The 112,149-nt window shown below is 66.9% G+C and carries 108 protein-coding genes, 2 tRNA genes and 1 pseudogene (2 of these 111 running past the window's edge); 36 read left to right on the top strand and 75 right to left on the bottom strand.

All coding sequences use genetic code 11. The annotated features are described in order from the left end of the window. Positions 1-1,042: the 3' portion of a GGDEF and EAL domain-containing protein gene (locus tag ETR14_RS19205; RefSeq protein ID WP_243455585.1), read on the top strand. Its footprint begins 737 nt before the window's first position; the window shows 1,042 of its 1,779 coding nt (coding positions 738-1,779); the start codon falls outside the window, past its left edge; the stop codon is at positions 1,040-1,042. Between the two features lie 392 nt (positions 1,043-1,434). Here ETR14_RS19205 and ETR14_RS19200 read toward each other — a convergent pair whose 3' ends face one another. Both ETR14_RS19200 and ETR14_RS19195 read right to left on the bottom strand, forming a co-directional pair. After that, positions 1,435-2,562 carry an NAD(P) transhydrogenase subunit alpha gene (locus tag ETR14_RS19200; protein ID WP_129387648.1) on the bottom strand — a complete coding sequence of 376 codons (1,128 nt, stop codon included), beginning with the start codon at positions 2,560-2,562 and terminating at the stop codon, positions 1,435-1,437. 3 nt (positions 2,563-2,565) lie between these two features. Beyond that, positions 2,566-2,703, bottom strand: a complete 138-nt coding sequence (locus tag ETR14_RS19195; RefSeq protein ID WP_129387645.1) for an aa3-type cytochrome c oxidase subunit IV — start codon at positions 2,701-2,703, stop codon at positions 2,566-2,568. A gap of 134 nt (positions 2,704-2,837) precedes the next feature. Here ETR14_RS19195 and ETR14_RS19190 point away from each other — a divergent pair, with 134 nt between their 5' ends. The 3 genes from ETR14_RS19190 to ETR14_RS19180 are packed head-to-tail and all read left to right on the top strand — an operon-like array spanning position 2,838 to position 5,880. Then, on the top strand, positions 2,838-4,298 hold the full coding sequence (locus ETR14_RS19190) for a sigma-54 dependent transcriptional regulator (RefSeq protein WP_129387641.1): 1,461 nt from the start codon (positions 2,838-2,840) through the stop codon (positions 4,296-4,298). A 39-nt stretch (positions 4,299-4,337) separates the two neighbouring features. Beyond that, on the top strand, positions 4,338-5,093 hold the full coding sequence (locus ETR14_RS19185) for an SDR family NAD(P)-dependent oxidoreductase (protein WP_129387638.1): 756 nt from the start codon (positions 4,338-4,340) through the stop codon (positions 5,091-5,093). Next, complete coding sequence (locus ETR14_RS19180) at positions 5,074-5,880, top strand: phosphodiester glycosidase family protein (RefSeq protein WP_129387635.1); 807 nt, start codon at positions 5,074-5,076, stop codon at positions 5,878-5,880. The genes ETR14_RS19185 and ETR14_RS19180 overlap by 20 nt, the downstream gene beginning before the upstream one ends. On the opposite strand, the gene ETR14_RS19175 is transcribed toward ETR14_RS19180, so the two are convergent. Beyond that, the gene (locus ETR14_RS19175; RefSeq protein ID WP_129387632.1) at positions 5,877-6,152 is read right to left on the bottom strand and encodes a GNAT family N-acetyltransferase; all 276 of its coding nucleotides are present in this window, start codon (positions 6,150-6,152) and stop codon (positions 5,877-5,879) included. The genes ETR14_RS19180 and ETR14_RS19175 overlap by 4 nt on opposite strands. A gap of 257 nt (positions 6,153-6,409) precedes the next feature. On the opposite strand from ETR14_RS19175, the gene ETR14_RS19170 reads away from it, so the two are divergent. The 3 genes from ETR14_RS19170 to ETR14_RS19160 all read left to right on the top strand — a co-directional run bounded on the left by ETR14_RS19170 (position 6,410) and on the right by ETR14_RS19160 (position 9,216). Beyond that, the gene (locus ETR14_RS19170; protein WP_129387629.1) at positions 6,410-7,300 is read left to right on the top strand and encodes a manganese catalase family protein; all 891 of its coding nucleotides are present in this window, start codon (positions 6,410-6,412) and stop codon (positions 7,298-7,300) included. A gap of 146 nt (positions 7,301-7,446) precedes the next feature. Further along, positions 7,447-8,355 (top strand): manganese catalase family protein, encoded by a 909-nt coding sequence (locus tag ETR14_RS19165; protein WP_129387626.1) that lies wholly within the window; start codon positions 7,447-7,449, stop codon positions 8,353-8,355. A 75-nt stretch (positions 8,356-8,430) separates the two neighbouring features. Next, complete coding sequence (locus ETR14_RS19160) at positions 8,431-9,216, top strand: ZIP family metal transporter (protein ID WP_129387623.1); 786 nt, start codon at positions 8,431-8,433, stop codon at positions 9,214-9,216. 231 nt (positions 9,217-9,447) lie between these two features. Here the strand turns inward: ETR14_RS19160 and folP are convergent, their stop codons facing one another. From folP to ETR14_RS19135, 5 genes are all read right to left on the bottom strand, one after another. Further along, positions 9,448-10,533 carry a dihydropteroate synthase gene (gene folP / locus ETR14_RS19155; protein ID WP_129387620.1) on the bottom strand — a complete coding sequence of 362 codons (1,086 nt, stop codon included), beginning with the start codon at positions 10,531-10,533 and terminating at the stop codon, positions 9,448-9,450. A 578-nt stretch (positions 10,534-11,111) separates the two neighbouring features. Next, the gene (locus ETR14_RS19150; RefSeq protein ID WP_129387617.1) at positions 11,112-12,245 is read right to left on the bottom strand and encodes a site-specific DNA-methyltransferase; all 1,134 of its coding nucleotides are present in this window, start codon (positions 12,243-12,245) and stop codon (positions 11,112-11,114) included. Positions 12,246-12,592: 347 nt separating this feature from the next. Next, the gene (locus tag ETR14_RS19145) at positions 12,593-13,231 is read right to left on the bottom strand and encodes a ribonuclease HII (protein ID WP_129387614.1); all 639 of its coding nucleotides are present in this window, start codon (positions 13,229-13,231) and stop codon (positions 12,593-12,595) included. A gap of 253 nt (positions 13,232-13,484) precedes the next feature. Further along, a complete protein-coding gene (gene xth, locus ETR14_RS19140) occupies positions 13,485-14,279 on the bottom strand; it encodes an exodeoxyribonuclease III (protein WP_129387611.1) in 795 nt (264 codons plus the stop codon). A gap of 54 nt (positions 14,280-14,333) precedes the next feature. After that, positions 14,334-14,669 (bottom strand): iron-sulfur cluster assembly accessory protein, encoded by a 336-nt coding sequence (locus ETR14_RS19135; protein ID WP_129387608.1) that lies wholly within the window; start codon positions 14,667-14,669, stop codon positions 14,334-14,336. A gap of 115 nt (positions 14,670-14,784) precedes the next feature. On the opposite strand from ETR14_RS19135, the gene purS reads away from it, so the two are divergent. After that, positions 14,785-15,048, top strand: coding sequence for a phosphoribosylformylglycinamidine synthase subunit PurS (purS, locus tag ETR14_RS19130; RefSeq protein ID WP_129387605.1), 264 nt, complete (start codon positions 14,785-14,787; stop codon positions 15,046-15,048). Next, positions 15,045-15,710: a phosphoribosylformylglycinamidine synthase subunit PurQ gene (gene purQ / locus ETR14_RS19125; RefSeq protein ID WP_129387602.1), complete on the top strand. Its 666-nt coding sequence runs from the start codon at positions 15,045-15,047 to the stop codon at positions 15,708-15,710. The genes purS and purQ overlap by 4 nt, the downstream gene beginning before the upstream one ends. 34 nt (positions 15,711-15,744) lie before the next feature. On the opposite strand, the gene ETR14_RS19120 is transcribed toward purQ, so the two are convergent. From ETR14_RS19120 to ETR14_RS19105, 4 genes are all read right to left on the bottom strand, one after another. Then, positions 15,745-16,038, bottom strand: coding sequence for a hypothetical protein (locus ETR14_RS19120; protein ID WP_129387600.1), 294 nt, complete (start codon positions 16,036-16,038; stop codon positions 15,745-15,747). A gap of 177 nt (positions 16,039-16,215) precedes the next feature. Next, the gene (locus ETR14_RS19115) at positions 16,216-16,530 is read right to left on the bottom strand and encodes a hypothetical protein (protein WP_129387598.1); all 315 of its coding nucleotides are present in this window, start codon (positions 16,528-16,530) and stop codon (positions 16,216-16,218) included. A gap of 1 nt (position 16,531) precedes the next feature. Next, the gene (locus tag ETR14_RS19110; protein WP_129387595.1) at positions 16,532-17,272 is read right to left on the bottom strand and encodes a queuosine precursor transporter; all 741 of its coding nucleotides are present in this window, start codon (positions 17,270-17,272) and stop codon (positions 16,532-16,534) included. A 105-nt stretch (positions 17,273-17,377) separates the two neighbouring features. Then, entirely contained in the window at positions 17,378-17,893 is a 516-nt protein-coding gene (locus tag ETR14_RS19105; protein WP_129387592.1) for a hypothetical protein, read from the bottom strand. 161 nt (positions 17,894-18,054) lie between these two features. Between ETR14_RS19105 and ETR14_RS19100 the strand changes: the two genes are divergently transcribed. Further along, positions 18,055-18,131 (top strand) — tRNA-Arg (locus ETR14_RS19100). Between the two features lie 79 nt (positions 18,132-18,210). Here the strand turns inward: ETR14_RS19100 and ETR14_RS19095 are convergent. After that, the gene (locus ETR14_RS19095) at positions 18,211-18,633 is read right to left on the bottom strand and encodes a hypothetical protein (protein WP_129387589.1); all 423 of its coding nucleotides are present in this window, start codon (positions 18,631-18,633) and stop codon (positions 18,211-18,213) included. 144 nt (positions 18,634-18,777) lie between these two features. Here ETR14_RS19095 and ETR14_RS19090 point away from each other — a divergent pair, with 144 nt between their 5' ends. The 3 genes from ETR14_RS19090 to ETR14_RS19080 all read left to right on the top strand — a co-directional run bounded on the left by ETR14_RS19090 (position 18,778) and on the right by ETR14_RS19080 (position 20,910). Continuing rightward, positions 18,778-19,053 carry a hypothetical protein gene (locus ETR14_RS19090; RefSeq protein WP_129387586.1) on the top strand — a complete coding sequence of 92 codons (276 nt, stop codon included), beginning with the start codon at positions 18,778-18,780 and terminating at the stop codon, positions 19,051-19,053. Positions 19,054-19,140: 87 nt separating this feature from the next. Next, positions 19,141-19,503 carry a hypothetical protein gene (locus tag ETR14_RS19085; protein WP_129387583.1) on the top strand — a complete coding sequence of 121 codons (363 nt, stop codon included), beginning with the start codon at positions 19,141-19,143 and terminating at the stop codon, positions 19,501-19,503. Positions 19,504-19,611: 108 nt separating this feature from the next. Then, a complete protein-coding gene (locus ETR14_RS19080) occupies positions 19,612-20,910 on the top strand; it encodes a serine hydrolase (protein ID WP_206185871.1) in 1,299 nt (432 codons plus the stop codon). A gap of 61 nt (positions 20,911-20,971) precedes the next feature. Here the strand turns inward: ETR14_RS19080 and ETR14_RS19075 are convergent, their stop codons facing one another. Beyond that, complete coding sequence (locus tag ETR14_RS19075; protein ID WP_129387580.1) at positions 20,972-21,295, bottom strand: ribonuclease E inhibitor RraB; 324 nt, start codon at positions 21,293-21,295, stop codon at positions 20,972-20,974. Between the two features lie 103 nt (positions 21,296-21,398). On the opposite strand from ETR14_RS19075, the gene ETR14_RS19070 reads away from it, so the two are divergent. Further along, entirely contained in the window at positions 21,399-23,024 is a 1,626-nt protein-coding gene (locus ETR14_RS19070) for an NAD(P)/FAD-dependent oxidoreductase (protein WP_129387577.1), read from the top strand. On the opposite strand, the gene ETR14_RS19065 is transcribed toward ETR14_RS19070, so the two are convergent. The 16 genes from ETR14_RS19065 to ETR14_RS18990 form a co-directional block, all read right to left on the bottom strand. Then, positions 23,025-23,999: an AraC family transcriptional regulator gene (locus tag ETR14_RS19065; RefSeq protein WP_129387574.1), complete on the bottom strand. Its 975-nt coding sequence runs from the start codon at positions 23,997-23,999 to the stop codon at positions 23,025-23,027. A gap of 8 nt (positions 24,000-24,007) precedes the next feature. After that, positions 24,008-25,243 carry an MFS transporter gene (locus tag ETR14_RS19060; RefSeq protein WP_129387571.1) on the bottom strand — a complete coding sequence of 412 codons (1,236 nt, stop codon included), beginning with the start codon at positions 25,241-25,243 and terminating at the stop codon, positions 24,008-24,010. Between the two features lie 605 nt (positions 25,244-25,848). Beyond that, on the bottom strand, positions 25,849-27,201 hold the full coding sequence (locus ETR14_RS19055; RefSeq protein ID WP_129387568.1) for a hypothetical protein: 1,353 nt from the start codon (positions 27,199-27,201) through the stop codon (positions 25,849-25,851). Then, on the bottom strand, positions 27,198-27,830 hold the full coding sequence (locus ETR14_RS19050) for an ATP-binding cassette domain-containing protein (RefSeq protein WP_129387565.1): 633 nt from the start codon (positions 27,828-27,830) through the stop codon (positions 27,198-27,200). The genes ETR14_RS19055 and ETR14_RS19050 overlap by 4 nt, the downstream gene beginning before the upstream one ends. Positions 27,831-27,951: 121 nt before the next feature. After that, the gene (locus ETR14_RS19045) at positions 27,952-30,099 is read right to left on the bottom strand and encodes a hypothetical protein (protein ID WP_129387563.1); all 2,148 of its coding nucleotides are present in this window, start codon (positions 30,097-30,099) and stop codon (positions 27,952-27,954) included. A gap of 82 nt (positions 30,100-30,181) precedes the next feature. Further along, the gene (locus ETR14_RS19040) at positions 30,182-31,945 is read right to left on the bottom strand and encodes an ABC transporter ATP-binding protein (RefSeq protein WP_129387560.1); all 1,764 of its coding nucleotides are present in this window, start codon (positions 31,943-31,945) and stop codon (positions 30,182-30,184) included. Next, complete coding sequence (locus ETR14_RS19035; RefSeq protein ID WP_129387558.1) at positions 31,942-32,757, bottom strand: hypothetical protein; 816 nt, start codon at positions 32,755-32,757, stop codon at positions 31,942-31,944. Before ETR14_RS19035 ends, ETR14_RS19040 begins: the two co-directional genes overlap by 4 nt. A 35-nt stretch (positions 32,758-32,792) precedes the next feature. Continuing rightward, the gene (locus ETR14_RS19030) at positions 32,793-33,536 is read right to left on the bottom strand and encodes a hypothetical protein (protein ID WP_129387556.1); all 744 of its coding nucleotides are present in this window, start codon (positions 33,534-33,536) and stop codon (positions 32,793-32,795) included. 86 nt (positions 33,537-33,622) lie between these two features. Then, positions 33,623-34,522, bottom strand: a complete 900-nt coding sequence (locus ETR14_RS19025; RefSeq protein ID WP_371416824.1) for a hypothetical protein — start codon at positions 34,520-34,522, stop codon at positions 33,623-33,625. A gap of 1,468 nt (positions 34,523-35,990) precedes the next feature. Next, positions 35,991-36,680: a response regulator gene (locus ETR14_RS19020; protein WP_129387550.1), complete on the bottom strand. Its 690-nt coding sequence runs from the start codon at positions 36,678-36,680 to the stop codon at positions 35,991-35,993. Beyond that, a complete protein-coding gene (locus ETR14_RS19015) occupies positions 36,677-39,337 on the bottom strand; it encodes a sensor histidine kinase KdpD (protein WP_129387547.1) in 2,661 nt (886 codons plus the stop codon). The genes ETR14_RS19020 and ETR14_RS19015 overlap by 4 nt, the downstream gene beginning before the upstream one ends. Further along, entirely contained in the window at positions 39,334-39,900 is a 567-nt protein-coding gene (gene kdpC, locus ETR14_RS19010; RefSeq protein ID WP_129387544.1) for a potassium-transporting ATPase subunit KdpC, read from the bottom strand. The genes ETR14_RS19015 and kdpC overlap by 4 nt, the downstream gene beginning before the upstream one ends. An 11-nt stretch (positions 39,901-39,911) precedes the next feature. Next, positions 39,912-41,942, bottom strand: a complete 2,031-nt coding sequence (gene kdpB, locus ETR14_RS19005; protein WP_129387542.1) for a potassium-transporting ATPase subunit KdpB — start codon at positions 41,940-41,942, stop codon at positions 39,912-39,914. A gap of 11 nt (positions 41,943-41,953) precedes the next feature. Then, entirely contained in the window at positions 41,954-43,657 is a 1,704-nt protein-coding gene (kdpA, locus tag ETR14_RS19000) for a potassium-transporting ATPase subunit KdpA (RefSeq protein ID WP_129387540.1), read from the bottom strand. Positions 43,658-43,672: 15 nt separating this feature from the next. Further along, entirely contained in the window at positions 43,673-43,762 is a 90-nt protein-coding gene (gene kdpF / locus ETR14_RS18995) for a K(+)-transporting ATPase subunit F (protein WP_129387537.1), read from the bottom strand. Between the two features lie 103 nt (positions 43,763-43,865). Beyond that, positions 43,866-44,711: a TorF family putative porin gene (locus ETR14_RS18990; protein WP_129387534.1), complete on the bottom strand. Its 846-nt coding sequence runs from the start codon at positions 44,709-44,711 to the stop codon at positions 43,866-43,868. A gap of 199 nt (positions 44,712-44,910) precedes the next feature. Between ETR14_RS18990 and ETR14_RS18985 the strand changes: the two genes are divergently transcribed. From ETR14_RS18985 to ETR14_RS28945, 6 genes are read left to right on the top strand one after another with little or no spacing between them, the layout of a single operon-like run. After that, positions 44,911-46,293 carry an SWIM zinc finger family protein gene (locus tag ETR14_RS18985; RefSeq protein ID WP_129387531.1) on the top strand — a complete coding sequence of 461 codons (1,383 nt, stop codon included), beginning with the start codon at positions 44,911-44,913 and terminating at the stop codon, positions 46,291-46,293. Next, the gene (locus tag ETR14_RS18980; RefSeq protein ID WP_129387528.1) at positions 46,286-47,707 is read left to right on the top strand and encodes a DUF5691 domain-containing protein; all 1,422 of its coding nucleotides are present in this window, start codon (positions 46,286-46,288) and stop codon (positions 47,705-47,707) included. Before ETR14_RS18985 ends, ETR14_RS18980 begins: the two co-directional genes overlap by 8 nt. After that, positions 47,704-48,783, top strand: a complete 1,080-nt coding sequence (locus ETR14_RS18975) for an AAA family ATPase (RefSeq protein WP_129387526.1) — start codon at positions 47,704-47,706, stop codon at positions 48,781-48,783. Before ETR14_RS18980 ends, ETR14_RS18975 begins: the two co-directional genes overlap by 4 nt. A 5-nt stretch (positions 48,784-48,788) precedes the next feature. Continuing rightward, positions 48,789-51,041 (top strand): DUF5682 family protein, encoded by a 2,253-nt coding sequence (locus tag ETR14_RS18970; RefSeq protein WP_129387522.1) that lies wholly within the window; start codon positions 48,789-48,791, stop codon positions 51,039-51,041. Next, on the top strand, positions 51,038-51,559 hold the full coding sequence (locus ETR14_RS28950; RefSeq protein ID WP_206185870.1) for a hypothetical protein: 522 nt from the start codon (positions 51,038-51,040) through the stop codon (positions 51,557-51,559). The genes ETR14_RS18970 and ETR14_RS28950 overlap by 4 nt, the downstream gene beginning before the upstream one ends. Before the next feature lie 54 nt (positions 51,560-51,613). Next, a complete protein-coding gene (locus tag ETR14_RS28945; protein WP_243455584.1) occupies positions 51,614-52,219 on the top strand; it encodes a VWA domain-containing protein in 606 nt (201 codons plus the stop codon). A gap of 35 nt (positions 52,220-52,254) precedes the next feature. Here the strand turns inward: ETR14_RS28945 and ETR14_RS18960 are convergent, their stop codons facing one another. After that, positions 52,255-53,085 carry a hypothetical protein gene (locus ETR14_RS18960; protein ID WP_129387519.1) on the bottom strand — a complete coding sequence of 277 codons (831 nt, stop codon included), beginning with the start codon at positions 53,083-53,085 and terminating at the stop codon, positions 52,255-52,257. Between the two features lie 192 nt (positions 53,086-53,277). Between ETR14_RS18960 and ETR14_RS18955 the strand changes: the two genes are divergently transcribed. Together ETR14_RS18955 and ETR14_RS18950 are read left to right on the top strand one after the other, a co-directional pair. Beyond that, positions 53,278-54,108: a winged helix-turn-helix domain-containing protein gene (locus ETR14_RS18955; RefSeq protein ID WP_165356524.1), complete on the top strand. Its 831-nt coding sequence runs from the start codon at positions 53,278-53,280 to the stop codon at positions 54,106-54,108. Between the two features lie 77 nt (positions 54,109-54,185). Next, a complete protein-coding gene (locus tag ETR14_RS18950; RefSeq protein WP_129387513.1) occupies positions 54,186-54,755 on the top strand; it encodes a hypothetical protein in 570 nt (189 codons plus the stop codon). A 63-nt stretch (positions 54,756-54,818) separates the two neighbouring features. Here ETR14_RS18950 and ETR14_RS18945 read toward each other — a convergent pair whose 3' ends face one another. The 5 genes from ETR14_RS18945 to ETR14_RS18925 all read right to left on the bottom strand — a co-directional run bounded on the left by ETR14_RS18945 (position 54,819) and on the right by ETR14_RS18925 (position 58,787). Further along, positions 54,819-55,691 carry an NAD(P)-dependent oxidoreductase gene (locus ETR14_RS18945; RefSeq protein ID WP_129387510.1) on the bottom strand — a complete coding sequence of 291 codons (873 nt, stop codon included), beginning with the start codon at positions 55,689-55,691 and terminating at the stop codon, positions 54,819-54,821. Further along, positions 55,688-56,533, bottom strand: a complete 846-nt coding sequence (locus tag ETR14_RS18940; protein ID WP_129387507.1) for an SDR family NAD(P)-dependent oxidoreductase — start codon at positions 56,531-56,533, stop codon at positions 55,688-55,690. Before ETR14_RS18940 ends, ETR14_RS18945 begins: the two co-directional genes overlap by 4 nt. Beyond that, on the bottom strand, positions 56,530-57,519 hold the full coding sequence (locus tag ETR14_RS18935; protein WP_129387504.1) for an aldo/keto reductase: 990 nt from the start codon (positions 57,517-57,519) through the stop codon (positions 56,530-56,532). Before ETR14_RS18935 ends, ETR14_RS18940 begins: the two co-directional genes overlap by 4 nt. A 122-nt stretch (positions 57,520-57,641) precedes the next feature. Then, positions 57,642-58,298 carry an alpha/beta hydrolase gene (locus ETR14_RS18930; RefSeq protein ID WP_129387501.1) on the bottom strand — a complete coding sequence of 219 codons (657 nt, stop codon included), beginning with the start codon at positions 58,296-58,298 and terminating at the stop codon, positions 57,642-57,644. Positions 58,299-58,379: 81 nt separating this feature from the next. Further along, entirely contained in the window at positions 58,380-58,787 is a 408-nt protein-coding gene (locus ETR14_RS18925) for a BLUF domain-containing protein (RefSeq protein WP_129387498.1), read from the bottom strand. 97 nt (positions 58,788-58,884) lie between these two features. Here ETR14_RS18925 and ETR14_RS18920 point away from each other — a divergent pair, with 97 nt between their 5' ends. Further along, positions 58,885-59,991, top strand: a complete 1,107-nt coding sequence (locus tag ETR14_RS18920; RefSeq protein WP_129387495.1) for an aldose epimerase family protein — start codon at positions 58,885-58,887, stop codon at positions 59,989-59,991. On the opposite strand, the gene rtcA is transcribed toward ETR14_RS18920, so the two are convergent. The 5 genes from rtcA to ETR14_RS18895 form a co-directional block, all read right to left on the bottom strand. Beyond that, entirely contained in the window at positions 59,988-61,010 is a 1,023-nt protein-coding gene (gene rtcA / locus ETR14_RS18915) for an RNA 3'-terminal phosphate cyclase (protein ID WP_129387492.1), read from the bottom strand. The genes ETR14_RS18920 and rtcA overlap by 4 nt on opposite strands. 1 nt (position 61,011) lies before the next feature. After that, positions 61,012-61,344 carry a hypothetical protein gene (locus ETR14_RS18910; protein WP_129387489.1) on the bottom strand — a complete coding sequence of 111 codons (333 nt, stop codon included), beginning with the start codon at positions 61,342-61,344 and terminating at the stop codon, positions 61,012-61,014. A 178-nt stretch (positions 61,345-61,522) separates the two neighbouring features. Then, positions 61,523-62,749: an RtcB family protein gene (locus ETR14_RS18905; RefSeq protein ID WP_129387486.1), complete on the bottom strand. Its 1,227-nt coding sequence runs from the start codon at positions 62,747-62,749 to the stop codon at positions 61,523-61,525. 493 nt (positions 62,750-63,242) lie between these two features. Continuing rightward, positions 63,243-64,793: a TROVE domain-containing protein gene (locus ETR14_RS18900; protein ID WP_129387483.1), complete on the bottom strand. Its 1,551-nt coding sequence runs from the start codon at positions 64,791-64,793 to the stop codon at positions 63,243-63,245. 17 nt (positions 64,794-64,810) lie between these two features. Next, positions 64,811-64,886, bottom strand: a tRNA-Pro gene (locus ETR14_RS18895). 158 nt (positions 64,887-65,044) lie between these two features. On the opposite strand from ETR14_RS18895, the gene rtcR reads away from it, so the two are divergent. Continuing rightward, positions 65,045-66,706: an RNA repair transcriptional activator RtcR gene (gene rtcR, locus ETR14_RS18890; protein WP_305851954.1), complete on the top strand. Its 1,662-nt coding sequence runs from the start codon at positions 65,045-65,047 to the stop codon at positions 66,704-66,706. A gap of 156 nt (positions 66,707-66,862) precedes the next feature. Further along, entirely contained in the window at positions 66,863-68,476 is a 1,614-nt protein-coding gene (locus ETR14_RS18885) for a hypothetical protein (protein WP_129387480.1), read from the top strand. Here the strand turns inward: ETR14_RS18885 and ETR14_RS18880 are convergent. From ETR14_RS18880 to ETR14_RS18860, 5 genes are read right to left on the bottom strand one after another with little or no spacing between them, the layout of a single operon-like run. After that, the gene (locus tag ETR14_RS18880) at positions 68,473-69,462 is read right to left on the bottom strand and encodes a hypothetical protein (RefSeq protein ID WP_129387477.1); all 990 of its coding nucleotides are present in this window, start codon (positions 69,460-69,462) and stop codon (positions 68,473-68,475) included. The two genes, ETR14_RS18885 and ETR14_RS18880, sit on opposite strands and share 4 nt — an antisense overlap. Continuing rightward, complete coding sequence (locus ETR14_RS18875) at positions 69,459-70,559, bottom strand: GNAT family N-acetyltransferase (RefSeq protein WP_129387475.1); 1,101 nt, start codon at positions 70,557-70,559, stop codon at positions 69,459-69,461. Before ETR14_RS18875 ends, ETR14_RS18880 begins: the two co-directional genes overlap by 4 nt. Continuing rightward, positions 70,556-71,734, bottom strand: coding sequence for a hypothetical protein (locus ETR14_RS18870; protein WP_129387472.1), 1,179 nt, complete (start codon positions 71,732-71,734; stop codon positions 70,556-70,558). Before ETR14_RS18870 ends, ETR14_RS18875 begins: the two co-directional genes overlap by 4 nt. Beyond that, positions 71,731-72,612 (bottom strand): ThiF family adenylyltransferase, encoded by an 882-nt coding sequence (locus ETR14_RS18865; protein ID WP_243455583.1) that lies wholly within the window; start codon positions 72,610-72,612, stop codon positions 71,731-71,733. The genes ETR14_RS18870 and ETR14_RS18865 overlap by 4 nt, the downstream gene beginning before the upstream one ends. Beyond that, positions 72,609-73,442, bottom strand: coding sequence for a hypothetical protein (locus ETR14_RS18860; RefSeq protein WP_206185868.1), 834 nt, complete (start codon positions 73,440-73,442; stop codon positions 72,609-72,611). Before ETR14_RS18860 ends, ETR14_RS18865 begins: the two co-directional genes overlap by 4 nt. Positions 73,443-73,781: 339 nt before the next feature. Here ETR14_RS18860 and ETR14_RS18855 point away from each other — a divergent pair, with 339 nt between their 5' ends. Continuing rightward, complete coding sequence (locus ETR14_RS18855; protein WP_129387466.1) at positions 73,782-77,036, top strand: amidohydrolase family protein; 3,255 nt, start codon at positions 73,782-73,784, stop codon at positions 77,034-77,036. A gap of 96 nt (positions 77,037-77,132) precedes the next feature. Further along, positions 77,133-77,591: a hypothetical protein gene (locus ETR14_RS18850; RefSeq protein ID WP_129387464.1), complete on the top strand. Its 459-nt coding sequence runs from the start codon at positions 77,133-77,135 to the stop codon at positions 77,589-77,591. 151 nt (positions 77,592-77,742) lie between these two features. On the opposite strand, the gene ETR14_RS18845 is transcribed toward ETR14_RS18850, so the two are convergent. Continuing rightward, positions 77,743-79,197 carry a phospholipase D-like domain-containing protein gene (locus tag ETR14_RS18845; RefSeq protein ID WP_243455582.1) on the bottom strand — a complete coding sequence of 485 codons (1,455 nt, stop codon included), beginning with the start codon at positions 79,195-79,197 and terminating at the stop codon, positions 77,743-77,745. Between the two features lie 149 nt (positions 79,198-79,346). Here ETR14_RS18845 and ETR14_RS18840 point away from each other — a divergent pair, with 149 nt between their 5' ends. Beyond that, positions 79,347-80,081, top strand: a complete 735-nt coding sequence (locus ETR14_RS18840; RefSeq protein WP_129387461.1) for a phosphatidylcholine/phosphatidylserine synthase — start codon at positions 79,347-79,349, stop codon at positions 80,079-80,081. Here the strand turns inward: ETR14_RS18840 and ETR14_RS18835 are convergent, their stop codons facing one another. From ETR14_RS18835 to ETR14_RS18790, 10 genes are all read right to left on the bottom strand, one after another. Then, positions 80,082-80,375: a hypothetical protein gene (locus ETR14_RS18835; RefSeq protein ID WP_129387458.1), complete on the bottom strand. Its 294-nt coding sequence runs from the start codon at positions 80,373-80,375 to the stop codon at positions 80,082-80,084. A 122-nt stretch (positions 80,376-80,497) separates the two neighbouring features. Continuing rightward, positions 80,498-81,475, bottom strand: coding sequence for an AraC family transcriptional regulator (locus ETR14_RS18830; protein ID WP_129387455.1), 978 nt, complete (start codon positions 81,473-81,475; stop codon positions 80,498-80,500). A gap of 124 nt (positions 81,476-81,599) precedes the next feature. Beyond that, positions 81,600-82,133: a GNAT family N-acetyltransferase gene (locus tag ETR14_RS18825; protein ID WP_129387453.1), complete on the bottom strand. Its 534-nt coding sequence runs from the start codon at positions 82,131-82,133 to the stop codon at positions 81,600-81,602. A 46-nt stretch (positions 82,134-82,179) separates the two neighbouring features. Then, positions 82,180-83,250, bottom strand: coding sequence for a serine hydrolase (locus ETR14_RS18820; RefSeq protein ID WP_129387450.1), 1,071 nt, complete (start codon positions 83,248-83,250; stop codon positions 82,180-82,182). Between the two features lie 72 nt (positions 83,251-83,322). Then, on the bottom strand, positions 83,323-83,814 hold the full coding sequence (locus tag ETR14_RS18815) for a hypothetical protein (RefSeq protein WP_129387447.1): 492 nt from the start codon (positions 83,812-83,814) through the stop codon (positions 83,323-83,325). After that, complete coding sequence (locus tag ETR14_RS18810) at positions 83,811-84,803, bottom strand: DUF2891 domain-containing protein (protein WP_129387444.1); 993 nt, start codon at positions 84,801-84,803, stop codon at positions 83,811-83,813. The genes ETR14_RS18815 and ETR14_RS18810 overlap by 4 nt, the downstream gene beginning before the upstream one ends. Next, on the bottom strand, positions 84,800-85,753 hold the full coding sequence (locus ETR14_RS18805) for a DUF979 domain-containing protein (RefSeq protein WP_129387441.1): 954 nt from the start codon (positions 85,751-85,753) through the stop codon (positions 84,800-84,802). Before ETR14_RS18805 ends, ETR14_RS18810 begins: the two co-directional genes overlap by 4 nt. Continuing rightward, positions 85,750-86,463, bottom strand: a complete 714-nt coding sequence (locus tag ETR14_RS18800) for a DUF969 domain-containing protein (protein ID WP_129387438.1) — start codon at positions 86,461-86,463, stop codon at positions 85,750-85,752. Before ETR14_RS18800 ends, ETR14_RS18805 begins: the two co-directional genes overlap by 4 nt. Further along, positions 86,460-90,077: a hydantoinase B/oxoprolinase family protein gene (locus ETR14_RS18795; RefSeq protein ID WP_129387435.1), complete on the bottom strand. Its 3,618-nt coding sequence runs from the start codon at positions 90,075-90,077 to the stop codon at positions 86,460-86,462. The genes ETR14_RS18800 and ETR14_RS18795 overlap by 4 nt, the downstream gene beginning before the upstream one ends. Before the next feature lie 60 nt (positions 90,078-90,137). Continuing rightward, positions 90,138-90,818, bottom strand: a complete 681-nt coding sequence (locus ETR14_RS18790; RefSeq protein ID WP_129387433.1) for a TIGR02117 family protein — start codon at positions 90,816-90,818, stop codon at positions 90,138-90,140. Positions 90,819-90,985: 167 nt separating this feature from the next. Here ETR14_RS18790 and ETR14_RS18785 point away from each other — a divergent pair, with 167 nt between their 5' ends. Continuing rightward, positions 90,986-91,414, top strand: a complete 429-nt coding sequence (locus ETR14_RS18785; RefSeq protein ID WP_129387430.1) for an OsmC family protein — start codon at positions 90,986-90,988, stop codon at positions 91,412-91,414. 110 nt (positions 91,415-91,524) lie between these two features. On the opposite strand, the gene ETR14_RS18780 is transcribed toward ETR14_RS18785, so the two are convergent. After that, positions 91,525-93,393 (bottom strand): ABC-F family ATP-binding cassette domain-containing protein, encoded by a 1,869-nt coding sequence (locus ETR14_RS18780; RefSeq protein WP_129387427.1) that lies wholly within the window; start codon positions 93,391-93,393, stop codon positions 91,525-91,527. 243 nt (positions 93,394-93,636) lie between these two features. Here ETR14_RS18780 and ETR14_RS18775 point away from each other — a divergent pair, with 243 nt between their 5' ends. After that, positions 93,637-94,188, top strand: a complete 552-nt coding sequence (locus ETR14_RS18775; protein WP_129387424.1) for an NADPH-dependent FMN reductase — start codon at positions 93,637-93,639, stop codon at positions 94,186-94,188. Here the strand turns inward: ETR14_RS18775 and ETR14_RS18770 are convergent. Continuing rightward, positions 94,185-94,739, bottom strand: a complete 555-nt coding sequence (locus tag ETR14_RS18770; RefSeq protein ID WP_129387421.1) for a transcriptional regulator — start codon at positions 94,737-94,739, stop codon at positions 94,185-94,187. The two genes, ETR14_RS18775 and ETR14_RS18770, sit on opposite strands and share 4 nt — an antisense overlap. A 98-nt stretch (positions 94,740-94,837) precedes the next feature. Between ETR14_RS18770 and ETR14_RS18765 the strand changes: the two genes are divergently transcribed. After that, on the top strand, positions 94,838-95,143 hold the full coding sequence (locus tag ETR14_RS18765) for a hypothetical protein (protein WP_129387418.1): 306 nt from the start codon (positions 94,838-94,840) through the stop codon (positions 95,141-95,143). Positions 95,144-95,167: 24 nt separating this feature from the next. On the opposite strand, the gene ETR14_RS18760 is transcribed toward ETR14_RS18765, so the two are convergent. From ETR14_RS18760 to ETR14_RS18745, 4 genes are all read right to left on the bottom strand, one after another. Continuing rightward, the gene (locus tag ETR14_RS18760) at positions 95,168-95,647 is read right to left on the bottom strand and encodes an SRPBCC family protein (RefSeq protein ID WP_129387415.1); all 480 of its coding nucleotides are present in this window, start codon (positions 95,645-95,647) and stop codon (positions 95,168-95,170) included. Between the two features lie 5 nt (positions 95,648-95,652). Further along, on the bottom strand, positions 95,653-95,985 hold the full coding sequence (locus ETR14_RS18755) for a helix-turn-helix transcriptional regulator (RefSeq protein ID WP_129387412.1): 333 nt from the start codon (positions 95,983-95,985) through the stop codon (positions 95,653-95,655). Positions 95,986-96,092: 107 nt separating this feature from the next. Next, positions 96,093-97,022, bottom strand: a complete 930-nt coding sequence (locus tag ETR14_RS28500) for an AAA family ATPase (protein WP_165356523.1) — start codon at positions 97,020-97,022, stop codon at positions 96,093-96,095. Further along, positions 97,010-97,708 (bottom strand): RNA ligase family protein, encoded by a 699-nt coding sequence (locus ETR14_RS18745; RefSeq protein ID WP_129387409.1) that lies wholly within the window; start codon positions 97,706-97,708, stop codon positions 97,010-97,012. The genes ETR14_RS28500 and ETR14_RS18745 overlap by 13 nt, the downstream gene beginning before the upstream one ends. Before the next feature lie 163 nt (positions 97,709-97,871). Between ETR14_RS18745 and ETR14_RS18740 the strand changes: the two genes are divergently transcribed. Both ETR14_RS18740 and ETR14_RS18735 read left to right on the top strand, forming a co-directional pair. Continuing rightward, a complete protein-coding gene (locus ETR14_RS18740; RefSeq protein ID WP_129387407.1) occupies positions 97,872-98,543 on the top strand; it encodes a spermidine synthase in 672 nt (223 codons plus the stop codon). A gap of 88 nt (positions 98,544-98,631) precedes the next feature. Beyond that, complete coding sequence (locus tag ETR14_RS18735; RefSeq protein WP_129387404.1) at positions 98,632-99,534, top strand: hydrogen peroxide-inducible genes activator; 903 nt, start codon at positions 98,632-98,634, stop codon at positions 99,532-99,534. A gap of 145 nt (positions 99,535-99,679) precedes the next feature. Here ETR14_RS18735 and ETR14_RS18730 read toward each other — a convergent pair whose 3' ends face one another. From ETR14_RS18730 to ETR14_RS18720, 3 genes are all read right to left on the bottom strand, one after another. Continuing rightward, positions 99,680-100,312 (bottom strand): hypothetical protein, encoded by a 633-nt coding sequence (locus ETR14_RS18730; RefSeq protein WP_129387401.1) that lies wholly within the window; start codon positions 100,310-100,312, stop codon positions 99,680-99,682. Positions 100,313-100,357: 45 nt separating this feature from the next. Continuing rightward, positions 100,358-101,407 carry a helix-turn-helix transcriptional regulator gene (locus ETR14_RS18725; RefSeq protein ID WP_165356522.1) on the bottom strand — a complete coding sequence of 350 codons (1,050 nt, stop codon included), beginning with the start codon at positions 101,405-101,407 and terminating at the stop codon, positions 100,358-100,360. A gap of 153 nt (positions 101,408-101,560) precedes the next feature. Then, positions 101,561-102,298, bottom strand: a complete 738-nt coding sequence (locus tag ETR14_RS18720; RefSeq protein WP_129387395.1) for a PilZ domain-containing protein — start codon at positions 102,296-102,298, stop codon at positions 101,561-101,563. Positions 102,299-102,373: 75 nt separating this feature from the next. On the opposite strand from ETR14_RS18720, the gene ETR14_RS18715 reads away from it, so the two are divergent. Further along, positions 102,374-102,967 carry an alpha-ketoglutarate-dependent dioxygenase AlkB gene (locus tag ETR14_RS18715; RefSeq protein WP_243455581.1) on the top strand — a complete coding sequence of 198 codons (594 nt, stop codon included), beginning with the start codon at positions 102,374-102,376 and terminating at the stop codon, positions 102,965-102,967. A gap of 6 nt (positions 102,968-102,973) precedes the next feature. On the opposite strand, the gene ETR14_RS18710 is transcribed toward ETR14_RS18715, so the two are convergent. Beyond that, positions 102,974-103,762, bottom strand: a complete 789-nt coding sequence (locus tag ETR14_RS18710) for a cell wall hydrolase (RefSeq protein WP_129387392.1) — start codon at positions 103,760-103,762, stop codon at positions 102,974-102,976. A gap of 242 nt (positions 103,763-104,004) precedes the next feature. Next, entirely contained in the window at positions 104,005-104,523 is a 519-nt protein-coding gene (locus ETR14_RS18705) for a hypothetical protein (RefSeq protein WP_129387389.1), read from the bottom strand. A 62-nt stretch (positions 104,524-104,585) separates the two neighbouring features. On the opposite strand from ETR14_RS18705, the gene ETR14_RS18700 reads away from it, so the two are divergent. After that, positions 104,586-104,990: an EVE domain-containing protein gene (locus ETR14_RS18700; RefSeq protein ID WP_129387386.1), complete on the top strand. Its 405-nt coding sequence runs from the start codon at positions 104,586-104,588 to the stop codon at positions 104,988-104,990. 19 nt (positions 104,991-105,009) lie between these two features. Here the strand turns inward: ETR14_RS18700 and ETR14_RS18695 are convergent, their stop codons facing one another. The 5 genes and pseudogenes from ETR14_RS18695 to ETR14_RS18675 all read right to left on the bottom strand — a co-directional run bounded on the left by ETR14_RS18695 (position 105,010) and on the right by ETR14_RS18675 (position 108,944). Then, positions 105,010-105,411 (bottom strand): DUF805 domain-containing protein, encoded by a 402-nt coding sequence (locus ETR14_RS18695; RefSeq protein ID WP_165356521.1) that lies wholly within the window; start codon positions 105,409-105,411, stop codon positions 105,010-105,012. A 142-nt stretch (positions 105,412-105,553) separates the two neighbouring features. Beyond that, positions 105,554-105,865, bottom strand: a pseudogene (locus tag ETR14_RS18690) (translational GTPase TypA); the annotation flags it as partial. Positions 105,866-105,967: 102 nt separating this feature from the next. After that, positions 105,968-106,387 (bottom strand): DUF805 domain-containing protein, encoded by a 420-nt coding sequence (locus tag ETR14_RS18685; protein WP_129387383.1) that lies wholly within the window; start codon positions 106,385-106,387, stop codon positions 105,968-105,970. 64 nt (positions 106,388-106,451) lie between these two features. Beyond that, positions 106,452-108,284 (bottom strand): translational GTPase TypA, encoded by a 1,833-nt coding sequence (gene typA, locus ETR14_RS18680; protein WP_129387380.1) that lies wholly within the window; start codon positions 108,282-108,284, stop codon positions 106,452-106,454. 240 nt (positions 108,285-108,524) lie between these two features. Continuing rightward, positions 108,525-108,944: a DUF423 domain-containing protein gene (locus ETR14_RS18675; RefSeq protein WP_371416690.1), complete on the bottom strand. Its 420-nt coding sequence runs from the start codon at positions 108,942-108,944 to the stop codon at positions 108,525-108,527. A gap of 63 nt (positions 108,945-109,007) precedes the next feature. Here ETR14_RS18675 and ETR14_RS18670 point away from each other — a divergent pair, with 63 nt between their 5' ends. After that, positions 109,008-111,455 (top strand): DUF3772 domain-containing protein, encoded by a 2,448-nt coding sequence (locus ETR14_RS18670; protein ID WP_129387378.1) that lies wholly within the window; start codon positions 109,008-109,010, stop codon positions 111,453-111,455. A gap of 17 nt (positions 111,456-111,472) precedes the next feature. Here ETR14_RS18670 and ETR14_RS18665 read toward each other — a convergent pair whose 3' ends face one another. Next, positions 111,473-111,775, bottom strand: coding sequence for a UrcA family protein (locus tag ETR14_RS18665; protein ID WP_129387376.1), 303 nt, complete (start codon positions 111,773-111,775; stop codon positions 111,473-111,475). 166 nt (positions 111,776-111,941) lie between these two features. After that, a protein-coding gene (locus tag ETR14_RS18660; RefSeq protein ID WP_129387374.1) for a hypothetical protein crosses the window boundary here: on the bottom strand, positions 111,942-112,149 show its 3' portion. 434 nt of this gene lie beyond the right edge of the window; 208 of the gene's 642 nt are visible here — the last part of the coding sequence; its start codon lies off the right edge, out of view; its stop codon occupies positions 111,942-111,944.

The following is a 112,149-nucleotide window of genomic DNA, read 5'->3' as shown; positions in this document are numbered from 1 at the left end:
CGTCGCCCCGACCGGAACCGACGCCGAGCCGTTCCTCGCGGCGATCCATGCCCGTCTGACCGCCGGCGACACACGCTCCGACCGCCATCTCGCCGCATCGATCTCGATCGGCGCGTCGCCGTTCGTGGTCGGCGCGGAGAGCGCCGCGGACGTGCTGCGCGGCGCCTATGGCGCGGCGCTCGATGCCCGGACGCGCAAGCTGCCCTTCGCGGTCTATTCGGCCGACGAGGACAGCGCCCATCGCCGGCGCTACCGCCTGCTCCAGGATTTCGAGGGTGCGCTCGGCCGCAGCGGCGAGCTTCGCCTTGCGGTCCAGCCGCGGATCGACGTCGCCAGCGGCCGCTGCGTCGGCGGCGAGGCGCTGCTGCGCTGGCGCCACCCGGTGCTCGGCGAAGTTTCGCCGGCCGAATTCATCCCGATCGTCGAGCATAGCGCCTTGTCGGCGCCGCTGACCCGCTGGGTGGTCGAGACCGCGGCCGAGCAGCTCGCCGCCTGGCAGCGCGCGGGGCTCGATCTCAAGCTGTCGATCAACATCTTCGCCGCCAATCTCGACGAGGCCGATTTCGCCACCCTCGTCCAGGCGAGCCTCGCCGCCCGCGGCGTCTCGCCGGACCGGCTCGAGCTCGAAGTTACCGAAAGCGCCGCGATCGCCGACACCGAGCGCAGCATGGCCCAGCTCTCCGCGCTCGCCGCCGCCGGCTTCGGCATCGCCATCGACGACTTCGGCACCGGCTATTCCAGCCTCGCCTATCTCCAGACCCTGCCGGCCGACACGGTCAAGATCGACCAGAGCTTCGTCCGCGGCATCGAGGACGATCAGCGCGCCGCCGCCCTCGTCGCCTCGATGGTCGCCCTCTCCCGCGGCCTCGGCTACCGCGTCGTCGCCGAGGGCGTCGAAACCGCGCAGGCGATGACCCTGTTGAAGGCGATCGGCTGCGACGAAGCCCAAGGCTATCTGCTCGCCCGGCCGATGGACGTCGAGGCGTTCGAAGCCTGGGTGGCGGCGGACACGCCGGCCGCAGCGAACCGCGCGGCGGCGTAACTCCTTCCCTGCTCTCTTAAGGTCCTCCCGGCTTGCCGGGATGAGCAAGCCATCGTGCCCCCGGGCACGACTGCAGGCTGCGGGGCAGCCTGCGCTTGCTCACGACCCCCCAAAGGATGTTGAAGGGGGTTCCTCGCGTTCATCCATGGAGCACGCTGACGAGATGCTCTTTTCCAGCAGCATCCAGTGAGGTCCCTGACCTTGGCACCCAGTCCTCCCTGTCGCCGCAGGCGATGGGGAGGGGGACCGCACGAAGTGCGGTGGAGGGGCCGACGACACTGGAAAGCCCCTCCACCAGCTTTCAGCTGGTCCCCCTCCCCATCCGCTGCGCGGACAGGGAGGATAATGACAGCATGAACAAGCCTCCTCCCCTTTCAGGGGAGGATCTTGGGTCACCCCAGCAGCCGCGGGTTCACCACCTTGCCGCCTTGGGTCAGCCGCACGCCCTGGACGATTTCGTCGTCGTCGGGCAGTACCACCCGTTCCGCGTCCTTGTCCCAGAAGCCCGACAGGAAATTGTACAGGTTGCGGGCGTAGAGCGCCGAGGCGTCGGCGGCGAGGCGGCTCGGCACGTTGCGGTGTCCGACGATGCGCACGCCGTGGCGCTCGACCACCTGGCCGGCGACCGCACCCTCGACATTGCCGCCCTGCTCGACCGCGAGATCGACGACGACGCTGCCCGGGCGCATCGTCGCCAGCTGCGCGTCGCTGATCAGCCGCGGCGCCGGCCGGCCGGGAATCAGCGCCGTGGTGATGACCACGTCCTGCTTGGCGATGTGGGCAGAGACGAGCTCGGCCTGGGCGGCCTTATAGTCGTCGGACATCTCGGTGGCGTAGCCACCGCTGCCCTCCCCCTCGATTCCGGCGACCTTTTCGACGAAAACCGCCTTGGCGCCGAGGCTCTCGATCTGCTCGCGGGTGGCGGCGCGGACATCGGTCGCCGAGACGATCGCGCCCAGGCGGCGGGCGGTGGCGATCGCCTGCAGACCGGCGACGCCGACGCCCATGATGAAGATGCGCGCCGCCGGGATCGTGCCCGCCGCCGTCATCATCATCGGAAAGGCACGGCCATATTCGGACGCTGCGTCGAGCACCGCCTTGTAGCCGGACAGATTGGATTGCGAGGACAGCACGTCCATCGATTGCGCGCGGGTGATTCGCGGCATGAATTCCATCGCCAGCGCGTCGAGGCCGGCGGCAGCATAAGCGTCGACCCGGTCGCGGCGGCGGAAGGGATCGAGGATCGCCGCGACCAGCGCACCGGCGGCGGCACCGGGCAGCGCGGCCGGATCGGGGCCCTGCACGCCGAGCAGGATGTCGGCGCCGCCGACCACGGTCTCGCGCATGCCGACGGTCGCGCCGGCCGCCTCGTAATCGGCATCGGCGATCGCGGCGGCGAGGCCGGCCCCGGCCTCGACCGCGACGCTGGCGCCGAGCGCGATGAATTTCCTTGCGGTCTCCGGTGTGGCGGCGACCCTTCGTTCGCCGTCTTCACTCTCCTTGAGGACGGCGATCTTCATCGATCAGTTCGCGATGATCAGCACGACGACCGCCGCGATGATCGCGGAAGCGATTGTGCCCCATTTGAAAAGGCTTACAAAGCCGGCATAGCCCTTTTGGTGGATTTGGGTTTCCTTTTCGAGGTCCAGCTCGGCCGCCATGTTCGATCCTTCTGTCCTGTGACGATGGGTTGGCGCTTCTCTAACAAGAGAGTGCGGGCTTCCCAAGCCCCGAATTAAGGCGACCTTTACCAGCTTGCCTTAGAGCCGGGCCGACTTCGAGAAGGGGAGTTTGGATGCGGCCCGAGCCTACGCGCTGCCTGTTGCTTATCGACGACGAGCCCGCCCAGCGCCGCCTCGTTACCGCCATCGGCGCCCGCGCCGGCTGGTCGGTGCGCGGCGCCGCCGACGTCGACGGGGCCGCGGCGATCCTCGCCGAGACCGAGGGTCCGCCCGTCGATGCGATCCTGCTCGATCATTGGCTTCCCGGTGACGAAGGCACCCAGCTGATCGAGCAGATCCGCGCGCTGAAGCCGGAACTGCCCTTGCTGGTGATGACGGCGCAGACATCGGTTGCAACCGCCGTCGAGGCGATGCGGGCCGGCGCCAGCGACTTCCTGGTCAAGCCGATCGCACCCGATCGGCTGCTTACCGCCCTGAACGCCGCCACCGATCGCCGTCAGCGCAATGGCGAGCTTCGCCCGCTGTCCGAAAAGATCTCGCAGCCGCTGGCGTTCGACGAGATCGTCGGCTCGGCGCCGCAATTCCGCGCGGCGATGGCGATCGCCGCCAAGGCCGCACGCGCCCGCGTGTCGGTGTTGATCGAAGGCGAGAGCGGATCGGGCAAGGAAGTGATCGCCCAGGCGATCCACACCGCCTCCCCGCGCGGCCGCAAGCCGATGATCACCGTCAATTGCGGCGCGATCCCCGCCAACCTCGTCGAATCGGTGCTGTTCGGGCACGAAAAGGGCGCCTTCACCGGCGCGTTCGATCGCCACATCGGCCGCTTCGAGGATGCCGACGGCTCGACCCTGTTCCTGGACGAGGTCGGCGAACTGCCGCTCGACACCCAGGTCAAATTGCTGCGCGCGCTCGAGACCGGCGAGATCCAGCGGATCGGCGGCCGATCGATCCAGATGGTTGACGTCCGCATCGTCGCCGCCACCAACCGCCGGCTGGTCGACGAGATCGCCCGCGGCCGCTTCCGCGAGGACCTCTATTACCGCCTGAACGTCGTCCATGTCGGCATTCCGCCGCTGCGCGAACGCTCCAGCGACATTCCGGCGCTCGCCCGCCACCTGCTCGGCCGCATCGCCGAGCAGCCGGGCATGCGCCGCCTGTCGATCACCGACGACGCACTTTCGGTGCTGATGCGCTACGGCTGGCCGGGCAACGTCCGCCAGCTCCAGAACGCCCTGTTCCGCGCCGCGGTGCTGTGCGAGGGCAATGCGCTGAGCGCGGTGGATTTCCCGCAGATCCGCCAGGAATCGACCCTGAGCCGCCGCGCCGACGATTATCACGGCCGCGCCCTCAACGGGGCCTCGCAGAGCGCCGCGCTCAACAACGGGGCCGGTATCACCCTCTACGGCGACGACGGCAACATGCGCTCGCTCGAGGAGATCGAGGCCGACGTGATCCGGCTGGCGATCGGCCATTATCGCGGGCGGATGACCGAAGTCGCGCGGCGGCTCGGCATCGGCCGCTCGACCCTCTACCGCAAGCTCGGCGAGCTCGGCATCAGCGACGCCGCGGCCTGACCGCTTGGAGGCGCGGGCGCGGTCGGTTACACCGGCGCAATGAACGATTTCGAAAATGCGGTGGCGCTGATTACCGGCGCCGCCTCCGGCATCGGCGCGGCGACGGCAACGGTCCTCGCCGCCCGCGGCGCCCGCAAGCTGATCCTCGTCGACCAGCAGGAGGATCGGCTCCGCGACTTCGCCTTCACCCTGCCGTGCGAACGCCAGGTGATCGTCGGCGACGTCACCGACGAGGCGATGTGGGCCAATGCCGATTTGACCGGCGTCACCCACGCGCTGGTCAATGCCGGGATCGGGGCCGGCGAACCGATCGACACGCTGCGCTTCGAGGAATGGCGGCGGGTGCTCTCCGTCAATCTCGACGGTGCCTTCCTGACCCTGCAGGCGGCAATGCGCGCGATGAAGGGCAATGGCGGCGCGATCGTGCTGACCGCCTCCGTCGCCGGCCTCAAGGCCGAGCCCGGAATTGCCGCTTATGCCGCGTCCAAGGCGGCGGTGATCCAGCTCGCGAAGGTCGCCGCCAAGGAAGGCGCGCCGGCCAGGATCCGGGTCAATGCGATCGCGCCAGGCGGGGTCGAGACGGCGATCTGGTCCGGAGTGCCCTTCTTCCAGACGCTGGTCGAGAAGACCGGATCCGAAGAGGCCGCGTTCCAGGCGATGGGCAATGCGGCGACGCCGATGGGCCGCTTCGCCCGCGCCGAGGAGATTGCCGAGCAGATCGCCTTCCTGCTCTCGGACAAGGCAGCGTTCGTCACCGGTTCCTGCCTGGTCAGCGATGGCGGCTATTCGCTGTAGCGCGATCCTCGCCGCGCTGCTTGCCGCGGGCTGCAACGCAGATCCACCAGAGGCTGGCGGAGAGGCGGCAAATGCGTTCGATCCGGCAAGCCTGATCGCGCCGGCGGCCTGCGAAAGCCGCCGCTTCGAAGGGACGCACTTCACCATCTGTCCGTTCGACACCGGCAAGGACCGGATCGAAATCGCTGTGCACGGCACCGACGGACAGCCGCTGCGCAGCTTCTCCGCGCTCGGCGACGCGCTCGGCGCCGATGCGCGCGCCAATTTGCGGTTCGCGATCAACGGCGGCATGTATGACGAGGATGGCGAGCCGATCGGGTTGTTCGTCGATCGCGGCAGGATCGTGAAGCCGCTCAACCTGCGTCGCGGCTACGGCAATTTCCACCTGCTGCCCAACGGCGTGTTCGCGGTCGATGCCGCCGGGCGGGTCTCCGTCACCCCTTCCTCGCGCTTTGCACGCGCCGTGCCCAAGCCGTTCTGGGCGACCCAGTCCGGACCGATGCTGGTGATCGACGGCAAGCTCCACCCCGGCTTCGACAGCGACGGCGAATCACGGCTGGTCCGAAACGGCGTCGGCGTCGCGAGCGACCGCCGCGGCTATTTCGCGATCAGCGAGGAAGGCGTCTCGTTCGGCCGCTTCGCCCGCTTGTTCCGCGACGCGCTCGGCTGCCGCAACGCCCTGTTCCTCGACGGCAGCGTCTCCAGCCTGTGGGACCCCGCCGCCGGCCGCAAGGATCCTTATGCGGCGCTCGGCCCGCTCATCCTGGTCAGCCGCCGCAAGGATTAGGCGACGAGGTCCTGCACGTCTGCGTGCGTCTCCACATAGTGGCGGACGAAGGCGCAGAGCGGCACGATCTTCATGCCCCGTGCCCTCACCTGAGCAAGCGCGCCTTCGATAAGGGCGCTGGCGATGCCCTGCCCTTCGAGTTCGGGCGGCACCTCGGTGTGGGTGAAGGCGTAGCGATCGCCTTCCAGACGGTAGACGGCGATCGCCTTGTCCCCGCCGACGGCAAGTTCGAAACGGCTTTCTGCTTCGTTGTGGACCACGTCGTGCGACATTTCGCATCTCCTTCGGCGAACGCTCTGCAAGGTTGGGCGTACTTTTCCAAGTCACCAGATCGATCAAGGTGATCGAAGCAATTGGTTTCGCCAACACAATATCCGCTCCGCGTCTCTCCCGATCGCTCGTTCCTGCAAATCAGGAACCAAGTCCAGGAAGAACTATTGCAGCGAACATCCCCGCAAGCGTGATGGATCGAGCAAGCAGGAAAGACAATCCTGGCCGCAGGCCGCCACACCGTCTAGGAGCTCTTAACATGTATTATACCGACAAGCTTCTTCAGTTTCCCGTGCGCGTAGAGAAGCCAAGCCCGATCTTTGCCAAGGCTCTGCAGCAGGCGATCGGCGGCGTCGAAGGCGAAATCCGGGTCTGCCTTCAATATTTCTTCCAGGCCTGGGGTGCACGCGGCGATTCCAAATATCGCGATCTTCTGCTCAACACGGCGACCGAAGAGATCGCCCATATCGAGATGCTGGCGACGGCGGTTGCGCTCAATCTCGAGAACGCACCGCTCAGTCTTAAGGAAGATGTCGCCGCCGACGTTGCTGGCGGATCGGTGCTGAACGGCATGGACATGCGTCACGTGCTGTCGACCAGTCTCGCCGCCTTGCCGACCGACGCCAATGGTGTGCCGTTCGACTGCAGCCACGTATATGCGAGCGGCAACTTGGCTGCCGACATGTTCTCGAACATCACCGCTGAGGCCACCGGCCGTAAGCTCGCTTACTCGCTGTGGAACATGACCGACGACCCCGGCATGAAGGAGATGCTGTCCTATCTGATCGCTCGCGATACCTTTCACCAGAACCAGTTCATGGCGGTGATCGACGAGCTCGGCGGTCTGCAGGCCAATCTGCCGGTGCCGAACAGCGTCGCGCCGGAAGCGGAGCTGGACGAGTTCAGCTACCAGCAGCTCGGCTTCCTGCGCGACGGTTCGCTGCCGCCGCAGGGGCGCTGGTCGGCTGGCCCGAGCCCGGACGGCAAGGGCGAATTCACCTCTCGTCCGATGGAGCCGCTCGGCGGCGAACCGAACCTTGCGCCGCCGCGCCCGGGTGGTGGAGCCCAGGTCCAGCAGATGACCGGAGGTGGCGACGGCGGCGGGCTGCTCCACAAGGCTGCGGAAGCGGTGAAGGACAGCTTCTCCTGAGCCGTAATCGATCGTGGTGCGGGACGCTCGGTGCTCCGCATTAACCACCCAAATGAATGAACCAGCGTCATTTTTTGAGATCAGGCGGAACGGGTGAGGCCGGCCGCCTGTTTCCCTGTCTCCACGTGGTAAAGGGAGCCCTGCCCATGTTCATTCACAACAAGAAGCTGCAATATACGGTGCGCGTGTCCGAACCGAACCCGGTTCTCGGCACCTTCATGCTCGAACAATTCGGCGGCCCCGACGGCGAACTCGCGGCGGCGATGCGCTATTTCACGCAAGGTCTCGCCGAGGACGATCCCGGCCGCAAGGACATGCTGCTCGACATCGCCACCGAGGAACTCAGCCACCTCGAGATCATCGGCTCGATCGTCGCGATGCTCAACAAGGGCGCCAAGGGCAAGATGTCCGAGGGCACGATGAGCGAGGCGGAGCTCTACATGGACATCGCCAAGTCGGCGAGCACGCCGACCCAGCAGATCGTCTATGGCGGCGGCCCGTCGCTGACCAATTCGGCCGGCGTGCCGTTCAGCGGCGCCTATGTCGACAGCCGCGGCGAACCGACGGTGGACCTGCGCTCCAACATCGCCGCGGAAGCGCGGGCGAAGATCGTTTACGAGCGGCTGATCAACGTCACCGACGACCCCGGCATTAAGGACGCCCTGACCTTCCTGATGACTCGCGAAGTCGCCCACCAGAAATCGTTCGAGAAGGCGCTCTATTCGATCGAGAACAATTTCCCCTCGGGCAAGCTGCCGGGCCATCCGGATTATTCGAGCCTCTACGTCAACACCTCCCAAGGTGAAGGTGATCTCGAAGGTCCGTGGAACAGCGGCGCCGAATGGGAGCGCGTCGACGACATCGTCAGCGCGATCCCGCTCGACGGCGGCGACGGCACCGCCTCCGTGCACGGCCTCAGCAGCCGCGAGAAGAAGGATCTGAAGGCGACTGCGGTCCGCACCATCTCCGATCCGACCCGCAACCCGACCACCGGCACCGATCTCGGCGCGGGCCCCGGCGCCGGACGCACCAAAGACGTGACCGAAGAGGCGTAACGCGCGGCCTCTCGGGGAACCTGGGAAACGCCGTGCCGTTCGCTATAGGATAAGCACGAAAGTGAACGACACGGCGTGACTCAGAGCATCATCTTCACGGGTTTCCTCGCCAGCCTGCTCGCGGGATTGGCGACCGTGCTCGGCGCGCTGCCGATCCTGAGCATCGGCAAGCCGACCGAGAAGCAGCAGAACGTCTTCCTCGGCTTCGCCGCGGGCGTGATGCTGGCAGCATCCTTCTTCTCGCTGATCATCCCCGGCATCGAACAGGCGCAGCTGCAGGGCGCCGGCAAGGCACAGGCGGCAGCGATCATCGTCGCAGCGGTGTTGCTCGGCGCACTCACCATTTCGCAGATCAACCGCTTCGTGCCGCCACTGGACGAGATCGGCCTCGGTCCCACCGGCATTGCCGAAGCCACGTTCCGGCGGGTGTGGCTGTTCGTCGCCGCCATCACCCTGCACAATTTCCCGGAAGGGCTTGCGGTCGGGGTCAGCTTCGGCGGCGGCGATCTCGGCGCCGGCACCACTACGGCGCTCGGCATCGGGCTGCAGAACATCCCGGAAGGCCTCGCCGTCGCCGCCGCGCTGACCACCATCGGCTATTCGGCGCGGACTGGCGTGCTCGCCGCTTTGGCGTCGGGCCTGGTCGAGCCGGTCGCGGGCCTGTTTGGGGTGACCCTCGTCTTCCTCTCCGCGCCCCTCCTGCCCTGGGGTCTGGGCTTCGCCGCCGGCGCGATGATCTACGTCGTCGCCTCCGAAATCATCCCGCAGACCCACAGCCGCCTCGAGCTTCGGCCGCTGGCCAATGTCGGCCTGATGGTGGGGCTCGGCGCGATGATGTTCCTGGACGTCAGCCTGGGGTGAGGTTGCGTCCCGTCTTTCTCTGCTCCGACGGAAGAAGGAGAGGGCTTCGACAGGCTCAGCCCGAACGGGGAGAAGGAGACGAAAGTGCGCCCCGGACCGCAGGCCCGCTCCTCTCCGCCGCCGTTCGGGCTGAGCTTGTCGAACCCTCCCCTTCTTCTGCGCAGAGCAAAAACTTCGCGCCCGAACCGCGAACACTCCGGAGCAGGTGCCAACCCGTTGCAGCCCCATCCCTCACCCCGGCGTCAACGCCGCGTCGCGCAGGCCGCGCCAGAGGCGGAGGGCTTGAACCGTCTCGGGTACGTCGTGGACGCGAACGATCTGCACGCCCTGGTCGGCGGCCTTGAGCGCGAGCGCCAGCGAGCCGGGCAGGCGCTGGTCGGCCGGAGCCTCTCCGGAGAGCGCGCCGATCATGCGCTTGCGGCTGGCGCCTAGCACGATCGGGCAGCCGAGCCCGTGATAGAGGGCGAGATGGTTCAACACCGCGAGATTGTGCTGAACGGTCTTGCCGAAACCGATGCCGGGATCGACCAGGATCTGCTCCCGGGCGATGCCCGCGGCGATTGCGGCCTCGATCCGTGCCTCGAGCCAGTCGTAGACGGCATATTGGACCGGGCTTTCATAGTGCGGTGAGTCCTGCATCGTCTCGGGCGTGCCCAGATGGTGCATCAGCACGATTGGACAGCTGGCACGGGCAACCACCTTCGCCGCATCGGGATCGAAGGTAAGCGCCGATACGTCGTTGACCAGTCCCGCGCCTGCGGCCAGCGCCGTCTCCATCACCAGCGCCTTGCGGGTGTCGATCGAGACGGCCGTGCCGGATCCGGCGAGACGGCGGACGACCGGCTCGATCCGGGCCGCCTCGTCCTGCTCCCACACCGGCTTCGCCCCCGGCCGCGTCGATTCGCCACCGACGTCGATCAGCGCCGCGCCTGCCGTCGCCATCGCGAAGCCGACGTCGGCGGCGGCTTCGGGCGCGCCGAAGCGGCCGCCATCCGAGAAGCTGTCCGGAGTCACGTTGAGGATGCCCATCACCTGCGGCTGATCGAGGCGGATGGTCCTGGCGCCAAGCTGAAGCGGCGCGCGCGGTGCGACGATGTTGGTCCACGCCTTGCGCGCAGTCGGCCCGAGGCGGTCGATAACCGCCTCGATCTGCCCCACCGGAACCAGGTCCAGCCCCGTCCGGCGTCCATTCTCGACCGCGGCGATCTCGACCGCCGAGAAGAAGAGCATGCCGCCGGCAAGGCGGGCGACCTCCCCGTCGAGAAGAAAGGGCGCGTCGACAAAGGCGACGGGGCGAAGATAGTGACGAACGGGCATGGCCGTTCCTCTCGCCTCGCCGCCGCGATGTCCAGAACAACGTCGCGGTCGCCCGACCGTACCGTACCCTGCCGGCGAGGCGAATGGGCGACGTCAGGCGTGTGCCATTCGACTAAAGGCGGGTTATCGGCCCGACTTGATCCATGTTATGCAGGACAACCAACCGGATCGGCTAGGCGCCAGAAGCTGCACAACGTTCCGGTCGACAGCATTGAAGGTGGCGACCGCCTCTTGAACGAAGGCCAGCAGGGTAACTGAGTCTCCATAGGTGCGGATCGTCATGGTGGGCATGACTATGATCCGCGCCGCTTCAGCGCCCAAAGGGGCTCCCGCAAACCTCCCGTGGTCAAAGGCATGCGAGCGATGAGGCGTGAAGGGACGGTCGCCGCCGCAACTTTACTCCATTTCGGAGGCGTGTCGAGCGTCTTCCTTACGCGCACGGGCCGATTCTCCTCCGCGTTCGTCCGATGCGGACTGGAAACGCTCCGAAATGGCGCGATTTCGCGCCCTCGCACCCGCCCATCTTCGAGCCGTGCAGCGCTTGGCGCAGCCCGTGGGCGCCGCAAACGACTCGCGGCTCAGTCCATCATCAGCAGATAACGCTGCCGCAGCGCGTCGATGGGCGTGAGCACGCCGGCTTCCTCATAATGCCAGAAGGTCCATCCATTGCAGGCGGATGCGCCTTGCGCGGCGGCACCGATGCGGTGGATCGATCCCTGCTCGCCTTCATGCTCGATCGAGGCGTCGGCACCGACGCGCGCTTCCCAGCGCCGCTTGGCGTCGGTGAGGATGGTCCCCGGTTTCAGCATCCCGGTCTCGACGATGGCGCCGAACGGGACCTTCGGCTGCGCGCGCTTGGACGCCATCGTCTTCATCGCGCTCTCGTCGAGCTCGAGAGTGGAATCGATCCGCTCGCGGGCGACCTTCACGTAGCGCTTCTCGCGCTCGATGCCGATCCAGTTGCGACCCAGCCGCCGCGCCACTGCGCCCGTCGTGCCGGTGCCGAAGAACGGGTCGAGGACGACATCGCCCTTGTTGGTGCAGGCGAGCAGCACGCGGTAGAGCAGGCTTTCCGGCTTCTGAGTCGGGTGCGCCTTGTGACCGCCCTCCCCTTTCACCCGCTCGCCGCCCGAACAGATCGGCAGCAGCCAGTCCGAGCGCATCTGCAGCTCGTCATTGAGCGCCTTCATCGCGCGGTAGTTGAAGGTGTAGCGGCTGTCCTCGCTGTGCGAGGCCCAGATCAGGGTCTCGTGCGCGTTGGTGAAGCGGGTGCCGCGGAAGTTCGGCATCGGATTGGCCTTGCGCCAGACGATGTCGTTCAGAATCCAGTAGCCGGCGTCCTGCAGCGCCGCGCCGACCCGGAAAATGTTGTGATAGCTGCCGATCACCCACAAGGTGCCGTTGGGTTTCAGGATGCGGCGGGCTTCCTTGAGCCAGCCGCGGGTGAAGGCGTCATAGGCGCCGAAGGTCTCGAACTTGTCCCACTCGTCGTCGACCGCGTCGACGCGGCCGCCTTCCGGCCGGAACAGGTCGCCGCCGAGCTGGAGATTGTAGGGCGGATCGGCGAAGATCATGTCGACCGACGCGGCCGGCAGCTTCGCCATTGCGGCGATGCAATCTTCTTCGAGGATCTGGCCGAGCGGCAGGTCGGGCGCCGGCTCGACCTTCTTCGCGCGCCGAACGCCAGAACCCACACGCGTCAATACGGTCATTGAAATCCGCCCCCGTTGAAACTCACCGAGCCACAGTGAGTCAGACGGAGTCTGCGGTCAAGATCAACGATTTGGCCCGAGTCGCTCATCCTTCGTTTACCATCGACGGAACGAAAGGAGTCCTGCGCTAGGAATGGGGGCCGCGGCCGCCCTTCAGACTCAATATGAAGTGGTGTGGCCGGAAAGACTCACAGATCCATGATATGGAGCGCGGCCTTTCCCCAAGACTGAGCCTGCTAGTAAACGCCAATCGAGGCGGAAGAGCCGGTGAGCCGTGCCATTGGCAGGTGCAGCCTGCCCCCGGCAGGCGGCAGTCGTGCCGGGGGCACGACGACCTGCCAATCGGCTCAGCCCTGTTTGGGAAACAGGGCGACCTGCTCGACCTGCGCGGCCGTGCTCCATTGGCGGACCGGTGCGAAGCTGCGCCTGTGCAGCGGCGTCGGCCCGAGCGCCTGCAGCGCACGGCGATGCTCCGGAGTCGGATAGCCCTGATTGGTTTCCCAGCCATAGCCCGGATGTTCGCGCGCATAGTCCGCCATCATGCCGTCGCGCGTGACCTTGGCGACGATCGAGGCGGCGGCGATCGAGCGGCATTTGGCGTCGCCGGCGACGATCGCGACCGACGGCCTTTCCCATTTCGGCGTGCGGTTGCCGTCGACCAGCACCATCGCCGGGTCGAAGCCGAGCGCATCGACGGCGCGCGTCATCGCCAGCATTCGCGCCCAATAGATGTTGAGACGATCGATCTCCTCGACCGTGGCGATCCCGACGCCGACACGCGCGACCTTGTACAGTTTCGCGCAAATCGCCTCCCGCGCCTTGGCGGGGATTGCTTTGGAATCGTCGATGCCGCGCGGAAAACGCTCGCGATCCAGCACCACCGCGGCGGCAACCACGGGCCCGGCGAGCGGTGCACAGCCGGCCTCGTCGACGCCGCAGACCGGATCGGGATGGACCTTCTCGAGCTTGAAACAGGGACGCGCCATGGTGCCAGCATAAAGAGGCCGCGCAGCCCTCGCCAAGGAAAAAGCGTGACTGTTCAGCGCTTTCCTGTGGATGCATCTACCAACGAGTCCCCGTCTCTTTTGACGGAAGAGGAATCACCGCAGCTTTGTAGCTTGTTGCCTGACGGAGGTTGCGGGGTGACGGCGTTCGAAAGAGCGATCGCCCGGGCGTCGAGCTCGGTCGATCGCTTCCCTCTCCCTAACCCTCTCCCGCAAGGGGAGAGGGAAAATTGGGTTAGGCCGCTTCTCCCTGATCCTCGATCTCGACCCAGGTCGGCGCGTGGTCGCTGGCTTTCTCGCGGCCGCGATAATCCTTGTCCACGCCGGCATCGAGCAGGCGGTCGGCGGCCTGGGGCGAGAGGAGGAGGTGATCGATGCGGAAGCCGGCGTCGCGCTGCCAGGCGCCGGCCGTATAATCCCAGAACGTCCAGACCGGCCCTTCCGGATGGCGGGCGCGGATCGCGTCGGTCCAGCCCTGATTGAGGATGGTGCGGAAGGCGGCGCGGCTTTCCGGCTGCATCAGGGCGTCACGCGCCATTGCCTTGGGCGAGAAGACGTCCTCGTCGGTCGGGATTACGTTCCAGTCGCCGGCGAGCACCACCGGCCGCTCCTCGGCGAGCAGTTCGCGGGCGTGGCCGCGCAGCCGGTCCATCCAGGCAAGCTTGTAGTCGAACTTCTCGCCCGGGACCGGATTGCCGTTGGGCAGATAAATGGACGCGATGATGACGCCGCCGACCTCCGCCTCGATGTAGCGGCTGTGGGTATCGTCGGGGTCGCCGGGCAGCCCGACCCGCCGCAGCACCGGCGCCGGTGCTGCCGCCGGAGTCAGGATGGCGACGCCGTTGAAGCCTTTCTGGCCGTGCCAATGGCCGTCATAGCCAGCGGCGCGGACGTCCTCGATCGGGAAAGCGTCGTCGGCGCATTTGATCTCCTGGAGGCAGAGCGCGTCGGGCTTCTGCTCCTCGAGATATTCGACGAGCCGGGGCAACCGCGCGCGGATGCCGTTCAGATTGTAGCTGACGATCTTCATGCGCCCGTGGATTAGCGGGCCATCACGCCCGCGTCACCAACCAAGGCGCCCGGTTCAGACGCTGAAGCTGGAGCCGCAGCCGCAGCCGGACGCGGCATTGGGGTTGCGGACCTGGAAGGCGGCACCGCCGAGGCTCTCGACGAAATCGACCTCGCCGCCGCGGACGAGATCGTGAGTCATCTCGTCGACCACGAGCGTGACTCCGTCGCGCTCGGTCGCGAGATCCTCCGCTTCCACTTCGTCGGCGAGACCGAAACGATAGGAGAAGCCGGCGCAGCCGCCGCCCTCGACCGCGAGCCGCAGGATCGCGGGCTTGCCGGTTTTCCGCGCGATCGCGGCGACGCGGGCGGCAGCAGAGGGCGTGAGGACGATCTCGGGAAGCTGAGTCATGCCGGAAAGATAGGGCGCGCCGGGCCGTCCCACAAGCGAGCCGTCGCACGCCGCGCTTGTGCGATCGGGCGCACGGTTCCATAGGACGCGCAAACTCCAGCGGCGAGCGAGACTGATGAAAACCCGCGTCTACGTGACTCTGAAGAACGGCGTCCTCGATCCGCAGGGCAAGGCCATCCACCATGCCCTCGAAGGCCTCGGCTTCTCCGGGATCAACGACGTCCGCGCCGGCAAATTGATCGAGCTCGATCTCGCTGAGAGCGTCTCGGACGAAGAGATCGAGTCGATGTGCCGCAAGCTGCTCGCCAACACGGTGATCGAGAATTTCCGCATCGAGCGCGCCGACGGCATCGACGACAGCGCGGATCGCGCGGCATGAACAGCGCGGTCATCATCTTCCCGGGGTCCAATTGCGACCGCGACATGCTGACCGCACTGGAAGCGGTGACCGGGCGTGCGCCGAGCAAGGTCTGGCATCGCGAGACGGCGCTGCCCGACGGCATCGACCTGATCGCGGTCCCGGGCGGCTTCTCCTACGGCGACTATCTGCGCTCCGGCGCGATGGCGGCGAGATCGCCGGTGATGCGGGCGGTCAGCGAGGCGGCCGAGCGCGGCGTGCCGGTGCTCGGCGTCTGCAACGGCTTCCAGATCCTGACCGAGGCCGGTCTGCTGCCCGGCGCGCTGATGCGCAATGCCGGTATCCGCTTCGTCTGCCGCGACGTCGCGCTGACCGTCGGCGAAGCGCGCTCGCCCTTCACCGCGGACTACCGGCCGGGCGAGAAGATCGTCATTCCGGTCGCGCACCATGACGGCAATTACCAGGCCGACGCCGACGTGCTCGATCGTCTCGAGGGCGAAGGCCGCATCGCCTTCCGCTATGCCGGCGAATGCAACGGCTCGGCCCGCGACATTGCCGGCATCGTCAGCGACAAGGGCAATGTGCTCGGTATGATGCCGCATCCGGAGCGGGCGGTCGAAGCCGCGCACGGCAACCAGGACGGCCGCCGATTGTTCGAGGGTCTGCTCGAAACGGTTGGCTGATCCGAAAAAAAGGAACGCTGGCTCGGCCCCTAGATCAGCGGCGCGAGCCGGGCCGGACGTCCGATCGAAACCCATAATCCCAAAGCGGCGTGAACGGCTGCACGGGCAGGGCAGCGGTGCGGAGCTTGGCAGCGTGACGCTTGAGGATCCCCTTCCACTGCGCCGCGGTTCTGCAGGCTTGCGCACTGGTCGGCTGGTTCTGCTTGTCGCGCAACGGAACGCAAACCACCTGATCCGGATCCCAAGTTTCCGACGCCACCTTCGCGGCCGCTGGCACTGCCGACAGGGAGACGAGAAGGGTGGCTGCAGCGAGAAGGTAAGGACGCATCGAACGACTCCCACGATCAGGCCCGAAGGCTAGCATCGAACGTTCGAAGATGTCCAGAAGTTGCTGGAAAGTCGGCGCCGCGCGCGCGAAACTGCAGTTCGTACGGAGATCTTGATCGATCGGGAATGCGCGGCTGCGCGCTCTTGCAGCGGCACGTTGCGTCCGGAACGAAGGGCTTTATTTCTTGAGCACGCGGGTGAAGCGGGCAAGCAGGAACAGGATTGCCGGCCAGAAGCATGTATTCCACAGATCGTGGGCGTTCAGCGCCCAACGCACACGGCGCCCGGCCATATGGGTGTCGAGCACGTCCCAGATCTCGCCGGCGAGCGCGGCGGCGATGACGATCCCGATCGGAAGCATCGACTTGAGCGAGCGCCGCGAAATGATCGCGGCCGCCAGGAACAGGGTGAGGCCGACATAGACGTGGAGCGTGTCCTTGGGCAGGCCGGTCGTCTGCACCAGCCACAATTTGGTCTGCTGAAAGCTGGTCATCTCAGAGCGCGGTCCTGAACGGAGTGAAATCGGTGCCGCTGTCGAAGACGTCGACGCCTTCGCGGCGCTTGAGGAAGCCGACCACGGCATAGGTGACCGGGGTCAGCAACACCTCCCACAACACCTTGAGCAGGAACTGGCTGAGCATCACCCACAGCATCGCCTCGATCGGCCATCCCGGCGCTCCGTAGAAAGCGAGCGGGTAGAAAACGAGGCTGTCGATCCCCTGCCCGACGATTGTCGAGCCGATCGTGCGGGACCAGAGATGCCGCCCGCGGGTCAGCACCTTCATGCGGGCGAGCACGTAGCTGTTCGCGAACTCGCCGAGCCAGAAGGCGATCACGGAAGCGAAGACGATCCGCGGCACCTGGCCGAACACGCTTTCATAAGCTGCCTGCCCCGGCCAGTCCGATGCGGGCGGCAGTGCCACCACCACCCAGCTCATCAGCGCCATGAACAAGGTCGCGACGAACCCCGCCCAGATGCAGCGCCGGGCGCGGGCATAGCCATAGACTTCGGTCAGCACGTCGCCGAGCACGTAGGACAGAGGGAAGAACAGGATGCCGGCGCCGAACGGCCATAGGCCGATCCCGGGCAGGTCGATCTCGGCCCGCTTGCCGGCGCCAAGCACGTTCGAAAGCAGCAGGATGGTGACGAACGCCGCCATCACGAAATCGAAATAACGGAATCGTGCTCGTTCAAGCGCGGTGACGTCGACGGCCTGCGGTGATCCCCCGGTCATGGAGCGGACCTAGCGCGCCCGGCGGCATCGCCACAAGGGCCGCGCAACATCACCGGTGGCGCCCAGCGCGTCGATCTCGCACGAAGCGCGCTTCGCCTCCCGCTATCAGCGTGGCGGCGGCGTGCGCAATCCGTATCGCTGCCGGGCCCAGCGATACGGATCCTCGATCGATTCCGATGTAAGCGGACGTTCGCCGCACGCCGTCTGCAGCAATGCGAAGACGGGGCTATCGGCTGGCGGCGGCGAACGATCGTCGAACGCTTGCGGGTCGGCACCGGGCGGCGGTGCGCGAACGATGCCCGGCGGCAGCGCCATGCCGTTCAACGCACGAAGACCCGGCTCGACCTCGAACCGCTTGCTGGCGCAATCCACCAGTCCGGGCTGGGTAACCGCATCATGGCGCTGACCGCCCGAGGTTGCGGGCTTCGGGTAAACCGCCATCGCCAGGAAGCTCGCCGCCTGACCGACCCGCTTGATGTCGCCGATGAACAGGCTGAGTTCGGGTCCCGCATCGATCAGCCGCCAGTCGAGGAAATCGGCATCGGGCGGGGACGGTACCTCGTGGGCAGTTCCGGCGCCCGAGATCAGCAACGCACTTACGAAAAGAATCGACCGCAGCATCGGCTTGGCTCCTCCCAGTGACGGAAGCAGCATAGCAGGTCCACCCACTATGTTCATGCTTTGTTTTCGCCCACTCGGATCGTCTGCCCCACAGGGACAACGGCTTCGCCACATCGCGCCGTTCCCTCTCCCGAAGAAAGACGCTAGAGCGGCGCGGTCGCGCGCCCGTAGCTCAGTTGGATAGAGCACGAGCCTTCTAAGCTTGGGGTCACAGGTTCGAATCCTGTCGGGCGCGCCATCCACCGCAGGATCGAACCTGTTCGAAGTCGAACCGCAGCCGAGCTCATTCCGGTCCGCACATCGACAGCCGTCCGAGTTCATGCGTCGGCGGACATCTCCTTCCTTCCGAGCCAAGCCTTCGCACTGCCTCGGAACAGCATTGTCATCGCGGCACATTGGAGCAGGAAGGAGACACCGTCGATCAGCACATGAGCGGGTCCCATCGCGAGGACTCCAGGCAGGTTGAACGGGATCCCCGCACTGGCAAAAGCGGTTACAGCCACGAAGAGCCAGTTCGCGACGCGGCTACCCCTCCGGTAGATGAAGAACCAGAACATCGTGTACGACAGACCGAGAAAGAAAATGCCCACGATCGGCCCAGCGGGCGAGCCGCCATGGGCGATCGCCAGTCGGCGCAGCGGCGCATAGTGGATGAAGATGTTGACGATTGCGGTCAGGGTCGCCGCCAGGTTGAGCCGGTTGAATGACATTATCGACCGGGGTTTGCTGACGGCTGTCATTGATGCCTCTCGAAGTTGGGGGCCGCCATGATTCGGCGCCGCCCTGCTCACCTAAGACCAGCCTGCGAACATATTGCAGGCAGAATTCCCTTAGCGCGACCTTGCAGCCTGCCGCCCGCACCCAATTTGGAGACGCCGCGCCTCATGGCCAGAAAGAAACGCTATCTCATCGCAACCATGGCCGACGGCACCGTCAAGACGATCGGCCCGACGACCGCACCGTTCACCCACTATTGGCGGATCATCGGGCAGCTGGAAAATGGCAAAACCGAGATCTTCTGGGGACATTGCAAGTCGCTGAAGGAGGCGACCGGCAAGAAGGCGGCAACGGCGGACGCGGCACGCCAGCGCGGGTGGCAGCATTACGAGTTCGAGATCGTTCGGGTCGTCGAGAGCTTCGCGCCGCCGGAGGGCAGCTAGGCGCGCCCCGCGGCCGACAGATCGTGGTTGAGAGTGGCCCCCGGAAGCGGCATGCGCGTCGGCGATCGCGAGAGGGAGCATGTAAAGGTGGCGGAGCAGCCTGCGAGCGAATGGAATGATGAGACGGTCCGCACCTGGCTGCAGAGCCGGATCGCTTCGGCACGGGCGGATCAGGTTGCGGCGGAGCGTGGCGGGCGCGAGCGGCAGGACGAGTGCGACAAGGCCGCCGCCGAGGAGATGGTCTGCACGCATGTCAGGGACGAGCGCTCCACCGGCAGCCAGGCCGCCTTCATGGAGGCCCTGCGCGCGCTGCTCGATAAAGACGATTACATCTGGAGCGGCGTCTACAACGACACCCGCTTCGATCGCCACGTTCGCACCTACATCCGTAAGCTGATCAGGATGGCGAAGACCAACGAGGGCTTCGACAATCTCAAACGCTATCAGTGACGAATAACGCCTTACGGTCGCGCGCGCTCCGGCGCGCTTGACCGCGCGGCGGCCGCGCCAGCATGATGGCGCCCTTACTTGCGTGGGCTGGGCTGAGGGGAAAAACGAATGAGATCGATCTTCGCGCGGGCTGCGGCCGGCCTCCTCCTCGCGTCGGCGCTGACAGGCAGTGTCGTGATGACCGGCGGTGCCGCGTCGGCGCAGGGCCTTCGGGCCGCGGCCTCACCGTCCGTCTCCGCCCAACGCATTGGCCGGGTCGGCGCTCTTTTGCAGAACTATGTCGATCAGGGCCGGATCGCCGGCGCAGTGATCCGGATCCAGCAGGACGGACGCGACGTCTATTCGGAAGCGTTCGGCTGGCGCGACAAGGAGGCTCGCGATCCGATGCGCGAAGATAGCATCTTCCGCATCGCCTCGCAGAGCAAGGCGCTGACCAGCGTCGCGATCATGATGCTGATGGAGGACGGCAAATTGCTGCTCGACGATCCCGTCGGCAAGCATCTGCCGGAGTGGCAGAAGACCAACGTCGCGGTAGCTCGTTCCGACGGCGGCTATGACGTCGTGCCGGCGAAGCGCCCGATCACCATTCGCGACCTGCTGACCCACAGCGCCGGCATTTCGTACGGATCCGGCCCCGGCGAGAAGGCCTGGCGCGACGCCGGCATCTTCGGCTGGTATTTCGCCGACCGCAACGAGCCGGTCGCCGCGGTCGTCGCCCGAATGGCCTCGCTGCCGATGGCGGCGCAGCCGGGGGAGCAGTTCGTCTACGGCTACAACACCGATATCCTGGGCGTGGTGGTCGAGAAGATCAGCGGCAAGACGCTGGCCGCCTTTCTCGACGAGCGGCTGATCCGTCCGCTCGGCATGAAGGACACCTCCTTCTATCTGCCGCGCGAAAAAGCGGGACGGCTCGCCGCCGTCTATGCGGCCGAGGCGGGCGGGCTGCGCCGGGCGCCGGATCCCGGCACCTGGGGACCGAACGGTCATTCCGGCCAGGGCGATTATCTGAACGGGCCGCGGCTCGCCTATTCCGGGGGCGCCGGATTGCTGTCGACCGCGGCCGATTACAGCCGCTTCCTCGAAATGATTCGGCGCGGCGGCGAACTCGACGGCCGGCGCTACCTCGGACGCAAATCGGTCGAGCTGATGACCGTCAACCATCTCGGCGACATCCCGTACAATGCCGGCATGGGCTTCGGCTTGGGCTTCAGCATCCGCGAGGATCTCGGCAAGGCGGGTCAGCCCGGCTCCGAAGGCGAGTTCGGCTGGGGCGGCGCCTATCACAGCCAATATTGGGTTGACCCCAAGGAGCGGCTCACCGTCGCCTACATGGTCCAGCTGCTGCCGGCCGGTGACATCGACGATCACGGCAAGCTGCGCGCGCTCATCTACCAGGCGCTCGAGTGACGCGCTTTGGCTGATGACGGCGGAAGATGCCAATGCGGGCATCTCCTCGCCATCGCTCGCGTCACGCCTCGAAGCAGCCCCAGCCATCCGGGCGGCCGCCCTGCTCGGCGGCCAAAGTGGCGAGGCGTTGCTCGGTCGCGGTAACGTTTGCACAAGTCGGGAGCATCGGCGCGGTGGTGACGGTGACGTCGAACGGAAGGCCGGGCTTGTCGTAGGGGCGAACCACAGGCGTGAACCCTTCTGCATCGACCCGGCGGGCGAAGGCGATCGCGCCCTCGCGCGTCGGAAAAAGATGGCTGAAGTCCATCGGCCGAGGCCTGCCGAGATCGTCACCGGCAGCCGCCATGCGCCTCAGCACCTCTTCATTCTCGTCGTAAAGCGACATGCTCCCCCCTCGCCTGCCATAGCCGCTTATGAGCGCACCGCGGGCGCAGCAAGCCGGATCGACGGAGTCGCGCCGGCCGCCGCCTGGCGCTACAGGCGCGCGCATGTTGCGCATCACCGAATTGAGGCTGCCGCTCCACCATCCGGAGGAGGCGCTGCCCGCCGCCATCTGTCGACGACTGCGGATCACGCCGCGCGACCTGGTTCGCTACGTCGTCGCGCGTCGCGGCAACGACGCACGCGACAAGAGCGCCATCCAGCTCGTCTATGCCGTCGACGTCAACGTTCGCAACGAAGCGGCGGTGCTCGCCCGCTTCGTCAAGGACCGCAACGTCCAGCCAACGCCCGACACTCGCTACCAACTCGTCGCCAAGGCGCCGGAGAGCGGGGTGACGCCGCGGCCAGTCGTCATCGGCGCCGGCCCGTGCGGCCTGTTCGCGGCCCTGATCCTCGCCCAGATGGGCTTCCGGCCGATCATCCTGGATCGCGGCAAGGTGGTGCGCGAGCGGACCAAGGACACGTGGGGGCTATGGCGGCGCAGCGTTCTCGATCCGGAAAGCAACGTCCAGTTCGGCGAGGGCGGTGCCGGCACCTTCTCCGACGGCAAGCTCTACAGCCGGATCAAGGACTCGCGAAATCTCGATCGCAAGGTGCTGACCGAATTCGTCAAGGCGGGTGCCCCGCCCGAAATCCTGACCGAGGCGCACCCCCATATCGGCACCTTTCGGCTGGTGACGATGGTGGAGAGCATGCGCGAGACGATCGAGGGGCTCGGCGGCGAATACCGCTTCTCGACGCGCGTCGACGGCGTCGATATCGCCACCGACGCGTCCGGACATCGCAAACTACGCGGGCTTCATCTTCACGACGGCACCTACCTCGAAGCGGACCGTGTCGTGCTCGCGATCGGACACAGCGCCCGCGACACCTTCGCGATGCTCCAGGCGGCAGGCGTCCATGTCGAGGCGAAGCCGTTCGCGATCGGAGTTCGGATCGAGCATCCGCAATCCTGGATCGACCGCGCGCGGTTCGGCGCCAATGCCGGCCATCCGATCCTCGGGGCCGCCGAATATCATATCTCGCACCAGAGCCGCGACGGCCGCGCGGTCTACAGCTTCTGCATGTGTCCGGGCGGCACCGTGGTCGCCGCGACATCGGAGCCAGGCCGGGTCGCGACCAACGGCATGAGCCAATATTCGCGCAACGAGCGCAACGCCAATTCCGGCCTGGTGGTCGCGATCGATCCGGCGCGCGACTATCCCGGCGATCCGCTCGCCGGGATCGCGCTGCAGCGCCATTGGGAAGAGCAGGCTTTCGCCGCCGGCGGATCCAACTACAAGGCGCCGGCCCAACGCCTCGGCGATTTCCTCGCCGGCCGGCCCTCGACGACCCTGGGAACGGTGGTTCCATCCTATCGCCCCGGCGTTCAGCCGACCGACCTCGCCCGCTGCCTGCCCGAGTTCGTCGTCGAGGCGATGCGCGAGGCGCTGCCGGTCTTCGGCCGGCAGATTCCCGGTTACGACCATCCCGACGTCGTCATGACCGGAGTCGAGACCCGCACCTCCTCGCCGGTCCGCTTCACCCGCGGCGCGGACTTCCAAAGTCTCAACACTGCCGGTCTGTTTCCGGCCGGCGAGGGCGCCGGCTATGCAGGCGGCATCCTCTCGGCGTCGGTCGACGGGATCAAGGTCGCGGAAGCCGTGGCGCGGAGTCTCGGCGCAGGCGCATGATCATGCCGGCTGCCGCTCAACCTTGGCGCGGCGCCGGATCTCTCCCGGGGCGCGGCCGACGTGTCGCTTGAACGCGCGGCTGAACGCCGGCGTGGACCCGTAACCCAGTCGCTGCGCGACCCGCCCGATGCTCATCCGCTGCTCGCGCAAAAGCCGACTCGCCAGAGTCATGCGCAGCCGCGCGAGATAGCGCGCCGGGGGCTGGCCCAGCGCGGCGGCGAAGCTTTCGGCGAAGGCCGATCGCGATAGGCCGGCAGTCTTCGCCAGCGCCGAGGTCGTCCATGGCCGGGCCGGATCCCGGTGCATCGCCGCCAGCGCGCGTCCCAGCCGGGCGTCGCGGAGCGCGGCGAGCCAGGCATGCCCCTCTCCGTCCCCATTTTCTACCCAGGCGCGGATCAGCCGGGTGATGATCACGTCGGCAAGGCGCGATAACACGGTGGCACCGCCGATCTTCGGCGCCAGCACTTCATCGGCCATCGCCTGCAGCAGGCTGTGCAAGGTCGCATCGCTCTGCGCGCCTGCCACCGTCAGCATCGTCGGCATCATGTCGAGCAAAGGATGCAGGCAGGGTTCGTTGAAGGTCACGCTGCAGCTTGCCACGACCGCATCCGCGTTCCGGCAGCGATCGAAGCTGTAGACGCGTTCGCCGACGGCGCGGAGATCGAGCTCGGAAACGCAGGTCGTCCGTCCCTCGGGGGCGCTCCGCAGCGCGTGCGGCGCGCCCCGCGGCAGGAAGACGGCATCGCCGACCGCCAGCCGCTGCGCTGCCTCCCCCTTTGCCTGCAGCCACGCCTCGCCCTCGATCACGAAGTGCAGCCGACCGGTGCCATCGTGCGGGAAATCGATACCCCAGGGCGCCGAAAGCCGGCCGTAACCATAAGCGACGCCGGCGATGCGGAGGTCGCGCAACAAGCCGCTGAGCGGATCCTCCTCGAGCGGCATCGCGCCCTGCGCCGGGTGCGGAGGCGCCTGCATGCGCCCGCTCACGCGGCCGAACAGGCGCAGACAGCGGCATGAGGGGCCGGAGGTGCACGGCGCAGGCGCACGACCAGGCTCAATCCGATCGCCGCCGTCACTGCGCAATAACCCTGCGCGCCGAGCACGCCGAAGCGGTCGACGAGCAGCCCGCCGAACACCGCGCCGCCGGCGATCGCGACCTGGAAGGTGGCGGTCAACGCCCCGCCGCCAAGCTCCGCCTTGTCCTCCGTTTCGGCCGCGACCCAGGCCTGAAATCCGACCGGCAGCATCGCAAAGCCCGCTCCCCATAGGGTCAGCGCAGACATCGCCGCGACCGGCGCTGCACCGAGGACGAGCAGCGTCGCCATAGCGGCAGCCATCGCCAACGCACCCGCCGTGACCGAAAGCCTGGGATCGCGCGACGTCATCAGACCGCCGGCGATGTTGCCGAGAAAGCCGGCGCCGCCGAACAGCAGCAGCGCCAGCGAGATCGCCGGCACGTCCAAATTCGTGACCCGCTCCAGCACGGGCCGGATGTAGGTGAAGGCCGCGAAGTGGCCCGAAACGATGAGCAGCACGGCGGCAAGCGCCCAGCGCACCGGCCGACGCGCGATGACGTCCGCCAGGCCGGCGAGATCGGCCGTTCCGGTCGGCGCCAGCTTCGGAATGGTAAGTGCGACGCAGGCCAAAGCGAGCAGGCTCACTGCCCCCGCCAGCCAGAAAGCCGCGCGCCAGCTCAGCAGATCACCGATCATCGCGCCGACGGGCGCCGCCGAGACGGTGGCCACCGTGACTCCGGTGAAAACGATCGCCATCGCCCGCCCGAGCGCCGCCATCGGTACCAGCCGCATCGCGGTCGCCGCCGCCATCGACCAGAAGCCGCCGAGCGCCACCCCGAGCAGCACACGGGCGATGAGCAAGGCGGCGAGGCTTCCGGCCAGCGCGGTCAGCAGGTTCGACAGGCAGAGCAAAGCCAGCAAACCCAGCAGCACCGCCCGCCGATCCCATGCGCCGGTCAGCACCGGCACCAGAATCGCGGCGAAAGCGCCGACCACCGCCGTTGCGGTCACCGCCTGGCCGGCGGCGCCGAGCGACACCGCCAGATCGCGCGCCATCGGCGTCAGCACGCTTGCCGGCAGGAACTCGGCCATGACCAACCCGAACACGGCCAGCGCGAGCGCGCCAATGCCGCTCCACACGGCGCGATCGCCGGCATCCGCCTCCACAGCGTCGGCGACGCGCCCTGTTATTCCATCCACCATCCGCAAACCCCTTGTGACATGGCCGGTCACTTGGGATGCCAGGGCCGGCGTCTCAATGACGGAAGTGCCGGAAGTCGTATCCATTCGTCCTGCGGGCTCCAGCAGCCCCTTAGCGGCGGTGCCGAAGCAACACTCAAGCGGAGAGCCGCGCACAGGCGGATCAGCCGTCTGCGAGCGGCCGGTAGCCGATGCCGGACGAGTCAGGGCTGAGCGCGAGTTGCTCCAGCACCGCGAACTCCTTGCGGGTGAGATGGATCTCGCGCCGTCCCGGGTGACAGTGTGATTGGGAAGATCGATGGCGACGATTTTGCCTTAGCAAAGGGCGCCGGATGCAGGCACTAACGATGTCGAGCTGCTTGCCCCCCTCTCTCCTGCGGGCGGCCGGTCCAAGTAGAAGACGCTGTTCGGAGCAACCATCCTATCTTCCTCTACCGTGGCGATGAAGTCGCGACAGCTTCTGGTTTTGCCGGGCCGCGGCTGCCGTGCCGCTTTCTCGCGAATGCCCGGACCGGCATTCGAGGGGGCAGGTTGCGTTAGGTTCCAGCTGAATTGGAGGCCCCGAGCCGAAGCGAAGACGGCGAGACAAAGGCGGCCCGCGGCGATGCTCAAGACGCGAAGTAGGCGTACCAGAGGACCATCAGCGCCAGCCTGGGGACGACTGCCGAACGCGTGACGATGGCAAGTCCCGCCCCGATCGACGTGGCCGCCGCACCAGTGGCGAGGCCAAGCAGGATCGGAATGACCGAGCCATGCCCCACAGCAGCCGGAAGCGACAGGAGTAGCGGGATCAGGGCACCGGCGGCAATGAACGCGGACCACTTCCCGGAGGCGGCGCTGCCCGCGGTAAGGGCCAAGCTTCGCAGCGAGAGACTTTGCCAACGACCAGCTTCGCGCGGCACTGCGAAGATCAGCCACAGCAGGATCGCAGGACTGACGAAATGGCGATAGTCGAGCAATGCTCCGGCTGCGGCGAGCGACGCGAGCACCAGCAGCATGCGACGACCACCCACCATGCCCTCAGCCTCGCTCCTGAGGCTGCCGAGCCACGGTTGCGCCGATCGCCGCGCCATTGCTGCAGCGCGGCCCGGAGCACCCCCCGATGAGCGCTTGGGTGCCTTTTGGCTGGCCGCTTTCGGCGAGCGGTAAAGCAGCCCCGCCACCGCGGCGAGCCCGATCCCGATCGTGCACCAGACGAGGCGTGAAGTCACGTAGCCATTCGAACGGAGACCGGCGACGACATCAACCGGGACACGGCCGGAGCTGACTGGAAAGACACCCACTGCCAAGCGGTGGTTGGCCCCCACCTCGCCGGATGAAAGCGGCCGCACGAACCCTGCGAAATCACGGAGGCCGTCGATCGTGCCGGTGCCGCGAACGCCGGCAGCAAGCGGGGTCGCCAGCGAGACCAGCCAGATGACGGCGAACAGCACGTCGCCGAGCGCGCCGCGCGTCAGGTTGCAGGAATCCACCAGGGCGCGGAGCCCCGCGAGCACTACGAGAGGCGGAAATCCGATCAGCCAGATCGTCACGGCAACGACCCAAGGCGAGCCGCCGTCGTCGGTTTGCCAGGCGAGCAAGCACCCTGCCGCAGTGAGTGCCGCAAGCATCAACGCAAGGACGGCAATATCCGCGGCAAACCGGCCCAGCGTCTGCTCGACCGATGACGCGGCCGCGACATCCTCCGTCTGCCACGCACGAACGTTCGTCACGTTTCGGCGCAGATAGGCCCAGGCGATCGGCAGAAAGCTCGTCGCTACGACCACCCCAAGCGAAAGCCCGACCACCGCCGGCGTCATCACGGGCAGACGACCGTCCACCGCGACCGCCATGGCCGTGCCGTCTTCGCGCGGCACCCAGAAGCGCGCACCGATCGGCGCGACCAGCATCAGCAACCAGATGCCCCGGCTGTTCAGATATCGGCCCCAATTCAGCCGAGCGGTTGCGGCCGCGGCACTCATGCCTCCATCCCGCCGATCCGTAGCGTCGCTACGGCGTGATCGGTCAGTCGCTCCGGCTGATGGGTGGCCATCACGATCGTCGCCGAATGGCTGCGCTCGATCAATGCGGCTTCGACGCGGGTGGCCGATTCGGCATCCAGCTCGGCGGTCGGCTCGTCGAGAACGATCAGCGCCGGATCGCCGAGCAGCGCCTGGGCGAAGATGAGGCGCCGTCGCATGCCGCCTGACCAGCCCGATAATGGGACTTCCAGATCCTGGTCGAGATTGAGAGTGGCGGCGAGGTGGAGGAACTGCAGGTCGGCTTCCGCTAACCGCAAGCCCTTGAGCGCCGCCATGTGGCGAGCAAATCGGCGCGCACTGATGTCACCGGGCAGATCGACCGATTGGGGTGCGTAGCCAAGCGACCGGCGCAGCGATCGCTTTGCCCCGGGCAATGCCGCCCCGCCCCACGACAGCTGACCCCGATCCGGAGGCTCGGCCGTGGCGAGCAGACGCGTCAGAGTCGACTTCCCGCCCCCCGACGGCCCGACCAGGAGCGTCAGGCCTGTCGGAAAGTCGGCGCTGAAACCGGAGAGAACCTGCTTGCGCCCATAGGATTTGCAAAGATTGACGGCCTTGAGATCGGTCATGCTGTGCCTTCTCGCCCGGAAGTATCCATGCAGCGACCGGCCGTCGCCCGGATCGTTTGCAACGTCTGCCAGCCGGCAGGAACATCTTGCCAGCACCGTGAATGGGCCTCGCGGAAACCAGTCACTGCAACCCGGCCCTGATCGCTGGCCGGGCCGCAGGCGGCGCAGAACGAATGATGTGATCGATGACCTGCGCGGGATCAGAGGCCGGGGCGGCTTGTCGGGCTTCGTCGCGCAGCACGATACCGAACGCATCGAGCATCTGCCGGCTGTTGCCTGCCGCGCCAAGCAAGACCATCGGCCCTTCATAATAGGCACGCTCGTCGGTCTGCACGAGGCCGCTTAGCGGCGGGGCGGCGCCCCTGTCCTGCAGCAGCGGCGCGGTCAAATCCTTCAGCAGGGCCGAAATCTGGGATGTCGAGAGAATTCGGCGCTGCTCGAGTCGCGCGAGGGCGGCGGCCTGGGCAAACGATTCCAGCACAAGCGGCGCTCCCGGCTTCTTCTCCGGCACGAGCGAATATCCCCACCATTGGTGCGCGATTTCATGCGATAGGACCAGGCGCGTTCCCACCGTCAGGCAGTCGGCCGACGGTCGCAGGTACCGCTCGCTGATCGCCGCGGCGCCGTAAAAGGCCGAGGTCTGGTTCAGGTGGTTGGGAGTCTCGATGATGTCGAAAGCGGTTGGCGGAAGCGGGCGCCAGAGGCGCGAATACGCGCCGATCTCGTCACTGGCGTAGCGCGCAACGCAGCCCGGAGACACGAGCGAATATGGTGCTGCATAAGCAGTGCGGATCAATCCGGTTCCCGGATCCGTGAGGCGCGCGATCCGGAACCGGCCGGCGGCGATCAGAAGGTTGGACAAGGCGGCAGGCGGGATCGCCGCCTGCCATTGGGATCCGCGAAAGGCGCCGCCGCCCAGACCGGCGGACGCGATCTGCAGTCCGGCCGGAGCGCGAACGCTGATCGTGCCGTACAAGCGGTCGGAAAGCTGATAATTCTCGCCGGCGCACCCAGTCGGCTGGTCGGTCATGCATGAGGCTTTGCGCGGCAAGGGAAGGAACATCGCAGTCGTCAGGACGAAAGCGTCGGGCATGACCACGCTACGCGCGAGCACATCCAGCCGGTTTACCGGCGCGAGCAATCCCCGATAGCGCAACAGTGCCGTCGCGCCTGGTCTCAGCGGCCTCGTCATCCGCACCGCGATGCGGCGCGCATCGCTCTCGACCCGTCCCTGGCCGGGATCGGCAAGATGCGCGGAAACGATGCGCAGCACAGGTGCCTTTTCGAACAGCAAGCTATGGAGCGGGGAAGCACCGTCGTTTCTGACGAGCATCACCCCGTCGACCCGAATGCCCGCACCGGCCTGGCGGGCGTCGATCGCGACCTTTGCCGCGACCGCTGTCGGCCGTCGATCCGGTTCCTCGATCAGCCCGGAGCGCCCCAGGTCCCGCTCCGCATAAGTGCGCTCGACGACCGCCGTGGCATTGCGAAGGTCTGCGGCGACCCAGCACATGGCGATTACCGCGCCCAGGGCGGGAACCAGGGCGAAGAGCCGCGCCCGCCCGCGGCGCTCGGCATGGCGTAAGCCGCGCAACATGGACGTGGTCCGATCGTCCAGGCCGGCGAGCAGACACACCATGGCCACTGCCGCCAAGGCCCAATAACCGCGGAAAAGCCAGGCGGCCTCAAGGCCGACGGCGTGTCGGGTGGCGAACGTCAGCATCAGGTTGGGCGTGCTGCCGAACCCGAACAGCCTTGCATCGACATAGGGACCGGCCGCAATCACGGCCGCTGCATAGAGGACGAAGAGGAAGGCGGTCATCGGCCAGCGCCGGGTGAGCGCGTGCAGAAACTGCAGGAACACGAATACGAGGAACAGATCGGTGACGAAGCCGGTCCACACATCGGTGCCGCCGCGCCATGTGCTGCGTGCACCGGCGCCTCCATCCGCAGCCCAGAAAGAGGCCATGGTGGCACCCGTGAAAAGCAGCGCCAGGATGGCCGCGGCAACGCAGACTGCAGCGGGGCCTGCAACCGGATGGGCAACCAAGCCGCCTTTTCCGAGCAAAACGGTAAGCCAGCGGTCCAGTACCCCGATCAGCAGCAGGCCGGCCGTCGCCGCCAGGATCGGGCAGGATTGGTTGACGATCAGAAGTGCATAACCCGTATCGAGGCGTTCGGAGATCCCGTAGGTCTGAATGATGCCGAGACGGAACAGGGCGTAGGTGCCGGCGAGGTAGACTGCGCCGACGAACGCGATCCAGACCAAGTCAAAATGATCACGGGCCGGCCGGCGGCGTCCAGGAGCGGGAGCGATGTCGGAGATCATCGGCGCAACCGCGAGAACCGGGTCAGCCGAGGGATCGCGCGGCCGGCATCGCAGCGTCCGTCATGCGGCGCTCCGCCAGCCGGAGCCCGGCATGTTCCACGAAGCTGTTATTGCCGTTCAACCGCCAGTCGGCCGGCGAACCTTCGAAGACGACACGCCCCGCCTTCATCACGACGAGATGGTCGACATCGTCGATCAGACTTCCCTGGTGGGCGATCACGACAATGGTCGTTTGCCCGCGGAGATTCTTCAGCGCGACACCGATCGCGCGCTCGCTCGCGACGTCCAGCGAGGCAGTGGCCTCGTCGAGAACCAGCGTTCCCGGCCGGCCTGCAAGTGCGCGCGCCAGGGCGATCCTCTGCTGTTGCCCGCGCGATAGATTGTCGCCGTCCTCCGACACCATGTGCTGGAAACGATCGGGCAATTGCATGATGTGATCGTTGATCTGCGCAGCCTGGGCGCTGCGCCGGATCGCTGCTTCATCAATCTCCGCACGGCCGAAGCGAATATTGTCGGCAATCGTCGCACGGAACAGAAACGGTTCCTGCGGCACGATCCCGATGCCGAGGCCGGGTTGATCGCCCCTGTCGATGCGGCCCCGCTGGGGCCGCAACAAGCCCATCAGCAGGGCTGCCACCGTGCTCTTCCCGGATCCGCTTTCCCCGATCAATGCGGTGGTCCGACCCGCCGGAACGAAAAAGCTTACGTCTCTCAGGGCCGGCACCGCTGAACCCGGATAAGTGTAATCCACATCGTGGAACCGATACCCCGCAGCCATGTCGACGACATCGGACGGCGGGCTCGGATCGGACGCGGCTGCGACCACAGGATCGTCTTGAAGCATCTTCTCGTGCTTGCGATACATGAGCTGCGCCTGCCGCAACTGCCCTGCGGTCATGCCTGCCTGCGAGATCGCGGCAACGAGAATCACCGCATAGGTCAGGAAGGTGACGATCTCTGTTCCGCGCATCCGGCCGGCAGCGACTTGCTCAACGCCGACGAGAACGATCACCGACACCGCGATCGAGAGAATGACGAAGGCGACCGGATTGATGAGGACAGCGATTCGCTGGTACTGCCTGATGATCCGGAAGGCGCGATCAAGGGTGGCGTCGAACAGGGCCTGGAAATAGGCTTCCTTGCGAAATGCCTGGATGACGTAGCGGTTGCCCGCGGCCTCGAGAAGCGACGCGACCACGCGAGACCGCTCGACCTGCATGCGCACGAGTGACCGCGACAGCCAGGCAACGAACAGTCCGATCACGCCGGCGACCACCGCCGTGCTTATGAGAGTGGTCGCGGCCATTCTGACGTCGACCAGGAACATGGCGATGAGTGCACCGATCGTGAATAGGATGTGCCGCACGAACGACACAGCGGTATCGCCATAGGCGGACTGGATGATCGCCAGATCGGATATGAATTCCGAAGCCTTGGCACCCGCTTGCTGGCCGGCATCATCGGCGAGTGTCTGCCGCATCAGCCGGTTGAAGAATCTTGCCCTGAGCTCGACCCCGACCCGCTCGCTGACGATCGAGACGATATAGGTATACAGGGCCGCGAGCGCCGCCTGGCCCAGCGCCAGGGCGAGGATCTGGACACCGATTGCAAGAAGGCCACCGGAGTCGTGGGGCCCGCTGGTTCGAGGCAAATCGGCTATGAAGTCGCTGACGCGCTGCGGCAGCACCAGGATACAGACGGTCCCCGCCGCTAGAAGCACGGCAGCGATCAGATATTGCGTCCTGAATGGCCGCGCGAACCGCGCAAGGTCGGCATAATGGCTCATACCGCCACCGCGCTGCGCGGCGAATGCGCATCGGCCGATCGTGCGCGATCGGCGACCACCTTGAAAAGCCAGACTGCGTTCAAGGTGTTGGGCAGGTGCAGCCCGCTATCCCGTCGCTCGCCATCAAGCTCATCTTGGACCAGCGGATTGACGAACCCGTAGGTTCCCGCGACGGTACGCTGCAAGGCTACGAAGCGGATCGCTTCTGCCAGGTAGATGTTGTTCCAACCCGCGTCGATCAGGAAACGCAGGATTCTGATGCCGCAGTCGAGCCGGTAATCGCGCAGTTCGGAGAGGGCGATCAGCGAAAGCAACTCGGCGGTGATTTGCGACAGGATGACGGACGTGCCGCTAAGTTGCTCGATCAACTCCTGGATGGCGTCGCTCGATTGCAGCAGCAGGAATTCATCGGCGGGAAGAGGCTGGGTGCCTGGGGCTCCACCAGAGCCGGGCGCGAAGCCGTGGTTCGCCAGCAGCCTGACGAGCTGGCCGGCCCGCCCGCTCGACCGCACGTCCGGCGGCAGCTGCGCCACCTCGTCTGCGATCAATTGAACGAGTTCGCGCATCTGCGGCGTTTCGCACCCGGCATTTGCCAGCATCTCGAAGTGCGAGACCAGCAGGAGCGGATCGAGCTGCAGACTATTCGCGTTCGGGTGACCAAGCACTGTCCGGGCCATCGCCTCCGCTTCCTCACAGGCTTGCTCGGCATCGGCGCTCTCGGCTGTGGCGAGGAGCAGGCAGGCGCGGGCAAAGCAGGCCAGCGGAAACAGATCGGGCTTGTCGCGGAAGCCGCCGAGATACTTCAGGGTCACGGCGCGTTGCGTACCCGTGATGAGGCAGTCTTCGATCAAAGTGCATCCTCCTGCAGAAATATCAGGCAGGCTATCGTGCTGCGCAGCCTGAGGCCGACATCGGATCGTTCGAAGAACTCGCTGTAGAGAACGTTTCGAGCGGGCATCGGAAGAAGATCGTCGGCGGCAATGCCGACGAGCAGGGATCGCGCAGCGCCCAGCAGCGGCTCGGGCGCACCATAAAGCTGCTGTGCCAGCAGGGCGAGGACGGCGATCCAATTCAGATCTCCGTCGCGGATCGCCTTGGTCAGCATTAGCCGGGGAAAGATCGAGGGCCATGCCGAAGTCTCGCTTGCCTGGGCCGACAGGATCTGGGCAGCCATCATCAGCGTGATCACGTCATATTCGTCGGTTCGGGTGCGAAGCGCGCGCTTGTCGATCAGCTTCCGGATCTCGACCGGCAGCGTATCCGCGTCGTGCGTGGCGACGCCCGCCGTCCCCAGATGGAGGGCAATGGCGCGCAAGGTCAGGATCGGAAGCTCGCTGAAGCCGATCACCCTGCCGGCGTACAGATTGGCTAGTTCATCAACATCCGCCGGCACGAAATCGTCGGCCTCGCTCGCCAATGCGAGCAGCATTGCAATTGCATAACTATAGTCGGTTCTCGAAACGAGGATGTTCGCCAGCAGTCCCGACCGGGTCCAATCGAGAGCCGATCTCGCGATCGAAGCTCTGATCGCCCGCAAGCCGGCATGCCGCGGAAGCGTCTGCACCAATTCGACCACGGCGGTGACGCTCATCAATCCATCGGTGCCCGGGCGGGTGCCAAAGTCCGCAAGAAGGTCGCTTACGCGGAGCAAACAGCGTTCATGGAGCGGCGCAAGGCTCATCGGCCCGCTCCAGCAAGGCGGAAGAGGATCGAGGCGACGAGGGTGGTGTGGTAGATTTCCGCGAAGTCGGCCCTGCCTTCCAACAGCCGGTTCCGAACCGACGTCGTTGGCGGCACCGCGCCTTCGGGAACGATGAGCGACAGCATGCGGTTCATTCCGGCATCCACCACCAATTGCTCCGCAGCAGTGGCAACGAAGCCGCACATGATCCAGCAGATGAGGAGTTCGCCAAGCACATCGCCGTGATCGGCGCGGACCATCATCGTGATCAGCGCGATCAGCGTCTTCTGCAGCCGCAGAGCGTCCGACTTTCCGGCCCAGCTTGCGGCCGGCCGCAACCCGACATCGGTCACATAGAAGAGGGCGTGCGTAAGCGAGTAGGTATCATCGAGCGAATAGCGGGGAAGCGAATGCTGGCGCCCGAACGCGGTGCGGCCAAACGCCTCCAGTAGTTCCGGCATCACGTCGATCTTGTGGAGACGGGCGATCGCGTAGCCGAATTCCAGCTCGCGATACGGCAGCCGGTCCATGCCGTCGAAGAACCCGAAGTCGATAAGCATGTCGAAGAATGCGGGTTCGAAGGGTGGCGGCGCACCGTTGACTTCGAAGAAGTCGGCAACCAACGAGAGCGGCGATCCCGACGATGGATCGAAGCGCGCCAACTCGTGCCAGTCGAAACGCCGGGCCTCCTCAAGAACGAATTCGACAAGCCGGCGCCGACTCTTGAACGCGACATCCTGCCTGATCATGATCAGCAGGAAAAATGCCAGTTCCATGATCGGCTTCACCCGCCAAGGCACATCGTTCCCAAGAACTCGCTGCCCCGGGTCAGGCGCGTCCAGCCTGAAGAGCGATTGCTGAGCCAGGAGCCAACCACAGCATCGATCGGCAGCCATCGAGATCGATCGCTTTCGCAACCATGAACTAAGCATGATACTGTCGCCCCACCGCAGTATTGAAAATGTGGCGGGGACAACGAATTGCCCCCGCCAGCACCTTACTCGCCAGCTACGGTCGGGTAGATCAGCAAGTAATGATTCGAATCGAAAGCCACACCCCAACGCGGAAGCGAGGAATTCAGGCCGAAGCTGGTGCCCGACTTGATGCTGGTTCGTGCGGCGTCTTTGGTGAAGTTAAACATAACTAAACCTTTCCTGCTTAGCTGACAACAGGAAGCCCCCTATTTGAGACCCCCAGATCCATTCTTTGCCTGGATCCGCCGCAAGTATTCTAAAGCGGCAATCAAGAGTCAACTGGCTACTAGTCGAAATATGAATTTAGTGCGATCGACTAGAGACTTCCGATTTACAGAGCACAAGCCGCTTCTGTGCCGAGAGATATCTCGACATCTGAAGCAGACAGCATTTCTCTATCGAAAACACGCCGTTCGGCGTCTGTCCGCTCTGCTCTCTCTAGATGATAGTGATGGCGCGCACTTACTGACGCCGTCGCACGCGCTCCGAACCCGCCAAGATGCTTTACCCCCACGTCGATGCACCGACACACATGTGCCGGCACGGATTTGGATATCCTGCCCAATTTCAAGGCAGTATCATGATTCTCAGCTTATCGGACCTTCAGCATGCGCGATATCCATGATCTCCGCTCCGCCGACACAATCGGCCAGGAACAAGCTCCGAAATGGACCATTGCTCAAGTCATAAATTCACAGCGCTAAAACATACTTCGAGTAGTTGTTTCGTTGACCAACTTGGTATTTTACATTTATCGTAAATGCCTTGCGCATTATCAATCCCACATTGCCAGGATTTCTTTTAGATCCAGCTTATCTATATTAAGCAGTTGATCTTATGTTAGACAGTATGAACTACCAAAAGAAATTGCAAATGGCGCGAAATCGCGGACGAAGAGCACGACGATCATCGGCTTTGACCGCCGTAACACTTCAATCACCTCGACCGGCTCGCATCCTGTCGATGCAAAGGTCTCACGACGGCAAAGCACCCTGCCTGCGCGACGCGCGACGCTTCGATAGAGCCGCTCGACTCCGACGCGACCGAGTCGAAGCCTGCCGCCCCTAGGCCGGTCGGCGGGGTGCACCATAGGGTGGGACACCGCCGCAGTCGGCGCAGAACGCCGCCATGCAATGTGCGAGATGCACCCTCCGGTAGTCGAGGCGCAGGCGATCGGTCGCGCGCATCGGATCGCCAGTCGCAGCCGGTCTTCGTCCACAGCCTGATCGCCGATGGCACGATCGAGGAAAAGATGCTGGTATTGCAAACCCGCAAGCAGGGCTTTGCCGATGCGCTCTGGGACGGCAACGCCGGCGGGTTCTCCGGGCTGAGCGACTCCGACGCGCTTGCCCTGTTCGCTTGATTCACGGACCCCAGAAGGTGCCGCGGATCAGCCGTCGGCGAGCAGCCGGTAGCCGATGCCGAGCTCGTTGACGATCAGTGCCGGCCGGGCCGGATCGGCTTCGAGTTTCTGGCGAAGGTTGCGGACGACGATGCGGAGATAGTCAATGCGGTGATCGACCTCGTGCGGCCAGGCGGCGGCGAGTACGCGCTGGTGGGTGACGACCCGCCCGGGGCTGAGCGCCAGCTGCTCCAGCACCGCGAACTCCTTGCGGGTGAGATGGATCTCGGCGCCGTCCCGACTGACGGTGCGATTGGGAAGATCGACGGCGACGCCGGCGGCACGAACCACCACCGGCGTGCCCTGGGCCAGCACGCGCTGGCGCAAAGCGGCGCGAAGACGGGCGAGCACTTCCTCGCTGTCGAACGGCTTGGTGACGTAATCGTCGGCGCCGAGATCGAGCGCGGCGACCTTCTGATCGGTCGCGTCGCGGGCCGAGATCACCAGGATCGGCGCATTGCTGTCCTTGCGCAGCAGCGGCACGATTTCCAGCCCATCGCGATCGGGCAGCCCCAGATCGAGCAGGATCGCATCCGGGCGCGCGGCACGCGCCTCGGCCAGCGCCTCCGCCGCATTGATCGCCTCCAGCGGCTGATAGCCGCCGCGCACGAGCGTCGCCTGCAGCAGCCGCCGGATCGGCAGCTCGTCGTCGACGATCAGAATCCGATGTCCGCTCATTCCTCCAGCCCCTGATCGGATCCGCGCACCAGCAGACGCTCGGGCACGTGAATGCTGAAACGTGCACCGGGGCGATCTTCCCGATTGGCCGCCGCCACCGTCATGCCCATCGCTTCGGCAAAGCCCTTGACGATGGCGAGGCCGAGGCCGGTGCCGCCGGCCGAACGATCCGAGCCTTCGAGGCGGCGAAAGGTCTCGAACATCTCGGGCTCGCGGCCCGGCGGCAGGCCAGGCCCCTCGTCGATCACCGACAGGCTGAGGCCGTCGTGACGCCGCTCGGCGCGGACGGTGATCGGCGAACCCGGATCGGCGTAGCGGCCGGCATTGTCGAGCAGGTTGAGCAGGATATGGTGGAAGAGCTGGGGATCGGCCTCGACCAGCGGGAATGTCGGTGGCACCTCGAGCACGATGTCGTGCTGCTCCAGCGAGCGGCGCGCATCATGGACGGCGGCGCCGACCGCATCGGTGAGATCGACCGGCTCCAGCCGGAGCCGGATCGCGCCGGCTTCGACCCGTGCCATGTCGAGCAGATTGGCGACGAAGCGGTTGAGCCGCAACGCCTCGCTCTCCACCGTCTCCAGCAACGGATCGTCGATCCGGCGGCGCAGCTCGCCGGCGGCGGCAAGCACCGACGTCAGCGGAGTGCGAAGATCGTGGCTGACCGACGAGAGCAAAGCCGCGCGCAGCCGATCCCGCTCGCGCACCGCATCGACGTCGCGCATCTGCCCCTCCAGCCGAAGCCGCTCCAGCGCAAGCGAGGTCTGATCGAGCAGGCTGGCGAGCAACGGCAGCTGATCCGAGCGAACCGGATCGCGGTTGTCGTCGCGGGCGATGCCGAGCACGGCGAGCACGCGGTCGCCGGCGCGGAGCGGCTGGAACTGCCAGTCGGAGGCGGCCAGGGTGCCGGTGCCCCGCCCCGCCGGCTCGCCGCGGTCGAGCACCCACTGGGCGGCGGCGAGCTCCATCGTCTCCAGCCGATCGCCCGGCGCGCTGCTCGCCTGCACCGCAAGGCCGGCCGCGGTCGACTCGAGCAGAACCACGCGGGCGTCGAACAGGCGCGCAATCTCGAGGCAGGCGGCCTTGCCGACATCCTGCGGGTCGGCGAGCGCGGTCAGCTGGCGCAGGTAACCGGCGAGCGCGGCGTTGGTGCGGGCGCTGGCGGTGGCGAGATCGGCCTGGGCACGGACTCGCGAGGTGAGCTGGCTGGTCACCACCGCGACGGCGAGCAGTACGAAGATCGACACGATGTTTTCGGGATTGTTGACGGTCAGCGTGCCTGTCGGCGGCAGAAAGAAGAAATTGTAGGCGAGGCTGGAGGCGAGCCCGGCGAACAGGCCCGTACGCAGGCCGAACAGGCTTGCCGCGGCCATTACCGGCAGCAGGTAGAGCAAAGCGACGTTGCCGAGATCGAGGACGTGGAACAGTCCGGACGCGACGGCGGTGACTCCGGCGACCATCAGCGCCGTCCAGGCATAGCCGCTGCGGCGGCCCCAGCTTCCCCGCATCGGCCGCGACGGCGGCGTAGCGGCACGCTCCATCGGCAGCACGTGCACCGCGACGCCCGGAGTCTCGCGCACCAGGCGATCGACGACGGAGCCGTGGCGCAGCTCGAACCAGCGCGAGCGCGCCGATTTGCCGACGACGATCTGGGTGGCGCGCGAATCCGCCGCATAGGTCTTGATACCGGCGACCACCGAGCGGGCCGGCACCGACGCGACGGTCGCGCCGAGCCGGGTGGCGAGCGCGAGGCAATCGGCGATGCGGCGGTGGTCCGCGGGGCCGAGCTGGCGGGTGCGTGGAGTCTCGACGTGGATCGCCGCCCAGGGCGCGTGGACCGAATCGGCGATGCGTTTGGCGGCGCGGACGAGTTCCTCGGCACCGGGCAATTCGCTGACGGCGATCAGGATCCGCTCGCCGCCGGCCCAGGTGCCGCCGAGCGCATTGGCGCGCAGATGGTCGAGCATCTGCGCATCCACCGCCTGGGCCGCCCGGCGCAGCGCCAGCTCGCGCAGCGCCGACAGATTGGACTTGGAGAAGAAGTGGGCGAGCGCCCGGGTCGCCTCTTCGGGAAGATAGACCTTGCCGTCGCGCAGCCGCTCGATCAGCTCGTCGGGCGGAATATCGACAACCTCGATCTCGGCCTGTTCGAGCACCGAATCCGGCACCGTCTCGCGCACCCGCACCCGGGTGAAGGAGGCGACGACGTCGTTGAGACTTTCGACATGCTGGATGTTGAGCGTCGAATAGACGTCGATCCCAGCGGCGAGCAGTTCCTCGACGTCCTGGTAGCGCTTGGGGTGGCGGCTGCCGGGGGCGTTGGTGTGGGCGAGCTCGTCGACCAGCGCCAGGGCCGGCCGCCTTTCGAGCAGCGCATCGAGATCCATCTCGTCCAGCGATCGCCCCTGATAGTCGACCCTGCGGCGTAACAAGGTTTCGAGCGGCTGGGCCAGCGCCTCCGTCTCGGCGCGGCCGTGGGTCTCGACGACGCCGATGACAACGTCGACCCCGCTCCGCTTCCGCGCCGCCCCTTCGGACAGCATCTCATGGGTCTTGCCGACGCCGGGGGCGGCGCCGAGGAAGATCTTGAGACGGCCGCGGCCCTCCTGCGCCGCCTGGCGCAGAAAGACCTCGGGTTCGGGGCGGTCGCGATCGGTCAAGGGTGCAGGTCGTCCAAGGCCTGGTTGAGCGCGAGCACGTTGACCCGCGGCTCGCCGAGCAGGCCGAACAGCGGCCGCTCCGTCCGGCGCGCGACCAGTTCGCGCAGCTGCCCTTCCGGCAGGCCGCGGGCGGCAGCGACCCGTCCCGCCTGCGCGAGCGCCGCCTCGGGCGACAGGTGCGGATCGAGACCGGAGCCGCTCGCGGTGACGAGATCGGCAGGCACCGGCGCACCCGCCGATCCGAGGTCGGCGCGGACACGGTCGGCAAGCGCCTGCGACGCGGGGCCGAGATTGGAGCCGGATGAGGCGAGGCCGTCATAGCCCGCACCCGCCGCCGACGGCCGACCATGAAAGTAACCGGGCGCGGCGAAACTCTGGCCGATCAGCGCCGAGCCGACGATCCGGCCGCCGGTACCGCGCACGAGGCTGCCATTGGCCTGCGCAGGGAAGATCGTCTGTCCGACACCGGTCATGGCGAGCGGATAGAGGATTCCGAGCAGCAGCGCGAACAGGAACGTCATGGTGAGCGCCGGACGCAGCGACGAGGTGAAATCTTGACCCATAAAAAGGCTCCTCAGGCGAGACCGAGGCCGTTCACGGCCAGGTCGATGATCTTGATACCGACGAACGGCGCGATGAGGCCGCCGAGGCCGTAGACGGCGAGATTGCGGGCGAGCAAAGGCCCGGCACCCATCGGCTTGTAGGCCACCCCCTTCAGCGCCAGCGGCACCAGCATCGGGATGATCAGGGCGTTGAAGATGATCGCCGACAGGATCGCGCTCTCGGGCGAGGCGAGACCCATCACATTGAGCAGGCCGAGCCCGGGATAGAGGGCGACGAACATCGCCGGGATGATCGCGAAATATTTGGCGACGTCGTTCGCCACCGAAAAGGTGGTGAGCGCCCCCCGAGTCATCAGCAATTGCTTGCCGAGCCCGACGACCTCGATCAGCTTGGTCGGATCGCTGTCGAGATCGACCATGTTGCCGGCCTCGCGGGCGGCCTGGGTGCCGGTGTTCATCGCCACGCCGACATCGGCCTGGGCGAGCGCGGGTGCGTCGTTGGTGCCGTCGCCGCACATCGCGACCAGCCGGCCCTCCTGCTGTTCCTTGCGGATCAGCGCCAATTTGTCCTCCGGAGTCGCCTGGGCGAGGAAATCGTCGACCCCAGCCTCGGCGGCGATCGCCGCGGCAGTGAGCGGATTGTCGCCGGTGATCATCACCGTGCGGATGCCCATCGCCCGCAGCTCCCCGAAGCGCTCGCGGATGCCGGCCTTGACCACATCCTTGAGCAGGATCGCGCCGAGCAGCCGCCCGTCTTTCGCCACCGCCAGCGGGGTGCCGCCGGCGCGCGCGATCTCGTCGGTGATCCGGCGCAGTTCGGTGGCGGCGGCGCTCGCCGCGGCCTCCGGATTGGCCTTGAGCACCGAATCGACCGCGCCCTTCTCGATCAGCGTCTCGCCCAGACGAACTCCGGAAAGCCGGGTCTGGGCGGTGAACGGGATCACTTCGGCGCCGTCCGGCAAGAGGTCCTGGGCGATCCCGAAACTTCCGCGGGCGAGCAGCACGATCGAGCGTCCCTCGGGTGTCTCGTCGGCAAGGCTTGCGAGCAACGCCGCCTCGGCCAGAACGCTGCTTTCAACGCCGGCGACGGCGCGGAAATCCGACGCCTGGCGGTCGCCGATCGTGATCGTACCGGTCTTGTCGAGCAGCAGCACGTCAATGTCACCGGCCGCTTCCACCGCCCGCCCCGATTTGGCGAGCACGTTGAAGCGGACGAGACGGTCCATGCCGGCGATGCCGATCGCCGACAGCAAGGCCGCGATCGTGGTCGGGATCAGGGTGATCAGCAGAGCGGCGAGGATCGCGACCGGAATGCTGCCGCCGGCGAAACTGGCGAACGCGGGAATAGTGGCGACCGCGATCAGGAAGATGATGGTGAGGCCGACGAGCAGGATGGTGAGCGCGATCTCGTTCGGAGTCTTCTGCCGCTCGGCGCCCTCGACCAAAGCGATCATCCGGTCGAGGAAGCCCTGGCCCGGATCGACGGTGACCCGGACCGTGATCGCGTCCGAAATCACCCGCGTGCCTGCCGTGACGGCGGAGCGGTCGCCGCCCGCCTCGCGGATGACGGGGGCGCTCTCGCCGGTGATCGCCGCCTCGTTGACGCTGGCGATCCCGTCGATCACCTCTCCGTCGGCGGGGATAAGATCGCCTGCAGTGACGCGCACGAGGTCGCCGGCGCGAAGCTGGCCGGCGGCGACCTGCTCGCTGCCGCCGTCGCGCAGGCGCCGGGCGGTAAGCTCCGCCTTGGTCGCGCGCAGGCTCGCCGCCTGGGCCTTGCCGCGGCCCTCGGCGAGGGCCTCGGCGAAGGTACCGAACAGGACGGTCAGCCACAGCCAGACGACCAGCTGGAGCTTGAAGCCGGTGGCGAGCGGGTCGCTGCCGAAGATCAGCAGGACGAGCAGCAGCAGAGCGACGCAGGCGGTAACGAACATCACCGGATTGCGGACGAGCTCCCTCGGATCAAGCTTGCGAAAGGCGCCCCCGATCGCGGGCAGGAGAAGATCGGCGGTGAACAGGGAATTCGTGGTGGCGCGTGCCATGTCGCCCCTCCTCAGAACAGCTGGCCGCGGATCATCGCGAGATGATCGGCGATGGGACCGAGCGCGAGGCTCGGCAGGAAGGTGAGGCCGCCCAGGATCAGGATGATCCCGACCAGCAGGCCGACCCACAGGCCGCCGGTGGTCGGAAAGGACCCTGCCCCGGCCGGCGTATAGCTTTTCGCAGCGAGGCTGCCGGCGATCGCCAGCATCGGCACGATGATGAAGAAGCGGCCGAGCCACATCGCGACGCCGAGCAGACAATTGTAGAAAGGCGTGTTGGCGGTGAGCCCGGCGAAGGCCGAGCCGTTGTTGGCGACCGCGCTGGTGAAGGCGTAGAGGATTTCCGAAAAGCCGTGCGGACCCTTGTTGAGCGGCCCCGCAAGCCCCGCGGCAGTCACGGAGGCGATCGCGGTGAAGCCGAGAATGATCAGCGGCAGGATCGCGATCGCGAGCACCGCCAGCTTGACCTCGCGCGATTCGATCTTCTTGCCGACATATTCGGGCGTGCGGCCGACCATCAGCCCGGCGACGAACACGGCCAGGATCGCGAACAGCAGGAAGCCGTAGATGCCGGCGCCGACGCCGCCGATCACGACCTCGCCCAATTGCATGTTGAACAGGGGCACCAGGTCGCCGAGCGCGGTGAAGCTGTCGTGCATCGCATTGACCGCGCCGCAGGAGGCGGCGGTGGTGACGACGGCGTAGAGGGCCGACGCCGCGATGCCGAAGCGTACCTCCTTGCCTTCCATGTTGCCGCCGGCGACGCCGAGCTGGTGGAGAACGGGATTGCCCGCCGCTTCCGCCCAATAGGTGAGGCCGGTGCCGACGAGGAACAGGATCATCATCGCGGCGAGGATCGCCCAGCCCTGACGGGTGTCGCCGACCGCCTTGCCGAAGGCGAAAGCGAGGCCGAGGCCGATCACCAGGATCGAGACCATCTGCACGAAATTGGTGAGCGCCGTCGGATTCTCGAACGGATGCGCAGAGTTGGCGTTGAAAAAGCCGCCGCCATTGGTGCCAAGCAACTTGATCGCTTCCTGCGAGGCAACCGGGCCGAGCGCGATCGTCTGCCGCGCGCCTTCCAGCGTGCTGACCTCGACGCTGCCGGCGAGCGTCTGCGGCACGCCGCTCGCCATGTAGAAAATGGCGAGCGCGATCGACAGCGGCAGCAGAAGGTAGAGGGTGATGCGGGTAAGGTCGGCCCAGAAATTGCCGATCGTTCCGGCCGAGCGCCGGGCAAAGCCGCGGAACAGGGCGAAAGCGAGCGCAATGCCCGTCTCGGCCGACAGGAAATTGTGAATGGTGAGGCCGAGCATCTGGCTGAGGTTCGACATCGTCGATTCGCCGGCATAGCTCTGCCAATTGGTGTTGGCGGTAAAGCTGATCGCGGTGTTGAAGGCGAGATGCGGACCGACCGCCGGCAGCGCCTGCGGGTTGCCGGGCAGCACGCCCTGCAGGCGCAGCACCGCGAACGTGAACAGAGCAAGCGCGAGGTTGAAGACGAGCATGTGAACGGCGTAACGGCGCCAGCCCTGCTCTGCCGAGGGATCGATCCCGGACAGGCGGTAGAAGCCGCGCTCCAGGGGGCCAAGGATTGCGTGAAGGGGCGTGCGGCGGCCCTCGTAAAGTGCGAACAGCCACAGCCCGATCGGCTTGGCCAGCGCCAGCAAGGTGCCGGTGAAGGCGAGGATCAGGATCCAGCCCTGGAATGTCATGATGTCCCGCTCCTTTCAGAAGCGTTCGGGGCGGACGAGCACCGCCACCAGATAGGCGAGCAGTCCGAGCGCGGTGATCGCGGCGAGCCAGAGATCGAGGGTCATCGCGTCACCTCAGGCCTGATCAACGAGGCGCACATAAGCGAGCGTCAGTGCGGCAAGGCCGAGCAGGATCGCGAGCCAGAGCAGGTCTTGCATGATCCCCTCCTCAGAAGCTGGCGGTGAGCGAGGCGACGAGCGCCGGGTCGGCGATCGATCCGGCTCCATCCTGGCCGCGGCTGAAGCTCGGCTGGAGCAAGGCCGCCTCCCGGCGGCCGATGTCGGTGTCGACGTAGGAGAGGTTGAGCGTAAGGTTCCTCCACGCCGCGTCGACGCCGAGCGACCAGTCCCAATAGGTCCCGGTCGGGGCCGCACTGGTCGCATTGGGGCCGAGGCCGCGATTGCCCTCGGAGCGGCCGACATGCGCCTTGAGGCTGAGCGGCGTGCCGGCGAGCTTCAGCGCCCCGTCGCCCCACAGGTAGAGATTGTCCTCCTTGTCGCCGGGATCGTCATAGAGGCCGGCAGCCGCCGACGCGCCGCTCTCGTACCAGCGGCCGAGCGCCTGCTGCGGCGGCGCGTAAGCGACGCCCGCGGTGAGGCCGAACGGGCCGCGTGTGCCCGACACTTTCACATAGGGTTCGGCGTAATCGCTCTCGTCGGCGCCGCCCGGATACATGTACCAGGTCAGGCCGACGTCGATCGTGCCGTTGGCACCGAGCGGCCGCCGATAGCCGCCGATGAGATCGAGCTCCATGTTGGCGCCGCCGAACGTCCCCCAGCCCGACAGGTTCGAAGCCCAGGCGCCGGCATAGGCGCCGCTTCGATGGGCGAGCGTCACCCCGGCCTGAACGGCCATGTCCTCGTCGGTCTGCGAGACGCCGCGAAGGCGATAATCGGACAGGATCGCGGCCGATCCGCCAACGGTAAAAGGCTGAGCCGGATCGGCCGCTTGCGCGAAGGCCGGTCCGGCGGTGGCGGCGACAAGAGCGGGCACGGCGCCCCAACGGATATGCATCTGACTTCCCCCAGATCCGCGCCGAGGACCGGCGCGTGGTGAGGGACGTCAATTAGGCCGCCCCACCGTTGGGGTTCGAGATCGGAAGCCGCCCATCTCCATAGTATTTGCATAGTGATTTGGCGCTGCGGCCGGAGATCGCCCTCTTGAGCTTTGCCGGGCTTCGCCTAAGCTGGCGGCCTTCCGGGGGCGGGACAGAGTGGCAATCGATCTTAGAGCGGTGGAGCAGCTTGCGACCGATCAGGCGTCGCTGAAGGCTGCTGCCGGGCTCGCCAAAGCCGGCAAATGGTCCGCCGTGGGGGCGAGCTCCGACGGTGCCCTGATCTGGGGCCAGTGCGCCGGATCGGGCGCGAACCCCTATCGGGTGATGGCGGACCTGCGCGATCTCGGCAACAAATGCACGTGCCCGTCGCGCAAATTCCCGTGCAAGCATGTGCTTGCCCTGCTGTGGCTGAACGCCGAGAGGATCGTACCCTTCGCGGAGACGGAGACGCCCGATTGGGTCAGCGATTGGCTGGGCCGTCGGCGTGGCGGCGGTGCGGGCCGGCACGCCACCGGCGAGCCGAGCGCCCCGAAGGACCTTGAAGCGGCCCGCGCTCCCAAAGCAGAGATGGCGGATCCGCAAGCCGCTGTCCGACGAGAGGCCGCAGCCGCCAAGCGTACGGAAGAGACGCAGCAGGCGATCCTCGATGCGCTCGACGCACTCGAACAATGGATCGGCGACCAACTGCGCCTCGGGCTCGGCGCCTTCATCGACGATGCCACTGCGCGGTGCCGGCGGATCGCCGCGCGAATGGTCGACGGCAAGGCGGCCGCCCTGGCAGGGCGTCTGGACGAGCTGCCGGCGCGCCTGCTCGCCTTGCCGATGGGCGAGCGGGTGCGGGGCGCCGTGGTGGAGCTCGGCAAGCTGGTGCTGCTCGCGCGGGCGTTCCGGGCGCGACCGCGGGACCCGGAGATCCGCCGGGCGGTCGCCACCACCGAGCCGCGCGAGACGCTGCTCGCGGACCCGGCTGCGATGCGGGTGACGAGCACTTGGGAAGTGCTCGCCGAGCTCGTCGAAACGCGCCGCGATGGCCTGGTGTCGCAGGCCACCTGGCTCCTCAATCTCGAGACTGGCGGCCCCGCATTTGCGATGCTGCTCGATTTTCATCCGGCCACGGCAGGCCGGCGTGCCTCTGTGTTCACGCCCGGCGAACGCTTCGCAGGCGAGCTCGTTTTCTATCCCGCCGCTCTCCCGGTGCGTGCCATTCTGCTCGGCCGCACACCCGGACCCGCCGAGGCCGCGGCGGCACCTTGGCCACGCCCGATCGACGAGATCGGCCCGCAGCTTATGGCGCCGCTGCTCGACCAGCCCTGGGCGATCGAGTCTCCCGTCCTGCTTCCGGCCGGACGTCTTGCGGCCGATGCTGCCGGAGCGCTCTGGTGGCGGGCTGCGGACGGCACGACCCTGCCGCTGGCGGATGCGGTGCCGCGTCCGTTGCTCGGCACCGCTTTGGACGCCGCCGCGGCGCTCTGGTCGAACGGTCGCCTGACCCTGCTCGCGGCGGCGACGCCGTGGGGGAGGCTCGGCGCACGTGATTGATGTCACCCAGCAGGCGCTCGGACCGGTGCTCACCCGGTGGACGACAGGCGGTGCGGCCACGGCCTCTGCGCCGGACGAGCTCCGCGAGGCGATCCTCGCCAGCGGTGCCGAGCCGGAGCTCGCCTTGCTGGCGCTTGCCGGCCAGTTGCTCGGGGCGCTGACCGTGGCGGAGCCGGCGTCCGACCTCACCTGTCTGCCCGATCTGCCCAGGCCTTCGCTGCCGCCGATCGCGGAAGCGCTGCGGCCCCTCGCCCGCCGGCTGCTGATCAACCAGCGCCACGACGGGCAGTGGCGCCAACTGCTCGACTTCCTTGCCACCCGAGGGTGGACGATGCACCCGGGCGATTGGATGCCGGGCGCGAACGACGAGGACGTTCCGGACGTTTATGCCGGCTGGCGCGACTGGGCCGCTCTGGCGGGCGGGAGCGATGCCGGGCGACGCTCCGGCCAACCTTTGTCAGAGGAGAGTTGGCAGGATTACGGCCCCGCCGGTCGCGCCGCGGCGCTGCACGCTCTGCGACGGAGCGATCCGGACGCCGCACGCGCTCTGCTCGTCTCCCGGCTGGCCGGCGAGCCCGCGGACTCGCGACTGCGGCTGGTGGCCGTGCTGGGCCAGCGTCTCTCGCTCGATGATCAGCCGTTGCTCGAAAACCTGCTCGGCGATCGCGCGCCGAAAGTGAAGGCACTCGCCGCCTCCCTGCTGGCGCGTCTCGGTGCCCGCGGCGACGCCGGCGAAGAGGCAGCTGAGCTTGCCGATTTCTTCAGCATCGAGACCAAGGGCTTTCTGCGCCGGGCCAAAGTGCTCGCACCCCGAGCGCTCAAAACAGCCGCGCAGCGGCAACGCCGCCACGAATTGCTCGCACGAATCGACTTCCCGTCCTTCGCCGCCGCGCTCGGCGCAGAGCCGGACGGGTTGCTGGCGCTGTGGCAATGGGGCTTGGACGAACAGGCCGACAACGGCTTCGCGACGATGATCGCCGGCTCGGCATCGGATGCGATTGTCGACGCCGTCTGCACCGTCCTCAGCGAGAATCCCGCCACGCACCATGGCAGCCTCGTCGCATTGCTGCCGCGGCTTTCACCGGCCGCCCGCGGCGCAGTGGCCGGGCGGTTCCTCACGGCGCGCGGCGGCAGCTTCGCGGCCGCGGCAGCGCTCGGCGCCGGCGCCTGCCGAATCGACGATCCTCTGCGCACGCCAGCCGGCGCGGCCCTGCTCGGGCAGATCGCCAGCGAGGATTCCGGCACGCGCGCTGCCGCCGCGGCCGAGCTGCACGCATTGGGCCTGGTCGCCTCGCGCGCCGCGGCGCAGCATGCCCTGGAGAGGCTTACGCGCGCGGGCATGCTTTCCGCCGACCCGACACTCGACATGGTACGGCTCAATGCCGGGCTCGACGACAATGGAGTGACCGAATGACCGACAAATTGCGGCAACCCGCCGAAGAACAATATCGGGCGGAACTCGCCGCATTGGCGGCCGGCGACGACGGGCGAAAGCCGGCCGGATGGGCATTGTCGCCGCGGTCCGTCGTCGCCTATCTGATGGGCGGCACCGCGCCGGACGGCAGCCCCGTCTCGCCGAAATTTGTCGGCGATCGCCGGCTGATCGAAACCGCGGTGGCGACCCTTGCGACCGATCGCGCGCTGTTGCTGCTCGGCGTTCCCGGCACCGCAAAGTCCTGGGTCTCGGAGCATCTCGCCGCCGCCATCGCCGGCGACTCGACCTTGGTCGTGCAATGCACCGCCGGGACCGACGAGAACCAGATCCGCTATGGCTGGAACTACGCCCGATTGCTCGCGCACGGCCCGAGCCGGGAGGCGCTGGTGCCGACGCCGCTGATGCGGGCGATGGAGACCGGGAAGCTCTGCCGCCTCGAGGAATTGAGCCGGATGGGCAGCGACGTGCAGGACACGCTGATCACCGTCCTGTCCGAGAAGATGATGCCGATCCCGGAGCTTAACACCTCGGTCTATGCCGAGCGCGGCTTCAACATCATCGCCACCGCCAACAACCGCGACAAAGGCGTCAACGAACTCTCCTCGGCGCTGAAGCGCCGGTTCAACGTCGTCGTTCTGCCGCTGCCCGACAGCGCCGCCGAGGAGGTGGCGATCATCGTCAAACGGGTCGGTGAGATGGCCGCCAACCTCGATCTTCCAGCCCCAAGGAACGTCGCCGACGAAGTCGCCCGCGTGGTGTCGATCTTCCGCGAACTGCGCTCCGGTTCTACCGAGGACGGCAAGATCGCGCTGAAGACACCGTCCGGAGGCCTCTCCACCGCGGAAGCGATCGGGGTCATGGTCGGCGGCATCAGCGAGGCCGTTTTCTTCAACGACGGCCTTCTCACGCCGGATACGCTGGCGAGCAACATGATCGGGGCGGTGATCAAGGATCCGGTGCAGGACCGCGCCGTGCTCGGCGAATATCTCGAGACGGTGCTGAAGAAACGGCGCGGCTTCGAAGGCTATTATGCGTCACTGACCGACCGCATCTGATCGAGATGGCGGCATCTGTCTCCCTGTTCGGAATCCGCCACCACGGGCCCGGCTCCGCCAGGCGCCTGGTGGAGGCGCTCGACGCGCTTCAACCCACGGCAGTTCTGATCGAGGGGCCGAGCGATGCCTCCGATCTCTTGCCCCTGCTCGCCGATCCGGAGATGGTGCTGCCGGTGTCGCTGCTGGCTTATGCCGAGGACGATCCCGCCAACGCGACCTTCTTCCCGTTCGCGGACTATTCGCCCGAATATCAGGCCGTGCTCTGGGCGGTGCGCAACGGAGCGCTTCTGCGCTTCATCGATCTTCCGGCGACCGACCGCCTGGCACGACGCGCGGCGCTGGCGCCGGGCGAGGAGGAGGAGGAGGAGGAGGAAGCGCGGCTCACCGCACGCGATGAGGATCCGATCAGCCGAGACCCGATCGGGATCCTGGCGGAGGCGGCCGGCTATGCCGACGGCGAATCCTGGTGGTCGGACGTGATCGAGGAGAATCCGCATCCGGGGCCGGTCTTCGGCGCAGTCGCCGATGCGATGTCCGCCCTGCGGGCGGAAACGCAGGGGATCGCCGCGGACGAAGCGGCGCGCGAGGCCCATATGCGTCTCGAAATCGCCCGCGCGACCAAGGAGACGGACGGTCCGGTGGCCGTGGTCTGCGGCGCCTGGCATGTTCCGGCGCTCGCCGAAAAGCGCAGCCAGGCAGACGACAGGGCGCTGCTGAGGGGGCGACCCAAGACGAAGGTGAAGGCAACATGGGCGCCGTGGACGACGCCGCGCCTCGCCCGCGCCAGCGGCTATGGCGCCGGCGTGGCTGCTCCGGGCTGGTGCGCACACCTCTGGCAGACTCGGGCGACTTCGGACGGCGACACCGAGTGGCTCACCCGTATTGCTGGCCTGCTGCGCGACAAGGGGCATTTCGTCTCGACGGCGTCGGTGATCGAAGCGCAGCGGCTGGCAGTCGGCCTCGCCGCCCTGCGCGAGCGCCCTTCCCCCGGTTTCGATGAGCTGCGCGAGGCGGCGATCTCCTGCCTCTGTTTCGGCAATCCCGTCATCTGGGACGAGATCGCGCCGGAGCTGCTGGTCGGCACGGGCGTGGGCGCGATCCCGTCCGCAGCCCCGCTGGCGCCTTTGCTCGAGGATCTGCAGCGGCAGCAGAAGACGACCCGGCTCAAGCCGGAAGCGCTCGAGCGCAATCTGTCGGTCGATCTGCGCAGCGACAGCGGACTGGCACGATCGACCCTGCTCCATCGCCTCAACGTGCTTGATGTACCCTGGGGACGGCTCGCCGATGCCGGTCGCAGCCGCGGCACCTTCCGTGAAAACTGGACGCTCTGCTGGCAGCCCGAATTCTCGGTCCGGCTGATCGAACATCTCGTCTACGGCTCGACCATCGCCGAAGCCGCGTCGGCCCGGATCGTCGAACGGATCGCGGCGGAGCCCGAACTGGACCGCCTCGCCGCCCTGGTCCGCGAGGCGATGATTGCCGATCTGCCGCGGGCGGTCGGCAGCGGCATTGCGGCGCTCGAGCACAAGGCTGCGCTTACCAGCGATTGTCGGGCTTTGTTGGCGGCGCTGCCCTCGATGGCCGACATCCTGCGCTATGGAGAAGCGCGTGCGGGGCCGGCCGAGCACCTCGCCTTGCTGATGCCGCGGATGGTGATCGAGGCCGCACTGGCGCTGCCTTATGCGGTGCGCAACCTCGACCCCGAAGCGGCCGAAGCGATGCGGGACGCCATTCTCGATGCCGACCGCGCCATCGCCCTTGCCGAGCTCGCCGGCGACGTGGTCGAGAGCTGGTATGCCGGGCTCGAACGCCTGCTCGGCGACGACCAGGCGACCCGGCTCGTCGCCGGCATCGCGGCGCGCCTGCTCTACGAGGCGGAGCGGCTCGCCGCCGGAGACGCAATCATACTGCTCGGCCGCATGCTCTCGCCTGGAACCCCGATCCGCGAGGCAGCGGGATTTTTCGAAGGCTTTCTCTCCGGTGCGGGCCAGCGCTTGATCCATGACGAAGGGCTGCGCGGCGCGGTCGATCAGTGGCTGCTCGGCCTTGATGAAGATTCGTTCGTCGCCAATCTGCCGCTGTTCCGAAGAGTCTTCTCGGCGCTCGATCGCATGGAGCGGCGGCGGCTGATGGATGCCTTGCTCGCGCGCGGTGGCCGCCCCGGCGGCGGCTATCGCTTGCTGCCCGGTGCGGCGGCCGCGTGGCCGGCCCATGTCGCCCGCGTAACGGACTTGCTGCAAGCGGGAGCCCGGACATGAGCGAGGACTCCATCGAAGAACGCGCACGCCGCTGGACGCTGGCTTTGGGCGTCGGCGACGAGGGCGACGAGGCCGCCGGCTTGTCGCCCGCCGACCAGCGCATGTCGGCAGCGCTGTCTGCGCTCTACGGCGACGGAGACGGCGAAAAGAAGGGGCGTGGCGGGCTCGGCGCGTCGGCGCCGAGGGTGGCGAAGTGGCTGGGCGACATTCGCGAATTCTTCCCCGCCCCGGTCGTCCAGGTGATTCAGAAGGATGCGTTCGAGCGCAAGGGCCTTCGGCAGATGCTGCTCGAGCCCGAATTGCTCGCCACGATCGAGGCAAACGTCAACCTGGTCGCGGATCTGGTCGCGCTGCGCGGTGCGATGCCCGACAAGACCAAGGAGACCGCGCGAACGGTGATCGCGAAAGTCGTCGCCCAGTTGATGGAACGGCTGGAACGGCGCACTGCGGATGCCATACGCGGCGCGCTCGATCGCTCGCGGCGGACGCGCCGACCGCGCTTCGGGGACATCGACTGACCGCGCACCATCCACAAGAACCTGCGCCATTATCAGGCCGAGCACCGCACCATCGTGCCGGAAAATCTGGTGGGCTTCCTTCGCCAGCAGCGCCGGATCGTCGATCTCGACGAGGTCGTCCTCTGCGTCGATCAATCGGGCTCGATGGCGAGTTCGGTCGTCTACGCATCGATCTTCGCGGCGGTGATGGCGTCGCTCCCGGTGGTCGCGACCAAGCTGGTCTGCTTCGACACGGCCATCGTCGATCTGACCGAGGAACTCGCCGACCCGGTCGAGGTCTTGTTCGGCGTCCAGCTCGGCGGCGGCACCGACATCGACCGTGCGATCGCCTATTGCGAGAGCCGGATCGAGCGGCCGGCGAAAGCCCACCTGATCCTGATCTCGGACATGTACGAGGGCGGCGACGCCGCCTCGCTCGTCGACCGCCTCACCCGCCTGACCGTTGCCGGTGTCAACGTCATCGTGCTGCTCGCCCTGACGGACACCGGCCGCCCATCCTACGATCCGCAGCTCTCCGCCCGCGTCGCCGCGCTCGGCATTCCGGTCTTTGCCTGCACGCCGGACCAGTTTCCGGACCTGATGGCAACGGCGCTCCGCCGCGAGGACGTGCATCTCTGGGCCGCCGAGCGGGACATCAAGGTCATCCGCGCCGACGCATAGATCCGCAGAAAGCCAAGCGGTGCTGGGACCGGCGATCAGGCGATCTCCGGCCCGAGCGCACCGCCGAGGCTGCCCTCGCCGACGGACGCAGCGGGTTCTGCGGCGACATCGCGGGCGCGCAGGAGATCGCCGACCAGCCAGACCGCGCCCATCATCGCCAGGCTGATGCCGAGCCCCGCCCAGCGCAGCCACTGATCCGGATGGGTGATCGCGCCCGGCAGCCAGCACAAGGCGGCGAAGCCCAGATACATCAGGCCGGCGAGCCGCGTCGCCGGGATGGCGAGACGATTGGCGAACAAGGCTGCGGCGACGGCAAGGTGGCAGAGGCCGGTGAAGCCCGCCCAGAAACGGCCGCTGCCCGGCAGCCATTCGGGCACCATCCCCGCCGTCCCGTCGATGGCGATGAAGTGGGCGAGGCCGAAGACGACCGAGCAGACACCGTAGACGATCCGAACGGCGACGAGCCTGGATCGGGCAGGCGCATGCGCCGACGTCCGCATCCAGATCGTCGCCGCACCGACTGCAACCGCCAGGTTCTCGCAGACGCCGAGCCAGATCGTGCCGGGCTGCTCAGCAATATTGGCGAGAAAGGCGGCGACATAGGCAAGGAAGAGCAGGATCTGGATCATCGCGGCGGCCCGCATCGTCCGCCGAAACAGCAGGCCGGCGCCCGACAGCACCAGCAGCCCCGCCGAGAGGAAGGCGAGCGGCTGTCGCAGCGGCAGGCTTTCCGGGACCGGCTGCCAGAAGATCGCGAAATCCCGCTGCAGAAAGCATGCGACACCGTAGAAGATGGTCGCGATGCCGAGGATCCAATGGCCTAGCTCACGCTGCTCGGCAGCACGAATCCGCTGTTCAAACCGCATCGACACTCTCCTGGCATGACATGGGGGAGCGCTCGGCGCCCCGCGCTGAGCGGCCAGAAAGGCCGACGATCGGACGGCAAGTCGAATAAGGAAAAGCTGAAGATGTTCTGAAGCGCGCGTCCCGGGCGGCCGGGCCTTGCAACGCAGGCGCGGCTGCGGTCTCTTGCCGGGACCGGATCAGGGAGACGATTCTTGTCAGACGCGGGAACCGCCGAGGTCGACTGCAGGATCGGCGAGTGGACCTTCTCGCCGGCCTCGAACGCGCTGCGGCGGGGCGAGGAGCGGCGGCGGCTGGAACATCGGGCGGCACGCACGCTCGAACTGCTTTGCCGCCGCCGCGGCGATGTCGTCTCGCAGGACGAAATCCTGGCCGAAGTCTGGAACGGCCGTGCCATAAGCGCGAACAGCGTGCCGGTCGTGCTCAAGGACATTCGCAAGGCACTCGGCGACGACGCTCGCGAGCCGCGCTTCATCGAGACGGTGGCGAAGCGCGGCTATCGCCTGTTGCCGGAGGTCGCCACCGCGCAGCCACAAGCATCCGAAACCCCGACCCTGTCCCGCGCACGGCCGCAGCGACGCATTCTCCTCCCGGCGACTGTGCTCGCGGCGGTGCTGATCCTTGCGGCGATGGCGTTCTGGGCCATTTCGCGCTCCGGGCCGGCGGCGACCCCGCTGATCGTCAAGGCCGCCGAGGACGCGACGGGTACGCCACGCTATCGGCCGCTAGCGCGGGCCTGCGACGAGCTCGTCATGGCCAGCGCCCAGCGGATGCGCGGCGTCCAGGTGTTTCGCGGGGGCGAGAATCGCCCGGGTGCCGTCACCCTGCGAACCCGCCTCATCCTGTGGAACGGTGCACCGATGGTGATGATGTCGGCACAGGATGCAAACGGCGCGGTGCTCTGGACCGGCATGACCTCGGGGGTCGAAAGCCGGATCCCACCCGAAATCGGGCGGGCGATGCAGGGCCTGGAAGCGAAGCTCGGGACGCAGGCCGGCGGAGCTGCCGCTGGCGCGCGGGGTTGAACGAACGCACTGAGCGCATTCGCGTTGTCGACCCTTTTCTTTCCTGTTACGTTCCCGGTTCAGCAAGAGGAATGCCGATGCGATTCGGAGCTCTCTGCGTCATGGCCGCCCTGTATCTCGGCGCCGGATCCGCCAATTCTGCACCGCCGAAAAGGGACGCGAACAAGCCGCCGATGCTGGTGCGGCTGCCGGCGCCGCCGCCGAAAGTACCGGCGGCGTTCAACGAGAGGATCTTGGCGACGATCGGCGATTGGCAGGTCGGCGAGTTTCAGCGCTTCGCCAGCGCCTTCACTTCCGATCACAGCGGCTCGACCTTCGGCTTCCTCTGTGGCGAGAATTGTCTGTTTTATTTCGACCTGCAAGCACCTTGCGGCGCGGACCGCTCCTATTCGGCCACGATCGAGGGCCCGGCTGGTCGGCGTGCAATTGCGCTGCGCTGCGTGAACATCGCCGGTCTGCCGCTCCTCTCCGCCGACGCCCAGGCGGTCCCATTTAACGAAATGCTTGGAGAGGAAGGCGGGCTGCTCTCGATCAGCGTCACAGTTGGATCCGAGCCGCCAATTGTGGCCTTGTTCTCGCTTGCAGGCGGTGCCGAGGCCGTGCGCCAGGCGATCGATCGGGCCGGCACGTTGCGCCATCGGGGATAGCCGTCCGCATCGAGAGTCCCACCCCTTCATCAGGCTCTCTCCTTGGGTCCGAGCCGACGTCGCTCAGCCGAGCCCCGCGCCGCGCCGGATCGGCAAGGCAATTGCGGACCAGTCGATCTCGTCGCCTTCCTGGGCAATCGCGGCGAGAAGGTGATCGCGGACCACGCCGAGCAGCGGCATCGGCACCCGCGCCGCCTCCGCAGCGGCGCCGACCAGCCGCATGTCCTTAAGGCCGAGCGGCGCGGCGAAGCCCGCGGGCCGGAAGCGATCGGCGGCGAGAATGTCGCCATAGATCTGGTAGACCGGTGACCCGAACAGCGTGCCGGTAAGCACTTCGAGCAATGTCTCGCGGGCGACGCCGCCCTTTTCCGCGAGGGTCATGGCTTCGGCCATGGCCTCGATCGCGGCCATGATCATGAAGTTACCCGACAGCTTGACCAGATTGGCCGCCGACGGAGTTTCGCCGATGGTGAAGACGCGCTGGCCGACCGCTTCGAACGCCGGCGCGCAGGCAGCGAGCGCTTCGGAAGGGCCAGCGGCGGCGATGAACAATTTGGCCGCTTCCGCCGCTGCGGGGCGGCCGAATACCGGGGCCGAGACCAGGCTGCCGCCCGACTCGGCATGCGCCGCCGTCAATCGCTCGGCGAGCGCGATGCTGATCGTGCTCATCGACACGTGGCACTTCGCCTCAGCGAGCAACCCGCCAGCGCCGAACACGACATCCTCGACCGCTTTGTCGTCGGCGAGCATCGTCGCGACGATCTCGGCTCCCCCCGCGGCCTGCGCCGGCGTCGCCGCTTGCGTTGCGCCGAGCCCGACCAGGGGAGCCGCCTTGGCTCCCGAGCGATTCCAAACCGTTACTTCGTGCCCCGCCGCGATCAGGTTGCGCGCCATCGCGCTGCCCATCTGGCCAAGCCCGACAAAGCCGATCTTCATGCGCCCTTCCCTTCCATATACGCTTTGAACGCATCGGCGTAGCGCGGGTCCCAGCGCGACAAAGCGGAGCGGTTCTCGACGATGTCGCCGGCGGTCCAGGCGATCCTTTTCTCGTCCATCTCGCGGGTCACCTCGTTGTCGGGGCAGAGGATGTAGAAATCGCCGCGCGCCATTGCCGGCAGCAGGAAATCGACGACCTGCTCCGCGGTCCAGGCGCCTGCCGGCTTCTCGGCGATGCCGCGGGCCCGGGTGAAGCCGGTATAGGTGAAACCCGGGATCAGCAGATGCGCGGTGACGCGGCCGCCGGTGGCGCGCAGGTCGTGAGCGAGCGACTCCGTCATCGCCTTGAGGCCCGCCTTGCTGACATTGTAGGCGGTATCGCCGGGCGGAAGCGTAATCCCCTGCTTGGAGCCGGTGTTGACGACCGCGCACGGCCAATCGGCTTCGAGCAGATCGGGAAGGAAGGCCTGGATGCCGTAGAGCGGGCCGAGCAAATTGGTTGCGACCGTTCGCTCCCAGACCTCGTGGCCGGCCAGGATGCCGCCGCCGCCTTCCCGTCCGGCATTGTTCATCAGCAGCGAAACCGGTCCAAACCGATCGGCCTCGCTCTTGAGGTGCGCGACCGCGCCCGGATCGCTGACGTCCGTCGGCACGATCCGCGCTTCGATGCCCTGCCGCTGAAGATCGTCTCCGGCAGCGGCAAGCGCACTCTCGTCCAGATCGGCGAGGACGACGCGCATGCCGGCCGCGCCGAACCGCAAGGCTGCGGCGCGGCCGATCCCGCTCGCCGCTCCGGTGACCACCGCGATTCGGCCGGGTGCGATTGCCGGATGCAGACTCATCCCTGCCCTCGCGGCGTCGGCGCGTTCTCGGGGATCAATCCCTCGGCGCGCAATTCCTCCCACAGCGCCGCCGGGATGTCGGCCTGCCACAGCCGTGCATTCTCCCGGACACGATCGGAATGCTTGGCGCCCGGAATGATCGCCGCGACGACGGGATGGGCAGCGCAGAAATGCAAGGCAGCGGAGCGTAGATCGACGCCATGGCGGGCGCAGATCTGCGCCAATCGATCGCGCCGCGCCACCAGTTGCGGCGGGGCTTCCTGATATTCGAAATTCTTGCCTCCCGCCAGGAGGCCGCTGTTGTAGGGGCCGCCGACGACGACATGGACACCGCGTTCCGCGCACATCGGGAACAGCCGATCGAGCGCCGGCTGGTTCAGCAGGCTGTATCGCCCGGCGAGCAGGAACACGTCGGGATCCGATTGCTCGAGCGCCCGCTCGCACGGTTCGGTCAGATTGACGCCGAAGCCCCAGGCCTTGATCACGCCTTCCTCGCGCAGCCGGATCAGCGCCTTGGCGGCGCCGTTCATCGCGATCGCGAACAACTCTTCCCAGGCGTCGCCATGATGGTCGGCGGCGAGATCGTGGATGTAGGCGATGTCGATCTGGGCGAGGCCGAGCCGCTGTTGACTGTCCTCGATCGAGCGCATCGTCGCGTCGTAGGAATAATCATTTTCGCTGCGAAACGGCAGGGCCCGCACGAATGGGCCATTATCGCGCACCGAAGGATCGGCCTTGAGGATGCGGCCGACCTTGGTCGACAGGGTGAACTCGTCGCGCGGATAATTGCGGAGCACGTGGCCGAAGCGGTGCTCGGAGACGCCATTGCCGTAATGGGGCGCGGTGTCGAAGTGGCGCACGCCGGTCTCCCAAGCCGCGACCAGCGCCTCCTTCGCCTGCGCGTCGCTCACTTCCTCGAACATGTTGCCGAGCGGCGCGCCGCCGAAGCCGAGCGGACCCGGCGGGGTGAAATGCTGTGATGCCATGGGTCAGATCCTGATCGTGAAGACTCGCTGCGCCGAACGGCGCTGCGAGGCGGCTGTTCCCGAATGTCCGCGACGGCTGCGGGCAGGAAGGTGAACGCCCACGGCGCCGTCCCACGATCGGCTTACGCTTTCTCGGTCAACGCCTTTACGACGAACTCGCCGCCGCGGCGGAGTCCGTCCGGGTCGACGCTGTGGCCGAGGCCGGGCGAGACATGGTCGCTGACCGCGATGCCGAGCTTCAACAATTCCGCCTTGGCCGCGTGCAGCGCCGCGACCGGGATGATGGGATCGGCCGAGCCGTGGATCAGCAGCACAGGCGGCTTGGTGATCGCGGCATGGGCGAGTTCGGGCGCGCCGGTGAGCATTCCGGAATAGCCGACGATCCCCGCCACCGCGTGTTTGCGGCGAAGTCCGACGTGCAGCGCCATCATCGTGCCCTGGCTGAAGCCGACGATCGCAACGTCCGCCTCGCTCAGATCATATTGCTTCAGCTTGCAGTCGAGAAAGACGTCGATCGCGGGGGCCGCCGACGCGGCACCGGCGGCCAGCGCCTGCGGGGTGAAGGCGGCGAGCGGCCACCATTGGTAGCCGGCGCCGTGGCTGCGTTGCGGCGCATTGGGCGCGAGGAACAGCGCGTCGGGCAAGGCCTGGCGCCAGTGCGGCGCCAGCGCGATCAGATCGGCCCCGCTGGAGCCGTAGCCATGAAGCAGCAGGACGATTTGCTTTGGCTTGCCGCCGGACAGCGGCTGCAGGCTGGAGCCGTTTACGATCTTCGACATGCGGCGGGGACATTCTCGGACTGAGGGGCCGAGAAAACGCCGCGGACGCCGTCGCGTTGCATCGCAGCGCCAGCAGCGCGGTCAGGCAGCGCGCGCGTGGATCTCGGCGAAGCCCTGGAACTGGGCCGCGAGGTTGCGGTCACTGAGCCGTGAGACGAGGCTGTCGACCACGCTCTTGAGGTCGGCGGTGCCGGCGGCGGCGCCCAGTTCGAAGCCCATCGACCAGTCGCCGAACTGGCGCGCGTCGACGTCCTTGCGCGACAGCGTGACGATCGCGCGGTGGCGCGGGTCCACCTTGATGCGGGCCAAAGTCGCCTCGACCGCCGCGTCCGGACCTTCGAGCACCTGGAGGAATCGGCGTCCGCCGGCGACCAGCAGGCCGGTCACGCCAACGGCGGCATTGTTACGCCGCGAGGAGTCGAGCACCGCGCGCAACTCGGCCTGCGGGAGCTTGGGCTGGGCGGTGCTGATGTAGACGGTCTGGAGCATCGGATTCCTCTTCTCGCCAGAGGCTTAACGATCCACCTGCAAAGGAAGGGTAAATGGCGTGCTTGCCTCGGCCGCGGCGTTCGCGCATCCAGCAAACATGATGAGCCTCCTCGCCGCCGCGACCGCCGCCGCCGCAACGCCGGGCGTCGCCCGCGCGCCTTATGGAATTACCAAGGCGGGTGCCGCCGTCGAGCGGATCGTCCTCACCAATCCGAGCGGGATGCGCGTCGGCATTCTCACTTTGGGCGGGATCATCGACGAGATCACCGTACCGGCCCGCGACGGACGGCGCGCCAACGTCGTGCTCGCGTTGCCTGATCTCGCCGCCTACGAGGCCAAGCCCAATTTCGGCAGCCTCGTCGGCCGCTATGCCGGCCGGATCTCCCGGGGCGGCTTCTCGATCGACGGCACCCGCTACCCGCTCTCGGCGGATCCGGAAGTGGTGGTCTCGCATGGCGGCGTTCCCAATTTCGCGGCCAAGGTCTGGCGCGCCGAGCCATGCACGGAGGCAGGCTGCAGCGCGGTGACGCTCCATTACACCAGCCCCGATGGCGAGAATGGATTCCCCGGAACGCTCGAAATCGCCGTCACCTACACGCTGACCGCCGATGACACGCTGCGGCTGGATTATGCCGCGACGACCAGCCGCGCGACCGTTCTCAACCTCACACACCACGCTTATTTCAATCTCGCGGGCGGCACCTCGGGCAGTGCCGACAATCAGAATCTGCAGATCAACGCGTCCCGCATCGCCGAACTCGACGCTCGGCGGATCCCCACGGGTGCCCTGCTGCCTGTCGACGGCACCCCGTTCGACCTGCGCACGCCTGCCCGCATCGGCGACCGGATCGGCTCTACCCACCCCCTGATGCTGCTCGCCCGCGGGTTCGACCACGGCTTCGCGATCGACGGCAGCGGTCTTCGCCTCGCCGCCCGCGCGTTCGATCCCGCCAGCGGCCGTAGCCTGGAGGTCAGCACCACCGAACCGTCGCTTCAGGTCTATACCGCGAACAGCTTCGACGGCAGCCTGATCGGCGCCGGCGGCCGCACCATCCGCCAGGGCGACGGCTATGCGCTCGAGACCCAGCATTTTCCCGATAGCCCGAACCGGCCGGAATTCCCGTCGACCCTGCTCCGCCCGGGCGAGACCTTCCGCTCGACGACGAGCTTTCGCTTTGGCGTCGAGCGGAAGGCAGGAGACTAGGCCCGGGCGACGGTCACCAGGTGGTTGCCGTTCTCCTGTTCCTGGAACGTGATCCGCACGTCGAGAAAGCGGGCGATCACCTCCGCCGCGGTGCGGCTGTGCAGCGACGGCTTCACCGTGGTGAACTGCCCGCTGCCGGCGAGCGCCAGCGGCAGCAGGAGCTGATCGGCGAGAAAGGGGCCCGCCACCGCGCCTGAGGCGAGATAGCCGGCCATCCTCTTGGCGGCGGTGTCGCCGACGATGTGGGCGGCGACACCAAGCTTGCCGAAGCCGCTGACCAGTTCGGTGACCTCATCGAACACCGCTTCCAGCATCACGATATTGCCGGGGCCGCTGCGCTCGGGAAGCTGAGTGATCCTGCGCGCCTCCTCCGGCCAGCCGAGCACCGCCCCAACCGCGGCGAGCTCGCGCACCGCGATGTCCCCCGGCAGCGCCGCGACGAGGGCACGTGCCTCGACCGAAACGAGGTCGCCGCGATCGATCAGGTTCAACGGTGTCAGCGACGCCGTCGGCTGGATATCGACTTCGATGCGGCCGCCTCCCGCCGGGTAGAAACCATGGCGGATCAGCCGCGCCGAGACGGTCGGCCCCATCCGGTTGACGATCGGCAGGAACACGCGTTCGAGGAAATCGAACGGCGGCGCGTAGATATTGTGGGTGCCGCCTTCCAGCACGAGCCGCGACGGCCCCGCCGCCAGCATCAGCGGCGGCAGGATGGTTTGCAGCACCAGGCCGGTGCTGCCGGCGGTGCCGACGGAGATGTGATAATCGCCGCCGCGCACCGCGCCCGGCACGAAGGTCAACGCCGACGCGCCGACGGCAAGCTCTTCGCATTCGCTGCCGCCGATCGCGCAGGCCGCCTCGACCGCGGTCGCATGCTGCCGCATCAGGCCCGGCCGCGAACGGTTGGCGCGTATATTCTCGATCCGGAACGTCTGGCCGGTCACCAGCGCGAGCGAAAGCGCGATGCGCAGCACCTGCCCCCCGCCCTCGCCCTGCGCCCCGTCTATCTCAATCACTTCAATCTCCCATCTTCGCAAGCGATGCCGGCATCCACCAGAACATCCAGATCTCGGCCTGACGATCATCGGACGTTCGTATTCCGAAGTCGCCTCCACCGACTTCGACTTCGGCAAAGGCCTCCGACAATTCCGGCACCCGCCTCCGGCCTAAGGTCATGGTCAGCATTTCGTCTTGTATTGATAGCTGCAGTTGCCGCTCGTCCGGCACATAGCGGATGCGCAGCTTGCTGAAGGTTCCGGCGCTCTTTCGCCCATAATTGGGAACGTCGAGAATAGCGTCGGTCACTCGCTCGAGCTTGAGCGTGCGATGGCTTGGCGCCTCCCCGGCCATGGCCTCGAGCAACTGTCTGATCGACCGGCATCCAGGTGGATCCGCAGCGAAGTGCCATCCACGCCAACCCCGGCCGGGGTTGGCGTACCGCCACACGTATAGCCGTCCCTCCTGAACCCACCGACCAACCCGACTTTGCATGACGCGAGCTCTCTTAGGGGCATGCGCGTGAAGAGCGTCAGCCCTTCACGCACACCACCTGCTTCAAGGTGTGGACGATCTCGACGAGATCGGCCTGTGCCGCCATCACCGCTTCGATCGGCTTGTAGGCCGCCGGGGTCTCGTCGATGACGTCCGCATCCTTGCGGCATTCGACGCCTTCGGTCGCGACGATGTGATCGTCGAGGGTGAAGCGCTTCTTCGCCTCCGTCCGCGACATCAATCGTCCGGCGCCGTGGCTGCAGCTGTCGAACGCTTGCTTGTTGCCGCGGCCGCGGACGATGAAGCTCTTGGCGCCCATCGATCCGGGAATGATCCCCATCACGCCCTCGGCTGCCCGCACCGCCCCCTTGCGGGTGACCAGCACGTTCTCGCCGAAGTGGTTCTCCCGCCGCACATAATTGTGGTGGCAGTTGATCGCCTCGAGCTCGGCCTCGAACGGCTTGACGATGACGGTTCGGATCGCGCGGATCACGTTGGTCATCATCATCCGACGGTTCAATGCCGCATAATCCTGCGCCCAGCCCACCGCCTCGACATAATCGTCGAAATGGTCCGTCCCTTCCGGGAAATAAGCGAGATTCTCGTCCGGCAGATTGACGAACCAGCGCCGCATGTCCTGCTTCGCCAGCTCGATGAAGAAGCTGCCGATCGCGTTGCCGACGCCGCGCGACCCCGAATGGAGCATCACCCACACCTGGTCCGCCTCATCGAGACAGAGCTCGATGAAGTGGTTGCCGGTGCCGAGCGTGCCGAGATGGACGAGGTTGTTCGTCTTCTCGAGCTTCGGATATTTGTCGACGATGCGCTTGAAGCGCTCGGCCAACGTCGCCCAGGCGCCGAAGATCTCCGGCGGCGGGTCGCCCCAGCTGCCCTTGTCGCGCTTGCCGCGGCCGACATCGCGGCCATGCGGCACCGCCTGCTCGATTGCGCTGCGTATCCCTTCCAGACTGTCAGGGAGATCGGCCGCGTGGAGCGAGGTGCGGGCCGCCATCATGCCGCAGCCGATGTCGACGCCGACCGCGGCCGGAATCACCGCGCCCTTCGTCGGAATCACGGATCCCACGGTGGCGCCGATGCCGACATGCACGTCCGGCATGGCCGCGACGTGCTTGAACACGAACGGCATCTTCGCCGCCCGCGACAGCTGGTCGCGCGCCTTCGGATCGACTGCGACGCCCTTGGTCCACATCTTCACCGGCGCGCCGCCCTCGACCGCCATCACTTCAAAATTCTGCTCGGTCATTCGGCTCTCCCTTGTTCTGACTTATGATCGATGATGCGGCGACGAGGAGTAACGGGACGATTGCTGGCGCTCCTCCCAGAGCTTCGGGCTTGCACCCTGCCGGACTCGAACCGGCGCCTCCAGCGTGGATGTAGTCCCGTCGGCATTCGCCACATCAAATGAACCGGCGACGAGGGCCGATGAGAGACGCGGAGTTGAACCGCAGAGCCGAAGCCCACAACCAGATGTATTCCCATCAGCATTCGCCGGCGCCGCTTGAAACGGCGGGACGAGTATAAGACGAGGACCTTCGCATCATGCCAGGATGTAGTCCTCGCCCGCATTCCCGCCGCTCTTTGCGGCTCCCACGGTTCGCGGCGACGAGTATTTGGAAGGACGTTCCTGCTCTACCAACTGAGCTACGGATCCTCAGAAGATCCGGCGGGACTCGAACCCGCGACCTGGCGTTTATCAGACGATGTAGTCCTTCCGGCATTCGCCGCGATATGTGTCGTCACACCTCCATTGCGTTTATTTCACCCACCCAGTCACTCTCCGCCGCGCCGGAGGCGAAGCGGGCGAGCGTCTCGAACACCGCGTCCGAGAAGCCTCCGACATTCAGTATGTCCTTGCGAGCCTTCGCCTGAGTTGTGCCGTAGGGCTGGAGATCGATGCAGACGAGCTTCGCGCCCCTGCACCTGTTCTTCAGCCGCTCCCATTCCCGCATCGTCGCCGTCGCGCCGTGACGCGTGGCATCCACCCAGGATTCATTGTCCGATACGATCACCACCAGGTCGGCCTCCTCCCGGTCCCGATTGAGCAAAGCCAGCGGTGCCGAGACATTGGTGCCGCCTCCGCCGACCGCCGCCAGCGAGGCGGCGTTGACCGCGACCCGGGCAAAGGGATCGAGCGTTATCGGCACGACCTTCTGCTCGAACGGCAGCAGCAGAGCATCTCGGTTCCGGCGCAGCACGGCTGCCGCGACCAGGGCCCCGACGTCGATGCAGCGCACCTTCGAGGATGCGCCCTTGCGATAGCCGGTAACCGGCGCGCTCATCGATCCGGACACGTCCGGGCAGACGACCACCCGGCCCGGAAGCGCCGGCACCGACGCCAACGACGTCTCGAGCGCCTGCTCAAGCGCCGCCTGGACGACCAGCGGCATCCCGTCGCCGGCCGTGCCGAGCGCGACCATCAGCTGGTACGGGAGCACCCGTGCCCTGGCGATCTCCGCCGCATCCGAAAGACGCGCGGCCACCTGCTCCGCGCACCCCTCCACCGCGAACGCCCCTTGGCGCGCCAGCGTGTTGAGATTCATGCGCAGCGCCTGCCAGCCCATGCGCCCGGCCAGCTCGGCCCAATGCGCGGCGGTCAGATCGAAGGCGGTCAGCCATTCGAACGGCACGTCGGGCAATGGGCCCTCCGGGCAGCGCTTCCACGCCTCGAAGGCCGCGATCTCCGCCGGCAGCTGATCGACGTCGTACGGCTTGCCGATCAGCCAGGCGTAGAAGGCTCTGCGACCCTCGTCCGCCGGCTTCGGGTGGACCATGCGCACGATGTCGGCCAAAGACGGATCCTTGCCGGTCGCAGCATGCATCAAAGTCCGTATCGACGCCCGCTCCAGCCACTGCTGGACCAGCCGCTTCGGACGGGTGCCGAGCGAGCTCCGCCCGACCACGCCGGAGCGCATGATCTGCACGAAATTGCGCAGCATGCGGCCATTGTCGATCACCCGACCGAAGACGCTGACGGCGAGATCCGGGTCGGCCAAGGTCAGCCACGCCGTCAGCAGAGCCGGCATGTCCTTCATCGCACCGCGCCGACGGGCGTAGATGGCGGCCTTGGCAACGAACAGCGGGTCGACCGCCTTGGCGGCAGCGAGCACGTCGGCAAGCTGGTTCTCGGCCGCGCCGTAGAAACTGTCCTGGAGGGTGCCGGTCGCCGCCAGTTGGGCGAGCTTGTGCTCGGGCCCGTAAGTGTAAGCCGGCGCCTGCTCCCGATTGACACTTTCCGCCGCCGGCAGGAGCCGGGCTATGGCGGAAGCGAAAAGGCCCTTATTGGCCATGGCATCTTCCTCCGTGATGGTCAGGGTGGCTGGACTCGAACCAACGACCACCGGCTTCCAAGGCCGGAACTCTACCAACTGAGCTACACCCTGACGTTCGGGGCGACTGGCCCATTCCAGCCGCCCCACCTGCGTCGGCCTCATCATCCTGTCGGCCGACGCCAGAAGCTCTGCAACTGCCGTGCCAATCCGACGCCCACGTCACAGAGAATTCGCAAGACTCTGTTTTAGCTTAATTTTAACCGACACTCTTGAAGCATCGGTGTTTCGACGCCGACGCATTGTCTATCGACAAGGATAGCGGTTTATCTCATGGTATAAAGATGAGACCCACCGTTGTGATCGGATTCGTCGGCTCGACGCTCGACGCGTCGAAGATCGGCCCATCGCGCTGGAACAAGTGGCGGCCGACCGTCGGCCTGTGCATGCACGAGGATCTTCGCGTCGACCGTCTCGAGCTGATCCACGGCGACGCGCATGAGGGACTGGCGAGGTATGTCCGCGGCGACATCGGCTCCGTCTCCCCGGAAACAGACGTGCGGCTGCGCGCGCTGAACTTCGCCAACCCTTGGGATTTCGAGGAGGTGTATGGCAAGCTGCTCGATTTCGCACGGTCCTATCCGTTCGATCCGGAGGCGGAAGATTATCTGATCCACATCACCACCGGCACGCACGTTGCGCAGATCTGTCTCTTTCTGCTCACCGAAGCGCGCTATCTGCCGGGGCGGTTGCTGCAGACGAACCCGGGCCGGGGAAAGGATCCGGATTGCGTCGGCCTGTGGAGCGTGATCGATCTCGATCTTTCCCGCTACGACAGCATCGCTACCCGTTTCGCCGCCCAGGCCGCAGAGGGCAGCTCGTTCCTCAAATCTGGTATCGAGACCCGCAATGCCGCGTTCAACCGGATGATCGACGAGATCGAGCAGGTCGCGGTCCGCTCGCGTGCGCCGATCCTGCTGATGGGCCCGACCGGCGCCGGCAAGTCGCAGCTCGCCGGCCGTTTGTTCGAACTCAAGCGGCTGAAGCATCAGGTGTCGGGCGCCTTCGTCGAGGTCAATTGCGCGACCCTGAAGGGGGACAGCGCGATGTCGGCCTTGTTCGGCCACAAGAAGGGCGCGTTCACCGGTGCCGCAGCCGACCGCCCCGGATTGCTCCGGGCTGCCGACAAGGGCGTCCTGTTCCTCGACGAGATCGGTGAGCTCGGCCTCGACGAGCAGGCGATGATCCTGCGTGCGATCGAGGAGAAGAAATTTCTACCCGTCGGCGCCGACAGGGAGGTCTCGTCCGACTTTCAGCTGATCGCCGGCACCAATCGCGATCTCGGCGCTACCGTTGCTGCAGGAGGCTTCCGCGACGATCTGTTCGCCCGACTCAATCTGTGGACGTTCGAGCTGCCGGCGCTGCGCGATCGGATCGAGGATATTGAGCCCAACCTCGCCTATGAGCTCGATCGCTTCGCCCAGCGCGAGGGCATGCAGGTGAGCTTCAACAAGGAGGCACGCCGTGCCTTTCTCGATTTCGCGACCGCGCCCGACGCGCTGTGGTCGGGCAATTTCCGCGATCTCGGCGCCAGCGTCACCCGCATGGCGACCTTCGCCCCGTCCGGACGCATCGACGTCGCCACGGTGGAGGCTGAAAAGGCGCGGCTGAAGCGATTCTGGACCGGCGGTTCGCAAGCGCCGGATCCGCTCGCCGAACTGCTCGATGATGCGGCTTTGGGCGAACTGGACCCGTTCGATCGGGTGCAGCTCGCGGAAGTGGTGCGCATCTGCCGCCGCAGCCGCTCCCTTTCAGAGGCTGGACGGACCCTGTTCAGCGCCTCGCGCACACGGCGCACCTCGGCCAACGATGCAGACCGGCTGCGAAAATATCTTCAGCGATTTGGCCTCGACTGGGCGCGTATCGGCGCGTGACTGCTGGCGCCACTCCTCGTCTGCTGTCGCAGCTGAGCGTTGCGCCCGTCCCATCCGCCTGTAAGCTCGCGCTCGGCCGGGAGATCTTGGTTGGCAGAACACGCACGCACGCCGAGACCGCGCCGCCGAGCGTTCTTCGTGATTGCGGCGGCGGCGATGACCGCTGTGGCGGCCCTGACGATCGCATGGATGCAGGACTCGGAAGTCCGGTCCGAGATCCTCCCCGCCAGGCACGAAGCATTCGAGACTGTCCCACGGGGCGCGCTCTATTTCCACGGTGATGATTTCGGCGGCCTCAGCCGGGGCGCGCTCGACACCCATGCCGTGCCCTGGCGCCTCGCCGCCGCCGCTTTCGTCCTCGCAGAGCGCGATCGCGATCCGGGCACCCTGGTGACCGTCGCAACGCTGCATCGCGTCCTCGCCCGCTTCGGGTTCCTGTTCCCTGCCCGGATCGGAAATTGGCCTCTGCAGCGGCCGCAACCGCCCGCGTCGACCGACTATCCCCTCGGAATGACCCACGGGCGGCTTGCCGTGCTTCCCGGACTTCGGGTGACCGTCGCCAATCTCGGTTGTGCGTCCTGCCACGCCGGTGTCCGATACGACAGCAGCGGACGTCCGCAACCGGCACAAGCGTGGCTTGGATCACCGAACACGTCTCTCGATCTCGAAGCCTATACGACCGCATTGTACGATGCCCTCGAGAAGACGGCAGACCGGCCCGAGGCGCTCCTCGACGTCGCAGGGACCCTGTTCCCCGAAATGGATGCGCGGGAACGCTTCGCACTGCGCAGGCTGGTCCTGCCGCGCGTGCAGGCGCGGCTCGACTCCTTGCGATCGTTGGGACGGCCGACACCCTTCCCCAACGGCAGCCCCGGGACCACCAACGGCGTCGCAGCGCTCAAGCGGGCCGTGGGTGTGGCCCTCGCCGATCACGGACGAGGGGAGATCGGCACCACTTCGGTGCCCGACCTCGGGCACCGCACCTGGCGCTCCAGCCTTCTCTACGACGGCAGCTATGCGGTGCCGGGCCGTCCTCGCAATCGGCCGATGACGCGACAGGACGTGACCCAGGACCATGTCGAGGCGCTCGCGGCGATCATGACCTTCTTCACCGTGCCGAGCATGGGCGTGGCGCCAGGCGACGGTCTGTCCAAGCTCGACCGCGCGGAGGCAGTCATGCGCTTCCTGGACGCATACCGAGCACCGCCTTTTCCGGGCAAGATCGACGCCGCAGCCGCCCGCCGTGGCAGCGTGATCTATGCTGCCCGCTGCGCCGCTTGCCACGGGCGCTACAGCGACGACGCAGACGCGCCCCGTCTGCTGGCCTTCCCGAACTGGATCGGCAGCGTCGGCACCGATCCGGCACGGGCGCGGCTGTTCGGCAAGCCCCTGGCGGACGCGGTCAATCGCGGGCCCTACCGCGCGCGCATTGCGGCGGCGGCGACCGGCGCCTATGCGGCACCGCCGCTGGACGGACTGTGGACGACCGCGCCGTACCTCCACAACGGCTCGGTGCCGACGATTGCGGCATTGCTCGATCCGACGCACCGCCCGGGCCGGTTCCTGGTCGGCGGCCACAAGCTCGATTTCGATCGCGTCGGCATCGCCCTCACGGCAGACGGTGCGTACCCCGCCGGTTACCGGCCCTGGTCACGGCCGGTCTGGATCGACGTGCAACAACCGGGACGGGGGAATGGCGGCCATGAGCACGGCCGCGAACTGAGCGCCGCGGAGCGGGCTGCCCTGATCGAATTCCTGAAACGTCTCTAGACGAGCAGAGCGTCCGGCGAGAGCCGCGCGCGCGGATGGCCGCTGTCCGGCGGCGCCCGCCCGATCCGGAAGGCGCTGACGATCCTGCGGTTCGGGGGCAGCGCGAGCAACTCCGCCAGGCGCGCTGACGCCTCAGGATGATCGGCCAGCGACGCCATCACCGCCGCCTGGAAGCCGGCCGCAACGACGCCGAGCCATTGCCGGTAGAAGCGGCGGCCGGTCTCGAAGGGATCCTCGTCGCTCGGCGCATGGACGATCAGCAGCGCCACTGCCGCTTCCACCTTCGCCCGCTCCGCCGTGAGCGGCGCGGCAAGGCCGATCCGGTCGAGCAACGGGAACAGTGCGCGCCCGAGCACCCGCTTCGCGCCGAAAGCTTCGAACGCCGTCATGTCCAGGGCATCGGCGTTGAGGCCATCGACGCTCCAGCGCGGATCACGGCGGGACAGTCGCATCCAGCCGAGCAGCTCCGCCCGGAAATCGGCCTTGCGGAGGAACGAAAGCCCCGCGCGATCGGCGAGGCGCGCGACCTCGGCGAGCGCCTCCGGCGCGCGGATCACGGCGAGGTCGTCGCTGCCCAGCACGGCGGCCGCGGCGCGGTCGGTGGCGGTGGCCGGCGCGAACCCGCCGCGATGGGAACGGCGCCGCTCGACAAAGGCCGCAAGCGGATCGCTTTGCCCCTCGCCTGCAATCCGAAAGCGGCGGACCGGGACTGCCGCGCCGGCCGCCAGCGGCATCGCCCCCGATCCGTCCGCCTGCATCCGGTAGCCGAGGCGGGACAATGCGATCGCCATGCCTTCGGCCGCCGCGCCAAGGCTCAGGGCCGCATCGTGGCCCCGCGGATCGCCGGCCGGAAGCCGGCGCGCCCGATCCTCGAACAGGATCACGCCATCGCCGTCGAAGCGCCAGCGCGCGGGCTGAACATTATGGACGCTCGGCGCGAGCGCCGCTTCCGCCACCAGGCCGATGCGCAGATCCGCAGGGATCACGCCGCCACCGCCTTTCGAAACAGGTGCAGCCGATGCAGCGGTCGTGCGCCGATCTTTTCCATCTGGCGGAGGCTCGCCTTGTTCTCGTCCGCGATCCAGGTGATGCCAAGCGAACGATATCCGCCCGTGCGGAGCGCTCCGATGACGCGGGCAAGCATCGCCGAGTTGAGCCCCTGGCTGTGGCAGTCCCGGACGACCGAATAGAAGATGATCACCGCCCGGCGTCGCCGGACACGAAAGCGCAGGAAGTGGAACAGGGTGGAAATGGTCCAGCGGGATCGCGTCGCCTTGAGGAAGCCGTTGAGATCGGGAATGCAGACGATCACCCCGACGGGGCGACCCCGATGGTGCAGCACGGCGGACAGGCGCGGATCGAGGATCGCCATCATCTCTCCCGCCTGGAAGCGGAATTCCTCTTCGGTCAGGGGCACGAACATGGGATTGCGGTCGAAGCCGTCGTTCAGCACCAGCCGGGCCTCTTCCATCCGCGCCGCGAAATGCCTGCGCTCGATCGGCGCAAACCGAAAGCCATCCTGTTCGAGCGCTCGAAAATCCACCTGTGGCGGCGTCACATGGTCGAGATCGAGCTCGAACGTGGTCATCGGGAAAAAGGGTTCGAAGCCGTTGGCGGTCAGCAAGCCCGGGATGTGCGGCGGATTGACCACCATGTCCGTGTAGGCCGCTGCGCCGAAGCCGCCGGTCATCACGCCCGCTTGCTGCATCGCCGTCAGGTTGAAGTTGCCGGCCAGTTCATCGCAGCCATGGTCGCGCGCGAAGTGCTCCGCTGCACCGAGCAGGGCGGCGGCGGCCTCCCCATCCTCCGCGCAATCGAAGAAACCGAATTGAGCCCGCCGCATTCCGTGACGCATGTTGGATGCGCCATGCACGAGCGCGACGATCCGCCCGACGACCCGGTCCCCGCGATGCGCGGTCCAGAAGCCGAAGGGGTTTCCCGATGTGAAGAGCGGGTTCTTCGCCCCGTCGAGCATCCGGGCGATATCCGATCGCATCGGCGAGACGTAGCCCGTACCTTGATCATAGGCTGCGAACGGCGCCGCGAAAAAGGCATCGATGTCGCCGCTGCGCAAGCTGATCATCGCCGTGTCCCTTGCGCCAGCCGTGAGAGCATGTCGAGCTCGACGTCGATCGATCCCGACCGGCCGATCTGGCCCGAGGCGACGGCGAGGAACTGGGGCGGATCGCGCGACAGCAGCACGAGATGGGTCGCTTCATTTTCGCTGAGCAGGTTGCTGGCCGCGCTCCCCGGGCCTGGATCGAGCACCGTCTCGGCCGTGATGACGCGATGGCCGGTCAGGGCCGTGATCGCATCGGCATCATAGAGTGCGAGCCCGCTTCCGGCGACGATCCTGCCCGAGGCCGTGACGGGATGGCAGCCGACCAAGGCGTCGATGTCCGAAGTTTCGGGAAGTCGCGCGACGGCGCCGATGATGGACGGCCGGAGGCGCGCAACCGCGCGCGCCTCACGGAGGCGCTGGAAGACCAGCATCGCCGCCACGCCCGCGACGGTCAGCGCAAACAGACGGATGAGATCGCCCGAGGCCAAGGACAGGTTCAGCAACGCTTCGCCGCCGACGACCAGCAGTCCGCACAGGAACATTGCGGCGACATCGGCGAGGAACAGGCGCGGCGCGCCGAACCCCGAGAGCAAGCGGGAGGTCGCAACGGCAAAGATGAGAACGCCGATGCTGCCCATCCGCACCGGCAGGCCGGGCAGGATGTCCCGGAAGTCGCTGAGGGCGAACGGAATGGCTAGCAGCAGCGCGAGCGCAAAAGTGTCGGCGAGCCCGGTCTCGGCCGGCGAGAGGCCGGCCTTGCGCGTCCGGGCGACGAACCAGACCAGTCCGATCAGCATGATCACCTGAAACAGGGCCAATGCGGTCAGCAACGGCTTGGGAATGAAGGCGCCCGTGACGATCGCGGCCACGCTGAACAGCATCGCCCCGCCCAAGGCGAGCCATTTGAGCGCGGCGGAGGCGTGCCGCCGGAGCAAATCCTCGATCAGGCGGAGCGCGAACAAGGGCAGCCAGCACGCCGCCATGGTCACCGGAATCGCCAGCCAGCCTGACCGGGACATCCAGTAGAAAGCGCGCAGCGCAAGCAGGATCGCAAGCACGAGGTAGAGCGCCCGCAGCCGCCGCCCGGCGGGAGCGAGCGAGGCGCCTCGGCGCATCGCGACCACCGCCATCAATATGGTTGCGAGCGCAGTGCCATTGACCAGGAGGTCCGCCGTCAGGGCGGCGTCTTGGATCAAGCCGCCATCATCCTTTTGAGAAAGCGCCGGACCAGAAGCATCTTCATCGCGGCGATCGGCGCCGGCAACGGCCGCTCCACCCGAAGCCGGTGCGGATTGAAGAAATAGCCTCGGCAATCGGGCCCGCCAGGCCTGCCGAGCAGCGCCCGCACCGCTTCCTCCGCCATCATCGTCCCGGCCATCGTCACCATGGTCGAGAAGGAGAAGCGGGATCGGCGTCCCGCTGCGACCTCGGCGGCGATCTCCAGATCGACATGGCGGTGGGACGACGAATGGACGAGCACATATTCGATCTCGCGGACGAGACATTGTTCGCGCATGGCTTTGTCGATCGCCGTCCACTCGACTCCGACCGTCGGATAGCCGAGCCGTTCTTCCGGCCGCGGATCGGACGGCCGGACCACCGTGACCGATGGCAGCGGCGATGCATAAGCGTCGATCACCAGCCGCTCATGCGCCTTGGCACGGCGGTAGAGGTGAACGCCCGCGGCGGCATCGTCCATGCCGTTGACGATCAGATCGTGCGTGCCCGCAATCGCATCGAGCGCTTCCGTCCAGTCCCCGCCCATCACGCGGATGTCGACGGCCGGATTGATCCGCCTTGCCGCGTCGGCGGCGGCCTCCGCCTTGAGGCTGCCCACCGTATTCAGCGTTGCGAACAGCTGGCGGTTGAGGTTCGATATTTCGAACCGATCGAGATCGGCGATGGTGAACCGACCGACGCCGGCGCGCACCAGCGCCATGAAGGCTGCACCGCCCATGCCACCGACACCGGGAATGAAGACGGCCGAGGCGTTCAGCCTCGCCTGCTCGGCCGGAGAGACGAAGCCGGCGTTGCGGGTCGTCATCTCGGCGTAGGAGAAAGGCTCGCTGCTCACAGGGAAGGCCTCAATGGACCGAGTGGGCGATCGGCCGCCAGCCATTGCGCCGCGGGCGCCAGCACCGCCTGCGTAACGAGGATCAGCATCTGCACGCCGAGCTGGGGCAGCGCGTGATGCGGTACCGCCTCGGCAAGGAAGCGCCGCGCGGTCGCCAGATTGATCTGGCCGATCTGCAGGAGGTCGTCGCCGCGGCGATAATCGAGCAGGTTCGCGCAGAAATCATTGTATCTTGGCTGCCTGTGCTTGGGAGCATCTTCGAAGCTCTTCTTCAGATCGTCGGAGCCGCCGGTATAGGCGTTGGTGATGACGAAGCGCTCGTCGTCGAAGCCGGCATCCGCTCCGACGCCGAACACGGCGCGATGGTCGCGCATGATCTGGCGGGCGATATGGCGGTGCGCGAATGAGGGGCTGCCGCCATGGGCCGCCGGCCAGACGCCGTCGAACGTCTCGGCGACCATCCCCGCAACCGCCGGCACTTGCGTCACGCTGCTGACCCACAAGGGCCGCAGCTGGCGCCGGACGAACAGCAGGAAACAGGTGAGGCCGTACAGGATCCAGGACAGTCCTGCGCTGCGGTGGTTCGGATCGACCATGACCAGGCCGAGATGGAGCACCTCGAGCCGTTCTCCGCCCAAACTGACCGGGATCAGCGGAAGTGCGTTGAACGCAATCGGGCGGCCGCTCGCCCGATCACGCACCAGCGTGATCACCGTCCTCGCCGGCGCATCGGGATCGCCGAACAGGCCATAATCGAGCGCGCCGTCCATCGATGCCGCAGCGACCGCCCTGCATTCGGCAATCAGCGCATCGAGCGCCAAACGATCCATCCACAGGCCCGGACATTCGACGATGCGAACCTCGAGCGACGAAGACGGCCGAAACCTAAGATCAAGCCGCGCCGACGAAAGCACTTGCCACAGCATCGCGTCCCCTCCGGACGGCAACCTAGCGGATTTTTCCTGCGGAATAATAGCCTACACGAGTCGCCGCCCTTCGCTCTCACCGGCATTGCGAGCCGAGGCAAAGTCCGCCGGTGTTGCGTGCTTGCATCGCCCCTTGCCCCGCGCGCTTCACGCTATTGAAGCGATGCGCACGATCGGGCACCCATCGCTCCATCCTGCTGCGCGTAGCCCTACGCGCACGCCCCACTTGCTCCCGGAGTCTCCATGCACAAAGGCATTGCCGCGGCCGCTCTTCTCCTCCTCTCCTCGACTGCGCTGGCGCAGGCCAAAAGCGAGGCGAAGACAGATCCGAAGAAGTGGGACGTCGCAGCGCCGCCGGTGAAGACGAGATCGATCCCGATCGACGTGTCCGAGGGCACGTGGATGAACCTGGACGTCAGCCCCGACGGCCGCACCATCGCCTTCGATCTGCTCGGCGACATCTACACCATTCCGATCGCAGGCGGCCGCGCCACACGCATCGCCTCCGGCATGCCCTATGAAGTGCAGCCGCGCTTCTCGCCGGACGGCACGCAGATCGCCTTCACCTCCGATCGCGGCGGCGGCGACAATATCTGGCTGATGAACCTCGACGGCTCCAGCAAGCGCCAGCTCACCAAGGAGACCTTCACCCTCCTCAACAATCCGAGCTGGAGCGCGGACGGCAAATACATCGCTGCGCGCAAGCATTTCACCACCGGCCGCTCGCTCGGTACCGGCGAAATCTGGCTCTACCATGTCGGTGGCGGTGGCGGCGTCGCGCTGGTCGAGCGCCCCAATCCGCAGCATCAGAAGGAATTGGGCGAGCCGACCTTCACGCCCAGCGGCGACGCGATCTACTTCAGCCGCGACACCACGTCCGGTCCGATCTTCCAATATGCGCAGAATTCGAACGAGCAGTTGTTCGACATCGAGAAATACGATCTGAAGACGGGCGAGCGCAGCACCGTCGCCTCGGGCTCGGGCGGATCGGTCCGTCCGACGCCTTCGCCCGACGGCCGCTATCTGGCCTTCGTCAGGCGAGAGCGCGCCAAATCGAAGCTGTACCTGAAGGATCTGCGCTCCGGCGAGGAACGCAAGATCTACGACGCGCTCGATCAGGACATGCAGGAGACCTGGGCGGTGACCGGCGTCTATCCGAACATGGACTGGACCCCCGACAGCCGCTCGATCCTCTTCTGGGCCGGCGGCAAGATCCGCCGGATCAACGCCGACGGCAGCGGCGCCGCCGAAATCCCGTTCCAGGTCACCGACACGCGCGAGATCGTCGATCCGCCGCGGCCGATGGTGGACGTCTACAGCGACCAGTTCACGACCAAGATGCCGCGCTTCGCCAGTCTCTCGCCGGACGGTCGCCAGGTGGTATTCGAGAGCCTAGGCCGGCTGTATCTGAAGGATTCCGCGGGTACTGGCGCGCCGCGCAAGCTCACCGCCGACGACGGCGACTTCCAGCTCTTCCCGAGCTGGTCGCGGGACGGCCGCTCGATCGTCTACGTCAGCTGGAACGACCAGAGGCTCGGCGAGATTCGCACGATTGCCGCCGACGGTTCGGGGATGAAGACGGTCACCAACGTCCCCGGCCATTATCGCCGGCCGCGCTTCTCGCCCGACGGCCAGACGATCGTCTTCGAGCGCGGCGGCGGCGGCTATCTGACCTCGGATTCCTGGTCCGAAAATCCCGGCGTGTTCCGGGTGGCGACGGCTGGCGGCGAAGCGGTGCGGCTGACGAGCAGCGGCTCGAACCCGCATTTCGGCGCGACCAATGACCGCATCTTCATGGAAACATCGGGCGACAACAAGACCAGGCTGGTCAGCGTCGACTGGAACGGCAAGGATCCGCGCACCCACGCCCAGGGCGAGATGGTTGCCGGTTACGAGGTCTCGCCGAGCGGCGACACCCTCGCCTTCCGCGAGAATTACGGGGCGTTCGTGATGCCCTTCTTCGCCGGCGCGAAGACGGTCGACGTTGGTGCCAAGGCCGGTCAGCTTCCGATCGTCAAGGCGAGCGGCGACGGCGGCCAATATGTCCATTGGGCGCGGAACGGCACGACCCTCGCCTGGAGCCTCGGGCCGACATTGTACAGCGTCGACACCGCCTCGGTGCTCCGGCTGTCGCCGGGCGCGACCTACACCCCGCCCAAGACCGGCATCTCGCTGGCGATGCCGGTGCGCGCCGACAAGCCGCAGGGCATGGTCGCGCTGACCGGTGCCAAGGTCGTCACCATGTCGGACGACAATGGCGGCGTGATCGAGGATGCGGTGGTGCTGATCGAAGACAATCGCATCAAGGCGGTGGGCCGACGCGGCACGGTGACGATCCCGGCCGGCGCCAGGACGGTAGACGTTGCCGGCAAGACGATCGTGCCGGGATTCATCGACGCGCATGCCCATGGCGCGCAGGGCGAGGACGATCTGGTGCCGCAGCAGAATTGGGACGCGCAGGCCCATCTCGCCTTCGGAGTCACCACCGTCCACGATCCGTCGTCGACGTCGAGCGAGATCTTCCCGGCCGGGGAGATGCAGCGCGCCGGAATCCTGGTCGCGCCGCGGACCTTCTCGACCGGCGAGATCGTCTACGGCGCGCGTTCCCCGGGCCGCTACGCGCTGATCGACAATTTCGACGATGCGCTCGCCCATGTTCGCCGTTTGAAGGCGCAGGGCGCGCACAGCATCAAGAACTACAACCAGCCGCGCCGCGATCAGCGCCAGCAGGTCGTCGCCGCCGCCGCACGCGAGAATATCGCGGTCGTCGCCGAGGGCGCCTCGCTCTACAGCCAGGACGTCACCCTGATCCAGGACGGCAACACCACGCTCGAGCACAATCTGCCCCAGGCCGAGCTGTACGAGGACATCCTGAGCTTCTTCGGCCAGAGCAAGGTTGGCTACACGCCGACCCTCGGCGTGACCTATGGCGGGCCGGGCGGGGAGCCGTACTGGAGCCAGGAGAGCGAGGTGTGGAAACATCCTCTGCTCACCCGCTACGTCCCCGCGCACATCCTCAATCCCGAGATGGTGCGCGTGATCAAGGCACCGGCCGAGGATTATGCGGACCAGGTCAGCGCCCGCACCGCCGAGAAGATCTCGCAGCGCGGCGTGCCGGTGTCGATCGGCGGTCACGGCCAGCAGCAGGGCCTCGCCGCGCACTGGGAGATGTGGTCGTTCGTCCGCGGCGGCATGACTCCCATCGAGGCGCTCCGGGCGGCGACGCGCACGCCGGCACGCGCCCTCGGCTTCCGCGACATCGGCTCGCTCGAGCCGGGCAAGCTTGCCGATCTCGTCATCCTCGACGCCGATCCGACTCAGAATATCCGCAACACCGAGAAGATCTCCAAGGTGATGCTGAACGGGCGGCTCTACGACGCGATGACCCTCAACGAGGAAGTCACCGGAACCCGGCGGCGCGCGCCTTATTATTGGGAGCGCAAGGCGGGCGACACGCTTCCCGCCGCCACGGCGGCCGCGCCGGCCGCCGCGGAATGAGGCGAAGCGGGCTCCCCGGACCGACGAGAGTCGGGGAGTCCGCTTGCTCCGGAGCACGCTTGCGGGCATTTAGGCGCGGGATTCAGGAGATCTGCCTTGCTTAAGATGTTGATTTCGAGCGCCGCCCTGCTTTCGGCCGGCGCCGCCGTCGCCCAGAACGACATGGTCCCGGTGCTCGGCGCCGCCGACGGTGGGACGGCCGTCATGAAGACGGTCGCCATCACTGCGCTCGGTGCCTATGCCAATGACGGCGACGAGCGGCTGATCGAGGTCCAGGCGGATGCCGACACGGACAGCGACGGCGCCAAGGACAAGGGCCTGCTCCGGGTCAGCTGCAACGGCGGCGACATCGTCAGCGGCGGCTTCCAGGCCGGCGCAACCGCCGCCGCGATCAGCCCGAAGCCGAAGATGGTGAAGGCCGCCGCCGCCTCGCCGCTCGCCGCCGGCAAGACCTTCAAGGTCAAATGGAACCTGCGCGATGTCACCGCCGCCAGCCAGACCGGCGCCGCCGTGCCGCTCACCCTCGCCTCCGGCCAGCCCGACATCTGCGCGTGATTGGGTAGGATCCTCCCGCCGACGGGAGGATCGACAGAAAGAAATACAGAGCAAAGCCGTTCGGGCTGAGCCGGTCGAAGCCCCTTTGTTGCCTTCCAGCACAAGACGAAGGGAGGGCTTCGACAAGCTCAGCCCGAACGGATCTCAAGGTTCAGGGATGCGGGTGCCGGTGCCGGAACCGCCGCCCGATGCCACGCAGCAAACCCGGTCGGGGCGCCGGATCGTCATCCTCGCCCGCACTCTCGGGATCGAGAAGCTCCTTCTGAACGAGCGCCTTTTCCAGGTCGTTCGGCTCCTTGGGCTCGAACGGCACCAGGGTCCGGCCTTTGCCGCGCAGCGCCTCGATCGTTCCGATCAGCCCTCTTTGCGCGAAATTCTCCTTCACCACCTCGCCCGGAACGCCGAGGTGCTCGGCGAGCAGACGGCAGCGCAGGAAGCCGATCTCGTCCTCGACGCCGTCATTGCCGGCCTTGACATCGAGCAGGAGATCGCATTCGCTGTCGAGACCCATCGAACGGTTGTTGATGTTGGCAGAGCCGACCCGCAGCATTTCGTCGTCGACGATGGTGATCTTGGCGTGGACGTAGATGTCCTCGCCGTCCGATGTCACCGGCGTGTAGATGCGGAAGCGCTTGTGGACATCGACCTCGGCCAGCCTGCGCATCAGTTCGGCGCGCGCGGGGCTCATCACCTCCTCCTCGACCAGCCCCTCGACGACGTTGGGGGTGACGATGACGAATTCCGGCCCGTCCGGCTCCTTCAGCCGCTCGGCGATCGCCGCAGCGATCGTGCGCGACGCGAAGAACTGGTTCTCGGCATAGACGAAGCGCCGCGCCCGCTTGATCATGTCGAGATAGAGCTCTTCGATCTCGCGCAGCGGCTCGACGTCCTTGATGCTGCCGCGGGTGCGGGCAACCGCAATGTCGACGCCCGCGAAGTGCGGCTCCAGCTCGGCGGGCCAGGGATCGCTCTCGACATCCGGCACGGGCAGCTTGCCGCCGCCGGCAATCTCCCACCGCTCCCGCGCGAGGTCGCCGAGCGCCTTGGCGGCCGCGCCGTCGACCGCCATCGTCGCATCGTGCCAGGGCCCGTACAGACGCCCGGTGGTCGGGCGCTTGCGGCGCGGATCGTCGGTGCGATGCTCGCTCGTGTCCCAGCGTGTCGCGGTCATGTCGATGCCGCCGCAGAAAGCAAGGCGATCGTCGATCACCACGATCTTCTGGTGATGACTGGCGGCGAACGGATGCGCCGCGTCGAGCTTGAAGGTGATCTGCTTGCTCGCCGCCCATTGCGCCAGCCGGAAGATGGTGGTCCCGCGGCCGAGCAGCTTCACCGCGCCGAGATTCCAGCGCAAGATGTTGATCTTCACTTCGGGACGGTGCTTTGCGAGCCATGACAAGAACGGCCCGAGCTCGCCGGGGGCGCCGTCCCGTTCTTCCTCGTCGAGGAAGATCCGGGTGTCGAAATCCCAGCCGATCAGCATGATCTGGGATTTGGCGCGAAGCATCGCCTGGCGTGCGAGCTTGAAATAGTCGCAGGCGTCGACGACCAGAGCGGCCCGATCGGCCCGCTCGATCCGCCAGCAATTTCGCCCCGGCTCAAGCACGTGCGGGGATCGGCAGGTTACGCGGAGTGTGGAACATGGCGCGTGAACGCGGCAGCGGCGGTTCGGTTTCGCTGCCGAAACGGCCAAATTTGGAACCGTGGCAAGCGCGGGATTGTTGAGGGCCCGCAACAGCCTGGTGGAAGGACGAGATGGACGAACCGGCAGGGAAAAACGTCGGCCACTCCGGCCCGCCCGCTTTCTTCGCCTGGCTCGTCCACGCTTTTACCGCGAGCGGCGCGATCCTTGCCATGCTGGCCCTGTTCGCGGTCGAACGCGGCGAGTGGCGCCTGGCTCTGTTCTGGTTATTCGTGGCAGTGGTGGTCGACGGCATCGACGGCAGCTTCGCGCGCTGGGCGATGGTCAAGGAGAAGGCGGCGCGAGTGGATGGCGACACGCTCGATCTCGTCGTCGATTATCTGACCTACGTGTTCGTGCCCACCCTGTTCCTGTGGCGCGCAGGGCTGATGCCGGAGGTGCTGGCGCCCTGGTTGGCGGCGGCGATCCAGCTTTCGTCGCTCTATTTGTTCGCGCGCAAGGACATGAAGAGCGACGACAATTATTTCCGCGGTTTTCCCGCCCTGTGGAACGTCGTCGCTTTCTATCTCTTCGCACTCGACGCCGGGCCGGTCGCCGGCACCTTCGTAATCCTGTTTTTGGTGGCGGCGACCTTTGCGCCGATCCTCTTCATCCACCCTTTTCGGGTGCGCGATTACGGCCGCTGGCCGCCGCTCCTTGCCGCCGTCTGGGCGGTTGCGAGTACGGCTTTGCTGTGGTTCGACACAGCCGGTCCGTCGCGCAGCCTCTGCCTTATCCTGTCTGTCGCAAGTGCGGTCATCCTGGTCGGGCTTGGCCTGCTGCGGACGATCCGCGGCAAGCGCCCTTGATCAGCCGCGCAGCGGCGGCAGCATGGCCCCGCTCGGGCTGACCACGTTGAGCACGCGGGTCGCGCGATTGTAGGCGGCGACTGCGGCCGAGATCACCGAATTCTGGCCGGGATCGACCGCAAGCAAGGCATAGCGCGCCATGTGGAGATCACGGACGATCGACACCGCCTCGGGCGGCGGCGGCTCCTGCTTTGCGGTGATCTCTGCGATCCGCTGCGCCGCTTCGATCTGGGCAAGCCGGGCTTGACGCGAGGGACCGTAATCCGTGCTCCGCGTGATCGACACTGCTTCCATTGACGCCACCCCCCTGAACGACCTTACACCCGTCATTCGTCCGAGGAATTTCTACCGCAACCGTAACGTCTTGGCAAGGATTGGCCGAGCCTTTGCCTCTGCGCTGTCCTGCCTCGCATCCTTCAGCCGCGACGCAGCTCGCTAGGGGTGATGCCGAAGCGGCCCTTGAAGCGCCGGTAGAAGGTCGAGGGTTCCGGAAAACCGAGTTCGGCGGCGATGTCGCCGATCGGACGCAGCGCCTCGGCGGGATCGGCGATCCGGCTGCGAATCGCGACCAGCCGGCGCTCCGCGACATAATCGGAGAAACTGGTGCCTTCGTCCGCGAACAGGCTGCGAACGTAGCGGGGGCCGATTCCGAGCGCCTGCCCGGCGGTGCGCGCCGACAAGGTCGAGAGGTGAAGGTTGCGGGCGATGTAGCGCTTCACCGAAAGCAGACGGGCCGCGCGGGCACCGCCGTCCTGCGCGCCTCGTGCCGAATCACCGCCGGCACCGAGCGCGAGTGCGACCAGATCGACCAAATGCCCGGACACGATCTTCGCCATGTCGGGTGCGATCGGAAGGTGGGTGACCGACCACAGATAATCGAGCAGCAGGCGTGCCTCCGGGCGGGTGCGATCGATCCGATCGAGCGGCACGTCGTCCAAGTCCGGCACGCGATCGACCAGAAGATCGCGCGCGATCTGGATGCAGGCGGTCCACGATCCGTCGGTCGTCGTCGACGAAAAGCGCCGGTCGAGCGCCATGATGCAGGCGGCGCCGGGTGCCGTCTGCAGGTCCGGCGCACCCGGTCGTTCGAGCCGGTGCCCGCCGGCGATCCAGGAGATGCAGAGATCGTCCCTGCCGTCCGCCATCAGATCGGCGCGCCTCGTCCAGGTCACCGGGGTAAGTGACCCCACCGATGCACTGAGGCTCGGCAGGATGAGGGTCGCGGCCTCGAACTCGAGGCCGGCGTCGGTGCGGGATTCGAGATCGAGACCCATGCCGATCCGCCCGTAAAATTCCCGGATCTCCTCCTGGCGGGTACGGCGATCGAGCGCACGCGTCGACACGCGTGCCACCGTGACCGCCCCCTCCGGCATGTGCGAGCCTTCGACATCCATCCGAGTCGGCACCTCCAATTCGAGTGTCGCAGGTTCGGACGATTAGGCAATTGTGCGGTAACAGCCGGCGCGGCGACCGGAGGAGCTCCGGCGAACAGATTGCACCGGATCGGATGGAAAGCGCTCAGCGCAAGCGGCGCTGAAGGTGGACGAGCGAGGCGTCGTCGGCGAGGGGCCGGCAGGTGAAGCCGAGACGCCGCTCGAGTTCAATCAAAGCCCAATTGTCGGCCGAGGAGATCGATTCGAGAATGCGGATGCGGCGCGCCTCGGCATAATCGGCGACGTGCATCAGCAACCGCGCGCCGATGCCGCGGCGCTTCACGTCCGAGCGAATCGCAATCGCCACTTCCGCCCGCTCCCGCGCTTCGTCGGCAACGAGCATTGCGCTCCCGACGAGCATGTCGGCCTCGCCCCAGAAAGCGAGGAAGTTTTCGGTTCGATCGTGATCGACCGCGGTCATTTCGATCAGGCGCGCCTCCCCGACTTCGCGCACGGCGGTGAGGAACCGGTAACGCAGATCCTCCAGCGACAGCCGGCGATAAAATTCGGCGAGGGCGGTCACATCACCGGGCTCAACCGGGCGGACGAAGAAGCGGATGCCCGATTTCGCGACGAGCGAGCCCGACCAGTCACCGGATCGAAGGATGGTCTCTGCCATCGAGCGGCAACGAACCGGGTCAGCGGACGCTCCGCGCCGCAGCGGTTCAGACCGCGGCCGCCAGAGTCTCGACCCAGCCTCCGATCGGCGTCTGACCAAGATCGCCGTTGTTGAAGATGACGATCGTTCGATCGCCGTCGAGGCGGTGCGCAATGTGAGCGCGATAGGCGTCGACCTTGCCCGTCTCCCAGCCCCAGTCCGCGTTGCCGATCCGATGGATCCGGCCGCCGAGGGCGTATTCCTGGTCGGCACGGCGGATCCGGACCAGTTCCCGACGCGACGCGTCGCGGAGCAGCTTCGTCGCGAAGATGCCGTGGGCGGCGCGGACCGCATCGGCCGCGGTTCCGGCGACATTGCCGCTTGCGCCTGCGAATGCCGGAACCGGCGACATCTTGCGAACCGGCGGATCAAGGGTCTGATAGGCCGCTGCCATTCCGGTCACCTTGTCCTTGCCGCCATTGGCGAAGACCGTGCGCGACATGCCCAGCGGCTTGAACACCAGCCGTTCGACCACCGCCTCGAACGCCTCACCCGTGATCCGCTCTACGATTGCCCGCACGATCACCCAGTTGAGCGCGGCATAATCCCAGCCATCTCCGGGCGCGAAGGCAAGGTCTCCGCCTCCGAACCGGCTGACGATCGCCGCCGCGGAGGCGGTAGAGGTGCGAAGTTCCGGCTCCGACTTCAGTTGGCGGCTGAGCAGATCGGGAATACCGCTGGTGTTGGAGAGAAGATGGTCCAGCGTCACCCGGCTGCCGGTATCGGGCCGGAAATCCGGCAAGTAGGTCGCGATCGGCGCGTCGAGGCGGAGTGCGCCCTGCTCGGCGAGGCGGAGGACGGCAACGCTGGTCAGCCATTTGGATGCGGAGCCGAATGCGAATTTCGTCTCGGCGTCGACGGGAATGCGCGCCTCGACATCGGCCCAGCCGTAAGTGCGCAGAAAGTCGATGCGGCCTTTCACGGCATGGGCGATGATGCCGCTGAAATCGGACGGCAGGTCCAGCCGCTGGACCGCTGCCGCGATTGCCGGATTCGTCCGCTGCCTGGCCGCCGCGTTCGCGCGTCCGCTGATCGCGAGCGCCGTCGCGCCCGCGATGAAATGCCGTCTGTCGATCATGAATCCCCCTGTCGCACCTCTCTAGCCGCCCTCAGCCAAGCAGCGCAAGCGCCCGTATTTTCTCGCTAAAATCTACAGGCCGTAGAATCCGGTTCCGCTCAGCCTGGCAGCAATCGACGACCGTTGCTCCGGCCGCTGATAGTCGCCGATCATCTCCGCCTGCGCCTCCAGCCGGCATTTGCCGAACGGGCGCGGATCGTCCGCGTAGCGGTACATGGCCGAGGCATCGAAACGGCAGGCCTTCAGCTCGCGCCCGTAGCGCAGCAGGAAGAGCGGAACGCCGAGCACCCACCATTGCCAGACATGGGTCATTTCATGGAGAAACAGCCGGCGCGCCTCGTGATCCTTCGCGTCCCAAGCGAAATCGCTTCGATAATGGATCCGAAAGTAGATCGTCCGGCGCAGGGCGATGGCGGTGGCGCGGTTGCGAAACGCCATGCCGGCAACGGGGTTGCGGCCGGCGCCGTCGCAGAGCCGCACCGCCCGGTAGGGAAGCGGATCCGGAAACACCCTTCGGCAGAGGTCGATCTCGCCCGGTGTAAGCGGCCGCCCGGCGCCCCTCATCGCTCCAGCGCGAGCAGCGCGAAGGTGGCGAGCCAATGCTCTCCCATATAGTCCCCGGCGACGTGCGGGAGGCTGGCATCGAGGTGCTCATCGGCGGTGCGTCGGACGAGTTCGGCAAGCGCCGGATCGAGCGCATCGGCGATTCCCCGCCAGCACCAGGCGCGGCTGAGATTGAGGCCGTCGAGATGGGCGATCTTGCCGTCGCTTCGATCCGAGACGATGGCGGGCGTGAACAGGCTGCGCGGTATGCCCACCGCGGCCTCCGGCAGGAAGGCGTCGAACCAGTCCGCGAACCCCGCGTCACCGAGAACGGTGCGCATCAGCAGCGCCTCGCTGAGGCCTCCTGAGAGGAATTCGTCGCCGCCCGGTTCCCAGCCATGATAGCAGCGATCCTCCCCGAACCAGTCGCGGGCGCGGCGGCGAACGAGGTCTGCCAGCCCCCGATCATTCGCTTCCGCCCATTCGAGCGCGAGGGTGAGCGCGAACGCGGTGTTGAAATGGGTGCCGACGCGCAGCGGATAAGTGAGCTTGGGCAGGAACAGGTGGAACCGGTCCGCAAAGGCGGCGGCGAGCGGCGCCAGATCCGCACCCCAGGGCTGGTCCTCGTGTCGCTGGGCCTCTCGGTGCAGTGCCAGCAACCACGCCCAGCCATAAGGCCGCTCGAAGCCACCCGAATAGGCGCGGTCCAGATACGCGAGCTCGCCGGCGATGTTGGCAGGAGTCAGAAGCTCGTCGGCCAGCCTTTCGATCCGCCGCGCTTCGGCCATGTCCGGGAACAGCCGGCGCAGGCGCAGCATCAACCACCAGCCGTGGACGCAGCTGTGCCAATCGAAGCTGCCGTGGAAGATCGGATGAAGCTGGCCTGGCGACAGCACGTCCTCCGGCCCGTCCATCACATGATCGAGCTTGTGCGGATATTCGCGGGTGACGTGACCGAGGGCGATGCCGGCGAAGCGCGCTGCGATCTCGGGCGTAAGGCTTTGGGTCATCGGAACGCCAGGAAATAGATGAGAAGGATGTTGATCAGGAGCAGCGGCAGCGCCGTCCCGACCTGCGCCTTGATGACGCCGTTGCGGTCCTTGAGTTCCAGCAACGCCGCCGGGACGATGTTGAAATTGGCCGCCATGGGCGTCAGCAGGGTTCCACAAAAGCCGGCCAGCATGCCGATCGCGCCGATCACCGCCGGATCGCCGCCATAGGTCCGGATCAGCAACGGCACGCCGATCGCGGTCGCCATCACCGGAAAGGCGGCGAAGGCATTGCCCATGATCATCGTGAACACCGCCATGCCCAGCGCGAAGACGACGACGGTCAGAAAAATGCTGCCCTCCGGAATCAGCGCCCGCGTCGCGTCGCCGATGACGGTGCCGACGCCGGCGGCGGCGAACAGCACGCCGAGCGCCGCCAGCATTTGCGGCAGCACCGCCGCCCAGCCCATCGCATCGATCAGCCGTCGCCCCTCCTGCAGCGGCGCCGATGCCGGCGGCCGCAGCCAGGCGAAGATGACGGCGAGCGCGAGCAGGACGCCGAGCGCGAGCAGGATGTAGGTCTCGCGCTTGGCCTCGAACCAGCCTGATTGGCCGAGCGGCGTGTAGGTGTAGAGCAAGGTGCCGATCAGCGCTGTCACCGGGATGATCAGGGCCGGCAGGAACAGCCGGTTGCCGAGGCGCTGCGACCACCTCTCGCGCTCCGCCTCGCTCAAGGTCGGCGGGGAGGATCGGCCCAGCGATCCGAAGCCGGCAAGGCCTGCGAGCCCGAGCACGAGGAGGCCGTTGCCGAAGTCGCCGAGCCGGTCGCCGGCGAGCAGGCTCAGCGCCATTAGGCCCCAGAAGGCGGCATTGCCGAAGCGCTTGCGATTGGATCCGTCGAGTGCGCTCAAGATCGCGAAACCGGCAAACATCAGGCCGGCAAGGACGTAGAGCCAGTGGAGGGTGATCATGTCTTTTCCTCCTCCCCAAGCGAAGGCTCGTCGCTTCGTGACAGGGAGGATCTCGAAAGTCGTCGATCGAGCAACAGCAGGCGCGCGCCATGGATCAGGAAGGCCGCGACGGCGGTCGGAATCGCCCACAAAGCGAGATGCAGCGGTGCGAGATCGTAGCCGTTGGCGGCGAGCGTCTGCTGGATCAGGACGATCGAGCCGATCGCGAAGAAGATGTCCTCGCCGAAGAACACGCCGACATTGTCGGTGGCCGCGGCGTAGGATTTGACCTTGTCCTGCTCCTCCTCGCTTAGGGCACCATGCTGCTTTTCGGCCGCGGCCAGCGCCATCGGCGCGACCAGCGGCCGCACCGTCTGCGGGTGCCCGGCGGTCGAATGGAGGCCGATCGCCGCGGTGAACTGACGGTAGAGCAGGTAGAGGACGAGCAATCGGCCCGCGGTTGCGCTTGCCAGCCCGCGGATGACGCTCGCCGCGCGCTGCTGCAGCCCGAACCGCTCGAGCAGGCCGATCACCGGCAGGACGATCCAGACGATGGCGATGATCCGGTTGTCGTTGAACGCCTTGCCGAAGGTCGCGATCACCTGGACCGGGTCCATGCCGGCGAGCAGACCGGTGGCGATCGCCGCGACGGTGACGACCAGCATCGGATTGAGCTTCAGCATGAAGCCGACGACGACGATCAGGATGCCGAGCAAGGGCAGCCAGGTCATGCCTTCGTGCTCCCTTCATCGGCCCCGGGGCCGAAACCGCCGCCGCCGGGCGTTTCGATCACGAACAGGTCGCCGGCCTCCATGTCGACGGCGGCGGTCGCGCCGAGCGCTTCGCTCCGTCCGCCGGCGCGAACCACGCGATTGACGCCCGGCGCGGCATCGCCGCCGCCCTCGATGCCGCGCGGCGCGACCGTCCGCCGGTTGGAGAGGATGTTCGCGCGCATCGGCTCGAGAAAGCGGATGTGCCGCTCGACGCCGTCGCCGCCGCGCTGCCGGCCGTACCCGCCCGAACCATGGCGAATGGCGAATCGCTCGAGCAGCACAGGATAGCGCGTCTCCAGGATTTCGGGGTCGGTCAGGCGGCTGTTGGTCATGTGGGTCTGCACCGCGCTGGCGCCGTCGAAATCCGGCCCCGCACCGGCGCCGCCGGCGATCGTCTCATAATATTGGCGATGCTGGTCGCCGAAGGTGAAATTGTTCATCGTGCCCTGGCTCGGCGCAAGCGCCCGGCAGGCGGCGAACAGGCAGTCGGTGATCACCTGGCTGGTCTCGACGTTGCCGGCGACCACCGCCGCCGGATAGTGGGGATTGAGCATCGAGCCTTCGGGCACGATCAAGGTGATCGGCCTCAGGCAGCCGTCGTTCATCGGGATCGCATCGTCGACCATCGTCCGGAACACGTACAGGGTCGCGGCACGGCAGATCGAATACGGCGCGTTGAAATTGTTAGGCTGCTGGCCGCTGGTGCCGGTGAAATCGACGATGGCCGAGCGCGCCTTGCGATCGACGATCACCTTCACATGGATCTCGGCGCCATTGTCCATGCGATAGACGAACGCGCCGTCGCGAAGGCCGCCGATCAGCCGCCGCACTGCCGCTTCGGCATTGGCCTGGACGTGGCCCATATAGGCATCGATCACCACCCGCCCATAGTCCGCGGCGACGCGGCGGAGTTCCGCGGCGCCGCGGGTGCAGGCCGCGACCTGCGCCTTCAGATCGGCGATATTCTGATCGGGATTGCGGGCGGGCAAGGCGCCGGCGCCGAGCAGCGCCCGCATGTCGGCCTCCAGGAAGGTGCCGGCATCGACGAGCAGCACATTGTCGATCAGCACGCCTTCGTCGTGGACGTCGCGGCTGTCGGGCGGCATCGATCCCGGTGCGATGCCGCCGACATCGGCATGATGGCCGCGCGCCGCCACATACCAGGCGGGTGCCGGGTCGTCGTCGACGAACACCGGCATGATTACGGTGATGTCGGGAAGATGGGTGCCGCCGCGATAGGGTGCGTTCAGCACGTAGACGTCACCCGGCTTCATGCCCCGCCCGTCGCGCCCCTGCCCGCGCGCCTCGATCACGGTGCGGATGCTGTCGCCCATCGAGCCGAGATGAACCGGTATGTGCGGCGCGTTGGCGATCAGGCAGCCGTCACGGTCGAACACCGCGCAGGAGAAATCGAGCCGCTCCTTGATATTGACCGATGACGCGGTGTTCTGGAGCGCGACCCCCATCTCCTCGGCGATCGCCATGAAGAGGTTGTTGAACACTTCCAGCATCACCGGATCGGCGTCCGTGCCGAGCGCCCGGGCCGCGTCGCGGGGCGTGGTGCGGGTGAGAATCAGATTGCCGAGACCGTCGACCTTGGCGCTCCACCCCGGCTCGACCACCGTCGTCGCGGACGGATCGATGATCAGTGCGGGTCCGGAAATGCTGGCGCCACAAGCAAGTGTCCCCCGGTCGACCACCAGATCCTCCCCGGTACGGGGAGGGGGACCGCCGCCGCAGGCGGCGGTGGAGGGGCTGGCACCGGCTCCGAGGCTGCCCCTCCACCAGCCTTCGGCTGGTCCCCCTCCCGGTACCGGGGAGGATTTTCCCACCGCCTCTACGATCGCGGTCTCGACGACCACCTTGGTGCCAGGCGACACGAACCCGAACCGAGCCTTGTGCGCCGCCTCAAAGTCCGAACGCATCGCCTCCGCCGTACCGACCGCCACTTCCAGTACGCTGTCGCTGCCGTCGTAGCGCAAGGCCGCGCGGCGGTGCGTCTCGATCGCCTCTACCGCCACCCCCTGCGCGGCCAGCGCCGCTTCCGCCTCCTCGGCAAGCGAGTCCAGCATCGCTTCCAGCGCCGCCGTCGCGTCCAGGCCTTGCCCGAAGGTGCGCTGGCGAAGTTCCACCATGTCGGCGAGCCCCATGCCGTAGGCGCTGAGCACGCCGGCAAGCGGATGGATCATCACCGTGCCGATGCCGAGCGCGTCCGCGACCAGGCACGCATGCTGCCCGCCGGCGCCGCCGAAGCAGACCAGGGTGTAGCGGGTGACGTCGTGGCCGCGGGCGATGGAGATGCGCTTGATCGCATTGGCCATGTTGTCGACGGCGATGCGGATGAAACCCTCCGCAACCGCCCGCGCATCGAGGCCGGCACGGCGGCCGATCTCCTCGCACAGCGCAAGGCTCACCGCGGCGTCGATCGGCTGGTCGCCGGCGGCACCGAACACCTTGGGAAAATGCTCGGGCCGGATGTTGCCGAGCACGACGTTGCAATCGGTGATGGTCAGCGGTCCGCCGCGACGATAGCAGGCCGGGCCCGGGACCGCGCCGGCGCTGTCCGGTCCGACGCGGAAGCGATCGCCATCGTAATGGCAGATCGAGCCGCCGCCGGCCGCCACCGTGTGGATCTCCAGCATCGGCGCGCGCACCCGCACGCCGGCGACGACCGTTTCGTTGGTGCGCTCGTAACCGCCGGCATAATGGGAAACGTCGGTCGAGGTGCCGCCCATGTCGAAGCCGATGATCCGCGTGAAGCCGGCTTCTTCCGCAGTCTTGACCATGCCGACGATGCCGCCGGCCGGTCCGGAGAGAATCGCGTCCTTGCCCTGAAAGGCGGCAGCGTCGGTGAGCCCGCCGCTCGACTGCATGAACAGCAAGCGAGTCTCGGCCCCGATCTCCGACACGACCCGGTCGACATAGCGGCGCAGCACCGGCGAGAGATAGGCGTCGACGACGCTGGTATCGCCGCGCCCGACGAGCTTGATCAGAGGCCCGACCCTGTGGCTCGCGGAAATCTGGGAGAAGCCGATCTCGCCGGCGATCTCGGCCAGAGCGGCTTCATGGGCGGTGAAACGCCAGCCGTGCATCAGCACGATCGCCACCGCGCGATAGCCGTCGTCATAGGCTGCCTGAAGGTCGCGCCGTGCCGCCTCGCGGTCGAGCGGCCGCAGCACGGTGCCGTCGGCGCTAACGCGTTCGTCGATCTCGGCGACGCGCCCGTAGAGCGTGTCCGGCAGGATGATCCGCCGGGCAAAGATGTCCGGCCGTGCCTGGTAGCCGATGCGCAGCGCATCGCCGAGGCCGGCGGTGATCGCCAGCACCACTTTCTCGCCCTTGCGCTCGAGCAAGGCATTGGTGGCAACGGTGGTGCCCATCTTCACCGCGGCGACCGGCGCCGCGCCCTCCTCCGCCAGCAGCGCGCGGATCCCCGCGACCGCGGCGTCGGCGTAGCGCTCCGGATTCTCGGAAAGCAGTTTACGGGTCAGCAGCCGCCCGTCGGGCGCTTGCGCGACGATATCGGTGAAGGTGCCGCCACGGTCGATCGAGAAGGTCCAATTTGCCGTCATGCGCAGCGGCTTATCCGGAGTGGCGGCGCCGCGAAAGCGCTTCGAACCGGGGCGCGCCGATCAGTCGAGCCGCCACATGATGCTCTGGGAGAGCGGAGTCCACAGCCCGGTCCGAATCCCAGCGGCGCGCAGCGCTTCACCAGTCCAGCTGTTGCAGGTGTAGAAGGCATTGTAGTGGCCGATCGCCTCGTAGAACATGTCCGAATCGGTATAGCCGCGGCCGAGCACCGGGATCGTGCGGCCATCGGCACCACGCTGGAAGCTCCTCGCGATGTGGGCGGCGAGCTTGCGATATTCGGCATGGCTGATCCGCAGGGGGCGCTGCCAATCCTCGACACTGGGATTGTGGATGTGATCGGCGTGCATCAGGCTTCGGCCCCGCCCGAACATCGCCAGAAAGGCGTTCTTCATGGTCAGATCACCCCAGGTCGGCGTCTCCAGATAGAAGGTGCGGTTGCCGTAGCCGAGCGCGACATGGCTGGCGCCACCCCAGCGCGGATCCCGCAGATGCTTTCCCGGCACATAAGGCCGCCAGTCCATGTCCGCGGTGACCTTGGGCACGACGATCCAGGTGTGCACGCCATTGGTGCGCAGGTAGATTGTGACCGCGTCCGCCTCGGGCGGCTGCCGGCTGCGATTGGCCGGGATCGCGCCGAGGATCAGCGCCGCGAAGAGATAGAGAATTGGCAGCGCGAGGACCGCGGCTGCACTCCAACCGCCGATGCGGACCGCACTCTTCATGGCATGCAGACTAACAGTATCGATCCGGTTGAGAATAGGCTTTCGCGCTCGTCCCGCCGCGCAGCGCCGAGGACGGAGCGCCTGATCGCGGCCACGCTTCGGCGCGATGCCGCTTGGCCGCCACCGCGGTCGTCCGCATTGTCGAGCGGACACCAAAGGAGGACAAGATGGCTACACGTTCGGCATCCGCGCGCTACGAAGGCTTCGGCCGTGAGGGCAAGGGACATGTCTCGCTGCAATCCGGCGTGCTTTCGGACCAGCCTTATGATTTCGGAACCCGCTTCGGCGACACGCCCGGTACCAACCCCGAGGAACTGGTCGCCGCCGCCCACGCCGCCTGCTTCACCATGGCCTTGTCGTTCGCACTCGCCAAGGAAGGCTATTCCGACGGCACGCTGCAGACCAGCGCAAAGGTGACCCTCGACAAGGACGGCGACGGCTTCGCCATCACCCGATCGGACCTGAGCCTTGAGGCCAACGTCCCCGGCATCGATCCCTCCAAATTCGAGGAAATCGCCGCCGGGGCGAAGGCCGGCTGCCCGGTCTCGAAACTGCTCAAGGCCGAGATTACCCTGGAGCACAAGCTGACGACCTGAGCCAGGCCCACATCATTTCCGCTCTGCAAGTTCCCCTCCCTGATCAGGGAGAGGTTAGGGGTGGGTGCGTTTTCAGCCCCTCGCCGGGGCTGAAAACGCCTTCGCATGCACTACCCCAGCGCCGTTTCCAGCGCTTCGCTCAGCTCCAGCCAGCGCGCCTCGGCGGCTTCGAGCCTCGTCTCCAGCTCGGCGCGCTTCTTCATCAGCTCGGTCATCGTCAGCTTGCTCAGCGACGCATCGGCCCCGCTCGGATCGAACATCGCCTGGTCGATCTTGCCGCGCTGCGCGGTGAGCTTGGCGATGTCCGCTTCGGCCGTCTTAGCGTCGTTGCGCAGCTTCTGGCTCTGGGCGCGGGCGGCGGCGGCGGCACGGCGCTCGTCTTTGCGGCTCGACTTCGACTCGCCCTTCGAAGGCCCGTTGTCCTTCTGGAGCACCATCGTCGTGTAATCGTCGAGGCTGCCGTCAAATTCGGTGGCGGTGCCGCCCTCGACCAGCACGAGACGGTCTGCGGTGAGCTGGAGCATGTGGCGATCGTGGCTGACCACGACAACGGCGCCGGTATAATCGTTCAGCGCCTGGACCAGCGCCTCGCGAGCGTCGACATCGAGGTGGTTGGTCGGCTCGTCGAGGATCAGGAGATGGGGCGCGTCGCGGGTGATCAGCGCCAGCGCAAGGCGCGCGCGCTCGCCGCCCGACAGCTTGCGCACCTCGGTCATCGCCTTGTCCCCGGAAAAGCCGAAGCGGCCGAGCTGGGCGCGCACCGCCGACGGCGTCGCGCCCGGCATGAGCCGCGCCATGTGCTGGACCGGCGTGTCGGCGCCGTCGAGTTCCTCGACCTGGTATTGGGTGAAGTAGCCGACCTTCATCTTGCCGCTGGCGTTCATGGCACCGCCCATCGGCGGCAGCTGCGCGGCGAGCAGACGGGCGAGCGTGGTCTTGCCGTTGCCGTTGCGGCCGAGCAGGGCGATCCGGTCGTCGGGATCGAGCCGCAGGTTGAGCCGCGACAGGATCGGCGTCTCGCCATAGCCGACCGCGGCCATGTCGAGCGTGATCAAGGGCGGCCGAAGCCCTTCCGGATTGGGGAAGCCGAACGACAGAGTGGGATCGTCGACCAGCTCGGCGATCGGCGCCATCCGCGCAATCGCCTTCAGCCGGCTCTGCGCCTGCTTGGCCTTGCTCGCCTTGGCCCGCCAGCGATCGGCGAAGGCCTGCAATTTCTCGCGCTGGGCGATCTGCTTGTCGCGCGCCGCCGCCTGCTGCGCCTGGCGCTCGGCCCGCTGGCGCTCGAACGCGTCATAGCCGCCGGGGTAGAGCGTGACCTTGCCACGATCGAGGTGGAGAATGTGGTCGACGACGTTGTTGAGGAAGTCGCGCTCGTGGCTGACGATGACGATCGTCGCCCGATAGGATTGCAGGAAGTCCTCGAGCCACATCACCGCTTCGAGATCGAGATGGTTCGAGGGCTCGTCGAGCAGCAGCAGATCGGGTGCCGAAAACAGCAGGGCGGCAAGCGCCACGCGCATCCGCCAGCCGCCCGAGAAGCTGTCGAGCGGCCGATGCTGCATGTCCTCGTCGAAGCCGAGGCCGACCAGGATCCGCGCCGCCCGCGACGGCGCGGCATGCGCGTCGATCGCGTTCAAACGCTCGTGGATATCGCCAAGCCGGTGCATGTCCTCGCAGCCTTCGGCCTCGACAAGCAAGGCGGCGCGCTCGACATCGGCGGCAAGCACCGTCTCGAACGGAGTCTCCGATCCGGCCGGCGCCTCCTGGGCGATATAGCCGAGCTTGGCGCCCTTGGGCATGTCGGCGCTGCCCTCGTCGGGATCGAGCAGACCGGCGATGACGCGCACGAGGGTCGACTTGCCGGCGCCGTTGCGGCCGATCAGCCCGACGCGACTTTTCGGCGGCAAGGCCGCGGTGGCGCCGTCGAGGATCGTTCGCCCGCCGAGGCGCACGGTGATACCGTTCAGATTGAGCATGGCGCCGCCTAGCACGGCTTGGCGGCCGGGATAAGCCCGTACTGCACCGCACAAGAAGGACATCGTGCAGAGCTCAAATGATTTCGTCATCCCTGCGAAAGCCGGGATCTCAGGCCGGAAAGGGCGCCGACGGGAGCGATCGCCGCTGCGCCCACTCTCCGTGAGATCCTCGCTTTCGCGAGGATGACGAAATGGGCAAAGGACTGGCCGGCAAACCTCAAAGGACGAGAGCAGGAACGAGCGATGGTGAAGCTTTTGGGTATCTCCGGCAGCCTGCGCCAGGGCTCGTACAATAGCGCGCTGCTTCGCCGAGCCGCGGCGCTGATGCCGGACGGCGCGACGCTCCAGATCGGCACCATCGCCGGCATCCCGCTCTACGACGGCGATGTCGAAGCCGCCGAGGGCCTGCCGGCGGCGGTCACTCTTCTCAAGCAGCAGATCGCCGCCTGCGACGGGCTGCTGCTCGCCTCGCCAGAATATAACAATTCGATCCCCGGCGTGTTCAAGAATGCGATCGACTGGGCCTCGCGGCCGTCGTCCGACATTGCCCGCATCTTCGGCGGCAAGCCGGTCGCGATCATGGGTGCCTCGCTCGGCGGCTTCGGCACCATCCTCAGCCAGAATGCCTGGCTGCCGGTGCTCCGAACGCTCGGCTGCGACACCTGGAACGGCGGCCGCATGCTCGTCTCGGGCGCGGGCAAGGCGTTCGCCGACGGCGAACTTGTCGACCGCCTCGTCGAGGAGCGGCTGCAGGCATATCTCGACGCCTTCGTGCGCTACGTCGGCACCCGCTAGATTGCGGCCGAGGCTTCCTCTTCCGCCAGCCGCTTCACCTCACGCCAGCGGCGGAGTTCCTCCTCGGCGTCGGCGACGGCGCGGTGGCGGACCGGCCGCGCCTCGCCGTCGCTGCGTACCCGCGCCAGGATCGCGCTGACCCGGAGCATCCGCTCGGCCGGCGGCAGCAGCCCGGTGAGGATCGCCGCCGCGCTTTCATGTTGGGCGAGTTCGGTATCCTTCAAGCGGATCGCGTGGCGCGGCAGCCCGGCTGCGCGCAGCAGCGCGCTCAGCCACTTGCCGTCCCACGAGGGCGCGCTGGCGAACACGCGGTGGCCGGCCAGCGCCTCGATCAGCCGCCGTGCGACCACGTCGTGCGCCGTTCCCTCGTCCGCCAGCTTGTCCCGGCTGATCCCGTGGATCGCTTCCGATCGCTCGTCCCAGTCGGTCCATTGCGGCGCCGGCCGGATCAGGTGATTCTCGGACCGGCCGTCCTCGAACACCCAGCCGACCTCGATCGGATAGCCGGTCTTGCCGAGCGAGGAGGCCTCGAAATCGATGAATACGTGCATGGGGCCTCAACGCCGGAAAGGTCGCAAGGTCCATGGCAGGGTGTCGCCGGTCCGGAGCGGACATTGCATTGACCCGCGTGCCGCCCCAGATCAGGTCCATGGCCTGGGATCTGCGCGGATCGCTGCTGAAGAAGGAGGAACGCGAGTCCGCCCGATTGGCCGACTTCGAATTCAAGCTTCGCGCCCGCACCTTCCGGCTCCTGGCGGATCGTCTCGGGGCGCCGCCCGCCGAGATCGTGCCGCTGATCGCCCAGGGGGCTGATAGCGAAGTGCTCGGGGAACTCGCCCGCCGCTTCCCGGACGCGGCGCCCCGCTTGCACGACTTCTACGCATGGGCACGCGCCGAAGCGCGAACCCAGCTGATCGCGGAGGACGGGGATCCCTCCCCGCATCGCCTGGCATGATCGGCCCGTGAGCCGCCGGCCCTATTAGCGGTCCAGCCACCCGGCCAAGCCGTCCAGCGTCTGCAGGCCGTAGCCGACCGCGCCAAAGTCGATCACGGCCCGCCGCCGTTCGGGGCTGGGGTGAAGCTGACGCATGGTCAGCACCGTCTTGCCGTCCGCCTGCTCGTCGAAGGTCACCGTCATGCGAAAGCGATCGGGATCTTCCGGATCGGGCGTTCCGTAATCGACGACGATGCGCTCGTCGGGAACGATCTCCAGATAGCGCATCAGGTTCGGAAAACGCTGCTCGCTACCCTCGAACGCACCGACCATATCGAACCGCCAGTGGCCGCCGGCACGGATATCAGCTTCATGCGTCTCGATGGCGAGGCCGGCTGGGCCGTACCATTGCGCCAGCGCTTCGGGGTCCATCCAGGCGGCGAAAACCTTCCGCCTCGGATGGTCGAGCAACCTCACCAGTACGATCTCGCGATCGAGCGCCCAGGTTTCGAGCGGGTCGGCCATGTCGTTCACTCCTCTTCCATGGTGTCGAGATAGGCTTCGAGCCGGTCGAGCCGTTCAGCCCAGCGCCGGCGCTCGGCTTCCATCCAGTCCGCCGCCTCGTCGAAGCGTGGCCGCACGAGCCGGCACCAGCGGCTGCGGCCTCGTTTCTCGCTGGTCACGAGCCCGGATTCCTCGAGCACCTTCAGATGCTGGGCGAAGGACGGGAGGGCCATGTCGAAGGGCGCCGCCAGGACGCTGACCGGCGCCTCGCCCTCGGCCAACCGCGATACCACCGCCCGGCGGGTCGGATCGCTGAGTGCCTGGAACGTCAAATCGAGCGGGGCTGAATGGTGAGGCATACGCCTTAGTAAAGCAGACGATGCGCAAGCGTCAAGGATGCTGAGGCAGATACCTTAGTATCTACGTCGGCGCCCTTGCTGCCATCGCGCAGGAAGCGCAGCCCGTCTCACCGCGTACGGCGGTCTTGCACCTGAACCCACGGATGCGCGTCACCGAGCAGGATGTTGCGCTCCTCGGCGCGGAACAGGCGGTGCTGCTTCATCACGAGATCCTCGGAGCGCCAGTCGCGGTCGCGCAGCTTCTCGCCGAGATCGCGGTCGATGATCACGTAACGGGCGAACACGCCGCGCGGCAGCGCGTCGAGCACGCGGAGTCGGTCCTCTGCACGAAGGTTCGTCGCATCGAGGACGGTGAACACGCCGGCATCGAGGCGGGCGCGGAGCAGACCGTGCGCGAGCTTCCAAACCCGACGCAGCGCCTCGGGCGCGTGGCCGAGATTGCCGTAAAGCTGCAGGCGCAAGGCGTCGGTCGAAACGATGTCGTGCGGCTGGTAAGTCTTGGCGGCATAAGTCGACTTGCCGGCGCCGCAGGGACCGACCAGCAGGTGCAGCAGGGTCTCGCCGGCATAGGCGCTGGCCCCGGGTTCGTCGGGCGCGCATTGCAGGGTGGTGATGCCGTGATCGCGCCACATCCGCACCACCTGCGGACGATCGTCGATCACCAGCACCGGCGCATAGCCATCGTCGAGGATGCGCTGGAGCATGTCGGCTTTGACGAGGTGATCGGCGCGAATGTCGCCCTCGGCACGCATATAAAGCGCATCGTAGGGAATTTTGTGCAGCGCCAGCCAGTCGAGCGTGGTCCGGCGCCAATCCGCGCGATCCGGACGGGCGGTGACGATCAGCACGGCATCGATGTCGCGCCCGCTCTCGGCATTGTGGTGGAGCATGCGCGCCAACCGCGCGATCGGTTCGACCGGCGCATCGTCCGCCATGTCGCGAAAGAAGGCGTTCCAATCCTTCTCGCCGTCCAGATGGTGAAGACGATGGGCAACGTCGGCCAGGGTGCCGTCGATGTCGAAGATCACGGCGCGCACGACAGGCCCTCGATCAGTTCGTTGGCGATTACCGGGCCACGCATCCAATGTTCGTCGGTAGCGACATGGCCGGCGCGAACATATTTGGCGACAGCTCGAAGGAACCGTCCGCTGTCGCCATCGCCGTTCGGATAGGGGATCCGGTCGGCGCGCCGGATCACGTATCCTTCCTGACGGGTGGGATCGATCCGCGCGGCAAGCTGCGCCGGCAGTTCCTCGCTAAACGGCCCGTCGTACAGGATCGGCACCGGTACGACTCCCAGCATTGCGAACATCTCCAGCGTGTCGTCCCAGCCGAGCAGGACATTGCGTTCATCCCAGATCCCGAAGCCGAGGAAATAGGACGGCAAGGCATTGCCGCCAGCGCGTGTGTAGGCAAGCGAGTGCCGGGCGAAGAGATATTCGCCCGAAATGCGCCAGCCCGGCGGGATCTCGTGCGCCTTGCGGGCATGATGCGCCTTCATCCAGTCGCGCGATGGATGGCCGCGGCCGTCCGGCGAGCGCGGCCAGGTCCGCTCGCGAGTCATCGTCGTCCCCTCCCCGTCCATCTTCTCGGTGACGACCACGCGCCGGCCGGTGAAGACGTCGAGGCTCGGCAGCCGCTTGTCGTCGCTGTGCAGCCCCGGCGAGAGGCCGAGATGATAGGTGCGCGGATATTTGAGCGCCGGGGCGACCGCCGCGGTCATGATCTTTTCTCTGGTCCTGGCCCGGCGAGACGGACGGTTCGAGCCCATCCATAGCTGCTCGGCTGCGCCCGGTCGATACGCGCGCCGTCTGCGCATTGCTCTTCCCGTGCAGCCTTGCCTGCTATGCTGTAGGCGCCCCGCACGAATCCTGGAGTGCCTACTGATGATCCCGCGCGAATTGATCGACGTTGCCGAGGTGCCGGGCGGCGAGCCGCTGCGGCTGTTTCGCCGGGGCGCGGACTTCATGATCGTGCTCGATCGCAACGAGCTGATGAACAGCCGGATGAGCGGCTCCGAGGAAGCGCTCGCGGTGATGACGTGCCAGCGCCTTGCCGCTGCGGGCAATGTCGCGCCGCATCTGCTGATCGGCGGCTATGGGATGGGCTTCACCCTGCGCGCGGCACTCGCCGCGCTCGGCCCGAAGGCGCAGCTCACCGTTGCCGAGCTCGTCCCCAAGATCATCGACTGGGCCAGAGGGCCGATGGCCGAGCTCGCCGCAGGCTGTCTCGACGATCCCCGTGTGCGAGTGGTGATCGACGATGTCGGGGCAGTGATCCGCGCCGGATCGTATGACGCGATCCTGCTCGACGTCGACAACGGCCCCGACGGCCTCACCCGCGCCGCCAATGATGGGCTCTATTCGGCCGGCGGCCTGGCCGCGGCAAAGGCGGCGCTGAAACGCAGCGGCATTCTCGCCATCTGGTCGGCGGCGCCCGATCCCAAATTCGCTCGCCGGCTTCGCGAGGCCGGGTTCGCGGTGGACGAGGTCGCGGTGAAGGCCCGGTCCAACGGCAAGGGGCCGCGCCACGTCATCTGGTTCGCCACCAAACGCTGACATCAAGCGTGCTACGCAGGAATGCGGACTAGCTTCGATCGACAAAACCCATTAATCGAGCAAAATAGATCGATTTAGGCGATGAGCGATGACCACCTATTTGCCGACCTTGAAGCAGCTTCAATATCTTGTGGCGCTCAAGGATCAGGGCCATTTCGGACGTGCCGCCGACGCCTGCTTCGTCACGCAATCGACTCTGTCCGCGGGCGTCCGCGAGCTCGAAATTCTGATCGGAGTCACGCTCGTCGAACGGACCAGGCGGGTGGTGCGTTTCACGCCGCTCGGCGATCGGATCGCCGAGAAGGCCCGGCGGGTGCTGCGCGAGGCTGAGGAGCTCGCCGATCTGGCGCGGGCTGCGGGCCAGCCGCTCACCGGCGAGCTCCGTATGGGCGTCATCCCGACCATCGCGCCGTTCGTGTTGCCGCGCCTGCTGCCCAAGCTCCGTGTCGACTGGCCCGAGCTGCGCCTGTTCCTGCGCGAGGAGACGAGCCAGGCCGCCTGTGACAGCCTCCACCGCGGCCAGCTCGATTGCGTGCTGCTCGCTCTGCCTTACGGCTGCGGCGACATCGAATCGGAAGCGCTGTTCGACGACCGGCTGTTCGTCGCGTTTCCGCCTGGCGACTTCCCCAAAGGCGGCGCTGCAAGCGTGCCGCCGGGTGCGATCGACGAGACCCGGCTGCTGCTGCTCGAAGACGGTCATTGCCTGCGCGAGCACGCGCTCGCCGCCTGCAACCGCCCCGAACTGCGCGCCGAGGCAACGATGCTCGGCACCTCTCTCCACACCCTGGTTCAGATGGTCGGCAACGGCCTCGGCGTCACCATGGTGCCCGAAATGGCGGTCGAATCCGGCATTCTCGAAGGCACCGGCGTCGTCGCGTTTCCGCTCGACGCGGAACACGCCTTCCGCCGCATCGCGCTCATCTGGCGCAAGGGCAGCCCGCGCGAGAAGGACTTCCGCCTGCTCGCCGACGCGCTGAAGGCAACGCACTAAGCGCACTTTTTCCGCTCTGTTCGGGAGGAGACTAGGAAAGGGCTTCGACAGGCTCAGCCCGAACGGAGGCTGGGGCGTATCGCTCCCATCTCACTTCCTTGCAGGCCGTTCGGGCTGAGCCTGTCGAAGCCCTCTCCTTCCCCTATTACTCCTCCACTCGCCGGAAGCGCAGCACGCGGTCGTGACGGCGCAGCAGCAGCGCGCCGTCGTCTTGCTCGAGCGACGTGTCGTCGAACGCGACCCGACCGAGATCGTTGGGCTCGAAGCGGAACGTCAGGCGGCTGCCCTTGACCGAATCAAGCGCCACCGGCGCACCGACCAGGTCGAACATCGCCAGCACCAGCCTGACGATTCGCGGCGGATCCTGCGTCGCGAACCGAACCCGCACGCCCGCGCCCGACATTTGCGCCCGCTCGACCCGGCCGCCGCCATACTCGATCTCGGCATCGAACAGCTCCGGCGGCAGCGCCGGCTCAGGATCGAACACGAGTACGAGCTCGCCGGGCGCGGCATCGGACCGGTCGGTCGGCACGATGGCGGGCGCCTTTACCGGATCGCTGGTCAGCAGCACCCGGACGCCGTCCTCGCGCCACCGACCGGCCGCCTGCTCGTCAAGCGCACCGTAGCTCAGGCCGTAGCGGAAGCGGCCGTCCGGGGTCAGTTCCAGGCCGGCGGCGATCTCGGTCTGACCGCCATCGTATATGCCGGCCAGGTCGTCCGCCGCCTGCGGCGCGACGATCGGCGCGGCAGCAATCCAGAGCATGCTGATCATCGGCATGGTTCCAGCTCCCCTTTCCTCCTGTAGCAGATCGATGCCGCCCAGTCAGGTGTGCGGGGCCTCGTTCGCCTGCGTGTGGCCGGCACTGTTGGTGCTCACCAGGCGACGATATTCGCGCGGGCTCATCCCGAACCGGGCTCGGAAGCTGCGGCTGAGATGACCGGGATCGCTGAAACCGAACCGGTGGGCGATGGTGCCGACCGGCTCCGCACGGGCGAGATCGGCAAGCGCCGCACGGGCGCGCTCGAGCCGCTGACGAAGGATGTAGCTGTGGATGCCGGCTTCCGACTGGAAGGCGCGGAACAGCCGCGCCCGCGACACGCCCAATTTGTCGCACAGCAGCGCGACCGTCAGGTTGGCCGAACCGAGCCGTCGTTCGATCTCCTCCTCGGCGCGGCGGCGAAGCGCGGCTTCCGGACCGATCGCCACGGGTAGGCCGGGTCGCACCTCCGCCGCCGCGATCGCGATCAGTTCGAGGAAGATGCGACCGAGCCGCTCGGCAGCCTCGCTGTCGAGCCGGGGCAATGCCCGGTGCGTTTGCTCCGCTTGCGAGAACAGCATCGCGGCTCCCTCCGCTTGGACCACCAGTCCGTGAAGATCGTGGACCGGCCCGATCCAGTCCTCGGCGATCGGCCGGGGGATGACGATCGCGTAGGTGCGGCTCGCAGTCGAAACGTGCAGCGAGGGACGGCCGAGATCGTGGAAATGGAGGGTCCCCGCGGGCTCACGGAACGCCCTGCCGTCGAGATCGCCCTGGGCCAGGCCTTCGATCATCATGCTGACGATGATCGGATCGAAGTCGGACGATCGGATGTCCTCGGTCCGCCGCTCCCAGTGCATGCCAGTAATCTCGGTATAGACGAAGATCAGCGGTCCGAGCTGTACCGATTCCCACCGCGTATCGAACGGCTCGGTGCGCTCGGTACGGTAAATCGGCTCGCTCCGCGGCCAATCGCGGCGGAGCCATTCCTCGTAGCGCCGTTGCTCCGGAAGATGGTCCGTCGAGTAGCGCAGGATCGGTATCGGCTGCCGCGGCGCGGCGGCTGTTGCGCCGCCCGGCGTGGAGAGGTCAGCCGTGGCTGAAATGCGCGCCAATCGATCCTCCCTGGTGGATGGAGCATCGACCCTAAACGGGGATCGGCCCGCAGGCATAGGTGGATCGTTAGGCGCCACCGCGCCCTTGCCGATATTCAGCCGCCGTGTCGCCAAGGTCACGGCATTTCGGCGGCAGCTGATGCTTGTCAGAACTCAGGCGCGGCCGGCCCTGTCGGGCGAGAGCGTCTTGAGATCGAAGTCGGCGGCGAAGCGAAGGCCGATCTTGCCGTTGCGAGACCAGCGCACTTCGGCGCTGCGAATCCCGGCTTCACCAAGATCCAGCTCGACTTCCCGGCCGGCGCGCAGCGTCCGATCGCACTCGATGGCGGCGCCGCCAGGCGAGATGTCGCGGACGCGAACGGGCACGAGGAGGTCGTGCGCGAGCAGAGATCCCCGCCGCGCGACCGGTTGGCGCGGCGCGCGCTCGTTCACCCGCCGCGGCGCGGGGCGAGGCTCTTCCTGCACCAGCGGCGCGAAGCGCAGGATCGGCGCATCGCCGTCACTCGCATCCCAGCAGATCGTTTCTTCGACGAATTCGACTCCGAAGCGGCCGTCGCGCACCCAACGTACGATCGCGCCCGTCTTGTGCTTCTCGGCAAACAGGATGTCGATCGTCTCGCCGATGCGCACTGAAATGTCGCTTTCCAGCATCGCACCGCGCGACGAGACGTTGATGACCCCGACGGAGAGCGTCTTGCGTCGAAACAGGATCGCCACGTCCTGAAGAATTCCGCGCAGCCGATCCTCGACCCGATGGTTGCTGGTGCGCGTGTGCTCGCGCTTGATCGCGACTTTCGCGAGGCCGGTGGACCCTACACTTTCCGCGCTCTTCGTCGCCGTATGCGGCAGCGCGCGCTTTCCGGGAAGGATCGTGGAACGGGTATCGGGCATTGCGTTCCCCAGAATTGCGGGTTTCGCTACGCATGCCACGGGAAGGATGAAGAAATTGCTGAGGAAGCATACGCAATGACGGCAAACCAGCTGAGCCTGTTCGGCGGGCCGCCGGGGCCCGTCATGCCCGAAGGCCTCGTCTATCGAGAGGCGCTGATCGGCGAGGCCGAGGAACGCTCGCTCGCCGAGCGCATGGCAACGCTGCCGTTCCGCGCCTTCGAGTTCCAGAATTATCTCGGCAACCGCCGCACCGTTTCGTTCGGCTGGCATTACGGCTTCGACGGCAGCGGCCTCAGCGAGACCGCGCCGATGCCCGACTGGCTGATCCCGGTGCGCGATCGCGCGGCTGCCTTCGCGGGGCTTGAGGGAACCGCCCTCGTCCACGCCCTGATCATCGAATATGCGCCGGGTGCCGGCATCGGCTGGCACAGGGACAGGCCGGTGTTCGGCGACGTCCTCGGCATCTCGCTCTGCGCACCGGCGCGGCTGCGATTCCGGCGCAAGGCGGGCGAGCGCTGGGAACGCGCCAACCTCGTCGCTGCGCCGCGCTCGGCCTACCTGTTGCGCGGCCCGGCGCGCAACGAGTGGGAGCACAGCATTCCGGTTCTGGAGGCGCTGCGCTATTCGATCACGTTCAGGACGCTGCGCGCCGGTACAACACGACGCTGAGACAGCTCAGGAGTAGAAAACGTGCAGGCCGATCTGGGCACTGCGACGGAGGCGCTTACCCCAGCCCGGATTGACGTAGCTGGCGTGGTACCAGAGCACGTCGGGCGCGAGGGTGCCAGCGAGCTTCTCCTGGGCGACCCGCGACACCGCAACCGCCTTGCGCCAGGCATCCGAGCTCATGTCCGGGGTCGGGAACTTGCCCCGATTGATGAACGAAAATTGCCGCGGCTGGGTCACGACGCCGCACAAGGAGGCGGGATAGCGACCGGACGCCGCGCGATTGATCACCACCTGGGCGACCGCGAGCTGACCTTCGAGGGATTCGCCCCGCGCTTCGAAATAGACGGCCTTGGCGAGGCAATCCTGCTCGGGCGTTTCCGTCTGCTCACCGGAATAAGCGACGACGAGCTGGTCGAGAGTCGGCGCCGCCGCCTGCCCGCCGAAGCCGAGCAACGCGGTCGCCTTGGTCCACAAATTGCCGAAGAAACTCTTTTTCTCAGTTACCGCCGCTGCCGGCATCTGCACCGGCACCTGTATGCGATCGAGCACGACCTCGTTGGCTCCGTTACCGGCGAGAGCCGGTGCGCCCGCGTCCCGGTGCACCCTTGCAGCCGGATCGAGCAGTGGGCTTTGCAGAGACGAGGTGAGTGCGGAGGTCCCGCTTGCCTGGTCCAGCGTGGGGCTGACGATCGAATAACGAACATTCTCGGCTTGGGCCGGAGCAGTAAAGCTGAGCGCCACGGCAAATGCAGTGGAGGTCGCGGCAACGGCCACGGCCCGAGTCGGTCGATTCATGTGCTTCCAAAACTATGCGGCCAGCTGATCCCCTGGTGCGAAATCTGCACCCCCGATCGCCCCCGTCTCGCGAAATCACCCTTACTCCTGGATGATCCGCTCGTCTTTGTTGATCAGGACATGGCCGAGGGCGCTCGGGGGTTCAACAGGGCTTGTCCGGACTCCACGACGAGTCGTGCGGCCCGAAGGACGCGCCGAAAAAAATCTCTCATGGCGTGGAACTTTCGGCGCCTTGATGGCTTTCAAAGCGCCGTCTTAATGGAGTTCTCCGCCTTGGTGGAGCGATTCGGCGTCACTGGAGACTCCGTACCGGCGATGGAACGAACGCCGGCGCTGGCCACCCAGCCGGATCGGCAAGGGCCATCATAAGCGCGCTTGCGCGATACCGGCTCCGACACGCCGCAAGCGGCGCTGAGGGTGCCGCTCTCGTGAAGGACGATGCCGAGCCACTTCTGATCGAGCGAGCGCGAGCAGACGAAGAAGCGGGCGCCCGCCGGGACGGTGCCGATCTCCGCCGCATAATCGAAGGGCGCCGCACGCATCGTGAGAGCGGCCTCGTTCTCCAGCCGGCGCGTGATGCCGACCGAAGAGCAAGCATCGAAATTGGCACCCAGTTCACCGATCCGCACCGGAAGCGGCGCCGCGACTTCGGGCGCAGTCCCGGTCGGCTCGGCGGCCTGCAGGGTGTTGGCCGGCGGCTCGTCGCGCACCGGCTGCCCGCAGCCGGCGAGGATGAAAACAAGAATTAGCGCGCGCCGCATCGCCCCCTTGTGGCGCGCGCCGCCGGAAAAATCTACTTTGCCCTGACAGGGAGGATGATGCGATGGCCCACTGGCTGATGAAATCGGAACCGGCAAGCTACAGCTGGGACGATCTGGTCCGCGACGGCGGCACCGAGTGGAACGGCGTGCGCAATGCCGCCGCACGCCTTCATCTGAGGGCGATGACGGTGGGGGATCTCGCTCTCTTCTACCATAGCGGCGGCGACAAGGCGGTCGTCGGCATCATGCGCATCGTTCGCGAAGGCCGGCCCGACGGAGACGACGGCGCCTGGGTGTCGGTCGCCGTCGAGCCGGTCCGCGCGCTCGCGGTGCCGGTGCCGCTCAGCGCCATCAAGGCCGAGAAGCGGCTCGCCGGCCTCGAGATGCTCCGCCAGTCCCGCCTGTCGGTCTCTCCGGTGCGCGACGACGAATATCTGACCATCATAAACATGGGCGCGGAAGCGTGAGTGCCGCCGCGCGTGCAGATCAGGAGAAGACGCGCGTCATCTGATCAGCAGTATCGCCGTAACGGGGATTGTGACCGTAGCGGTTCTCGCCCTGATCGCCGGGCAGCAACATCAGTACCAGCTGAATGACACCGCCGATGTAGGGGATGAGGCCGATCAACAGCCACCAGCCGCTCTTGTCGTGATCGTGCAACCTGCGCACGCCGATCGCCAGCGAGGTGATGAACCAGGGGATGAAGGCCAGCAGCAGCAAGCCCCCCAGGACGTAGGCCACCCACTCGGTGCCGACGAGGGCACCGATCGCGAAGCCCACACCGAGAACGATCGGCATCTGCAACTGGAAGAGCCAATATTCGGTACGCGTCGAGCGTCCCTTGAAATCGAGCGCGCGCCGCCACGGCCCCACGACATAATCGGACATGTTGGATCCCCCTTGATGATCCGGCGCGGCATAGCGCAGCCCACCCATTTTCCGCCAGTCCAAACGGCAACAGGCGCGAGACTGCGGTGGAGCAGTCTCGCGCCTGTTCGAACACCTCCGCGACGGAAAGTGCGGGATCCGGTTACGCGGCTTCGGACTTGCGCGACTGGCGCTTGCGCTCGTGCGGGTCGAGGTGGCGCTTGCGCAGGCGGATCGACTTCGGCGTGACCTCGACCAGCTCGTCGTCCTGGATGTAGGCGATCGCCTGCTCCAGCGTCATCCGCCGCGGCGGAGTCAGGCGGATGCCCTCGTCCTTGCCGGAGGCGCGGAAGTTGGTCAGCTGCTTGGACTTCAGCGGGTTGACCTCGAGATCCTGGGGCTTGGCATGCTCGCCGATGATCATGCCCTCATAGAGCTTCTCGCCGGGAGCGCTGACCAGAATGCCGCCCGCTTCGAAATGCTCCGCCAGTCCCGCCTCTCGGTATCGCCGATACACGACGAGGAGTATCTGACGATTATCCACATGGGTGCTGAAGCCGGATTCGGGAGTCGCCGCTCAGGAGAAAACCTGGACCATCTCGTCCGCCGTCGGGCGATCGCCCTCGCGTGGATCGTAGCCATAGCTGTTCTCGCCTCGCGTCCCGGGCGTCAGCATCATGATCAGATAAAAAATCCAGCCGACCAGCGGCACCAACGTGATCAGGTACAGCCATCCCGTCTTGTCGTGATCGTGCAGCCTCCGCACCGCCGCGGCAAGCGACGCCACGAAGACGAAGAGCAGGTAGAGCATGCTTACCATGCCCAGCAGACCGGCGAGCACCGGCGAGTCGAAGAGTGCACTCACCGCGCCTACCAGGAACGACCATAGAAAGAACACCACGATCAGCTGGACCACGAACAGCCAATATTCCGTGCGCGTCGCACGTCCTCTGAAATCGATCGCGCGGCGCCACGGGCGCAGCAAGATGTTCGGCATGAAAAAGCCCCCCTCCTGAAGGAGAGAGGCTAATCCACTTTCCGTTAAAATCCAGTGGCGGCGATCAGGCCGCCTCGGACTTGCGCGACTGGCGCTTGCGCTCGTGCGGGTCGAGGTGGCGCTTGCGCAGGCGGATCGACTTCGGCGTGACCTCGACCAGCTCGTCGTCCTGGATGTAGGCGATCGCCTGCTCCAGCGTCATCCGCCGCGGCGGAGTCAGGCGGATGCCCTCGTCCTTGCCGGAGGCGCGGAAGTTGGTCAGCTGCTTGGATTTCAGCGGGTTGACCTCGAGATCCTGCGGTTTCGCATTCTCGCCGATGATCATGCCCTCGTAGAGCTTCTCGCCGGGCGCGATGAACAGGATGCCGCGCTCCTCGAGCATGTTGAGCGCATAGGGAACCGCCTCGCCCTGCTCCATCGAGATCAGCACGCCGTTCTGGCGGCCGGTGATCGGGCCCTTGTACGGACCGTATTTCTCGAACAGCCGGTTCATGATGCCGGTACCGCGGGTGTCGGACAGGAACTCGCCGTGATAGCCGATCAGGCCACGCGACGGGGCCGAGAAAGTCAGCCGGGTCTTGCCGCCGCCCGAGGGACGCATGTCGGTCATCTCGGCCTTGCGCAGCGCCATCTTCTCGACGACCGTGCCCGAATGCTCGTCGTCGACATCGACGACGACCGTCTCGTACGGCTCTTCGCGGCCGCTGGGGCCGTCGCGGAACAGCACGCGCGGACGGCTGATCGACAGCTCGAAGCCTTCGCGGCGCATCGTCTCGATGAGGACCCCCAACTGAAGCTCGCCGCGGCCGGCGACTTCGAAGGCGTCATTGTCATGCGCGGTGGTGACCCGGATCGCGACGTTGGTTTCGGCTTCGCGCTCGAGCCGATCGCGAATGACGCGGCTCTGCACCTTGTCGCCATCCTTGCCGGCATAAGGGCTGTCATTGACCGCGAAGCTCATCGCCAGGGTCGGCGGATCGATCGGCCGCGAGGCGACCGGCGTGGTCACCCCCGGCGCTGCGATGGTGTTTGACACGGTCGCCTTGGTGAGGCCCGCAATCGCGACGATGTCGCCGGCCTCCGCATGCTCGACCGGAACCCGCTCGAGGCCGCGGAAGGCGAACACCTTGGTGGCGCGGCCCGCCTCGACCGGCTTGCCGTCGATGTCGATCGCGCTGATCGGCATGTTGACGTCAAGCTTGCCGCTTTCGATGCGGCCGGTGAGGATGCGGCCGAGGAACGGATCGCGATCGAGCAACGTGGCGAGCATCCGGAAGTCGCCATTCTTGTCGAGGCCCGGATCGGGAACGTGATCGACGATCTTCTGGAACAGCGGCTTGAGATCGCCCGAGCGGACGTCGTCGGTGAGGCCGGCATAGCCGGCGCGGCCGGACGCGTAGAGGACCGGAAAATCGAGCTGCTCGTCATTGGCGTCGAGGCTCAGGAACAATTCAAAACATTCGTCGAGCACTTCCGCCGGGCGCGCATCGGGGCGATCGATCTTGTTGACCACGACGATCGGCTTGAGGCCGAGGCCGAGCGCCTTCCCGGTGACGAACTTGGTCTGCGGCATCGGCCCTTCGGCGGCATCGACGAGCAGGATGACGCCGTCGACCATCGACAGGATCCGCTCCACCTCGGCGCCGAAATCGGCGTGGCCGGGCGTATCGACAATGTTGATCCGGGCAGCTTCGCCATCGGCCGCGGTCCACTCGACCGAGGTGCACTTGGCGAGAATGGTGATCCCCCGCTCCTTCTCGAGATCGTTCGAGTCCATCGCGCGCTCTTCGACACGCTGATTGTCACGGAAGGTGCCGGACTGGCGGAACAGCTGGTCGACCAGCGTGGTCTTGCCGTGATCGACGTGCGCAATGATCGCCACGTTGCGGAGGCTCATTAGAATAGGTCCTGTCAGGATAGGGATTTCGCGCGCCTATACACACGACAATGCGGCGTGACTAGGGCATGATCGCCAGCGGTGGAAGCCCGGCGGGCTTCCACCGCTGGCGTGAATCATGCCCTATCAATTGGTTCAGACCAACATTCACGTTTCAGGCTTGATCGGCCTGAAACGATCTTGGTCTAGGGCAACACCGGGAGAGATGGGGAGCTGTTGCCGGATCGCAAGGGCAATAGGCTATTCGCGGGGCGGCGGATTGGCGAGCCGCCACGCGAGCAGGCACCAGCCGGCGATCATCAGCAGCCCCCCAATCGGAGTCACCGCACCCAGCCAACGTGCTCCCGTCAGCGCCATGGCGTAGAGCGAACCGGCAAAGATCAGGGTACCGGCCGCAATCAGGCCCGCCGGTAGCCCGGTGCGCACCGACCGGAAGGCGGCGATCGCAAGCAAGGCGATCGCATGCCACATCTGGTATTGCACGCCGGTCTGCCACCAGCTCAGCGCCTCGACATCGAGCACGGACCGAAGCCCATGCGCGCCGAACGCGCCGAGCGCGACGCCGAGCCCGGCAAGCAAGGCGCCGAGGAGCGCGATCGTCCTGAATCGATTCCCGTCGGTCACCACTCGGACATAGGCCAGCCGCGCTGCCTTGGCCAAGCCCCGGGGGTCGCCTTGCTCTGGGCGCTTGGCTATGGAGCCGCGATGAATGGAGCCCAGTTCATGATCTCTGGCCTGCTGGGCCGCAGCCCTGCTCCGGCGGCACGAAAGCGGCTGAGCCTGCTCGGTGCGATCGCTCTCTTGCTATTCGGCGCAGGCATCGCCTTGGCCCAGCAGCGTCCCATCGCCGAACTCAACGCCGATCTGCAGAAGATCGAGAACGACATTCACGCGATCGACCGCGCGCTCGACGGAAGAATCGACGAGAAGCAGCGTCAGCTCGTCCGCGGCCAGGCGGTCGGCGCGCGCGATGCGGCCGGTGAAGCAACCGCCGGGCTTCAGGAGCAGCTTGCCCTCGTCGAAGCGAAGATCACGGAGCTTGGGCCGGTGCCGCCGGGAACGGCGGAGGCCGCGGACATTCGCGCCCAGCGCGCGAGCCTCGGCCAACAACGCGCGACTCTCGATTCGGCGGTCAAACGCGGCAAGCTTCTGGGGCTGGAAGCGCAGCAGCTGATCGACGAGGTCGACCAGAGCCAGGCAGAGCAGTTCAACCGCAACATCTCCGCGCGGGCCGCCTCGCCGCTCTCGCCCGGCTTCTGGAAAGCGTTGGTCGCCGCCTTTCCGCGCGATTTCCGGCGTGTGGCCGGGTTCGTGGCCGCGAATCCCGAACCGAGGTCGACCGCCCTGCCTTGGCAGGCCCTGCTGGCGACGGTCGCCGCTTTGCTGATCCTGTTGCCGGGACGGATGTCCGCCCACAGATTGAGTCGAAGGCTGCTCGTCGAAGGCGCGCCCGGCCACCGGGTCCGCCGGTCGGTCGCCGCGCTTGCGCGCGTGCTGATCGGGACCCTCGCACCGTTGCTCGCCACGCTGTGCTTCATCCAGGGGCTGCGCTGGGCGAACCTCACCCCGGCTCGCTGGAACGAACTGCTCGACGCGCTCACCATCGCCGCGACCTTCGCTGGGTTCACCGCATCGACTCTCGGCGCGGTGTTGATGCGCAATCAGGCCTCGTGGCGGCTGGCCCCGATCAGCGACGCAGTCGCCGGACGGTTGCGGCCCTTCTCGTGGCTGCTCGCCGGTCTCGCCTTCTTCAGCATCCTGCTCGAGGCGTTCAACGAGGCGGTCGGTGCCAGCCACGCGGCCAATGCCGCGCTCCAGGCGGCCGAGACCTTGCTGCACCTGCTGGTGATCGGCGGCGCTCTGCTCGCCATTGGAAGGTTGCGGGCAGCCCGTGCCGACGACGAGGAGAATGCGCCGGGCCGCGCGGGTCTCGGCGCCATTACGCTGTTGCTGTGGCTGCTGCTCGCGCTGGCGCTGATCGGCCTGTTCGCCGGCTTCATCGGCTTCGGCTTGTTCATCGTCCAGATCATCGCCTGGACGATCGTGCTCGGCTCCGCCGTCTACCTGCTGATGACCGCGATCGACGACATCGCCACCACCCTTTTCGTGCGCGGCAGCCCGGTTGGGCTTGCGCTCACCCGAGGCCTGGGCATCCGCCCCAGTGCGATCGACCAGTTCGGCGTGCTGCTGTCGGGAACGCTGCGGCTGGCGCTCGCCCTCGTCGCCCTCGGCCTGCTGCTGACCCCGTTCGGCGCCGGCACCGGCGTCGAGACCCTGTTCGGCCGGCTAGGCCTCCTCGCCCAGGGTTTCGAGCTCGGCGGCGTCGCCATTTCTCCAGGCGCGATCCTGCGCGGACTGATCGTGCTGTTCATCGGCCTCGGCCTCGTGCGCGCGTTCATGCATTGGCTTGACGCCCGCTATCTGCCCGCGACCGATCTCGACGGCAGCGGCCGCAATTCGGTGAGTCTTGTCGCGCGTTATGTCGGCATCGCTTTGGCCGCGATCTGGGCACTCGCCTCGTTGGGCATCGGCGTCGAGCGTATCGCCCTTCTGCTCTCGGCGCTGTCGGTAGGCATCGGCTTCGGCCTGCAAGCAATCACCTCGAATTTCGTTTCCGGACTGATCCTGTTGGCAGAGCGGCCGATCAAGATTGGCGACTGGATCCGGGTCGGCACCGACGAGGGCGACGTCAAACGAATCAGCGTGAGGTCGACCGAAATCGCGCTCGCCGATCACTCGACGCTGATCGTGCCCAATTCCGAACTGATCACCAAGTCGGTGATCAACAAGACACTGGCGAGCCCGCTCGGGCGGATCCAGATCCAGTTCTCCGTGCCCATCGACAGCGATGCCGATCGGGTGCGGCAGCTCGTTGCCGAGGCGTTCGAGGCCGAGCCGACGGTGCTCGCCGATCCCGCGCCGGCGATCTTCATCGACGCGGTGGCGGACGGCCGAATTGCGTTCAACTGCTTCGCCCATGTCGGCAGCCCACGCGACGCCTATCCCGCGCGCAGCGCGATCCTGTTCGCTCTGCTCGCCCGCTTTCGCGCCGAAGGGATCGAGGTCGGCACCATTCCGCAGCGCGTGGAATTCGTCGATTCACGCCACCCCGAACGCGGCACCCTCCGCGACGAGGACAAGGATCCGCCGCCGGTCGGCGCCTCCGGCTGAGCCGGATCGGGCGCCGTTCAGCGCCTTGCCCAGAGCGTATCGGAAAGGCCGCGCCGCGCCAGCAGCTTCGCCACCCCCGCATCGGCCGAGCGACGGACGGCGCTTTGGCAATCGGTCACGGCCCAGAAGGTGGGGTGGTCCATCGGCGGCGGCGCGCCGCACATCCGGCCCGCGGCGGCGCGAACCCGGGCGTCGAAGGCGGCAAGGCCGGCGGGTGTCGCCAGATCGAGGTCGCCGATCCGAATGGCGGCCGAGGGCGTCTCGGCCGCCAGCGCCGGAGACGCCAGCCCGATCGCGAGCAGGGAGACAAGCTTGAACATTTTGTGATCCTGACGTCGGCACGCGACCAAATGCCGCGCGTCTTGCGGACCATCGCAGTCTCGTATGCTTCAGCGCACGCCCCTTGCGACATCTGACGCGATCGGCGCTGCAAACGGCGCACGCGTCCGACGAACGGGCGGCCTGGATCGACGGACGCACGCCGCTTTAATCGGGATCCTCTTCGTCCGGGCTGCGCATCGGCCCGAACAGAACGTCGATTGCGTAGCCGGTGAGCGGCACCGTCTCGCCATGCCGGAGGTAGAGATCCTGCGGCATGTTCTCCAACTCGACAGCATGCGCGACCGCGCTCTTGTAGAGCGGCAGCTTCAACATCAGCCTCAACCGCGCGCCCGGCTGCTTCAGGCGATCGACG

This window comes from Sphingosinicella sp. BN140058, assembly GCF_004135585.1.
GTDB lineage: Bacteria > Pseudomonadota > Alphaproteobacteria > Sphingomonadales > Sphingomonadaceae > Allosphingosinicella.
The sequence above is the reverse complement of the archived record's forward strand: the minus strand, read 5'-3'. Positions and strand labels throughout refer to the sequence as shown.

Bases quoted from the DNA above. Each gene is read 5' to 3' on its own strand.
- ETR14_RS19200 (WP_129387648.1), bottom strand. From the start codon at position 2,562: ATGAAGATCGCCGTCCTCAAGGAGAGTGAAGACGGCGAACGAAGGGTC.
- ETR14_RS19195 (WP_129387645.1), bottom strand. From the start codon at position 2,703: ATGGCGGCCGAGCTGGACCTCGAAAAGGAAACCCAAATCCACCAAAAG.
- ETR14_RS19190 (WP_129387641.1), top strand. From the start codon at position 2,838: ATGCGGCCCGAGCCTACGCGCTGCCTGTTGCTTATCGACGACGAGCCC.
- ETR14_RS19185 (WP_129387638.1), top strand. From the start codon at position 4,338: ATGAACGATTTCGAAAATGCGGTGGCGCTGATTACCGGCGCCGCCTCC.
- ETR14_RS19180 (WP_129387635.1), top strand. From the start codon at position 5,074: ATGGCGGCTATTCGCTGTAGCGCGATCCTCGCCGCGCTGCTTGCCGCG.
- ETR14_RS19175 (WP_129387632.1), bottom strand. From the start codon at position 6,152: ATGTCGCACGACGTGGTCCACAACGAAGCAGAAAGCCGTTTCGAACTT.
- ETR14_RS19170 (WP_129387629.1), top strand. From the start codon at position 6,410: ATGTATTATACCGACAAGCTTCTTCAGTTTCCCGTGCGCGTAGAGAAG.
- ETR14_RS19165 (WP_129387626.1), top strand. From the start codon at position 7,447: ATGTTCATTCACAACAAGAAGCTGCAATATACGGTGCGCGTGTCCGAA.
- folP (WP_129387620.1), bottom strand. From the start codon at position 10,533: ATGCCCGTTCGTCACTATCTTCGCCCCGTCGCCTTTGTCGACGCGCCC.
- ETR14_RS19150 (WP_129387617.1), bottom strand. From the start codon at position 12,245: ATGACCGTATTGACGCGTGTGGGTTCTGGCGTTCGGCGCGCGAAGAAG.
- ETR14_RS19145 (WP_129387614.1), bottom strand. From the start codon at position 13,231: ATGGCGCGTCCCTGTTTCAAGCTCGAGAAGGTCCATCCCGATCCGGTC.
- xth (WP_129387611.1), bottom strand. From the start codon at position 14,279: ATGAAGATCGTCAGCTACAATCTGAACGGCATCCGCGCGCGGTTGCCC.
- ETR14_RS19135 (WP_129387608.1), bottom strand. From the start codon at position 14,669: ATGACTCAGCTTCCCGAGATCGTCCTCACGCCCTCTGCTGCCGCCCGC.
- purS (WP_129387605.1), top strand. From the start codon at position 14,785: ATGAAAACCCGCGTCTACGTGACTCTGAAGAACGGCGTCCTCGATCCG.
- purQ (WP_129387602.1), top strand. From the start codon at position 15,045: ATGAACAGCGCGGTCATCATCTTCCCGGGGTCCAATTGCGACCGCGAC.
- ETR14_RS19120 (WP_129387600.1), bottom strand. From the start codon at position 16,038: ATGCGTCCTTACCTTCTCGCTGCAGCCACCCTTCTCGTCTCCCTGTCG.
- ETR14_RS19115 (WP_129387598.1), bottom strand. From the start codon at position 16,530: ATGACCAGCTTTCAGCAGACCAAATTGTGGCTGGTGCAGACGACCGGC.
- ETR14_RS19110 (WP_129387595.1), bottom strand. From the start codon at position 17,272: ATGACCGGGGGATCACCGCAGGCCGTCGACGTCACCGCGCTTGAACGA.
- ETR14_RS19105 (WP_129387592.1), bottom strand. From the start codon at position 17,893: ATGCTGCGGTCGATTCTTTTCGTAAGTGCGTTGCTGATCTCGGGCGCC.
- ETR14_RS19095 (WP_129387589.1), bottom strand. From the start codon at position 18,633: ATGACAGCCGTCAGCAAACCCCGGTCGATAATGTCATTCAACCGGCTC.
- ETR14_RS19090 (WP_129387586.1), top strand. From the start codon at position 18,778: ATGGCCAGAAAGAAACGCTATCTCATCGCAACCATGGCCGACGGCACC.
- ETR14_RS19080 (WP_206185871.1), top strand. From the start codon at position 19,612: ATGAGATCGATCTTCGCGCGGGCTGCGGCCGGCCTCCTCCTCGCGTCG.
- ETR14_RS19075 (WP_129387580.1), bottom strand. From the start codon at position 21,295: ATGTCGCTTTACGACGAGAATGAAGAGGTGCTGAGGCGCATGGCGGCT.
- ETR14_RS19070 (WP_129387577.1), top strand. From the start codon at position 21,399: ATGTTGCGCATCACCGAATTGAGGCTGCCGCTCCACCATCCGGAGGAG.
- ETR14_RS19065 (WP_129387574.1), bottom strand. From the start codon at position 23,999: ATGCAGGCGCCTCCGCACCCGGCGCAGGGCGCGATGCCGCTCGAGGAG.
- ETR14_RS19060 (WP_129387571.1), bottom strand. From the start codon at position 25,243: ATGGTGGATGGAATAACAGGGCGCGTCGCCGACGCTGTGGAGGCGGAT.
- ETR14_RS19055 (WP_129387568.1), bottom strand. From the start codon at position 27,201: ATGAGTGCCGCGGCCGCAACCGCTCGGCTGAATTGGGGCCGATATCTG.
- ETR14_RS19050 (WP_129387565.1), bottom strand. From the start codon at position 27,830: ATGACCGATCTCAAGGCCGTCAATCTTTGCAAATCCTATGGGCGCAAG.
- ETR14_RS19040 (WP_129387560.1), bottom strand. From the start codon at position 31,945: ATGAGCCATTATGCCGACCTTGCGCGGTTCGCGCGGCCATTCAGGACG.
- ETR14_RS19030 (WP_129387556.1), bottom strand. From the start codon at position 33,536: ATGAGCGTCACCGCCGTGGTCGAATTGGTGCAGACGCTTCCGCGGCAT.
- ETR14_RS19025 (WP_371416824.1), bottom strand. From the start codon at position 34,522: ATGGCTGCCGATCGATGCTGTGGTTGGCTCCTGGCTCAGCAATCGCTC.
- ETR14_RS19020 (WP_129387550.1), bottom strand. From the start codon at position 36,680: ATGAGCGGACATCGGATTCTGATCGTCGACGACGAGCTGCCGATCCGG.
- kdpC (WP_129387544.1), bottom strand. From the start codon at position 39,900: ATGGGTCAAGATTTCACCTCGTCGCTGCGTCCGGCGCTCACCATGACG.
- kdpB (WP_129387542.1), bottom strand. From the start codon at position 41,942: ATGGCACGCGCCACCACGAATTCCCTGTTCACCGCCGATCTTCTCCTG.
- kdpA (WP_129387540.1), bottom strand. From the start codon at position 43,657: ATGACATTCCAGGGCTGGATCCTGATCCTCGCCTTCACCGGCACCTTG.
- kdpF (WP_129387537.1), bottom strand. From the start codon at position 43,762: ATGACCCTCGATCTCTGGCTCGCCGCGATCACCGCGCTCGGACTGCTC.
- ETR14_RS18990 (WP_129387534.1), bottom strand. From the start codon at position 44,711: ATGCATATCCGTTGGGGCGCCGTGCCCGCTCTTGTCGCCGCCACCGCC.
- ETR14_RS18975 (WP_129387526.1), top strand. From the start codon at position 47,704: ATGACCGACAAATTGCGGCAACCCGCCGAAGAACAATATCGGGCGGAA.
- ETR14_RS18970 (WP_129387522.1), top strand. From the start codon at position 48,789: ATGGCGGCATCTGTCTCCCTGTTCGGAATCCGCCACCACGGGCCCGGC.
- ETR14_RS28950 (WP_206185870.1), top strand. From the start codon at position 51,038: ATGAGCGAGGACTCCATCGAAGAACGCGCACGCCGCTGGACGCTGGCT.
- ETR14_RS18960 (WP_129387519.1), bottom strand. From the start codon at position 53,085: ATGCGGTTTGAACAGCGGATTCGTGCTGCCGAGCAGCGTGAGCTAGGC.
- ETR14_RS18950 (WP_129387513.1), top strand. From the start codon at position 54,186: ATGCGATTCGGAGCTCTCTGCGTCATGGCCGCCCTGTATCTCGGCGCC.
- ETR14_RS18945 (WP_129387510.1), bottom strand. From the start codon at position 55,691: ATGAAGATCGGCTTTGTCGGGCTTGGCCAGATGGGCAGCGCGATGGCG.
- ETR14_RS18940 (WP_129387507.1), bottom strand. From the start codon at position 56,533: ATGAGTCTGCATCCGGCAATCGCACCCGGCCGAATCGCGGTGGTCACC.
- ETR14_RS18935 (WP_129387504.1), bottom strand. From the start codon at position 57,519: ATGGCATCACAGCATTTCACCCCGCCGGGTCCGCTCGGCTTCGGCGGC.
- ETR14_RS18930 (WP_129387501.1), bottom strand. From the start codon at position 58,298: ATGTCGAAGATCGTAAACGGCTCCAGCCTGCAGCCGCTGTCCGGCGGC.
- ETR14_RS18925 (WP_129387498.1), bottom strand. From the start codon at position 58,787: ATGCTCCAGACCGTCTACATCAGCACCGCCCAGCCCAAGCTCCCGCAG.
- ETR14_RS18920 (WP_129387495.1), top strand. From the start codon at position 58,885: ATGATGAGCCTCCTCGCCGCCGCGACCGCCGCCGCCGCAACGCCGGGC.
- ETR14_RS18910 (WP_129387489.1), bottom strand. From the start codon at position 61,344: ATGGCCGGGGAGGCGCCAAGCCATCGCACGCTCAAGCTCGAGCGAGTG.
- ETR14_RS18905 (WP_129387486.1), bottom strand. From the start codon at position 62,749: ATGACCGAGCAGAATTTTGAAGTGATGGCGGTCGAGGGCGGCGCGCCG.
- ETR14_RS18900 (WP_129387483.1), bottom strand. From the start codon at position 64,793: ATGGCCAATAAGGGCCTTTTCGCTTCCGCCATAGCCCGGCTCCTGCCG.
- ETR14_RS18885 (WP_129387480.1), top strand. From the start codon at position 66,863: ATGACCGCTGTGGCGGCCCTGACGATCGCATGGATGCAGGACTCGGAA.
- ETR14_RS18875 (WP_129387475.1), bottom strand. From the start codon at position 70,559: ATGATCAGCTTGCGCAGCGGCGACATCGATGCCTTTTTCGCGGCGCCG.
- ETR14_RS18860 (WP_206185868.1), bottom strand. From the start codon at position 73,442: ATGGATCGTTTGGCGCTCGATGCGCTGATTGCCGAATGCAGGGCGGTC.
- ETR14_RS18855 (WP_129387466.1), top strand. From the start codon at position 73,782: ATGCACAAAGGCATTGCCGCGGCCGCTCTTCTCCTCCTCTCCTCGACT.
- ETR14_RS18840 (WP_129387461.1), top strand. From the start codon at position 79,347: ATGGACGAACCGGCAGGGAAAAACGTCGGCCACTCCGGCCCGCCCGCT.
- ETR14_RS18835 (WP_129387458.1), bottom strand. From the start codon at position 80,375: ATGGAAGCAGTGTCGATCACGCGGAGCACGGATTACGGTCCCTCGCGT.
- ETR14_RS18830 (WP_129387455.1), bottom strand. From the start codon at position 81,475: ATGGATGTCGAAGGCTCGCACATGCCGGAGGGGGCGGTCACGGTGGCA.
- ETR14_RS18825 (WP_129387453.1), bottom strand. From the start codon at position 82,133: ATGGCAGAGACCATCCTTCGATCCGGTGACTGGTCGGGCTCGCTCGTC.
- ETR14_RS18820 (WP_129387450.1), bottom strand. From the start codon at position 83,250: ATGATCGACAGACGGCATTTCATCGCGGGCGCGACGGCGCTCGCGATC.
- ETR14_RS18815 (WP_129387447.1), bottom strand. From the start codon at position 83,814: ATGAGGGGCGCCGGGCGGCCGCTTACACCGGGCGAGATCGACCTCTGC.
- ETR14_RS18810 (WP_129387444.1), bottom strand. From the start codon at position 84,803: ATGACCCAAAGCCTTACGCCCGAGATCGCAGCGCGCTTCGCCGGCATC.
- ETR14_RS18805 (WP_129387441.1), bottom strand. From the start codon at position 85,753: ATGATCACCCTCCACTGGCTCTACGTCCTTGCCGGCCTGATGTTTGCC.
- ETR14_RS18800 (WP_129387438.1), bottom strand. From the start codon at position 86,463: ATGACCTGGCTGCCCTTGCTCGGCATCCTGATCGTCGTCGTCGGCTTC.
- ETR14_RS18795 (WP_129387435.1), bottom strand. From the start codon at position 90,077: ATGACGGCAAATTGGACCTTCTCGATCGACCGTGGCGGCACCTTCACC.
- ETR14_RS18790 (WP_129387433.1), bottom strand. From the start codon at position 90,818: ATGAAGAGTGCGGTCCGCATCGGCGGTTGGAGTGCAGCCGCGGTCCTC.
- ETR14_RS18785 (WP_129387430.1), top strand. From the start codon at position 90,986: ATGGCTACACGTTCGGCATCCGCGCGCTACGAAGGCTTCGGCCGTGAG.
- ETR14_RS18780 (WP_129387427.1), bottom strand. From the start codon at position 93,393: ATGCTCAATCTGAACGGTATCACCGTGCGCCTCGGCGGGCGAACGATC.
- ETR14_RS18775 (WP_129387424.1), top strand. From the start codon at position 93,637: ATGGTGAAGCTTTTGGGTATCTCCGGCAGCCTGCGCCAGGGCTCGTAC.
- ETR14_RS18770 (WP_129387421.1), bottom strand. From the start codon at position 94,739: ATGCACGTATTCATCGATTTCGAGGCCTCCTCGCTCGGCAAGACCGGC.
- ETR14_RS18765 (WP_129387418.1), top strand. From the start codon at position 94,838: ATGGCCTGGGATCTGCGCGGATCGCTGCTGAAGAAGGAGGAACGCGAG.
- ETR14_RS18760 (WP_129387415.1), bottom strand. From the start codon at position 95,647: ATGGCCGACCCGCTCGAAACCTGGGCGCTCGATCGCGAGATCGTACTG.
- ETR14_RS18755 (WP_129387412.1), bottom strand. From the start codon at position 95,985: ATGCCTCACCATTCAGCCCCGCTCGATTTGACGTTCCAGGCACTCAGC.
- ETR14_RS18745 (WP_129387409.1), bottom strand. From the start codon at position 97,708: ATGACCGCGGCGGTCGCCCCGGCGCTCAAATATCCGCGCACCTATCAT.
- ETR14_RS18740 (WP_129387407.1), top strand. From the start codon at position 97,872: ATGATCCCGCGCGAATTGATCGACGTTGCCGAGGTGCCGGGCGGCGAG.
- ETR14_RS18735 (WP_129387404.1), top strand. From the start codon at position 98,632: ATGACCACCTATTTGCCGACCTTGAAGCAGCTTCAATATCTTGTGGCG.
- ETR14_RS18730 (WP_129387401.1), bottom strand. From the start codon at position 100,312: ATGCCGATGATCAGCATGCTCTGGATTGCTGCCGCGCCGATCGTCGCG.
- ETR14_RS18720 (WP_129387395.1), bottom strand. From the start codon at position 102,298: ATGCCCGATACCCGTTCCACGATCCTTCCCGGAAAGCGCGCGCTGCCG.
- ETR14_RS18715 (WP_243455581.1), top strand. From the start codon at position 102,374: ATGACGGCAAACCAGCTGAGCCTGTTCGGCGGGCCGCCGGGGCCCGTC.
- ETR14_RS18710 (WP_129387392.1), bottom strand. From the start codon at position 103,762: ATGAATCGACCGACTCGGGCCGTGGCCGTTGCCGCGACCTCCACTGCA.
- ETR14_RS18705 (WP_129387389.1), bottom strand. From the start codon at position 104,523: ATGCGGCGCGCGCTAATTCTTGTTTTCATCCTCGCCGGCTGCGGGCAG.
- ETR14_RS18700 (WP_129387386.1), top strand. From the start codon at position 104,586: ATGGCCCACTGGCTGATGAAATCGGAACCGGCAAGCTACAGCTGGGAC.
- ETR14_RS18695 (WP_165356521.1), bottom strand. From the start codon at position 105,411: ATGTCCGATTATGTCGTGGGGCCGTGGCGGCGCGCGCTCGATTTCAAG.
- ETR14_RS18685 (WP_129387383.1), bottom strand. From the start codon at position 106,387: ATGCCGAACATCTTGCTGCGCCCGTGGCGCCGCGCGATCGATTTCAGA.
- typA (WP_129387380.1), bottom strand. From the start codon at position 108,284: ATGAGCCTCCGCAACGTGGCGATCATTGCGCACGTCGATCACGGCAAG.
- ETR14_RS18670 (WP_129387378.1), top strand. From the start codon at position 109,008: ATGATCTCTGGCCTGCTGGGCCGCAGCCCTGCTCCGGCGGCACGAAAG.
- ETR14_RS18665 (WP_129387376.1), bottom strand. From the start codon at position 111,775: ATGTTCAAGCTTGTCTCCCTGCTCGCGATCGGGCTGGCGTCTCCGGCG.